At 60.8% G+C, this 103392-nt stretch carries 96 protein-coding genes, 1 tRNA gene, 1 rRNA gene and 7 pseudogenes (1 of these 105 cut by a window edge); 45 read left to right on the forward strand and 60 right to left on the reverse strand.

Features of this window, described 5'->3' with window-relative positions; translation table 11 throughout:
* The first annotated feature begins 71 nt into the window (after nt 1-71).
* From ETW24_RS01950 to ETW24_RS01975, 6 genes are all read left to right on the forward strand, one after another.
* Nucleotides 72-950, forward strand: coding sequence for an RNA polymerase factor sigma-32 (locus ETW24_RS01950; RefSeq protein WP_129369519.1), 879 nt, complete (start codon nt 72-74; stop codon nt 948-950).
* Complete coding sequence (locus tag ETW24_RS01955) at nt 947-1783, forward strand: ChaN family lipoprotein (protein WP_129369520.1); 837 nt, start codon at nt 947-949, stop codon at nt 1781-1783. Before ETW24_RS01950 ends, ETW24_RS01955 begins: the two co-directional genes overlap by 4 nt.
* A 218-nt stretch (nt 1784-2001) precedes the next feature.
* Nucleotides 2002-3198 (forward strand): bifunctional phosphopantothenoylcysteine decarboxylase/phosphopantothenate--cysteine ligase CoaBC, encoded by a 1197-nt coding sequence (gene coaBC, locus ETW24_RS01960; protein WP_129369521.1) that lies wholly within the window; start codon nt 2002-2004, stop codon nt 3196-3198.
* Nucleotides 3199-3236: 38 nt separating this feature from the next.
* Nucleotides 3237-3692: a dUTP diphosphatase gene (gene dut / locus ETW24_RS01965; RefSeq protein WP_129369522.1), complete on the forward strand. Its 456-nt coding sequence runs from the start codon at nt 3237-3239 to the stop codon at nt 3690-3692.
* The gene (locus tag ETW24_RS01970; protein WP_129369523.1) at nt 3692-4741 is read left to right on the forward strand and encodes a HesA/MoeB/ThiF family protein; all 1050 of its coding nucleotides are present in this window, start codon (nt 3692-3694) and stop codon (nt 4739-4741) included. The genes dut and ETW24_RS01970 overlap by 1 nt, the downstream gene beginning before the upstream one ends.
* A gap of 12 nt (nt 4742-4753) precedes the next feature.
* A complete protein-coding gene (locus ETW24_RS01975) occupies nt 4754-5104 on the forward strand; it encodes a hypothetical protein (protein ID WP_129369524.1) in 351 nt (116 codons plus the stop codon).
* Between the two features lie 18 nt (nt 5105-5122).
* Here the strand turns inward: ETW24_RS01975 and ETW24_RS24585 are convergent, their stop codons facing one another.
* Nucleotides 5123-5245, reverse strand: coding sequence for a PLP-dependent aspartate aminotransferase family protein (locus ETW24_RS24585; RefSeq protein WP_217621269.1), 123 nt, complete (start codon nt 5243-5245; stop codon nt 5123-5125).
* A 139-nt stretch (nt 5246-5384) separates the two neighbouring features.
* On the opposite strand from ETW24_RS24585, the gene ETW24_RS01980 reads away from it, so the two are divergent.
* The gene (locus ETW24_RS01980) at nt 5385-7400 is read left to right on the forward strand and encodes a M3 family metallopeptidase (protein ID WP_129369525.1); all 2016 of its coding nucleotides are present in this window, start codon (nt 5385-5387) and stop codon (nt 7398-7400) included.
* Between the two features lie 132 nt (nt 7401-7532).
* Here the strand turns inward: ETW24_RS01980 and ETW24_RS01985 are convergent, their stop codons facing one another.
* The 7 genes from ETW24_RS01985 to ETW24_RS02015 form a co-directional block, all read right to left on the reverse strand.
* A complete protein-coding gene (locus ETW24_RS01985) occupies nt 7533-8465 on the reverse strand; it encodes a 2-hydroxyacid dehydrogenase (protein WP_129369526.1) in 933 nt (310 codons plus the stop codon).
* Nucleotides 8466-8481: 16 nt separating this feature from the next.
* The gene (gene rodA / locus ETW24_RS01990; protein ID WP_129369527.1) at nt 8482-9633 is read right to left on the reverse strand and encodes a rod shape-determining protein RodA; all 1152 of its coding nucleotides are present in this window, start codon (nt 9631-9633) and stop codon (nt 8482-8484) included.
* Nucleotides 9630-11576: a penicillin-binding protein 2 gene (mrdA, locus tag ETW24_RS01995; protein ID WP_129369528.1), complete on the reverse strand. Its 1947-nt coding sequence runs from the start codon at nt 11574-11576 to the stop codon at nt 9630-9632. Before mrdA ends, rodA begins: the two co-directional genes overlap by 4 nt.
* The gene (locus tag ETW24_RS02000) at nt 11573-12112 is read right to left on the reverse strand and encodes a rod shape-determining protein MreD (RefSeq protein ID WP_129369529.1); all 540 of its coding nucleotides are present in this window, start codon (nt 12110-12112) and stop codon (nt 11573-11575) included. The genes mrdA and ETW24_RS02000 overlap by 4 nt, the downstream gene beginning before the upstream one ends.
* The gene (gene mreC / locus ETW24_RS02005) at nt 12105-13046 is read right to left on the reverse strand and encodes a rod shape-determining protein MreC (RefSeq protein WP_129369530.1); all 942 of its coding nucleotides are present in this window, start codon (nt 13044-13046) and stop codon (nt 12105-12107) included. Before mreC ends, ETW24_RS02000 begins: the two co-directional genes overlap by 8 nt.
* A gap of 65 nt (nt 13047-13111) precedes the next feature.
* Nucleotides 13112-14158 carry a rod shape-determining protein gene (locus tag ETW24_RS02010; protein WP_027257685.1) on the reverse strand — a complete coding sequence of 349 codons (1047 nt, stop codon included), beginning with the start codon at nt 14156-14158 and terminating at the stop codon, nt 13112-13114.
* A 220-nt stretch (nt 14159-14378) separates the two neighbouring features.
* Nucleotides 14379-15161, reverse strand: coding sequence for a hypothetical protein (locus ETW24_RS02015; protein WP_129369531.1), 783 nt, complete (start codon nt 15159-15161; stop codon nt 14379-14381).
* A gap of 120 nt (nt 15162-15281) precedes the next feature.
* Between ETW24_RS02015 and ETW24_RS02020 the strand changes: the two genes are divergently transcribed.
* On the forward strand, nt 15282-16076 hold the full coding sequence (locus ETW24_RS02020; protein ID WP_129369532.1) for a 23S rRNA (adenine(2030)-N(6))-methyltransferase RlmJ: 795 nt from the start codon (nt 15282-15284) through the stop codon (nt 16074-16076).
* 99 nt (nt 16077-16175) lie between these two features.
* Here the strand turns inward: ETW24_RS02020 and ETW24_RS02025 are convergent, their stop codons facing one another.
* Together ETW24_RS02025 and pdxR are read right to left on the reverse strand one after the other, a co-directional pair.
* Nucleotides 16176-17774, reverse strand: a complete 1599-nt coding sequence (locus ETW24_RS02025) for a 2-isopropylmalate synthase (protein ID WP_129369533.1) — start codon at nt 17772-17774, stop codon at nt 16176-16178.
* Between the two features lie 241 nt (nt 17775-18015).
* Complete coding sequence (pdxR, locus tag ETW24_RS02030; protein WP_129369534.1) at nt 18016-19389, reverse strand: MocR-like pyridoxine biosynthesis transcription factor PdxR; 1374 nt, start codon at nt 19387-19389, stop codon at nt 18016-18018.
* A 96-nt stretch (nt 19390-19485) separates the two neighbouring features.
* Here pdxR and ETW24_RS02035 point away from each other — a divergent pair, with 96 nt between their 5' ends.
* On the forward strand, nt 19486-20151 hold the full coding sequence (locus ETW24_RS02035) for a pyridoxamine 5'-phosphate oxidase family protein (protein WP_129369535.1): 666 nt from the start codon (nt 19486-19488) through the stop codon (nt 20149-20151).
* Between the two features lie 58 nt (nt 20152-20209).
* Here the strand turns inward: ETW24_RS02035 and ETW24_RS02040 are convergent, their stop codons facing one another.
* Nucleotides 20210-21631 (reverse strand): MORN repeat-containing protein, encoded by a 1422-nt coding sequence (locus ETW24_RS02040; RefSeq protein WP_129369536.1) that lies wholly within the window; start codon nt 21629-21631, stop codon nt 20210-20212.
* A gap of 180 nt (nt 21632-21811) precedes the next feature.
* On the opposite strand from ETW24_RS02040, the gene ETW24_RS02045 reads away from it, so the two are divergent.
* Together ETW24_RS02045 and ETW24_RS02050 are read left to right on the forward strand one after the other, a co-directional pair.
* Nucleotides 21812-23470 carry an NAD+ synthase gene (locus tag ETW24_RS02045; protein WP_129369537.1) on the forward strand — a complete coding sequence of 553 codons (1659 nt, stop codon included), beginning with the start codon at nt 21812-21814 and terminating at the stop codon, nt 23468-23470.
* Between the two features lie 179 nt (nt 23471-23649).
* Entirely contained in the window at nt 23650-24981 is a 1332-nt protein-coding gene (locus tag ETW24_RS02050; protein WP_129369538.1) for an NAD(P)/FAD-dependent oxidoreductase, read from the forward strand.
* A 10-nt stretch (nt 24982-24991) separates the two neighbouring features.
* On the opposite strand, the gene ETW24_RS02055 is transcribed toward ETW24_RS02050, so the two are convergent.
* Entirely contained in the window at nt 24992-25924 is a 933-nt protein-coding gene (locus tag ETW24_RS02055) for an MBL fold metallo-hydrolase (protein ID WP_129369539.1), read from the reverse strand.
* Between the two features lie 110 nt (nt 25925-26034).
* On the opposite strand from ETW24_RS02055, the gene ETW24_RS02060 reads away from it, so the two are divergent.
* Nucleotides 26035-26463 (forward strand): DUF1801 domain-containing protein, encoded by a 429-nt coding sequence (locus tag ETW24_RS02060; protein WP_129369540.1) that lies wholly within the window; start codon nt 26035-26037, stop codon nt 26461-26463.
* Nucleotides 26464-26586: 123 nt separating this feature from the next.
* Entirely contained in the window at nt 26587-27912 is a 1326-nt protein-coding gene (gene gltX / locus ETW24_RS02065; protein WP_129369541.1) for a glutamate--tRNA ligase, read from the forward strand.
* A 242-nt stretch (nt 27913-28154) separates the two neighbouring features.
* Here the strand turns inward: gltX and ETW24_RS02070 are convergent, their stop codons facing one another.
* Nucleotides 28155-29348, reverse strand: coding sequence for a DUF2254 domain-containing protein (locus ETW24_RS02070; RefSeq protein WP_129369542.1), 1194 nt, complete (start codon nt 29346-29348; stop codon nt 28155-28157).
* Nucleotides 29345-29917: a gamma-glutamylcyclotransferase family protein gene (locus tag ETW24_RS02075; protein ID WP_129369543.1), complete on the reverse strand. Its 573-nt coding sequence runs from the start codon at nt 29915-29917 to the stop codon at nt 29345-29347. Before ETW24_RS02075 ends, ETW24_RS02070 begins: the two co-directional genes overlap by 4 nt.
* 101 nt (nt 29918-30018) lie before the next feature.
* Here ETW24_RS02075 and ETW24_RS02080 point away from each other — a divergent pair, with 101 nt between their 5' ends.
* The gene (locus ETW24_RS02080) at nt 30019-30468 is read left to right on the forward strand and encodes an RrF2 family transcriptional regulator (protein ID WP_129369544.1); all 450 of its coding nucleotides are present in this window, start codon (nt 30019-30021) and stop codon (nt 30466-30468) included.
* 17 nt (nt 30469-30485) lie between these two features.
* Here ETW24_RS02080 and ETW24_RS02085 read toward each other — a convergent pair whose 3' ends face one another.
* On the reverse strand, nt 30486-33011 hold the full coding sequence (locus ETW24_RS02085) for an ABC transporter permease (protein WP_129369545.1): 2526 nt from the start codon (nt 33009-33011) through the stop codon (nt 30486-30488).
* Nucleotides 33008-33712 carry an ABC transporter ATP-binding protein gene (locus ETW24_RS02090; RefSeq protein ID WP_129369546.1) on the reverse strand — a complete coding sequence of 235 codons (705 nt, stop codon included), beginning with the start codon at nt 33710-33712 and terminating at the stop codon, nt 33008-33010. The genes ETW24_RS02085 and ETW24_RS02090 overlap by 4 nt, the downstream gene beginning before the upstream one ends.
* 48 nt (nt 33713-33760) lie before the next feature.
* Here ETW24_RS02090 and ETW24_RS02095 point away from each other — a divergent pair, with 48 nt between their 5' ends.
* Nucleotides 33761-34402 (forward strand): arylesterase, encoded by a 642-nt coding sequence (locus ETW24_RS02095; RefSeq protein WP_129369547.1) that lies wholly within the window; start codon nt 33761-33763, stop codon nt 34400-34402.
* A 58-nt stretch (nt 34403-34460) separates the two neighbouring features.
* On the opposite strand, the gene ETW24_RS02100 is transcribed toward ETW24_RS02095, so the two are convergent.
* From ETW24_RS02100 to ETW24_RS02110, 3 genes are all read right to left on the reverse strand, one after another.
* The gene (locus ETW24_RS02100) at nt 34461-34670 is read right to left on the reverse strand and encodes a cold-shock protein (protein WP_024088679.1); all 210 of its coding nucleotides are present in this window, start codon (nt 34668-34670) and stop codon (nt 34461-34463) included.
* A 199-nt stretch (nt 34671-34869) separates the two neighbouring features.
* Nucleotides 34870-35442, reverse strand: coding sequence for a L,D-transpeptidase (locus tag ETW24_RS02105; RefSeq protein ID WP_129369548.1), 573 nt, complete (start codon nt 35440-35442; stop codon nt 34870-34872).
* A 61-nt stretch (nt 35443-35503) separates the two neighbouring features.
* Nucleotides 35504-35887, reverse strand: a complete 384-nt coding sequence (locus tag ETW24_RS02110; RefSeq protein ID WP_129369549.1) for a hypothetical protein — start codon at nt 35885-35887, stop codon at nt 35504-35506.
* 129 nt (nt 35888-36016) lie between these two features.
* Here ETW24_RS02110 and trxC point away from each other — a divergent pair, with 129 nt between their 5' ends.
* Complete coding sequence (gene trxC, locus ETW24_RS02115) at nt 36017-36442, forward strand: thioredoxin TrxC (protein ID WP_129369550.1); 426 nt, start codon at nt 36017-36019, stop codon at nt 36440-36442.
* Here the strand turns inward: trxC and ETW24_RS02120 are convergent.
* The 6 genes from ETW24_RS02120 to ETW24_RS02145 all read right to left on the reverse strand — a co-directional run bounded on the left by ETW24_RS02120 (nt 36439) and on the right by ETW24_RS02145 (nt 40244).
* A complete protein-coding gene (locus ETW24_RS02120) occupies nt 36439-36651 on the reverse strand; it encodes a hypothetical protein (RefSeq protein WP_129369551.1) in 213 nt (70 codons plus the stop codon). The genes trxC and ETW24_RS02120 overlap by 4 nt on opposite strands.
* A 137-nt stretch (nt 36652-36788) precedes the next feature.
* Entirely contained in the window at nt 36789-37160 is a 372-nt protein-coding gene (locus ETW24_RS02125; protein ID WP_129369552.1) for an eCIS core domain-containing protein, read from the reverse strand.
* A 358-nt stretch (nt 37161-37518) separates the two neighbouring features.
* A tRNA-Arg gene (locus ETW24_RS02130) sits at nt 37519-37595 on the reverse strand.
* A gap of 35 nt (nt 37596-37630) precedes the next feature.
* Nucleotides 37631-38107 (reverse strand): GNAT family N-acetyltransferase, encoded by a 477-nt coding sequence (locus ETW24_RS02135; RefSeq protein ID WP_129372812.1) that lies wholly within the window; start codon nt 38105-38107, stop codon nt 37631-37633.
* A 198-nt stretch (nt 38108-38305) separates the two neighbouring features.
* The gene (locus tag ETW24_RS02140; RefSeq protein ID WP_343328039.1) at nt 38306-38770 is read right to left on the reverse strand and encodes a response regulator; all 465 of its coding nucleotides are present in this window, start codon (nt 38768-38770) and stop codon (nt 38306-38308) included.
* Between the two features lie 7 nt (nt 38771-38777).
* Nucleotides 38778-40244, reverse strand: a complete 1467-nt coding sequence (locus tag ETW24_RS02145) for a sensor histidine kinase (RefSeq protein ID WP_129369554.1) — start codon at nt 40242-40244, stop codon at nt 38778-38780.
* Nucleotides 40245-40789: 545 nt separating this feature from the next.
* Between ETW24_RS02145 and ETW24_RS02150 the strand changes: the two genes are divergently transcribed.
* Nucleotides 40790-41404, forward strand: coding sequence for a nicotinate-nucleotide adenylyltransferase (locus ETW24_RS02150; RefSeq protein WP_254695680.1), 615 nt, complete (start codon nt 40790-40792; stop codon nt 41402-41404).
* Here ETW24_RS02150 and ETW24_RS02155 read toward each other — a convergent pair.
* Entirely contained in the window at nt 41384-42190 is an 807-nt protein-coding gene (locus tag ETW24_RS02155) for a DMT family transporter (RefSeq protein ID WP_205877327.1), read from the reverse strand. The two genes, ETW24_RS02150 and ETW24_RS02155, sit on opposite strands and share 21 nt — an antisense overlap.
* Before the next feature lie 131 nt (nt 42191-42321).
* Here ETW24_RS02155 and dacB point away from each other — a divergent pair, with 131 nt between their 5' ends.
* Both dacB and ETW24_RS02165 read left to right on the forward strand, forming a co-directional pair.
* Nucleotides 42322-43809, forward strand: coding sequence for a D-alanyl-D-alanine carboxypeptidase/D-alanyl-D-alanine endopeptidase (dacB, locus tag ETW24_RS02160; protein ID WP_129372813.1), 1488 nt, complete (start codon nt 42322-42324; stop codon nt 43807-43809).
* 137 nt (nt 43810-43946) lie between these two features.
* On the forward strand, nt 43947-44672 hold the full coding sequence (locus tag ETW24_RS02165; protein WP_129369557.1) for a GNAT family N-acetyltransferase: 726 nt from the start codon (nt 43947-43949) through the stop codon (nt 44670-44672).
* A gap of 206 nt (nt 44673-44878) precedes the next feature.
* Here ETW24_RS02165 and ETW24_RS02170 read toward each other — a convergent pair whose 3' ends face one another.
* A complete protein-coding gene (locus ETW24_RS02170; protein WP_027257720.1) occupies nt 44879-45301 on the reverse strand; it encodes a tellurite resistance TerB family protein in 423 nt (140 codons plus the stop codon).
* A gap of 251 nt (nt 45302-45552) precedes the next feature.
* On the opposite strand from ETW24_RS02170, the gene ETW24_RS02175 reads away from it, so the two are divergent.
* The 3 genes from ETW24_RS02175 (at nt 45553) to ETW24_RS02185 (ending at nt 50152) form a co-directional block, all read left to right on the forward strand.
* The gene (locus ETW24_RS02175) at nt 45553-47196 is read left to right on the forward strand and encodes a lysine--tRNA ligase (RefSeq protein ID WP_129369558.1); all 1644 of its coding nucleotides are present in this window, start codon (nt 45553-45555) and stop codon (nt 47194-47196) included.
* Nucleotides 47197-47367: 171 nt separating this feature from the next.
* Nucleotides 47368-47769: a DUF4864 domain-containing protein gene (locus tag ETW24_RS02180; RefSeq protein ID WP_129369559.1), complete on the forward strand. Its 402-nt coding sequence runs from the start codon at nt 47368-47370 to the stop codon at nt 47767-47769.
* 97 nt (nt 47770-47866) lie between these two features.
* Nucleotides 47867-50152, forward strand: coding sequence for a glycosyl hydrolase family 28-related protein (locus ETW24_RS02185; RefSeq protein WP_129369560.1), 2286 nt, complete (start codon nt 47867-47869; stop codon nt 50150-50152).
* On the opposite strand, the gene ETW24_RS02190 is transcribed toward ETW24_RS02185, so the two are convergent.
* Both ETW24_RS02190 and ETW24_RS02195 read right to left on the reverse strand, forming a co-directional pair.
* Nucleotides 50149-50643: a HugZ family pyridoxamine 5'-phosphate oxidase gene (locus tag ETW24_RS02190; protein ID WP_129372814.1), complete on the reverse strand. Its 495-nt coding sequence runs from the start codon at nt 50641-50643 to the stop codon at nt 50149-50151. The genes ETW24_RS02185 and ETW24_RS02190 overlap by 4 nt on opposite strands.
* 27 nt (nt 50644-50670) lie before the next feature.
* A complete protein-coding gene (locus ETW24_RS02195; RefSeq protein ID WP_129369561.1) occupies nt 50671-51330 on the reverse strand; it encodes a hypothetical protein in 660 nt (219 codons plus the stop codon).
* A 153-nt stretch (nt 51331-51483) separates the two neighbouring features.
* Between ETW24_RS02195 and ETW24_RS02200 the strand changes: the two genes are divergently transcribed.
* Together ETW24_RS02200 and ETW24_RS02205 are read left to right on the forward strand one after the other, a co-directional pair.
* Nucleotides 51484-51807 carry an antibiotic biosynthesis monooxygenase family protein gene (locus ETW24_RS02200; RefSeq protein ID WP_129369562.1) on the forward strand — a complete coding sequence of 108 codons (324 nt, stop codon included), beginning with the start codon at nt 51484-51486 and terminating at the stop codon, nt 51805-51807.
* A gap of 107 nt (nt 51808-51914) precedes the next feature.
* The gene (locus tag ETW24_RS02205) at nt 51915-52322 is read left to right on the forward strand and encodes a universal stress protein (RefSeq protein WP_129369563.1); all 408 of its coding nucleotides are present in this window, start codon (nt 51915-51917) and stop codon (nt 52320-52322) included.
* 10 nt (nt 52323-52332) lie between these two features.
* Here the strand turns inward: ETW24_RS02205 and ETW24_RS02210 are convergent, their stop codons facing one another.
* The gene (locus ETW24_RS02210) at nt 52333-52947 is read right to left on the reverse strand and encodes a hypothetical protein (RefSeq protein WP_129369564.1); all 615 of its coding nucleotides are present in this window, start codon (nt 52945-52947) and stop codon (nt 52333-52335) included.
* A gap of 165 nt (nt 52948-53112) precedes the next feature.
* On the opposite strand from ETW24_RS02210, the gene ETW24_RS02215 reads away from it, so the two are divergent.
* Complete coding sequence (locus ETW24_RS02215; protein WP_129369565.1) at nt 53113-53376, forward strand: TFIIB-type zinc ribbon-containing protein; 264 nt, start codon at nt 53113-53115, stop codon at nt 53374-53376.
* Between the two features lie 57 nt (nt 53377-53433).
* Here ETW24_RS02215 and ETW24_RS02220 read toward each other — a convergent pair whose 3' ends face one another.
* Nucleotides 53434-53901 (reverse strand): aminoacyl-tRNA deacylase, encoded by a 468-nt coding sequence (locus ETW24_RS02220; RefSeq protein WP_129369566.1) that lies wholly within the window; start codon nt 53899-53901, stop codon nt 53434-53436.
* Between the two features lie 308 nt (nt 53902-54209).
* Here ETW24_RS02220 and ettA point away from each other — a divergent pair, with 308 nt between their 5' ends.
* A complete protein-coding gene (gene ettA / locus ETW24_RS02225) occupies nt 54210-55877 on the forward strand; it encodes an energy-dependent translational throttle protein EttA (protein WP_129369567.1) in 1668 nt (555 codons plus the stop codon).
* A 227-nt stretch (nt 55878-56104) separates the two neighbouring features.
* Here the strand turns inward: ettA and ETW24_RS02230 are convergent, their stop codons facing one another.
* The 4 genes from ETW24_RS02230 to ETW24_RS02240 form a co-directional block, all read right to left on the reverse strand.
* A complete protein-coding gene (locus ETW24_RS02230) occupies nt 56105-56566 on the reverse strand; it encodes a hypothetical protein (protein WP_129369568.1) in 462 nt (153 codons plus the stop codon).
* Between the two features lie 8 nt (nt 56567-56574).
* Nucleotides 56575-56817 carry an ECs_2282 family putative zinc-binding protein gene (locus ETW24_RS25305; RefSeq protein ID WP_441328124.1) on the reverse strand — a complete coding sequence of 81 codons (243 nt, stop codon included), beginning with the start codon at nt 56815-56817 and terminating at the stop codon, nt 56575-56577.
* Between the two features lie 34 nt (nt 56818-56851).
* Nucleotides 56852-59050 carry an excinuclease ABC subunit UvrB gene (gene uvrB, locus ETW24_RS02235; RefSeq protein WP_129369569.1) on the reverse strand — a complete coding sequence of 733 codons (2199 nt, stop codon included), beginning with the start codon at nt 59048-59050 and terminating at the stop codon, nt 56852-56854.
* A gap of 97 nt (nt 59051-59147) precedes the next feature.
* On the reverse strand, nt 59148-59588 hold the full coding sequence (locus ETW24_RS02240; RefSeq protein ID WP_129369570.1) for a MarR family winged helix-turn-helix transcriptional regulator: 441 nt from the start codon (nt 59586-59588) through the stop codon (nt 59148-59150).
* Nucleotides 59589-59674: 86 nt separating this feature from the next.
* Between ETW24_RS02240 and ETW24_RS02245 the strand changes: the two genes are divergently transcribed.
* The 9 genes and pseudogenes from ETW24_RS02245 to ETW24_RS02285 all read left to right on the forward strand — a co-directional run bounded on the left by ETW24_RS02245 (nt 59675) and on the right by ETW24_RS02285 (nt 71659).
* Nucleotides 59675-60361 carry a glutathione S-transferase family protein gene (locus tag ETW24_RS02245; RefSeq protein ID WP_129369571.1) on the forward strand — a complete coding sequence of 229 codons (687 nt, stop codon included), beginning with the start codon at nt 59675-59677 and terminating at the stop codon, nt 60359-60361.
* An 82-nt stretch (nt 60362-60443) separates the two neighbouring features.
* Entirely contained in the window at nt 60444-60755 is a 312-nt protein-coding gene (locus ETW24_RS02250; RefSeq protein WP_129369572.1) for an ETC complex I subunit, read from the forward strand.
* Between the two features lie 598 nt (nt 60756-61353).
* Nucleotides 61354-62790 carry a DUF6880 family protein gene (locus tag ETW24_RS02255; RefSeq protein ID WP_129369573.1) on the forward strand — a complete coding sequence of 479 codons (1437 nt, stop codon included), beginning with the start codon at nt 61354-61356 and terminating at the stop codon, nt 62788-62790.
* Between the two features lie 237 nt (nt 62791-63027).
* On the forward strand, nt 63028-66642 hold the full coding sequence (locus tag ETW24_RS02260) for a YobI family P-loop NTPase (RefSeq protein ID WP_129369574.1): 3615 nt from the start codon (nt 63028-63030) through the stop codon (nt 66640-66642).
* Between the two features lie 385 nt (nt 66643-67027).
* Nucleotides 67028-68237 (forward strand): annotated as a pseudogene (locus ETW24_RS02265) (IS3 family transposase).
* A gap of 100 nt (nt 68238-68337) precedes the next feature.
* Nucleotides 68338-69216 carry a DDE-type integrase/transposase/recombinase gene (locus ETW24_RS02270; protein WP_164982669.1) on the forward strand — a complete coding sequence of 293 codons (879 nt, stop codon included), beginning with the start codon at nt 68338-68340 and terminating at the stop codon, nt 69214-69216.
* 14 nt (nt 69217-69230) lie between these two features.
* A complete protein-coding gene (locus ETW24_RS02275) occupies nt 69231-70205 on the forward strand; it encodes a TniB family NTP-binding protein (protein WP_129369576.1) in 975 nt (324 codons plus the stop codon).
* Nucleotides 70206-70294: 89 nt separating this feature from the next.
* Complete coding sequence (locus ETW24_RS02280) at nt 70295-70540, forward strand: TniQ family protein (RefSeq protein ID WP_254695740.1); 246 nt, start codon at nt 70295-70297, stop codon at nt 70538-70540.
* A 249-nt stretch (nt 70541-70789) separates the two neighbouring features.
* Entirely contained in the window at nt 70790-71659 is an 870-nt protein-coding gene (locus ETW24_RS02285) for a hypothetical protein (protein WP_129369578.1), read from the forward strand.
* A gap of 471 nt (nt 71660-72130) precedes the next feature.
* On the opposite strand, the pseudogene ETW24_RS02290 reads toward ETW24_RS02285, so the two are convergent.
* From ETW24_RS02290 to ETW24_RS02345, 12 genes and pseudogenes are all read right to left on the reverse strand, one after another.
* Nucleotides 72131-72970 (reverse strand): annotated as a pseudogene (locus ETW24_RS02290) (IS5 family transposase).
* Nucleotides 72971-73267: 297 nt separating this feature from the next.
* A complete protein-coding gene (locus tag ETW24_RS02295; protein ID WP_129369579.1) occupies nt 73268-74371 on the reverse strand; it encodes an alpha-hydroxy acid oxidase in 1104 nt (367 codons plus the stop codon).
* On the reverse strand, nt 74371-74925 hold the full coding sequence (gene comE / locus ETW24_RS02300) for a sulfopyruvate decarboxylase subunit beta (protein ID WP_129369580.1): 555 nt from the start codon (nt 74923-74925) through the stop codon (nt 74371-74373). The genes ETW24_RS02295 and comE overlap by 1 nt, the downstream gene beginning before the upstream one ends.
* Nucleotides 74922-75428: a sulfopyruvate decarboxylase subunit alpha gene (gene comD / locus ETW24_RS02305; RefSeq protein WP_027256510.1), complete on the reverse strand. Its 507-nt coding sequence runs from the start codon at nt 75426-75428 to the stop codon at nt 74922-74924. Before comD ends, comE begins: the two co-directional genes overlap by 4 nt.
* A gap of 37 nt (nt 75429-75465) precedes the next feature.
* Nucleotides 75466-75876, reverse strand: a complete 411-nt coding sequence (locus ETW24_RS02310; RefSeq protein WP_129369581.1) for a universal stress protein — start codon at nt 75874-75876, stop codon at nt 75466-75468.
* 30 nt (nt 75877-75906) lie between these two features.
* Nucleotides 75907-76887 carry an alcohol dehydrogenase catalytic domain-containing protein gene (locus tag ETW24_RS02315; protein WP_129369582.1) on the reverse strand — a complete coding sequence of 327 codons (981 nt, stop codon included), beginning with the start codon at nt 76885-76887 and terminating at the stop codon, nt 75907-75909.
* Nucleotides 76884-77645 carry an SDR family NAD(P)-dependent oxidoreductase gene (locus ETW24_RS02320; RefSeq protein ID WP_129369583.1) on the reverse strand — a complete coding sequence of 254 codons (762 nt, stop codon included), beginning with the start codon at nt 77643-77645 and terminating at the stop codon, nt 76884-76886. Before ETW24_RS02320 ends, ETW24_RS02315 begins: the two co-directional genes overlap by 4 nt.
* The gene (gene hisD, locus ETW24_RS02325) at nt 77638-78945 is read right to left on the reverse strand and encodes a histidinol dehydrogenase (RefSeq protein WP_129369584.1); all 1308 of its coding nucleotides are present in this window, start codon (nt 78943-78945) and stop codon (nt 77638-77640) included. The genes ETW24_RS02320 and hisD overlap by 8 nt, the downstream gene beginning before the upstream one ends.
* A gap of 12 nt (nt 78946-78957) precedes the next feature.
* Nucleotides 78958-80286 carry a TRAP transporter large permease gene (locus tag ETW24_RS02330; RefSeq protein ID WP_129369585.1) on the reverse strand — a complete coding sequence of 443 codons (1329 nt, stop codon included), beginning with the start codon at nt 80284-80286 and terminating at the stop codon, nt 78958-78960.
* 13 nt (nt 80287-80299) lie between these two features.
* Nucleotides 80300-80812, reverse strand: coding sequence for a TRAP transporter small permease (locus ETW24_RS02335; RefSeq protein WP_129369586.1), 513 nt, complete (start codon nt 80810-80812; stop codon nt 80300-80302).
* 111 nt (nt 80813-80923) lie between these two features.
* The gene (locus tag ETW24_RS02340) at nt 80924-82069 is read right to left on the reverse strand and encodes a TRAP transporter substrate-binding protein (protein WP_129369587.1); all 1146 of its coding nucleotides are present in this window, start codon (nt 82067-82069) and stop codon (nt 80924-80926) included.
* A 23-nt stretch (nt 82070-82092) separates the two neighbouring features.
* Nucleotides 82093-82278: a hypothetical protein gene (locus ETW24_RS02345; protein WP_129369588.1), complete on the reverse strand. Its 186-nt coding sequence runs from the start codon at nt 82276-82278 to the stop codon at nt 82093-82095.
* Nucleotides 82279-82408: 130 nt separating this feature from the next.
* On the opposite strand from ETW24_RS02345, the gene ETW24_RS02350 reads away from it, so the two are divergent.
* Nucleotides 82409-83437 (forward strand): LacI family DNA-binding transcriptional regulator, encoded by a 1029-nt coding sequence (locus tag ETW24_RS02350; protein ID WP_129372815.1) that lies wholly within the window; start codon nt 82409-82411, stop codon nt 83435-83437.
* A gap of 714 nt (nt 83438-84151) precedes the next feature.
* Here the strand turns inward: ETW24_RS02350 and ETW24_RS02360 are convergent.
* The 3 genes from ETW24_RS02360 to ETW24_RS02370 form a co-directional block, all read right to left on the reverse strand.
* Nucleotides 84152-84514 carry an IS3 family transposase gene (locus tag ETW24_RS02360; protein WP_164982670.1) on the reverse strand — a complete coding sequence of 121 codons (363 nt, stop codon included), beginning with the start codon at nt 84512-84514 and terminating at the stop codon, nt 84152-84154.
* A 65-nt stretch (nt 84515-84579) separates the two neighbouring features.
* On the reverse strand, nt 84580-84900 hold the full coding sequence (locus ETW24_RS02365) for an IS3 family transposase (RefSeq protein WP_254695681.1): 321 nt from the start codon (nt 84898-84900) through the stop codon (nt 84580-84582).
* 158 nt (nt 84901-85058) lie between these two features.
* Entirely contained in the window at nt 85059-85355 is a 297-nt protein-coding gene (locus tag ETW24_RS02370) for a transposase (protein ID WP_129369591.1), read from the reverse strand.
* A 202-nt stretch (nt 85356-85557) separates the two neighbouring features.
* Here ETW24_RS02370 and ETW24_RS02375 point away from each other — a divergent pair.
* Nucleotides 85558-87038 (forward strand): annotated as a pseudogene (locus ETW24_RS02375) (IS1182 family transposase).
* 321 nt (nt 87039-87359) lie between these two features.
* On the opposite strand, the gene ETW24_RS02380 reads toward ETW24_RS02375, so the two are convergent.
* From ETW24_RS02380 to ETW24_RS02395, 4 genes and pseudogenes are all read right to left on the reverse strand, one after another.
* A complete protein-coding gene (locus ETW24_RS02380) occupies nt 87360-87866 on the reverse strand; it encodes a DUF421 domain-containing protein (RefSeq protein ID WP_129369592.1) in 507 nt (168 codons plus the stop codon).
* Nucleotides 87867-87928: 62 nt separating this feature from the next.
* A complete protein-coding gene (locus tag ETW24_RS02385; protein WP_254695682.1) occupies nt 87929-88567 on the reverse strand; it encodes a DUF998 domain-containing protein in 639 nt (212 codons plus the stop codon).
* A gap of 117 nt (nt 88568-88684) precedes the next feature.
* Nucleotides 88685-89104, reverse strand: coding sequence for a PRC-barrel domain-containing protein (locus tag ETW24_RS02390; protein WP_129369593.1), 420 nt, complete (start codon nt 89102-89104; stop codon nt 88685-88687).
* Nucleotides 89105-89519: 415 nt separating this feature from the next.
* A pseudogene (locus tag ETW24_RS02395) lies at nt 89520-90911 on the reverse strand (transposase).
* A 54-nt stretch (nt 90912-90965) separates the two neighbouring features.
* Between ETW24_RS02395 and ETW24_RS02400 the strand changes: the two are divergent.
* The 3 genes from ETW24_RS02400 (at nt 90966) to ETW24_RS24420 (ending at nt 93089) form a co-directional block, all read left to right on the forward strand.
* The gene (locus ETW24_RS02400; RefSeq protein WP_343328087.1) at nt 90966-91544 is read left to right on the forward strand and encodes a metallopeptidase family protein; all 579 of its coding nucleotides are present in this window, start codon (nt 90966-90968) and stop codon (nt 91542-91544) included.
* Nucleotides 91545-91661: 117 nt separating this feature from the next.
* Nucleotides 91662-92399, forward strand: coding sequence for a UPF0149 family protein (locus tag ETW24_RS02405; RefSeq protein WP_254695683.1), 738 nt, complete (start codon nt 91662-91664; stop codon nt 92397-92399).
* A gap of 348 nt (nt 92400-92747) precedes the next feature.
* Nucleotides 92748-93089 (forward strand): hypothetical protein, encoded by a 342-nt coding sequence (locus ETW24_RS24420; protein ID WP_205877329.1) that lies wholly within the window; start codon nt 92748-92750, stop codon nt 93087-93089.
* 121 nt (nt 93090-93210) lie between these two features.
* Here ETW24_RS24420 and ETW24_RS02415 read toward each other — a convergent pair whose 3' ends face one another.
* From ETW24_RS02415 to ETW24_RS24645, 6 genes and pseudogenes are all read right to left on the reverse strand, one after another.
* Nucleotides 93211-93756 carry a YaeQ family protein gene (locus tag ETW24_RS02415; protein WP_129369595.1) on the reverse strand — a complete coding sequence of 182 codons (546 nt, stop codon included), beginning with the start codon at nt 93754-93756 and terminating at the stop codon, nt 93211-93213.
* Between the two features lie 250 nt (nt 93757-94006).
* Nucleotides 94007-94933 (reverse strand): 23S rRNA (adenine(1618)-N(6))-methyltransferase RlmF, encoded by a 927-nt coding sequence (rlmF, locus tag ETW24_RS02420; RefSeq protein ID WP_129369596.1) that lies wholly within the window; start codon nt 94931-94933, stop codon nt 94007-94009.
* Between the two features lie 475 nt (nt 94934-95408).
* A pseudogene (locus ETW24_RS02425) lies at nt 95409-96652 on the reverse strand (IS91 family transposase).
* Nucleotides 96653-96664: 12 nt separating this feature from the next.
* The gene (locus ETW24_RS02430; RefSeq protein ID WP_254695684.1) at nt 96665-97360 is read right to left on the reverse strand and encodes a tyrosine-type recombinase/integrase; all 696 of its coding nucleotides are present in this window, start codon (nt 97358-97360) and stop codon (nt 96665-96667) included.
* Nucleotides 97324-97500: pseudogene (locus tag ETW24_RS02435) on the reverse strand (IS110 family transposase); the annotation flags it as partial. The pseudogene ETW24_RS02435 and the gene ETW24_RS02430, both read right to left, overlap by 37 nt.
* 107 nt (nt 97501-97607) lie before the next feature.
* Nucleotides 97608-98045: pseudogene (locus tag ETW24_RS24645) on the reverse strand (hypothetical protein); the annotation flags it as partial.
* 281 nt (nt 98046-98326) lie between these two features.
* On the opposite strand from ETW24_RS24645, the gene ETW24_RS02445 reads away from it, so the two are divergent.
* The 5 genes from ETW24_RS02445 to ETW24_RS02465 all read left to right on the forward strand — a co-directional run.
* The gene (locus tag ETW24_RS02445; protein ID WP_129369598.1) at nt 98327-99703 is read left to right on the forward strand and encodes a methyl-accepting chemotaxis protein; all 1377 of its coding nucleotides are present in this window, start codon (nt 98327-98329) and stop codon (nt 99701-99703) included.
* Between the two features lie 112 nt (nt 99704-99815).
* Nucleotides 99816-100568 (forward strand): 5-oxoprolinase subunit B family protein, encoded by a 753-nt coding sequence (locus ETW24_RS02450; RefSeq protein ID WP_129369599.1) that lies wholly within the window; start codon nt 99816-99818, stop codon nt 100566-100568.
* Complete coding sequence (locus tag ETW24_RS02455; RefSeq protein WP_129369600.1) at nt 100565-101596, forward strand: biotin-dependent carboxyltransferase family protein; 1032 nt, start codon at nt 100565-100567, stop codon at nt 101594-101596. The genes ETW24_RS02450 and ETW24_RS02455 overlap by 4 nt, the downstream gene beginning before the upstream one ends.
* A complete protein-coding gene (locus ETW24_RS02460) occupies nt 101593-102366 on the forward strand; it encodes a LamB/YcsF family protein (RefSeq protein WP_129369601.1) in 774 nt (257 codons plus the stop codon). Before ETW24_RS02455 ends, ETW24_RS02460 begins: the two co-directional genes overlap by 4 nt.
* 889 nt (nt 102367-103255) lie before the next feature.
* A 16S ribosomal RNA gene (locus ETW24_RS02465) occupies nt 103256-103392 on the forward strand; it runs 1329 nt beyond the window's last position.

Here is a 103392-nt window from a genome sequence, read left to right on the forward strand (position 1 = left end):
GGGCTCAACTTTGTTTCATGCGCGTCCCCAGGCGCCGGTAGTTTGTTAATTAGTTTCCGGGGGGAAATAAAATGGCACTAGATTCCACAATCGAAAACCCATTGCCGCGGCAGGCAATGAAGGCAGAACTTTTGGACGCCGAAACCGAACGGCGTCTGGCTTACGCGTGGCGCGATGACCGCGATGTGAAGTCGCTGCACCGGCTCATCAATGCCTACATGCGTCTGGCGATTTCCATGGCGTCCAAGTTCAAGCGGTACGGCGCGCCGATGAACGATCTGATACAGGAGGCGGGCCTGGGCCTGATGAAGGCCGCCGACAAATTCGACCCTGACCGGGGGGTGCGGTTCTCGACCTATGCGGTCTGGTGGATCAAGGCGTCGATTCAGGACTACGTGATGCGCAACTGGTCCATGGTGCGCACAGGCTCCACGTCGTCGCAGAAATCGCTGTTTTTCAACATGCGCCGGGTGCAGGCGCAGCTTGAGCGCGAGGCGCGTGCCTCGGGGGCGCGGCTGGACCGGCATCAGCTGCATCAGAAGATTGCGACTGAAATCGGGGTGCCGTTGCGTGATGTTGAGATGATGGAGGGGCGCCTGTCCGGTGCCGACTTTTCGCTCAACGCGGTGCAGTCCACCGATGAAGAGGGCCGCGAGTGGATCGACGCTCTGGAAGATGACACGTCTCAGGCCGATGAACTGGTGCAGGAGCGGCACGACCGCCGCCAGCTGCGCAAATGGCTGGTGGGGGCGTTGCAGGCGCTGAATGACCGTGAGCGCTTTATCATCACGGAACGCAAGCTGCGCGAACGCCCGCGCACTTTGGAAAGCCTTGGAACCGAACTGGGGCTGTCTAAGGAACGGGTCCGCCAGCTGGAGGCCGGGGCGTTCCAGAAAATGCGCAAATGCCTTGAAGGACAGTCGCGCGAGGTGCACAGATTGCTTTCATGAGAAAGCAGATCAATTTCCTGAAAGTAATGCTAAGCGCTGCCTGTCTGGCGGCGCTTAGCCTGTCTGGCGCCCGAGCGGATGAGGTGTCCGCGGCAGCCCGGCTGCTGAGCGGCGCTGACGTAGTGATTCTCGGCGAGGTGCATGACAATCCAGTGCATCACCAGCAGCAGGCAATTCTGCTGGCAAAGCTGCAGCCTAAGGCGGTGGTCTGGGAGATGATCACTCCAAAGCAGGCAGCCGCACTGGATCCTGAAACGCTGGCAAATGCACAGCTGACGGCCCGGCAACTGGATTGGCCGAATTCCGGCTGGCCGGACTTCAGCCTTTACGCGCCGGTGTTTGCAGCTGCTGCCAATGCCCGCCAGTATGGCGCACAGGTGCCGCGGACAGAGGCTGCGAAGGCCTTGGAACGCGGCGTTGCTGTCTATTTCGGGGCTGAAGACGCAGCCCGCTTTGGCCTTGATCAGCCATTGCCGGAGGCAGAACAGGCCGCGCGCGAGGCGGACCAGCAGGCGAATCACTGCAATGCGATGCCGGTTGAGATGCTGCCTGTCCTGGTGGACTTTCAACGTCTGCGGGACGCCGCCCTGGCAGAGGCCGCGGATATGGCAATTGCGGAAACCGGCGGTCCAGTGGCTGTGATCACCGGCAATGGCCATGCCCGCACCGACCGCGGGCTGGCAGTCTATTTGGCCAAGGCCCGTCCGGGGGTGCAGATCCGCAGCTTGGGCCAGTCCGAGGGCGGGCGGATCAGCGGGATTTTCGATCTGCTGCTGGACGCGGACGCGGTCAGCCGCCCTGATCCCTGCCTGGCCTTCCAAAAAGGCGGCTGAAGGCCTCTGTGCAGCACAGGGCCGGTCTGATTGGAAACGGTACCGCGCCGTGCGCAGCACGGCGCCCGGCCCAACACCGTCAGGGGCGGGGGCCGCGGGCCCGTGCCGCGCGGGGGCGGGAGCCTTTGCTATGGCTTAGGCCGTCTCCGCTGGGAAAACCGTTTCACACTTTCGCCGCAGCGCAGTAAGGTCGCGGGAAACGGGACAAGGGCGGACAAATGCTGGCTGGCAGACATATTCTCCTGATAATCAGCGGCGGTATCGCGGCCTATAAATCGCTGGAGCTGATCCGCCGCTTGCAGGACCAAGGGGCGCGCGTGACCCCGGTGCTGACCAAGTCCGGCGCGGAATTTGTGACACCCCTGTCTGTCTCGGCACTTGCCGGAACCCCTGTGCATCAGGAACTGTTCGACCTGACCTCCGAGGCCGAGATGGGCCATATTCAGCTGTCGCGCAGCGCCGACCTCTTGGTTGTAGCGCCGGCCACGGCGGATCTGATGGCCAAGATGGCGCAGGGTCTGGCAAACGATCTTGCCTCTACCTTGCTGCTGGCCACCGACACCCCGGTGATGCTGGCACCTGCGATGAATGTACGGATGTGGGAGCATCCGGCGACACAGCGCAACATCGCGGTCCTGAAGGAGGATGGGGTGTCTTTCGCGGGTCCGAATGACGGCAGCATGGCCTGCGGTGAATTCGGCCCGGGCCGGATGGCGGAACCGGATGAGATCGTGACTGCGATCACTGCCAAATTTTCGGATGGACCATTGAGAGGCAAACGCATTCTGGTGACCTCCGGCCCGACGCATGAGCCGATTGATCCGGTGCGCTATATCGCCAACCGCTCCTCCGGGGCGCAAGGGGCAGCGGTGGCCCGTGCTCTGCGCGATTCTGGCGCGGAAGTGGTGTTTATCACGGGCCCGGCAGCGGTGCGCCCGCCTGAGGGCGTGCAGGTTGTGGCGGTTGAAAGCGCCCGTGAAATGGAGGCGGCTGTGCAAGCGGCACTGCCTGTTGATGCCGGGGTGTTTGCTGCGGCGGTGGCGGATTGGCGGGTCGCCAGCGCCTCGGACCGCAAATTGAAGAAGTCCAAGGACGGGTTGCCGGTGCTGGAGTTTGCAGAAAACCCCGACATTCTGAAAACAGTTGCACGGATGCCAAAGGGCCGTCCCAAACTGGTGGTTGGATTCGCGGCTGAGACAGACGATGTGGTGGAAAATGCCACCGCCAAGCGCAAGCGCAAGGGCTGCGACTGGATCGTTGCAAATGATGTCTCTCCCGCAACCGGCATCATGGGCGGCAGTGAAAACGCAGTTGTCCTGATCTCTGATGACGGTGCCGAGGAGTGGCCGCGCATGGGCAAGGATGACGTCGCCCGTAAACTGGCTGCGCGGATCGCTGCGGCGCTGGCCGGGTGAAATTGAGTATTTGAACAAAGATGAAGCAGGGGACGGGGATGGTAACAATCCGTGTGATCCACGACGAAGGCGCGGACAGGGATGTGCCGCTGCCGGCATATGAGACAGCTGGCGCTGCGGGAGCGGACCTGCGCGCTAACCTGCCGGGCGGGGGCACGCTGACGCTTGAACCGGGGGCACGGGCACTGGTGCCGACCGGGCTGCGCATCGAGATTCCTGCAGGCTACGAGGTGCAGATCCGCCCGCGCTCGGGCCTGGCTCTGAAGCACGGGATCACTCTGCCCAACACGCCCGGCACAATCGACAGTGACTACCGCGGGCCGCTAGGGGTGATCCTCTTGAATGCAGGACAGGAATCCTTTGAAATCCGCCATGGCGAACGCATCGCGCAGATGGTTGTGGCGCCGGTGCTTCAAGCCCGGTTTGAGCGCGCGGAGGCGCTCTCCGGCACCACCCGCGGCGACGGCGGCTTTGGTTCAACCGGGCGCGGCTGATGCTGCGCATTCTGATCCTGGCAGCGCTGATCTGGTGGGGCGGGCGTTTCCTTGGCCTGCCGCGCAATCTGCGTTTTGGTTTGCTGGTTGTGCTGTTTGCGGCTGTACTGGCGGTGCAGTTGACCCTGCCGGACGGGCACGGTTTGCGGGAGGGCACCGGGGGTTCGGCAGCGCCTTGGCTTCTCTTGGGCGGTTTTGCCATTGTGGCTGGTTTCTATGCGCGTATCGTGGCCGCCCTGAAGACCCGCGCCCAGCCTCAGGAAACGAACATGAGCCAGCCTGCCAGCACCTTCACCGAAAGCGAGCTTGACCGCTATGCCCGTCATATTGTCCTGCGGGAACTGGGCGGGGCGGGACAAAAGAAGCTGAAGCAGGCCAAGGTTCTGGTGATCGGTGCCGGCGGGCTGGGTGCGCCTGCGCTGCAGTATCTGGCTGCCGCCGGCGCGGGCATAATCGGGGTGATCGACGACGACGTGGTCGACAATGCCAACCTGCAGCGACAGGTGATCCACCGCGACGCAGACATTGGCAAGCCCAAGGTGTTTTCGGCCCAGGCCGCGATGCAGGCGCAGAACCCTTATGCCGACGTGCGCCCTTACAACCGGCGCCTGACCGGGGAGGCCGCGGAGGAGCTGTTTGCGGAATATGATCTGATCCTCGACGGCACCGACAATTTCGAAACCCGTTATCTCGCCAACCGCACCGCAGTGGCCCTGGGCAAACCGCTGATCTCTGGCGCGCTGTCGCAATGGGAAGGCCAGCTGAGCGTTTTTCACCCGGCCAAGGGCGGACCCTGCTACCAGTGCATCTTCCCCGAGGCACCGGCGCCCGGTCTTGCCCCCAGCTGCTCGGAGGCCGGGGTGATTGGCCCGCTGCCCGGTGTCGTCGGGGCAATGATGGCAGTCGAGGCGGTCAAGCAGATCACCGGTGCCGGTGCGGTTCTGCAAGGTGAGATGCTGATCTATGACGGGCTCTATGGCGAAACCCGCAAGATCCGCATGGCCAGGCGGCAAGATTGCCCGGTTTGCGGCAGCGCCGGACACTCCTGACGAGACCTCCCCGTGAACGAAGCCTATTTCATTTCGCTGCTCTGCGGCGCCCTGTTCGGCGGCCAGCCGGAGACAGTGCATAAGTTCACCTATCCCGGCGGTGCGGCGTCGATCCGCACAGATTGCGAAAACAGTAACCGGGTCATCGAGTTCGGCCTCGATAAGCGCAGCAGCCTGGACAGCATTCAGCAGGCGTTGTTTGCGGCAGAGATCACCGGTAAGGAGCCGGTGGTGGTTCTTATCGATACCGATAGCCGTATGGGCCGTTTCGAGTGGCGGATCGCCCGGGCAGCCAATATCGCGGATGTTCCGATCCGCATCGTGCCAGCGGCACTGACCAAAGGCGATGGCGCTGGCGGCTGACCCGCCCGTGCCACAAGGTCAAAGCAACCGGTTCCGAGCGGCGATCAGGTCTTCGGTGTCCTCCAGTACGGCGGACAGGCGGAAAATGCCGTCGCCTGCATAGATGCGGTATTCTGCCTCCTGCGCCGGGTCGGGACGCAATGCCTTTGCAGATATTGCCCTGGGCGATCGGAACCAACTGACGTTCCGCAAATTCCGGACTGGTGCGTCTAGTCATTTGCAAGCCCAATTGCAGCTCCATGGCTTTCCCGTTAGCGTTCCCGGCAAAGGAGACCCGTATATGTCCAATCCGCTTCTGTCCCGCTGGGACACGCCGTTTGAAATTGCCCCGTTCAACAGCATCTCTGACGACGATTTCGCCCCTGCGCTGGAGCAAGCACTTGCGGCGCACGCCGCACAGATCGACACCATCGCAAACAGCAGCGAGGCGCCTGGGTTTGCCAATGTGATCGAGGCGCTGGAAACTCCTTGCCGTGAGTTGGAGCAGGTGCTGGGGGTGTTCTTTACTGTGGCAGGCGCCGACAGCAACCCCAAGCGCGAGGAGCTGCAGCGGGCGTTCTCGCCCAGACTTGCCGCGCATTTCTCGGCGATCACCGCCAACAAGGCGCTGTATGCACGGGTCAAGGCGGTCTGGGATCAACGCGATGTGCTGGATCTGACGCAGGAGCAGCAGCGCGTCCTGATGCTGACCCACCGCGGCTTTGTCCGTGGCGGCGCGGCGCTGGAAGGCGAGGCGGATACGCGGATGCAGCAGATCAAGGGGCGGTTGGCGACACTTGGTACTGAGTTCACTCAGAACTTGCTGGCTGATGAGCGCAGCTGGTTCATGGAGCTGACCGAAGAGGATCTGGAAGGCCTGCCGGAATTCGTGATCAGCGCGGCCCGTGCGGCGGGGCAGGAAATGGGCAAGGACGGTCCGGTTGTGACCTTGTCGCGGTCCTTGATCACGCCGTTCCTGCAGTTTTCCCCGCGCCGGGATCTGCGCGAGACAGCCTTTAACGCCTGGGCAGCCCGCGGTGCGGGCGGCGGCGAAACCGACAACCGCGCCATTGCGGCGGAAACACTGCAGCTGCGCGAAGAGCGTGCCCGGCTATTGGGGTATAAGAATTTCGCTGCCTACAAACTGGAAACCGAAATGGCCGGGACGCCGGACGCGGTACGCGGCTTGCTGATGGATGTCTGGGGCCCGGCCAAGGCCCGCGCCGATGAAGACGCCAAGGTCCTGACCGCGATGATGCAGGCGGACGGCATCAACGGTGACCTGGAACCTTGGGACTGGCGCTACTACGCCGGGAAACGCCGCAAGGCCGAGCACGATCTGGATGAAGCGGCGCTGAAACCTTACCTGCAGCTTGACCGGATGATCGAGGCCGGCTTTGCCTGCGCAAACCGTCTGTTCGGGTTGGAGTTCGAACCGCTGGACGTGCCGCTCTACCACCCGGATTGCCGCGCTTGGGCGGTGACCCGGAACGGTGCCCATGTGGCGGTCTTCATCGGCGACTATTTTGCCCGCGGTTCCAAACGCTCGGGCGCCTGGTGTTCGGCAATGCGCCAGCAGGCGAAATTCCCGCAGGTACAGGCGCCAGTGGTGATCAACGTCTGCAACTTCGCCAAGGGCGACCCGGCGCTGCTGTCCTGGGACGACGCCCGCACCCTGTTCCATGAGTTCGGCCACGCGCTGCATCAAATGCTGTCGGATGTGACCTATGAAAGCATCTCGGGCACCTCGGTCGCGCGTGATTTTGTCGAATTGCCGAGCCAGCTGTATGAACACTGGCTGGAAGTGCCGGAGGTGCTGCAGGAATTTGCCACCCATGCGGAAACCGGCGAACCGATGCCGCAGGAGATGCTGGAGAAGGTGCTGGGTGCCGCCAACTTCGACATGGGGTTCCAGACGGTGGAATACGTCGCCTCCGCCCTGGTGGATCTGGCCTTTCACGACGGTCCTGCGCCTTCCGACCCTATGGCAAAGCAAGCTGAAGTGCTCGCAGAACTCGGGATGCCGCGGGCGATTATCATGCGTCACGCCACCCCGCATTTCGCCCATGTCTTTGCCGGCGACGGCTATTCCTCGGGCTATTACAGCTACATGTGGTCTGAGGTGATGGATGCCGACGCCTTTGCGGCTTTTGAGGAAGCAGGCGGTGCCTTTGATGCCGAACGCGCTAAGGCGTTGGAGGCGCATATTCTATCCACTGGCGGTTCGGTTGACCCGGCTGAGCTTTACACGGCGTTCCGCGGGCGGTTGCCCGGTGTGGAAGCGCTGCTGCAAGGCCGCGGCTTGACCGCACAATAGCCGGCATTGCGCAGGGCGATGCCCCTGAAATGGGTATTTAGGACCAGAAAGAAGCGATAGACCCCGGGCTTCTTTCTGGTCGACAATACCCTGGGGGAATGCGCCGTCAGGCGCAGGGGGCAAAGCCCCGTCCTAGTAACCGAGGCTGCGGTCCACCAAATGCAGCAGCGGCTCTCCAGCCTCGGCACGGCGGATGTTCTCGGCGATCACTTCGGCAGCTGTGCTTTCGCGGGTTTCCGAGGCGATATGCGGAGTCACTGTCACATTGGGATGCGCCCAAAAGGGATGCTCCGGCGGCAGCGGCTCAACGCGGAACACATCCAGAGTTGCATGCCCGATCCGGCCGTTGCCGAGTGCCGCCAGCAGGGCGTCATCATCTATCAGCGGTCCGCGGCCCGGGTTGATGATCTTTGCCCCCTTGGGCAGCCAGCCAAGCGTCTCGGCATTCAGCGTGTTTTCGGTGGCGGGTGTATCGGGCAGCAGCAGGATCACAATTTCCGCTTGCGCCAGCGCGTCCTTCATACCCTTAGGCCCGGCGTGGCAGGTGATGCCTTCGATTTCTTTTTGCGACCGGCTCCAGCCCGATACTTGAAATCCCAGGGCTGACAGCGCTCTGGCCGAAGCGGTTCCAAGGGCGCCCAGACCCAGGACGGTCACATGGCGGTCCTGGGCCAGCGGCGGCGCCTTTGGTTCCCATTGCCCGTTTTGCCCAAGGATATGCGCATCCATTCCAAGGTGATAGCGCAGAGTGTGGCCAACCACCCATTCGGTCATGCCCTGCTCCAGACCGCTATCCACCATCCGCGTGAGCGGCACGGAGGCAGGCACGACGGGCACGACCTTTTCCACGCCCGCCCAAAGGCTCAGCACGGCCTTTAAGCGATCAAAGCGGGTGAAGTCGCTGATGGGTCCGCTGGGCGCAAAGACGATGTAATCCACCTCTTCCGGAGCGAAATCATTGCGCAGTTCGGCATCCAGACCCAAGCGGGCGAATTCCGCATTCAGCAGCGGCTGGTAAGCGGGCCAGGCATCGGCGCGGCCGGCGAACAGGACATTGGCGGTCATGGAAACTCCCTGATCTTCAGCGCGAGGATTGGCGCGGGCGGTGGATATGGGCGCTTTGCACAATGCCGAAGGCCCCGAGCAGCACAAGCATTGCCGAACCGCCGTATGAGACCATCGGCAGCGGCACGCCGACCACTGGTGCCAGACCCATCACCATCGACATGTTGACGGCAAAGAACAGGAAAAAGGTGATGGCAATGCCCAGGATCACCAGCGAAGAAAACCGGTCCTTGGCGGCAATCGCCGAGGCAATGCAGAACAGGATGATCAGCATGTAAATGAACAGCAGGGTAACGCCGCCGATGAAGCCGAACTCCTCCGCCAGGGTGGTAAAGATGAAGTCGGTGTGTTTCTCCGGCAGGAAGTTCAGCCGCGATTGCGTGCCCTGCATGAAGCCCCGTCCGGACCAGCCGCCGGATCCCAGCGCAATCTGCGACTGGGTGATGTGGTAGCCCGCGCCTAAGGGATCCTGCGAGGGGTCCATAAAAGTGTCGATGCGGCGGAACTGGTAGTCCTTCAACAACTGCCAGTCGGTGCCGCGGCTTTGAAATACCGCGCTGACCAGCCCCGCGCCGGCTGCGATCACCGCCACGAAATAGGCCCAATGCACCCCGGCAAGGAACATCACCCCGCCGCCGGCCGCCATCAGCAGGATCGAGGTGCCAAGATCCGGCTGTTTCAGCACCAGCGCCGTTGGCACCAGGATCAGCGCCACCGGCAGCAGCACCCACATGGGCCGCGAGGTCTTTTCGGGCGGCAGCCAGTCGTAATAGGCTGCCAGCAGCATTACCAAGGCGATCTTGGTCACCTCTGAGGGTTGCAGCCGCATGAAGCCGATGTCGATCCAGCGCTGTGCGCCCATGCCCACGGTGCCGAACAGCTCCACCGCGACCAGCAGCGCCAGGGATCCCAGATAGGCCAGCACCGACACATTGCGCCAGAACCAGATCGGGATCATCGCCACCACAAACATGACGCCCAGGCCCAGGGCAAAGCGTTTGACCTGCGGTTCCACCCAGGGGCTGAAGGATCCGCCCGCTACTGAGTACAGCATCAGAAAGCCGACGCTGGACACCGTGATCAGCAGCAGTGTCAGCCCCCAGTTCAAATACAGTATCTTGCGCAGGCCGGAGGGCGTCGATTTGGCGTGATACTCCAGATAGCTCATGCCTTGCTGCTCCTGCTGCCCAAGGGGCGCTTGACGCGCTCGCGCTCCAGCCGCTCCTGCTGTGCCTTGATGCGGCTGCGGTCCCCTTTGGGGTAGGCCTCCAGCGGCGGGGTGCCATCGTAAAGCGCCTGCAGCAGCACGTCGCGGGCAATCGGTGCCGCAGCTCTGGAGCCGCCGCCGCCATGTTCAACCACCACAGCCACCGCGTATTTCGGGTTATCATAGGGAGCAAAACAGACGTACAGCGCATGGTCGCGCCGGTCCCAGGGCAGATCCTCGTTGCGGATCACCCCTGCGGCCCGTTCAGCGGCGGTGATGTTGCGCACCTGGCTGGTGCCGCTTTTGCCGGCCATCCGTATGTTGTCAGCGATGATGCGGGAGCGGTAGCCGGTGCCCCGGCGGTCGTTGCTGACCGAATACATGCCGCGCCGCACCATGCGCAGGCTGTTTTCGCTGACATCCAAAGGGTCGCCCGCGCCGCTGGGCAGTTCCACCCCGTCGAGCGATTTCAGCAGCCGCGGCGTTACACTGCGCCCGGTGGCGATCCGTGCGGTCATCACCGCCAGCTGCAACGGCGAAGCGAGGGTGAAGCCCTGGCCGATCGAGGAGTTTGCGGTGTCGCCGATCAGCCAGTCCTTGCCATAGGAACGCGCTTTCCATTCCTTGGTCGGCGTAATCCCCTGGGCCACAGCCGACATCGGCAAATCGTGCCTGATGCCCAGCCCGAATTTGTTGGCCATGGCTGAGATATTGTCGATCCCGGTCTTGATCGCCACGTCGTAGTAATAGACATCGCAGGACCGTTTCAGCGAGGTGTTGAGGTCCACATGCCCGTGGCCTGCCCGTTTCCAGCAATGGAAGCGGCGGCCGGCAACTTTCAGATGGCCCGGGCACCAAACAGTTTCCTCCGGCCCGATTACACCCTGTTCCAGCGCTGCCAGCGCCGTGATCATCTTGAAGGTGGAGCCGGGCGGGTAGGTGCCCTGCACGGTTTTGTTGGACAGAGGCCTATAGTTGTCCTCGGTCAGCATCCGGTAGTCAGCGACTGAGATGCCCCGCACAAACAGATTGGGGTCGAAACTGGGGGAAGAGCAGATCGCGCGGATATCGCCGTCTTCGCAGTCAATCACCACCGCTGCGGCGCTTTCCCGGCCCAGCCGGGCCTGCACGTAGTTTTGCAGCTCAGCGTCAGTGGTCAGCTGCATGTCTGCACCGGAAATACCCTCGCGCCGGTCCAACTCGCGCATTACCCGGCCGGTGGCGTTCACTTCCACCCGTTTGGCACCGGCCTTGCCGCGCAGCACGTCTTCGCGCTTGGCCTCAAATCCAACCTTGCCGATCTGGAAGCGCGGGATCAGCAGCACCGGCTCGGGGTCTTCCATCTTGCTCAGGTCATAGTCGGACACCGGGCCGACATAGCCCACTACATGCGCGAAATCACCAAGCTGCGGATAAATCCGGGTCAGGCCGACCTCGGGCGTTACACCCGGCAGGGCGGGGGCGTTGACAGCGACTTTGGAGATATCCTCCCAGCCGATCCGGTCGGCCAGGGTGATCGGCAGGAATGGCGGCGACCGCCGCATCTCGGTGCGGGCGCGCTCCAGGTCTTCGGGATCAAGCGGCAGCAGGCTCGACAGTTTATCAATCACCGCCTCCACATCGCCGGCGTCCTCGGGCACCACGGTAATCCGGTAGGAGGGGGAGTTCTGCGCGATGATCAGCCCGTTACGGTCGAAGATCTGGCCGCGGGCAGGCGGCAGCAGGCGGATGTTGATCCGGTTTTCCTCGGCCAGCAGGCGGAATTCATCCGCTTGATCCACCTGCAGAAAGCGCATCCTTGCTGCCAGCCCGCCGGCAAAGGCCACCTGCAGCCCGCCCAGCAGCAGTGCCCGCCGGGTCATCTTGCCATGAGAGACGTCCAGATCCTTGGAATTGCGTTTCATCGGCGGCTCATCAGGGTTTCGGCTTCGGAAGGGGACAATTTGCGCACACCCAGAATAGCCTGGCTGACCCAAACCGCCAGCGGATAGGCAGCGATGGTCATCACAATCTGGATCACGGTCAGGCTAAGCGGCGCTTGCGCCACGCCAAACACCACAAGAACCAGCCGGTTCAAAACGGCCATCCCGATCAGGGTCACGCCGGCTGCCAGCCATTCGCTGACGAAGGTGCTTTCCCGGTGCGGGGCCGCACGCGCCTTTAGAAACTCGCAGGCCAGCACCGTCAGCAACGCCAGCAATCCAGGCGGGCGATGAAACAGCAGATCGGCCAGCAGCATGACCAGCGCAATCGACAGCGCAGGCACAAAATCGGGCCGCCGCTGCGACCAGGTGATTGCCAGCAGCAGCAGGAAATCCGGCGGCGCCCAGAACCTCGGCTCGGTGTTCAACGGCAGCAGATGAAAAAACATGATCAGCAGCGCCAGTGCGGGAAAGGCTGCACGCATAGCCCAGATCCGGGCGGGCGAGGTATTAGCCATTGCCGGCCTCAGCAGTGCCTTCGGCGCTGCCGCCGCCCAGCCCTTCGGGCCGCGGCTGCGGAACCGGATCACCCGGGGCTGCTCCGACCAGCCCGCCGGGATCCTGGATCACCTCGGTGCCGTGGTGGCGCAGCACCCGCAGAAATTCCAGCCGGCTGTAATCGGCGGACAGCCGCACCCGCATCCGGCCCGAGCGGTCCTTGGCCACCTGGCCGATCAGCAGGCCCGCTGGAAACACCGATCCGTCACCGGAGGAGATCACCCGGTCGCCGGGCCGCACAAGGTCGGGATTTTCCAGAAAGCTCAGCACTGGCGCGGCGCTGTTGTCACCGGTGACAAGAGTTGTCTGTCCGGAGGGCTGAATGGTGGCGGGCACTGCGCTGGCGGCGTCGGTCAGCAGGATCACCCGCGCGGTGTCGTGCCCGGTGCCGGAAATCCGGCCCACCAGCCCGATCCCGTCCATCGCCGCCCAGCCGTCATGCACCCCGTCGCGGCTGCCCACATTCAGCAGCACCGATTGCCGGAAGGGTGAACCGCTGTCGGCCATCACCACCCCGGTGATATAGGTAAGCTGCGGGTCCAGCCGCACGTTGTTGAAGTCCAGCAGCCGGGCGTTTTCCTGCTCCAGCTGCAGTGCGGCCTCTTTCCAGGCCCGCATCTGCCGCAGTTCGCTGCGCAGCTCGCGGTTCTGCTCGGCCAGGCGCTGATAGCTTTGGAAATCGCGCACCAGGTTAACGGCGGCGGTGACCGGCACCATGGCCCAATCCATGCTGGGCACCACGCGGTCAGCCACCTGGGCGCGAAACCGTTCCACGCGCGGGCTGTCGATCCGCCAGACGATGAACACAGCAGCCAGGCACAGGCACAAAACCGCTGTCAGCAGACGCCGCAGCGGGGTTGCATAATCGTCGCGCTGTGACTTGTCCTTTGCCACGTCTCTCCTTCCAGCCGCCCCTCCAGCCCGTTGTCAGCTGGCGCCATTCAGGCGGTCAGGGGCGTTTAGCTGTCGTAGTCGATGGCGTGGGCCAGCTGCTTTTCATATTCCAGCGCCTTGCCGGTCCCCAGCGCCACGCAGTTGAGGCTTTCGTCGGCGATGGATACGGCCAGGCCGGTCTGTTCGCGCAGGGCCAGATCCAGATCACCCAAAAGCGCGCCGCCGCCGGTCAGCATCACGCCGCGGTCGACAATGTCGGCGGCCAGATCCGGCGGGGTGGTTTCCAGCGCGGTCATCACCGCCTCGCAAATCTGCTGCACCGGTTCGGCAAGCGCCTCGGCCACCTGGGCCTGGGAAATCTCGATTTCCTTCGGCACGCCATTCAGCAGGTCGCGGCCGCGGATCTGCATCGACTGGCCGCGGCCGTCGTCGGGCATCCGGGCGGTACCGATGGAGGTCTTGATGCGTTCAGCGGTGGCTTCACCCACCAGCAGGTTCTGCTGGCGGCGCAGGTAGCTGATGATAGCTTCATCCATACGGTCGCCGCCAACCCGGACAGAACGGGCATAGACAATATCGCCCAAGGACAGAACCGCCACCTCGGTGGTGCCGCCGCCGATGTCGACAACCATGTTGCCGGTCGGGTCGGTGATCGGCATGCCTGCACCGATGGCTGCGGCAATCGGCTCGGCAATCAGCCCGGCGCGGCGCGCACCAGCGGACAAAACCGACTGACGGATCGCACGCTTTTCAACCGGAGTGGCGCCATGCGGCACGCAGACGATGATCTTGGGCTTGGAGAAGGTCGAGCGTTTATGCACCTTGCGGATGAAATGCTTGATCATTTCTTCGGCAGTGTCGAAATCGGCAATCACGCCTTCGCGCATCGGGCGGATCGCCTCGATCGAGCCGGGGGTGCGGCCCAGCATCAGCTTGGCGTCTTCGCCCACGGCCAGCACCTTCTTGACGCCATCCTTGACGTGATAGGCCACCACCGACGGTTCGGAAAGGATGACACCGCGGCCCTTGACGTAAACCAGCGTGTTCGCAGTGCCGAGGTCGATGGCCATGTCCGAAGAGAACAGACCGCCCAAGTTTCCGAAAAGCGCCATATAGAAGGGATCCTGTGAGTGCTGTCATTTTTACCTTAGGCGACTCCCGGTGGGGCCGCCAGCACCAACCTTATAAGCGGCAGTGCAGTGCCGCGAAAGGGCGTATTATGGTGAAACAGCGCCTTTCCGCCAAGTCCACGGCGTCATTACAGGCCCCGTCCAAGCGGTCAGGCCAGGATGGGCGCAGAAGCCCGCCTGGGCGGGCAGCAGCGGGATCAGGTCAACTGGAGAAAATCCGCTTCATTTCAGTGTCAAAATGCGACCAGGTCAGGCTGGCGCTGTTGCCGGCATAACCCTCATAATAGGATTTGCCGCTGGAGGTCGGCAGCCCGGCCCAGATCTTGGCCAGGTTCAGCATGAAGGTCTTGCGCGGCATTTCAGCTTGCAGAAAAGCGCTGTAGCCGGCTTCTTCGATCAGCTGATGCGCCAGCTGATCCTGCAGTTCGGGCGAAAAGCGGGCCTGCGGTTTCACACCCTGATGCTTGACCAGCCGCCGGAAGGTTGCGGGGATCAGCTGGTAGCGCCCGATGGCATGGGGCTGTCCCGGCGTTGCTTTGATCCAGGCGTTGATCTCGGCAACGGTCATCTGCGTGGGTTTCTTTGGCGGCTTGCGTTTGGCGCCGTGCTGCACGGCATCATAATTTGCCTTGCCCGCCTCGGCGCTGGCGATCAGCGTCAGCAGGCGGCTTACGCTTGGCGGCGCGCTGAGAAGCGGGGCGAACAGGCTGCCGCCGCTGCGGCCGCGGAACAGGCTAGCGGCTCCGGGATCAAGCGAGACCGCGCCGCGCCCGGGATCTGCACCAGGCAGCGTATCGGGTAAAATGCTGGCCAGCGCCTGAGGCGCCGGGCCTGGCGCTGGGCCGGGCTGGGGGGCAGAAGCCTTGTGCAGGAAGAACTGGTTGCCAACCAGCGAATACCCCTGTGCGCTGACGGCCCCTGCGGCGCACAGCAGCATAGCCAGAAATGTAAGGAAGAGGGCAACGGCGCTCGTTCTGAGGGGCATAGGGACCTGCATTCTGCGGTATCTCGACTGGCTGCAGTCTGCCCCATCGGGGTTGAGATTCCGTTTATCCTGCGTCCGCTGCCCCTTCCGCCCTGCGGCAATTGCCGCTAGAGGGGGCCTATGCTCTCTTATCAGCACATATACCACGCCGGGAATCTGGCCGATGTCCAAAAGCATGCGCTGCTTGCCTGGATGCTGGCCTATCTCACCCGCAAGGACAAACCGCTCAGTTATATTGAGACTCATGCAGGCCGGGGTCTCTATCGGCTGGACGCGGCTGAGGCGGTCAAGACCGGCGAGGCGGAGCAGGGCATCACCCGCATTCTGGCGGACCAGGGCCTGGCAGCGGATCACCCGCTGCACCACGCCCTGACGGAAACCCGCAATCGGCATGGCGGGGCTGCCTATCCAGGGTCGCCGCTGGTTGCAGCCGCTTTGCTGCGCCCGGGCGACGCAATGCATTTTGCCGAACTGCACCCGCAGGAACATGCCGCCCTGCGCGCCGCGCTGAGACCCTGGAAAGCCAAGGTGCATCAGCAAGACGGGTTTGAGCTGGCCATGTCACTGGCGCCGCCAGCACCCCGCCGCGGCCTCATGCTGATCGACCCCAGCTACGAGATCAAAACCGACTATGCCCGCATTCCCGGCATCATAGGACAGCTGCACAAGAAGTGGAATGTAGGGATCATCGCCTTGTGGTATCCGATCCTAAAGGACGGTGCGCACCGGCAGATGCTGACAGCGCTGGAGGCGCAAGACCTGCCTGGTGCCCTTCGCCATGAGGTTTCCTTTCCGCCGGTCCGTGACGGGCACCGGATGATTGGCAGCGGCATGTTTGTGGTCAACGCTCCTTTTGGCATCGCAGAAGAAGCTGCCCGGCTGTCGGCGCTGTTTGAGGGGATTTCCCGCAAGTAACCGCGCACCACCCGATCTGTCCGGCCAGAGGTTTCGCATAGAACAAGAAAGGGCGCCGCAGCGGGCGCCCTTTGTTTGTTCTGTCCGGCCAGCAGTGGCTTAGGCGAGGTCTTTATAGGAAATCTCGCGGGTGTCAGCGCCTTCGCCAACCCGGCCACGGCGCACGATCAGGCGGTTCAGCGCGTTCACATAGGCCTTGGCAGACGCCACCACCGTATCGGTATTGGCGCTTTCGCCGGTGGCGATGATGCCGTCTTCTTCCAGCCGCACCGACACTGTTGCCTGCGCATCGGTGCCTTCGGTCACCGCATGCACCTGATAAAGCTGCAGCCGGGCAGAGTTCGGGTGGATCATGCGGATCGCCTTAAAGGTCGCATCAACCGGGCCGTCGCCCTCAGCCGTCTCGGTGACGTCCTTGCCGTCGATCTCCATCTCGACTGTAGATTCTGCCGGGCCGCCGGTGCCGCAGACCACTTTCATGGAAACGATCTTGAGGTAGTCGTTCTCGGCGTCTACCCCGGTGCGCATCAGCGCGATGAGGTCGTCGTCAAACACCTCTTTCTTGCGGTCGGCCAGTTCCTTGAAACGGACAAAGACATCCTTCAGCTGGTTGTCGCCAACTTCATAGCCAAGATGCTCCAGCTTATCACGCAGCGCGGCGCGGCCGGAATGTTTGCCAAGCGGCAACGAAGTGCCGGAGAGACCCACATCCTCGGGCCGCATAATCTCAAAGTTTTCGCGGTTCTTCAGCATGCCGTCCTGGTGGATGCCCGACTCGTGCGCAAAGGCGTTCTTGCCGACAATTGCCTTGTTCGGCTGTACCACAAAACCAGAGACGGTCGAGACACGGCGCGAGATATGCATGATCTTGGTGGTGTCGATGCCGGTGTGCCAGGGCATGATGTCATTGCGCGTCTTCAGCGCCATCACCACCTCTTCCAGCGCGGTGTTGCCGGCACGTTCGCCCAGGCCGTTGATGGTGCATTCGATCTGGCGCGCACCACCCGCAACCGCGGCCAGTGCATTGGCGGTCGCCATGCCCAGATCGTTGTGGCAATGGGTGGCAAAGATCACCTCGTCAGCACCGGGCACGGTTTCGATCAGGCGTTTGATCAGGTCGGCCGACTCCATCGGCGCGGTATAGCCCACAGTGTCGGGGATGTTGATGGTGGTGGCGCCGGCCTTGATCGCGATCTCGATCACCCGGCACAGGTAGTCCCACTCGGTCCGGGTCGCATCCATCGGCGACCACTGCACATTGTCCACCAGATTGCGGGCGTGAGTGACTGTCTCATGGATCTTGTCGGCCATCTCATCCATTGTGAGGTTCGGGATGGCGCGGTGCAGGGCCGAGGTGCCGATAAAGGTATGGATGCGCGGCTGCGCGGCCTTGCGCACGGCCTCGGCGCAGCGGTCGATATCCTTGAAACTGGCGCGCGCCAGGCCGCAGATCACCGAATTCTTTGAGCGTTCCGCAATCTCGGACACCGCGCGGAAATCGCCCTCAGACGCAATCGGGAAGCCGGCCTCGATGATGTCCACGCCCATGTCGTCCAGAAGTCCGGCAATCTCCAGCTTCTCGTCATGGGTCATGGTGGCGCCGGGGCTTTGTTCGCCGTCGCGCAGGGTTGTGTCGAAAATGACAACACGGGATTTGTCGCCGGAATTTGCGCCGGCAGTCGGGGAATTATTGGTCATGTCGGTATCTCTTGTCTCTGTCCTAAGCCCTTTGGGGCATCATAAGCCTATCGTGGCGCGCGTGCGGCAATCCTCTGAGCGGGCGCGCCGGAAGGGCACGCTCAGAGGCGGGCTAGGATCAGTAGGGCGCGCAGAGCGGCACCGCGGGACGCGGTGGCGGCAAGGGGGATATCTGCGCAAATGGTCATGCAGGGATTTATACAGAGGCAATGGTAAATGAAAAGCCCATAGGCAGAGAATTTCAGCTTTGTGCCACGATCCGGCGCAGCGCTCCAATTTGGCCGGGCAGTGCATCGGGCTGGCTTTGGCAAAATCCGATCAGCAGCCCCTGGGATTGCTTGGCCGGATCATGCGGCGACAAAGGCCGGACGGCGTAGCCCGCTTTGGCAGTATTGCGGCAGATCCGCGTGTCACTGTGTCCGTCTGCCAAGTGAAAGGCGATCTGCATCCCGGCATTGTGGCGCCGGAAGGAACCCAAATCCTCAGGCCATGCGGCCAGCGCCTCTGCTGCGGCAGCATACCGTTCGGAATAGAGCCTCCGGGCGCGGCGGATGTGGCGGTCGTAATGCCCCGAGGCCATGAACTCGGCCAGGGGCCGCTGTGCGGTGATCGCGGCGCCTGCACTGGGATGGATGAACCGGGCGCGGAACTGCGGCACCAGCGCGGGCGGCAGGATCGCATATCCCAGCCGCAAAGCGTGGGAGAATGTCTTGGAAAAGGTGCCCGCATAGATGCAGCGCCCCTCGCGGTCGAGCGCGGCCATGGCGGGAACCGGCTGCCCGGCATAGCGGAACTCACTGTCGAAATCATCCTCGATAATCCAGCCGTCCCGGTCCTTGGCCGCTTGCAGAAAGGCCTGCCGCTGCGGAACGGGCAGGGTGCCGCCGAGGGGAAACTGATGCGACGGGGTCAGCAGCGTGACCTTGGCCATCTGCGGCGGCACTTCCGCGCCGCGCTCCCCGGCCCGCAGCCAGCGCACCTCCCAGCCGCGCGACAGGGCAAACCGTTGCGTCGGGGTGAAGCCGGGGGCCTCCAGCGCGATGTCTTCGCCGCCAACCAGGAAATCCATCGTCAGCTCCAGCGCTTCGCGGGCGCCGCTGGTGACCAGAACCTGTTCGGCACTGCAGTCGATCCCGCGCCAGCGGGCGGCATATGCAGCAATCTCGCGGCGCAGCTCAGGATCGCCAAAAGCATCTTCCTGGTGACTGAGGCTAAGCGGATCCATCCTTGCCACACGTGAAACACAGCGCGCCCAGGACCGCGCCGGAAACACCGCCGGATCCGGCGCGCCGGGCAGCAGCATCCCCGGGGCTGGCGCTGTGACCGTCGGCAGAGGCCGGGACGGGGCCGCCGGCGGGCGGATCGGGGCGACATCGCAGACAAAGATCCCCGCGCCGCGCCGGGGTTCGGCGAACCCCTCGGCCACCAATTGGTCATAGGCCGTCACCACAGTGGACCGTGCCACCCCCAGATCCTGCGCCAGCGCCCGCGATGACGGCAGCCGGGCGCCGATAGCCAGGCTGCCTTCACTGATCCGCCCGCGCAGTGCGGTGACGATCTGCTGATACAGCGGTTCAGCATTTTCACCGGAGAGCATACCGGACAGATCAATCATAGTGGACTGCTCATTTTGCAAAGAACTGGAGCTTAATCATAGGCCAATTTGCGCATAGCTGTCGTGAAAAGACAATTAGCAACAAGAGATCAGCCGATGAGCCAGTCCGAAGTGGAAACCGCCTTGAAATCCGAACGCAGCCGTCTGCGCCGCGCGCATGAACGCGGGGTATACGACCGCGAAGCCGTGTATCAGGTGCTGGATGCCATGCCGCTTGGCCATATAGGCTATCAGATCAATGGCAGCACATCGGTTCTGCCGACGCTGCAGTGGCGCGAGGGCGATCACGTCTATTGGCACGGCTCTGCAGCCAGCCGCGCCATCCGCGCGATGGAAGGGGCCGAGGTCTGCCTGACCGTCACCTGCATGGATGGTTATGTGCTGGCGCGCTCGGCCTTTCACCACTCGGTCAATTTCCGCTCTGCCATGCTGTTTGGGGTGGCCGAGAAAGTGACGGATGAAGACGCCAAGGCTGCTAGCCTCAAGACGATGGTGGACCACATCTTCCCCGGCCGCAGGGAGGCTTTGCGCCCGATGACCAGCCAGGAGCTGAAAGCAACAGCCCTGCTGCGAATGCCGATCGAGGAAGGCGCCGCCAAGGTCCGGTCCGGCCCGCCCAAGGACGACGAGGAGGATTACGCGCTGCCGATCTGGGCCGGGGTGGTGCCGATGGCACTGGAGCTGAAGCCGCCGCAGCCGGACCCTGCCAATCTGGAAGGCGTGGCGATGCCCGACCACCTGAGCCGCATCCGCATCGGCTGAAACGAAAAGGCGCGCCACTCCGGCGCGCCTGAATTCCGGTCCGGAAATCCCGCCTGGCTTACTCGGTCTGCGCGGCGTCCCCTGCCTCGCGGCTCACCAGCGCGCCGTTTTCCCAGGTGCCGTCCGCCTGCTGGCCGCTTGCGTATTTCATCGTGCCCGGCCCCTGCCGCTTGCCGTTGACAAAGCTGCCCTCATAGACGTCGCCATTGGCATAGGTCGCGACACCGTCGCCAAAGATCTTACCCTCTTGCCAGCTGCCCTCGTAGACGAAGCCGTCGGGCATTTCGATCTTGCCCTGACCGTGCCGCTGGCTGTCCGCAAACGCACCAGTATAGACCGAGCCGTCGGCATAGGTCACCTTGGCGTCGCCATGGCGCTGCCCGTTCTGCCAGCCGCCCTCATAGCGGTAACCGTCGGCATAGGTCATGACACCCTGGCCGTGGTTCTTGGCATTCTGGAAATCCCCGGTATAGGTGATGCCGTTGGGATAGGTCGCGGTGCCTTTGCCTTCGATCACGCCGGCCATCCAAGCGCCTTGGTAGGTAGAGCCGTCGGGATAGGTGATCTTGCCCTGACCCTCAGCCAGGTCGTCCCGGAAGTCACCCTCGTAAACCGACCCGTCCGGATAGACCGCTTTGCCTTTGCCTTCGATCTGTCCCTTCACCCATTCGCCGGTATAGGTGTAGCCGTCTTTTTCGGTGAAGGTGCCCATGCCGTGGCGCTGATCGTCCAGGAAGTCGCCGGCGTAGACATCGCCGTTGGCATAGGTCTGCTTGCCGGTGCCATGACGGCGGCCGTTTTGCAGCTCGCCTTCGTAGATATCGCCGTTGGGCTGCATCAGGCGGCCGGTGCCATGCATTTGGCTTGCGGCCCATTCGCCCTCGTAGACCAGCCCGTCCGAGGTCTCCAGCTTGCCTTGGCCCTGCAACTGGCCGTCAGCCACAGCGCCCGCATAAACAGTGCCCTCGCCGTAGGTGATCTTGGCCTGGCCTTGCTGGCGGCCCGCAACCCAATCGCCATCATAGGAATAGCCGTCGGGGGAGGACATTGCGCCCTTGCCGTGCCGCTTACCATCGGCAAAGCTGCCGTGATACCGCACGCCGCTGGCATAGACCGAGGTGCCGTCGCCGTGGATTTGCCCATCCTGCCAGCCGCCCTCATAGGTGCTGCCGTCGGCGCGGGTCAGTTTGCCCAGCCCGTGCGGCTTGCCTTGCGCAAACCCGCCCTCATAGACCGAGCCGTCCGGAAAGCGTGCCACGCCTTGGCCGCGCACTTCACCATCGACCCATTCGCCGGTGTATTCATAACCGCTTGGCAGCTTGTAAGTGCCGGTGCCATGCTGCAGCCCGCCCCTGAAGGTGCCTTGGTAGACACCGCCGATTTCGTCCTGGGTGGTTATGACGTCACTCTCCTGGGCCAGCGCCGGTGCGGCCAGTGCCAGAAGTGTGGTAAGCGCGAATGCGGTGCCGAAACGGGTCATTGAAACCTCTGCCTGCCCAGGAATTACGGTGCTGCTGCCATAGTGGGTTGCTCGCCCGGAAACTAAGCTACCGCAGGCGGGGCCGCAATGTCTTTTACCCGGCCTCCGCGCCTTGCTCTTTTACTTGGCGGTCAATCTGGTAAATGGCTCTGAGTGAGTTTTGCAAAGGGCCCAAGCAGCATGGCAGACCGTTTCCGCGTGACACTGGCGCAGCTGAACCCAACCGTGGGCGATCTGGCGGGCAATGCCGCCAAGGCCAAAGCCGCCTGGGAGGAGGGCCGCACCGCCGGCGCCGATCTGGTGGCGCTGCCGGAAATGTTCATCACCGGCTACAACACCCAGGATCTGGTGATGAAACCGGCCTTTCATACGGCGGCCATCGCCGAAGTTGAAAGGCTGGCAGCAGACTGTGCCGATGGTCCCGCGCTGGCAATCGGCGGCCCCTGGATCGAGGGCGGGCGGCTCTATAATGCCTACCTGATCCTCAAGGGCGGCAAGATCGCATCGCGCAGCCTCAAGCACCACCTGCCCAATGAAACTGTGTTCGACGAGGTGCGGATTTTTGATGCCGGCCCCTTGGGCGGTCCCTATGCGGTCGGCAACACTCGTATCGGCTCACCTATCTGCGAGGATGGCTGGCACGAGGATGTCGCGGAAACCCTTGCCGAAACCGGTGCCGAATTTCTGCTGATCCCCAACGGCTCGCCCTATTTCCGCAACAAGATGGAGGTGCGTTTCAACCACATGGTGGCGCGCGCGGTCGAAACCCATTTGCCGGTGATCTACCTCAACATGGTCGGCGGCCAGGACGATCAGGTGTTTGATGGCGGCTCATTTGTGCTGAACCCGGGCGGCGCCCTGGCGCTGCAGATGCCGGTGTTTGACGAGGCTTATGCCCATCTCGACCTGGAGCGCACCGAAGACGGCTGGCGCGCGGTGGAGGGCGAGAAGGCACATCTGCCGGACGCGTGGGAACAGGATTACCGGGTGATGGTCGAATCCTTGCGCGACTACATGGGCAAGACCGGCTTCAAGAAGGTGCTGCTGGGGCTGTCCGGCGGTGTCGATTCGGCGATTGTCGCGGCGATTGCGGTGGACGCGCTGGGTGCCGAGAATGTCCGCTGCGTGATGCTGCCTTCGGAATACACCAGCCGGGAATCGCTGGAGGATGCCGAAGCCGTCGCAAAGGCGCTGGGCGTTCATTACGATTATGTGCCGATCTCCGAAGGCCGCGAAGCGATCACCAGCACGCTGGCGCCGCTGTTCGCAGGCATGGAGCCGGACCTGACCGAAGAAAACATCCAATCCCGCCTGCGCGGGCTGCTGCTGATGGCGATGTCCAACAAGTTTGGCGAGATGCTGCTGACCACCGGCAATAAATCCGAAGTCGCGGTGGGCTATGCCACCATCTACGGCGACATGAACGGCGGCTATAATCCGATCAAGGACATGTACAAAACCCGGGTGTTTGAGACCTGCCGCTGGCGCAACGCCAATCACCGCCCCTGGATGAAGGGCCCGGAGGGTGAGGTGATCCGCCCCAATGTGATCGACAAGCCGCCCAGTGCCGAGCTGCGCGAGGACCAGAAGGACAGCGACAGCCTGCCGGACTACCCGGAGCTGGACGCGATCCTGGATATCCTGGTCGATCAGGATGGTTCAATCGCAGATTGTGTTGCCGCCGGTTTCGACCGGGATGTCGCCAAACGGGTCGAGCATCTGGTTTATATCAGCGAATACAAACGCTTCCAGTCCGCGCCCGGCGCCCGCCTGACCCCAAGCGCGTTCTGGCTGGACCGGCGCTATCCGATCGTGAACCGCTGGCGCGACCCGTCCTGATCCAAGCACTAACCCCTTGAGGGCGTAGATTTTTTTACGGTATCCAGGCCGTCGCTAAACCCTTGCCCGGCGCCGGCAACGCTCTGATATGCGGCGGAAAAATCACAATGCCGGAAACCAGCACAAGGCGCGCGCCTGCATGCTGGACCGGCGATTCCGCAGCGGGCATAGATGCCTGCATGCCCGGACCAAAGCTGCCTCATTTTCAATCCGATCTGGCCTTGCCCAAGGCCGTCGACGCCGTTGTGATCGGCGGCGGCATCATTGGCGCAACGACGGCTTTGGAGCTGGCTGAACGCGGACATTCCGTGCTGTTGTGCGAAAAAGGCCAGATTGCAGCAGAGCAAAGCTCGCGCAACTGGGGGTGGGTGCGGATGTCCTGCCGCGATCCCCGCGAAATTCCGCTGATGGCCGAGGCGCTCAGGCTCTGGGAAGGGCTTGCAAAGCGCACCGGCAAAGACACAGGATTTACCCGCTCCGGTATCCTTTACACCGCGGAGACCGGCAAGCGAGAGGCACAGCTGGTGCGCTGGCTGCGCAATCTTGACAACTGGGGGCAGGACGCCCGCATGATCCGCAGCGATCAGATCGAGCAGCTGATGCCGGGCCACCAGACCAAGACCCGCAGCGGGCTGCTGACGCCGATGGACGGGCGTGCAGAACCGCAATTGGCCACCCATGCCATCGCCACCGCAGCGCAGGCCGCCGGCGCCAGGATTATGACCGAATGCGCGGTACGCAGCGTTGAAACCGCCGCAGGCCGTATCAACGGCGTGATGACCGAACGCGGACGCGTTGCCTGTTCCACCGTGGTGGTGGCTGGCGGTGCCTGGTCGCGGCTGTTCCTGGGCAATGCCGGTATCAACCTGCCGCAGCTCAAGGTTCTGAACTCGGTTCTGCGCACCTCGCCGGTGCAGGGCGGGCCGGAAACAGCCATCCGTGCCGCCAACCTTGGCCTGCGCAAGCGCGCAGACGGCGGTTACACCGTGGCCGATGCCCATGAGAACATCGTCGATATCGTGCCCGACAGTTTCCGGCTGGGCTGGAAATTCCTGCCCAGCTACCGGCAGGAATGGCGGGCGCTGCAGTTCCGCCTGTCAGACCGCTGGCGCGAAGAGGCGGCGCAGGCCCGCCGCTGGCAGCCGAACCAGACCACCCCGTTTGAACTGTGCCGGGTGCTGGACCCTGCTCCGTCGCAAAAGGCGCTGAAAAGCGGCTGGGCAACGGCGCAAAAGGCATTCCCAGTGCTGCAAGGCGCCGATGTGGTGCAAAGCTGGGGCGGGCTGATTGATGTCACTCCGGATGCGATTCCAGTGATCTCGCAGGCCGATGGGCTGCCGGGGCTGTTCATTGCCACTGGTTTCTCCGGCCATGGTTTTGGCATTGGACCGGCGGCAGGCAGGCTGGCCGCCGATCTGGTGACCGGCGACACCCCTGTGGTGGATCCGCATGATTTCCGCCTGTCCCGGTTTACAGACGGCAGCAGAAACGGGCCGCAAACCGGCTATTGAACCGGGCCGCTCAGCCCATCAGTTGATAACTGACCGGCACATAGCGGAAACCCTCGCCGCGCGTTTCGACAAAACCGGCGGCGGGGAAGGGCATGTGGTAGCCGATCATCGGCACCTTGTCGGCGGCCAGCATCCCCAGCACCCGGCGGCGCGACGCGCTGGCAGCCTCGGCATCGGCGTCAAAACTGAACGCCCAATCCGGCCGGGCAAAGCTGTAAACATAATGGTTGGCCAGATCCGCCGTCAGCAACAGCTGCCGGCCGCCGCTTTCCAGCATGAAACCCATATGTCCCGGCGTGTGGCCAAAACTTGCCATTGCAGTAATCCCCGGTGCGATACCGGCGCCATCGTCAATGAACGTGGTCTTCTCTGCCAGCGGCGTCACATTGCTGGCTACCAGATCACCAACACGGTTGCCCGCCTCCATCTTGGACCAGAAGTTATACTCGGCAGATCCCATGATATAGCGGGCATTGGCAAAGGTGGGCGCACCGTCTGTCATCAGCCCGCCGATGTGGTCCGGATGCATATGGGTGATCACAACCACATTGATCTGGTCCGGGGTGACGCCGGCTGCGGCCAGCGCTTTGGCGATGCCGCCCGCACCTAGGCCTGTATCAAACAGCACCAGCTCTGCCCCGGTATCCACCAGCGTAGGCGTGAAGTAGAATTGCAGTGTTTCGGCTGAGACAAAATTCTCAGCCGAAACCTCGGCAAACTCCGCATCGCTGGCCGCGGCACCAAACAGCGGTTTTGGCCCGTCACGCAAGGATGAGGCATCCAGCAGCGTGGTGACCGGCATCTCGCCCAGCTTGAACGTATGGGCGATGGGCGCTTCGGCGCGGCCGCCGTGGGCGCCGGCCAGAAGCGGTGTTGCAGCAGCGGCAAGGGGCAGGGCGGCAGCACCGGCCAGGGCTGCACGGCGGGACAAGGAAACAGTCATCAGGGAACCTCCAAGTTGCATTGGACTGCCCGCATCCTAGCGCCGCGGCGGCAGAGGGCTGTAAACAATCCCGTGATACGGGTTAGGATGCAGGCAGGAGGGCCCCCGCCATGAGCCAGAACAAGACCGTCCTGACCGGAGCAAGCGTTGCAGATTTCCTTGCCACGGTTGAACCAGAGCGCAAGGCGGCAGAAGCACAAGAGCTGGATGCCCTGTTCCGCCAAACCACCGGTTTTATGCCGCAGATGTGGGGTCCCTCCATTATCGGATACGGACGCTACCACTACCGCTATGCCACGGGACGCGAGGGAGACTTCCTCGCCACCGGCTTCTCGCCACGCAAGGCGCGCCACTCGATCTACATCATGCCGGGCTATCAGGACTACGGCGCTATCCTGGCGCGCCTGGGTAAACACAAGCTGGGCAGAAGCTGCCTTTATGTGAACAAGCTGGCCGATATCGATCTGGAAGTCCTGGCTGAACTGATCCGCACCGGCCTGAAAGACCTCAACGCAATCTGGCCGGTGCAGCCAAGCTGACCCGCGCTTTCCTCTTGCCCCAAATATCCCCGCCGGAGGCACGCGCCGCGAGGCGCGTTAACCCTGCTGAAACTGGACAATCCGCCGCCCATGTGACAAGGCATCGGCAACAGGAGAACCGTGATGACCACCACCCGTTTTGCCCCGTCGCCGACCGGCTATATCCACGTCGGCAACCTGCGCACCGCGCTGATGAACTACCTGATCGCCCGCAAGGCCGGCGGCACTTTCATCCTGCGCATCGACGACACCGACCCGGAGCGGTCCAAGGAAGAATACGTCGATGCCATCAAGCAGGACCTGGAATGGCTGGGCCTGACCTGGGACAAGGTGGAGCGCCAGTCCGAGCGTCTCGACCGCTACGTCGCAGCCGCGGACAAGCTGCGCGGGATCGGCCGTTTCTATGAGGCGTTCGAGACTCCGGTCGAGCTGGACCTGAAGCGCAAGAAACAGCTGAACATGGGCAAGCCGCCGGTCTATGACCGCGCTGCGCTGGCTCTGTCAGAGGACGAAAAAGCCGCTTTGCGCGCCGAGCGCGGCGATGGCGTCTGGCGCTTCAAGCTGGATCATCAGCGCATCGAATGGCCTGACGGCATTCTGGGCGATATCTCCATCGACGCGGCTTCGGTCTCGGACCCGGTGCTGATCCGCGGTGACGGCCAGTTCCTCTACACGCTGGCCTCGGTTGTCGATGACACCGAAATGGGCGTGACCAATGTGGTGCGCGGTTCGGACCATGTGACCAACACTGCCACTCAGATCCAGATCATCGAAGCGTTGGGCGGTACCGTACCGTCCTTTGCCCACCACTCGCTGCTGACCGGCCCGCAGGGCGAGGCGCTGTCCAAACGTTTGGGCACGCTGGCGCTGCGCGACCTGCGTGAAGCCGGGGTGCAGCCGATGGCGCTGCTGTCCTTGATGGCCCGCCTTGGTTCTTCCGACCCGGTGGAGCTGCGTTCGGAATTGGCCGGGCTGATCGATGGCTTCGACATCAACCGCTTTGGGGCAGCCCCCACCAAATTCGATGTCGAGGATCTCTATCCGCTGACCGCCCGCTACCTGCAGTCGCTGCCGCTGGAGGCGGTGCAAAGCCATGTGGACGCATTGGGCGTGCCTGCCGCGAAACAGGCAGCCTTCTGGGATGTGGCCAAGGAAAACATCACCACGCTGAAGGATCTGGCGGGCTGGTGGGAGCTGTGCCGCGACGGTGCCGAACCGCTGGTAGCCGACGAGGACAAGGCGTTCATCGCCGAAGCGATGGCGCTGCTGCCGGAAGGCCCGTATGACGCGGACAGCTGGAAGAACTGGACCACCGCAGTGAAAGAGGCGACCGGCCGCAAGGGCAAAGGTCTGTTCATGCCGCTGCGCAAGGCGGTCACCGGTATGGAGCGCGGCCCGGACATGTCGGCGCTTCTGGCGTTGATGGAAACGGTCCGCGCCCGCGGCTGATTGAGGTTCGCTGGAATTTATTTAATAGGCGGCGCTTCAGGGTGCCGCCTATTTGCTATCGGGGGCTCCCGCCCACCGGACCGGCATCAAAGATGCCGTGCCGCCGGTTGGGCCCGGCGCCGCGCGGAGGCGCGGCGCTGAACCGCTCCCCATGGGGAGCGGTGCCATGCCCAACTGTGCAAAGCGCATATTTCATGCGCCGGAACAGACGGGAGCACACCCTTTTGCCAGTCACAGGCCGCTCAGCCCCAGCTGCCATCCTTCAGTTCCCGGCACATTTCCCTGGCGGCTTTGGCCATATCCGGGTTCGGATGCTCGCCAAGCGCGTCCAGGGATTTTCCCATCCAGCGCATGACTGATGGGGCATCACTGCCGCAGCGGGCAATCGGGGGAAAGGCGCAGGCCAGCAGATGCTGTGCGGTGACCGGCGGGATGCAGACATTGGGGTAGGCAGCCTTGCGGGCGTCGCTGGTCTCATCCGCGGGCGTGTTCTCCCACAGCAACCGTTCCAGCCGGCCCATGACTTCAACCGCGGTGCCGGGGTCATTAACGCCGGGCGACAGCGCCTTTTGCGCGGTCTCTGCCAGCAATGTCAGGCCGAAAGACGGGTCCTGATCAAAGCTGCGTACATCCCCGATGTCGATCGCAGCTGAAGCCGCCTTGCAGAAGTCGTTGTCCCCGGCGGTGGCCCAGGCCACCGGCTGGCCGCGCAGAATGTATTCGCCGGGAGCGCGCGCCAGGGTGATCTGCGTGCCGGCTTCCTCAGCCAGATCGTTCAACCGGGTCAGCCCGGCAAAGCGGACAAAACCGCTCTTGGCGGCTGGGATATCAACGGCGTTGCCGGGTTTAGCCTCTTCACGTGCGCACAGCCCGCCCAGACAGGGTTTTTCCATCCGCGCGCGCAGGCTGGCGCGGGTGCGGATTTCGATCAGCCGCAGGGTGTGGTCCATGCTCCCAAGGCTCGACAGGTGATCAATCCAGCGCAGGATGGCGCCGACGATCAGGATCACCACGATGATGGTCAAGCCAAAGACCACCAGCGCGCCTTCCGGCGTGTAATAGCGGGCCCGGAACAGGATCACCGCGCTCAGCGAATAGATGAAGCCGCCCACAAAGGTTGCCAGAACCCGGTGGGTGACGGTGTCTTCCAGCAGCAGCCGGTAGACCCGCGGCGTCGCCATCGAGGCGGCGGTGCGGTAGGCGCTGACCATGACGTTGAGCGAAAAGGTGGTGACCGCCAGCATGCCCGACGCCAGGATCGTCAGCACCGGCAGCACTGCCTCGCGTCCGAAATCCTCGCTCAGACTGTCCGGCAGCAGCGGTTTCGCCAGCGGCGCCAGCAGCAAAGCCAGCAAGGAAAAAAGGGAAATCAGAACAACTCTGAACCAGAGTTGCCGTGCAATCCGGCCGAGGTGCAGCAGCGCCTTTTCTATCATGACCCTGAGACTATCCGGCGGGCACCCGTACTGTCGATCAGTTCATCAAACAATTTGCGCTCGGCCGCTGAAACCGGCTGGTGTCGCGGATAGCGCGGCACGGCGCGGTCGTTCAGAACCGGGGCGTCCCAGCCATCGGTGGTTGCAACAAAGCCGTGCAGCCCGGCCTCGCCAAAGACCTGCAAATAGCCCTGCAGCACCACATCCAGATAGCTGAGCAGAATAGGGTGCCGCGCGGTGATGCCATTTTTGTTTTCCGCGGCAACGGCATAGACTGAAATTTCCGGCGCCCCGCCCAGCCCGTGCTGCACTGCACCTGATGCAGGCAGCCGATCATAGGCGAACTCGCGCTCATCCAGTGCGGCCCAGTCTGCTCCGGGCACCTCGGCAATCAGCCCGTCAATTTCGCTGTCCGCGCAGGGCACCGCCGACAGGAAGGCGACCTCGCGCAGGGCGGTATGAACCCAGGCCCGCCGCCAGCCGCGCAGCCGTGCCGGTGCCGCACCGCCATAGGCATGCGTTGCCGTGTTCACAAGGCTGCCGTAGCCAAAGAAATATGGGGCTGTCATCCGCTCTGCCTATCGTTCGTGTTTCCGGTTATTGATGTATGTCAAACCGCTTTTTGCCGCCATGTGCAATAAGCGATGCACCATAGCTGCGGGAGCGACCCATGCGGATTACCAAAAGGACCAACATTGCCGTGCGGCTGCTGATGTATTGCGCCGCGCACAAAGACCGTCTGGTGACCAAGGCCGAGATCGCCGAATGCTGCAATATCTCGGAAAACCACCTTGCGCAGGTGATCAACCAGCTGAGCCAGCTTGGCTATCTGGCGACCCAGCGGGGGCGCAATGGCGGTATGAACCTGGGCAAGCCCGCATTGGATATCCGGATCGGCGATGTGTTCCGCGATGTCGAAGGCGGCCTGCCGATGGTAGAGTGCTTTGCCGACGCGGACAACACCTGCCCGTTGACCGATGCCTGCCGTCTCAAGCTGGCACTGGCTGATGCGGCACAGGCGTTTTACACCTCGCTTGATGACATCACGCTGGAGGCATTGGTGTGCGACAACCACGACCTGTTGCGCATTTTGCAGCCGGTCTCCTGCGGCGCCCGCTAAGACCGCCGCAGCGCCGTCTATTCCCTTGCGCGCAGGATGCGGGCGGGCTTTGCCGCCAGCGGGCGCAGGGCAAAGGCCAGCCCGGCCAGCAGTGTTGTCAGCACCCCGCCTGAGATCACCATCAGCGCATTCGTCCAGATCACCGCATAGCTGGTCTCGAACACATAGGCATTGATCGCCCAGGCTCCGGCAATGCCCGCCGCCAGCGCCACCAGCCCGGCGGCGGCGCCCAGCAGGGCGGACCGCAGGGCAAAGCTCAGCAGGATCTGTTTGCGCGGCGCCCCCAGGGTTTTCAGCAGTGCCGCCTCATACCGGCGCGCAGGTTCTCCAGCCGCGGCGGTGCCCAGCAGTACCAGAAACCCGGTCAGCAGCGTTGCTGCGGCGCCATAGGCGGTGGCGGCGGCCAGCTGGCGTAGAATGTCCGCCACCCGGTCGATCGCATCACGCATCCGGATCGCGGTGATATTCGGCATTTCGCGGGCCAGATCGCGCAGGATTGCGGCCTCGGCCTGCTCTTCGGCATAGACGGTGGCGATGAAACTATGCGGCGCACCGGCCAGGGCGGACTCGTTCAGGACCATCACAAACCCCATGCCCGCGGTGGAGAAATCCACATTGCGGAAGCTGGTGATGGTGCCCGTGATGTCGCGGCCCAGGATGTTCAGCGTCAGCGTGTCGCCCAAGGACAGCCCCAGTTCCTCCGCCTCCTCGGCAGCAAAGCTGATCTGCGGCGCCCCGGCGTAATCCGCAGGCCACCATTCACCGGCGGTAACCTCGGTGCTGTCAGGCCGGGCTGCGGCATAGGTGATGCCGCGGTCGCCGCGTACCACCCAGTGGTCGCCTGCAACCTCTGTGGCGGGCTGGCCGTTGATGCGGGTCAGAACCCCGCGCAGCATCGGTGCGTTCTCTACCCGGGTCACAGCCGGGTCATTCTCGACCCGCTCCAGAAACCCGGGCATCTGGCTGCGCTGGATGTCGACAAAGAAGTAACTGGGCGCCACATCCGGCAGGTTGCCCGCAATAGCGCGGCGCATGTTGCCGTCGATCTGGCCGATGGCGGCCAGCACCGTCAGGCCAAGACCCAGTGCCAGCACCGCAGGCACCGCACCGTCCCGTGCGCTGCCAATGGACGACAGCGCCCAGCGAAGGGCAGGCCGCCCCCTCGACGCGCCGGAACCGCGGCGGGCGAGAAAACCAATCCCCAGCGCCGCAACCAGCAGTACCATAAGCGCCCCCATCAGCCCGCCCGCTGTCCACAAGGTCAGCTGAACCGAGCCGCTGAACCAGGCAGCCATCCCCACCAGCGCCCCCAATGCCAGCGCGGTCGCCAGCAGATAACGGGGCGCAGGCAGCCGCGTTTGGCTGGCAAAAGCGTCCCGGAACAGCGAGGCGGCGCGGATGCGTTCCGCCCGCGCCAGCGGCCACAGGGCAAAGATGAAGGCGGTCAGGACGCCATAAATCGCCGCCTCGGCCAGTGCGGACGGATAGATTGAAAACACTGCCGGGAACGGCAGCTGCGCGGCAATCAGCGGCCCAAGCAGCATTGGCCCCAAGCCGCCCAAAACCAGGCCGATCCCCACCCCGATCAGCGTCAGCGCGCCGATCTGCAGGAAATAGGTCAGGAAAATCGTCTGCCGCTCCGCCCCCAATGTGCGCAGGGTGGCGATGGTGGCGGTCTTGGTTGCCAGATAGGCGCGCACCGCAGCAGACACGCCAACCCCGCCCACCGCCAGGCCGGACAGGCCCACCAGCACCAGAAACCCGCCGAGACGTTCCACAAATGAGGATATCCCCGGCGCGCCATTTCTTGCATCGCGCCAGCGCATGCCGGTTGTCTCAAACAGGCCCTCTGCCTCTGCCTGCAGTGCGTTCAAGTCACGGCCTGTCGGCAGTTCCATGCGGTATTTGGTGTCAAACAGTGTGCCCGGCTCCAACAGCCCGGAACCCGCCAGATCCGCTGTCCGCACCATAGTGCGCGGGCCCAGTTCAAAGCCCGAGGCCGCGGCGTCCGGCTCCAGCACGATCAGCGCCATCAGCCTGAAATCCTGCGTGCCCAGCCGGAACGTATCGCCCGGCTGCAATCCCAGCCGGTCCGCCAGTACCCGGTCCATAACACCGCCCGGCAGGCCCATTGCGCCTGCCAAAGCGGTCTCCAAGGGTATCGGTGGCGAAAGCTGCATCGTTCCCTTCAACGGGTACAGCCCGTCCACCGCCTTCACCTGGGTCAGCCCGCGCTCCTCGCCTACAGTTGCCATCGAGCGGAACTCGGCAATCTCGGAATAGCGGACCGCATTCCGGTCCAGCCAGCCGCGCTCGTCCTCATTGGCAAAGCGGTAGGTGAAGTTCAGCTCGGCGTCGCCGCCCAGGATGGTCGCGCCTTCGCGAGACAGCCCGGTTTCAATCGACGTCCGGATCGAGCCGATGGCAGCAATCACCCCGACCCCCAGCGCCAGACAGGCCAGAAAAATGCGGAACCCTTTCAGGCCGCCGCGCAGCTCGCGCAGGGCAAAGCGCCAGGCGAGGCGGAAGGCGGCAGCATTCATTCCGCGGCCTCGCGCGCGGCGGCGTCATCCACCCGCCCGTCGCGCAGCCGGACCACCCGGTCGCAGCGGGCCGCCAGTTCCGGCGCGTGGGTCACCATCACCAGCGTGGCGCCGTACCGGTCGCGCAGACCAAACAGCAGATCCATCACTGCCTCGCCGTTGGTCTCGTCCAGATTGCCGGTGGGTTCATCAGCCAGCAGGATCGCAGGCCGCGGCGCCAGTGCACGGGCCAAGGCCACGCGCTGCTGCTCACCGCCCGACATCTGCGCCGGGAAGTGGCCGGCGCGATGACCAAGGCCAACTGCCTCCAGTTCCGCCTGGGCGCGGTCAAAAGCATCCTTGACGCCCGCCAGCTCCAGCGGCGTGGCGACATTTTCCAGCGCCGTCATGGTCGGGATCAGGTGAAAGCTTTGAAACACCACCCCCATGTTGTTGCGGCGGAACCGTGCCAGCGCGTCCTCGTCCATTGCCGTCAAATCCTGGCCAAGCGCTGTGATTGTGCCGCCGGTTGCCTGCTCCAGCCCGCCCATCAGCATCAAGAGCGAGGACTTGCCGGACCCGGACGGCCCCACCAGCCCCAACGTCTCCCCCCGCCGCACATCCAGCGAGATGCCGTGCAAAATCTCTACCGGGCCGGTATTGCTATTCAGGGTCAAAGACGCATCTAACAGATGCAGAACGGGGCTGTTATCGTTGGTCATCGGGCCTGCCTGTTGGATCCACCTATCGGATATGGAGTTTTTGCGGCGATGCACAAGATACTGGCGCTGTTGAGTTTGCTGCTTTTTTCAAACGCCGCCTGGGCTGAGCCGCTGCGGATCACGGCATTGGGCGACAGTCTGGTGCAGGGTTACGGGCTGCCGCAGGACCAGGGTCTGGTGCCGCAGCTGGAGCACTGGCTGAATGAAAACGGCGCCGAAGTGGTGCTGCAGAATGCCGGTGTGTCCGGCGACACCACCGCCGGCGGGGCAGAGCGGGCGGAGTGGACGCTGTCGGACAATCCCGACGGTTTGATCGTGCTTTTGGGCGGCAACGACCTGCTGCGCGGCCTGGCGCCGGCGGCGGCACGGACCAATCTGGCCCTCATCCTGCAGGAAGCCGAAACCTTGGGTATTGAAACCCTGCTGATCGGCATGAAGGCACCGGGCAATTACGGGCCGGACTACAAGACCGCTTTTGACGCGATATACCCGGACTTGGCTGCCGAATTCGATGCGGTGCTGCATCCGGATGCTTTTGCGGGCATTGCAGCAGAGGCGGGCGGCGACCCGGCAGCGGCGCAGGCCTATTTGCAGGATGACGGCATCCACCCGAATGCCCGGGGCGTTGCGCTGAACGTGGCTGCGATCGGACCGGCAGCCCTGCAGCTGGTCACGGCGATTCAACAATGAAAACAGCCCCGGCGGGCAGGGCTGTTTGAAAGCTCTCAGGCGTGATCAGAAGTTCGGATCAGGAGGCCAGTGCGATATCAACCGCGGACTCGCGGCCGTCGCGGCCAGCCTGCAGTTCGTAAGTCACTTTCTGATTGTCGGCCAGGCCGGTCAGCCCTGATCGCTCAACTGCGGAAATGTGGACAAAAATGTCCTTGCCGCCATCATCGGGTGCAATAAAGCCGTAGCCTTTGGTGGTGTTGAACCATTTGACGGTGCCAGTCGCCATCGTCGTATTCTCCTAAGTCGTCTCAATTCTCTGCCCGCGTCATGCGGCAGAACGGCAGCGGTCTGCAAAGAGTCATAACCGCGCCGGTAAGGCAACAGTGATGATACTCGCGTGACGTTGCGGTGACAGAATTGAGTAGGAATCACCCCAGGCGCAAGAAAAAATCCAAAGTGACGCCGTGTCTCCGGCAGAACCGTGCCTAAAGCACTGTCACAACCGTGCCGAGCGGAACCCGCTGATACAGATCCGTAACGTGCTCATTCATCATCCGGATGCAGCCGTTGGATACCGAGTGCCCGATGGTCTGCGGCTGGTTGGTGCCATGGATGCGGAAATAGGTGTCGATGCCGTTCTGAAACAGATACAGGGCCCGCGCACCCAGCGGATTTTCCGGCCCGCCGGGCTGAATGTACTCATTGTCGACAAACTTGGCATAGGCCCGCGGATCGCGTTCGATCATCTCGTCGGTCGGGCGCCAGGTGGGCCAGACCTTTTTGCGTTCGATCACGGCAGTGCCGGTGAACTCCAGACCGGCCTTGCCGACACCAACGCCATAGCGCATCGCCTTGCGCTTGTCGGTGACAAAGTAAAGGTAGTAGGAGCGCGGCAGCACCAGGATCTGCCCCGGGGCAAAATCCTTGCGGATCCGGACCTCCTGCGGGGTGGGATCAAAGGGAGCGGGGTCTTTCTTGCGGGCCAGCGCAGGCAGCGGAAGCAAGGTTGCTGCGGCGGCCGCAGTACCGGTACTCAGAATTTTCCGGCGTGAAATCATGGCTAAATCTCCGGATGTCTGTTGTGTCGTCTAATCATCTTCCGGCGTGGAATGCGCCGGGTCAACGGGTTTCCGCAGACGGGCCGGCAAGTGTTGCAAGCGTAGCAGCAGTCAGGGTGCAGACGGCAATCCAGCCAAAGTACCAGAATTTCCCGGCCAACAGGTCCTCGGCGTAAGACGCGGCGAATTGCGCCTTGCCTGCTGCCGCGATGGCAAAGGCCGCGGCACCGAAGACCGCGAAACCCGCGGCTGCCAGCCAGCGTGGCAGGTGCAGCAGCCGGACGGCAAGGGCCAGCGCAAGACCGGGCAGGGCGCCCAGCCAGATCACTTTGCCCGCCCACCAGGGATGTGCCCCCAGGCCTGCGGTCAGATTCATAAAATGCGCCAGTTCGGCGGCTGCCAGAACGGCCGCAAGCGGCGGCAGGAGGCGGAGTATCTGTTGCATGCCTTTGATATTGAAGCGGCGGCCTGCAGCTTCCAGTGCTGATTACAGGTTTGTGAAGCTCCGGCGGCGTCTCTTGCGGCCTGGCAGCCGATGTCTGTATCAGGGCAGGATTGAAGCGGAGGAACCATCATGGGTGCCAAGACCCTGACCTGCCTGGCCTGTGCCCAGCTGAACCGGGTGCCGGAGGACAAGCTGGGCAAAGACCCCAATTGCGGCAGCTGCGGCGCGGCGCTGATGCCGGGCAAGCCGGTGGACGTGGACCCGGCCACATTGCAGAAGGCGGCGCAGAATGACGATCTGCCACTGCTGGCCGATTTCTGGGCGCCCTGGTGCGGGCCCTGCCGGACAATGGCACCGGAGTTTACCAAGGCCGCTAAGGCATTGGGCAGCAAGGCGCGGCTGGTCAAGCTGAACACCCAGGACCACCCGTCCACAGGCGCGCGATACCGCATCCGCGGCATCCCGACCCTGGTCGCCTTTGAACGCGGCAAAGAGAAAAAGCGCCAGGCCGGCGCGATGCGGCAAGGCCAGATCGTCAGCTGGCTGCGCAGCTAGGCGCGGTTGCCGTAGGCTTGTCCGATGACCGGCTGCGACTGCAGCCAGCAGCGCAGGGAAAGAACAGCGATCACCAGCACGGTCGCGCCCAGCCCGGCTGCCGGATACAGCAGCAGGCTCAGCCACAGCGGCAGCGCGGCCACAAAAAATCCAAACGCCGTGGCGCACATTCCGGTGATCATGCCTGCGAACAGTCCAGCCCAAACCATGGCAACTCCTTCTCCGGGAGCAATCTAGCCTGACCGCCCCAGTGTCTCTCAAGACTATCTTGCGGGCAATTTTGCTTAAAAAAGGTTTAAAATGTGTCAATAGGCTGGGCAGAGCTGCGCGAAAGGGTGGTGCAGGCCTATTTTGAGGTCAGCGCCACACCGTCCTTGGCCTTGGGCATCTTGCCCTTGCCCTTCTGCAGCACATGGGTCAGCTCATGCGCCAGCAGGTCGGTATCCTTGGCGAATGCAGGCTTCATCACATAGATGTTGTTGCCGACGGTAAAGGCTTTGGCTTTCAGTTCCTTGCAGACGTCCTTGGCATTGCCGCCGACATGCACCCTGACCTTGCCCAGATTGCCGCCGAAATGCGCCTCCAGCCCTTTGCGCAGATCGCCGGGCAGTTTCTTCTCGGACGTGCCTTCGGGTTCGGTCTTGAGCTTCTTGCGCTTGGCCTGCTTGCCGCCAAGCGCCTCGACCTGTGCCTTCACTTCTTCCGGTTTCAGAGCCATGGGATTCATCTCCAATGCATAAACCAACAATTGGCGCACAGAGCGCCTGAGGCGATGGTAGCGCGGAGTTGCGGAAAGACGAAACAGAGAGGAGAGGCCGTTGATGACGCTCCCTCATTGACGGTTCAGCCAAGCATCATCAAGCATCATAATGGCTGTTCAGAGGACGGGAGGCCAATCTCCCGGGTCCGCCCAGGCAGCCGCTGTCGCAGCTGTTTGATCCCGCAGTGTGATGGTGCGGTCCTCTCGGTGGACGGGAAGCAAGCACTAGCTCACCTGGCATTTTCCCCGTGACACGGGGTGCGCATCAAAGCAGCTAAATTGTGCAAGGTTATGCTTCATTGGCAACTAAAGGAATTGGCGATCCCTGAAGGACTCGAACCCTCAACCTGCTGATTAGAAGTCAGCTGCTCTATCCAGTTGAGCTAAGGGACCGCTTGGCGCCAGTTATGACAGGCGGGTGCCAAGGGTCAAGCCGCTGCGCGCAAGTCCAGGTGCATGAATACTGACCAAGGGTCCGCTGCGTAGTCCCCAAAGGGCGCGCATTGCTTAAAACCAAGGGATTCATACAGCCTGCGCGAAGGCAGAAAATCATCGGTGGAGCCAGTCTCCAGAAAGAGGCCTGTGGCCTCTTCTTTGCGGGAAAGCTGCAGCAGGAATTCCAGCATTGCGCGTCCTGCTCCGCTGCCGCGGGCCTCGGACACCGTGTGCATGGACTTCAATTCGCGTGCGCCGCCTTCCAGCAGTTTCAGCGCCCCCATGGCAACCGGTTTGCCGCCCCGGCGCAGCAGAAAGAACTGTACATCAGGACCTTCAAGGCCGCTTGTATCCAGCGCGTGGCAGCTTTCTTCCGGCGATTGTGCCGCCATTTGCGAAAGATGCCGCCGGATCAGGGCTGAAGCTTCCGGTCCGGCCGGGTCTTCCGGGCTGATCTCAAAGCGGGGCATAATGTGCTGCACCTCCTGCTCTTGGGGATGTGTATAGAATTTCTGCAATCTGTCTCAGGCACAAGACAGCTACCCTTTACCCCTCAGTGTCAAGATATGACGGCACCTTGCCGTCACGTTGAAACCGGCCCGGAGGTGCGGCACGTTTGGCGTGGCTGCCGGTGTTTTTCAGACGCAGAGCCGCAACAGTGCTGCGGATCAGGTGCCGGGGATAGGGAATTCGACAATCCGCCAATAGCGGTCAACCATATCGACTAGTTGCAGAAAATCACGCCCTGCTGTTTCCTTCACGATATAGCCTGCTGCATTCAATTCATAGGCAGCTTCGATGTCCTGCTCGTGGCTTGAGGTCGTCAGGAAGAATACCACTGACCTGCTGAGTTCAGGATCTGCGCGCAATTCCTGGACCAGCTCGATGCCGCTCATCCGCGGCATCTTGATATCAACCAGCAGCACATAGGGCTGTTGGACCTTGTCCTTGCCGCCCGTCCCGCGGAGGTAATCCAGCGCCTCAAGCCCGTCGATCGCGCGTGTGATCTCATTTGCGATTTTGACTTTCTTGAATGCCCGCTCAACGGCCTTGGCGTCCCCGTGGTCATCATCCACCAGAATGATGTTCAGATCCTTATGAGAGGTCTGCCCGCCGCTGTTCATTCTCATCATACTTTGGCTATCCTTTGTTTGGGCAGGCTGGCTTGGGCCAAGTGAACCGGAATGCGCAGCCTTCACCCGGCGAAGACTGCAAAGAGATTTTGCCGCCCGCATTTTCCACGTGTTTCTTGACGATCGCCAGGCCGATACCGCTGCCTTCGACCACGTCGCGCGACTTCAGTGTTTGAAACATCTTGAAAATCTGCTCGTGAAACTGCGGATCAATACCGGGACCGTCATCGGCGACCGTAATGGCATACATGCCGCCGTCGTCTTCCAGCAGCACGTCAACCACGCCTGTGCTGGTTTCGTTGTGCTTGATCGCGTTGGAGATCAGGTTGGCCAAGATCTGCTTCAACGGCATGTTCGGAAGCTGGATGGCGGCGAAACCGGGGTCGGTATTGATGGTGACCCCCTTTGGCTGGTCGAGCAGCATCAGTACTTCATCCATCAGATCGCTGCCTGGCATCAGCTGTTGATATCTGGCGTCCGTCTTGCGCCCGGCACGGGAATACTCGTGCAAGTCGTCCAGCAGTTGTTCCATCCTCGAAATCCGGGACTGGATGAGCTGCAGGTTTTCCCGGCTCTCATCGTCCAAGGCGTCGGCGAGATCCTCCTCCAGCCAGCTGGAGGCGTTTCCGATAACCCGCAGAGGCGCCCGCAGATCATGGGAGGCAATATAGGCGAAATCGTCCAGATCCTGGTTCGAACGGGACAGATCATTGATGAACTGCTCGCGCTCCGCTTCGGCGCGCTTCTGTTCGGATATGTCGCGGACGATACCGCTGAACAGATGGTGGCCGCCGATCCGGACTTCGCTGACAGACAATTCTAGCGGGAAGACACTGCCGTCTTTGCGTTGTCCCTGAACCTCACGGATAGTGCCAATGATTTTCCTTTGTCCGGTCCTGAGGTAGTTGCGGAGGTAGCTATCATGCTCGGAATGGTAAGGATCCGGCATCAGACATTTGATGTTCCGGCCAATGACGTCACCGGCCGCATATCCGAAAATACACTCGCAGGCGCGGTTGTAGCTCAAAATTGCCCCTTCGGTGCTGATGCTTATCATCCCTTCGACTGTGTTGTCCTGTATGGCGGCAAGCTCAGTCGTTTTCTGCACCAGCGAAAGCTGGGCTGCTTTCTGCTGGCGAACGATGAAGGCAAGCGCCCAAAGCGCCAATACAGTAAGTGCCCGGTTGGTCAGGACGATCCATTCATTGACCCCGACACGCGGAAACAGCAGATAGCCAAGAATCGTCAGCACAGTGGTAGCTGCCGCATACTTGTAGGCCGTGTTCGGATTATCATCCCAAAGAGCGCACAGGACAACGGCCACATAGATAAGGCCGCCCGCAATCCCAAGCGGCGTCAGCAGATCGAAGATAAAACCGGCGCCAACGAGCAGGGCTGCAGTGCCGTGCGTCAGGTACCGGATGCGATTGCCCCGGAGTGGCTGGGAGGCGTCCGTTTGTGTGGAAAATGTCATCCTTGGGGCTTTCTGCTGCTGCGCAAGCGGACCAAAGCCTGCTTACTGATCGCTGGTATTCCCTGCTGCGCGCTGCATACGGGCCGGCATTTTTGACCAGATTACACTCTTTAGAGATTTCAGCAATAGGTGCGCAACTCTAAGTTGCTGATTACAGACAGGCTGCTTGCTGGGCGCTCCTTAGGCTATGGCACATAACCAAAAAGTAACCGTTGCAGCCGTGTCGATGGCAAAGAGGACACGGGCCGCTCCCCGATGCCTGGGCAGTTTCGAGCACAAATTTGGCTACTCTCTGGCTCTGCCGATCGGGCAGCGCTTGAACTATTGCCGCTTTGGTTTGCCACCCTCGGCGTCCGGCAGTCTGGATATCCCGCGCCGCTGCAAGCAACGATGCTATGTATGAGACTGCCAGCGCCACCGGTTCGAGAGAGCATTTGAATCGCGGCAGGTGCGGGATCGCGGGCTGTAGAGCGCAGCCGTATCATCAGAGCCGTGGCGCCTCACCCGATTGATCTCTCCGGGAAATTATGTGCATCAAGGCTGTCATGGTTTGCAAGCTGCCGCATATCCGCCCGGGCCAAAGCGTCGGGCTTCTGGGAGGGTCCTTTGATCCGCCGCACCGCGGCCATGCGGCGATTTCCCTTGCGGCCCTGCGGCGGTTCGGACTGGATCACCTGTTCTGGCTGGTGTCCCCGGGCAACCCATTGAAAGCGCGCCAGCCGGCCGCCCTGCAGCGGCGGATCGCAGCGTCGCAAGACCTGATCCAGCACCCGCGCATCCACATCAGCGGCATCGAGGCGGATCTCGGCACCCGCTACACCGCCCAGACTCTGCGCCACCTGCGCCGCCGCCATCCGGGCGTGCGCTTTGTTTGGCTGATGGGGGCGGACAACCTGACCCATTTCCATCGCTGGAAAGACTGGCAGCAAATCCTGGACACCGTGCCGGTGGGGGTGCTGGCACGGCCGAACGACCGTATCTCAGCGCGGTTTTCCCCCGCAGCGCGCTTTGCCCGGCAGTCAATGCTGAAAGGCTGCCAGAGCCATTTGCTGGCGCGGGCTACGGCTCCGGCCTGGTGTTTTGTCAACGTGCCGATGGTGGATGTCAGCTCAACCGAAATCCGGGCCCGCGGCGAATGGTCAGCGGCGGAGCACAGCTGAGGCCAGACCGGCGGACAGCACCACCGCCAGCCCGGCCCAGGTCCAGGCATCGGGCAGCTGGCTGAAGACGGCCCAGCCGAGGCTGACAGCGGCGACCAGCTGGAAATAGACCATTGGCGCCAGTTTCACCGCCTGCACCCGGCCATAGGCAAACAGCAGCAGCAGATTGCCGGTCATTGAAAACGCCGCGCTGCCCACCGTCAGTGCGGCGGTCGAGGGCGAAAACTCCGGCAGGCTGCCGAGGCCCAGAGGCAGCATCAGGATGGCGGAAAGCAGCAGCTGGGTCAGGCTCAGCTCCAACGGCGACCCCAGATGCGCCAGCCAGCGCGAACTGGTCAGGAAACCGCCATAGAAACATCCTGCCAGCACCGCCCACAGCAGGTTGATGGAGCCTCCCAGGCCAGGCCGCACCACCATCAGCACGCCGAGGAATCCAAGTCCCATCAGCAGGCTGCGCAGCAATGTCGCCTGTTCCCGCAAAAGCAGGACCGACAGCACATAGCTGATTACCGGACCGACAAAGAAGGCGGCAAAGACATTGGCCAGCGGCTCGGTCGCGAGCGCCAGCTGGATCGAAAAGATGCCGCCGGTCAGCAGTCCGGCCCGCAGCCACAGCCGCCAATCGCCCAGCAGCGCATAGGCCCGGCGCGGCACAAACGGCAGGATCAGCGCGGTGCCGATGGCAAACCGCGACCAGGCGACAAACGCCGGTGTGGCCAGCCCGCCGCCCGTCAGCAGCTTCCCGCACAGATCGCCCGCAGGGATCATTGACATGGCCACGAACATAAGGATGACTGCTTGCAACATGCTGCCAGCGGTAGCAGGACTTCCCACCGGGAAAAACCCCGGATCCTGCGGCGGATTGCCGTGGAAACGGGATTGAAGAAGAGCAGGTCCTGACACTAAAAATGAATAAGATGACTTCACGCCGGACATTCCTCCTTTCCGGGCTTGCCGCTTTGGCGGGTTCCTCAGCGCTGGCCAATGCGCCGGCGGTATCGCTGCGGCCCGTTGCGCGCCGTGTCAGCTCTCTTGCGGCCGGAGCGGACGGGCTCAAGGCACTATTGGCGCGGGCCAATCTGCCGGGCCAGGCGGTCTGTGCGGTGGCCGATGTGAAAACCGGCAAGCTGCTGGAATCCTCGGGCCGGGCCGAAGCCCTGCCGCCTGCCAGCGTCGCCAAGGCGCTTACCGCGCTGTATGCGCTGGATGTACTGGGTGCGGATCACCGGTTCGAGACCCGCATACTGGCGACCGGCGGTGTCGCGGGCGGCGTGGTCAAGGGCGACCTGATCCTGGCCGGCGGCGGCGACCCTATGCTCAACACCGATCATCTGGCACTGCTGGCCAAGGCGTTGAAAAACGCCGGCGTGCGCGAGGTGCGGGGCAGATTCCTGGTCTGGGACAGCAGCCTTCCTGCGGTCAAAACCATCGATCCGGGCCAGCCCGACCATGTCGGCTATTCCCCCGCCGTGTCCGGCATCGCGCTGAACTTCAACCGGGTGCATTTCGAATGGAAACGCGCGTCCGGCGGCGGCTGGGCGATCACCATGGACGCAAGGACCGAGAAATACCGTCCCGAAGTGGTCAATGCGCAGATGAAAATCGCCTCGCGCTCGGGGCCGGTCTATACCTATGCCGAAAAAGGGGGGGTCGATCACTGGACTGTCGCCGCCAAGGCGCTGGGCAAGGGCGGATCGCGCTGGCTGCCGGTCCGCAACCCTGCGGCCTATGCCGGCGATGTGTTCCGCACCCTGGCACGGGCAAACGGGATCAAGCTGGACAAGGCAAAATCCGCCAAATCCTTGCCCCAGTCGCAACTGCTGGCCCGGCATCACAGCCCGCCGCTGGACATGATGCTCAAGGCGATGCTGAAATACTCCAACAACCTGATGGCCGAGATGATCGGCATGTCCGCCACCGCCGCACGCGGCAGCCGGCCTGCTTCGCTCAAGGCCTCCGCCGCCGAAATGAACCGCTGGGCTGCCGGAAAATACGGCATGTCCGGTACCAGGCTGGTGGATCATTCCGGCCTTGGCGAGGCGTCGCGGATGACGCCGGGGGATCTGACCGGTGCATTGGTTGCGGCCTACAAGGCGGGCCGGCTCAAGCCGCTTCTGAAACCCTTCCGGATGCGCGATGCCAAGGGCGGTATCGTCAAGGGTCACCCGATCAAGGTCGCGGCCAAGACCGGCACGCTTAATTTTGTCTCGGGCCTGGGCGGTTTCATGACCGCTGCGGACGGGACGGTACTGGCCTTTGCCATTTTCACTGCTGACCAGAAAACGCGTGCCCGCATCCCCCGCGCACAGCGTGAACGCCCCAAGGGCGCGCGCGGCTGGAACCGCCGCGCCAAGAAGCTGCAACAGCAACTGATCGAACGATGGGGCGCGGTCTACGGCAGCTGACCCGGGTCTGGGACAGGCGGGATTGGTCTGGGCATATTGCCAAAATCTGGACGTTTTGTCCGGTCCGGTTGCATGGCAAACCTGCGCAGGACGGCGGCGCAAGCTGCCGCGGAACTGCTTAGAAAAGGATGCCTGCCATGACCGGTCTCACCAACGAACACGGCCAGCCCATCGGTGCGCCGCTGCCGGACTGGCGCGGGGCCCGGCACCCCGGCCACACCGGCATGGCTGGGCAATACTGCCGGGTTGAGCCATTGAACGCGGACCGCCACACCGCGGATCTGTTTGCGGCTTTCCAGCAGGACCGAACCGATGCGATATGGACCTATGTGCCCTATGGCCCCTTTGAGACGCCGGCTGGACTGCGGGCCTGGGTGCAGGCGGTCAGCGGCGTGGAGGCGCAGCCCTGCTTCGCGGTCATCAACGGGGACAGCGGCAAGGCCGAAGGCATTGCCAGCTATATGCGCATTCAGCCCGCCCACGGCGTGATCGAGGTTGGCGGCATCACCTTTGCCCCGGCGCTGCAGCGGACGCGGGCGGCGACCGAGGCGATCTATCTGATGATGGCACGGGTGTTTAATGATTTGGGCTGCCGCCGCTTTGAATGGAAATGCGACGCCTTGAATGCGCCGTCCTGCCGCGCGGCAGAGCGTTTCGGTTTCACCTATGAAGGTCTGTTCCGCCAGGCCATTGTGTATAAGGGCCGCAACCGCGATACCGCTTGGTATTCAGTGTTGGATGTTGAGTGGCCCAAGCTTGAAGCCGCCTATCAGGCGTGGCTTGATCCAGCAAACTTCGGTGGCCAAGGACAGCAGAAGCAAAGCCTCCGCACTTTGATCGCAGTAGCCAGACGGACGGGCTGATACCGCAGGACCCTGAGCAGCCAGTCCCGCCCGCGCTTGGCTGCTTATACTTCACCAGGTCAAAAGTCCGGAAAACCGCACGGTGGCAGCAATTTCCGCCACGCTGGCCGACCCGGCACCGGGTTCTTCTTCTGGCTGAAAATATCCGGGGGGAGGCCGCAAGGCCGGGGGCAGCGCCCCCTTCCGCCGTTCAGATCATACGTCGTTCAGACCATGTGCCGCGCCCGTGCCCCGCGTTCGATGGCCGCGGCATGCAGCCGGTCGATGTTCAGCTCATAGCGGACCTCCGCCAGGAACTCGAGCTCGGTCTCGCCCAGGATCCCGTCCGCAGCCGCCACATCGCAGGACAGCGCATAAGCGGTTTCAAACAGCCGCTCCGGCAGATCGCCGCGAATGAGGCCGAACAGCGCCGCCAGACCGTCTTCCTGTTCAAACAGGTCCAGAACCGTCTGCGAGACCCGCGTCACCCGGTCGATGTCGTAATCGGCAAACACCGGCAGCATGTTGACCGCGGACTGGATTTTCACCAGCTCGGCGGTGCGGATATTTTCGTCCGAGGCAGAAACCGCCACCATCAGCGCCACCAGACAGTCCTGCGGGGACATCGGGTGCGGGGTTTGCTCACTCATGGACGGAATCCTTCTTTGCGCAATATTGATCCGGCCACGATAGGTAGGCCGGCGGCGAGGTTCAACAACAGGCTGCGGCTGCGCGGAGTTTTTATCCGCTCTACGGCGGCAAAAGACGGCGCTGCCCGGCCAGTGATTATTGACTCATGCTGCATCAGCACAATAGAGGAAAGGGCTGGATGCATGGGGCATCCGCACTGATCATGCGGCCCCTGGAAAACCGGAAATGACGCCGCCGATGGAGAACACAAATGTCTGATGTGCGCGAAGAAGCTCTCAAGAGCAAAGCCTGGCCGTTTGAAGAGGCCCGCCGGGTTCTCAAACGTTACGCCAAGGGCGCGCCGGAAAAGGGCTATGTTCTTTTTGAGACCGGCTATGGCCCCTCGGGCCTGCCGCATATCGGCACCTTTGGCGAAGTCGCCCGCACCACCATGATCAAGACCGCATTTGAACTGATCTCGGACATTCCAACCAAACTGATCTGCTTCTCGGATGACCTTGACGGGATGCGCAAGGTGCCGGGCAATGTGCCCAACGCCGACCGCCTGCATGAGCATCTGCAAAAGCCGCTGACCTCGGTGCCGGATCCGTTTGGCACCCACGAAAGCTTCGGCCACCACAACAACGCCATGCTGCGCCGCTTCCTTGATACCTTCGGATTCGAGTATGAGTTTTACTCGGCGCAGGAGTTCTACAAATCCGGCCAGTTCGACGAGGTGCTGAAACGCGCCGTCGACAAATACGACGACGTCATGGCGATCATGCTGAAGTCGCTGCGCGAAGAGCGCCGCCAGACCTATTCGATCTTCCTGCCGATCCATCCGGAAACCGGCCGCGTCCTGTACGTGCCGATGAAAAAGGTCTGCGCCGAGACCTACACCGTCACCTTTGACGACGAAGACGGCAAGGAATGGACCCTGCCGGTCACTGGCGGCAACGTGAAGCTGCAGTGGAAGCCGGACTTTGGCGCCCGCTGGGCGGCGCTGGAAGTCGATTTTGAGATGTACGGCAAGGACCATTCCACCAATACCCCGATCTATGATGGCATCTGCCGGGTGCTGGGCCACCGCGCACCGGAGCATTTCACCTATGAGCTGTTCCTGGATTCCAATGGCCAGAAAATTTCCAAGACCTCTGGCAACGGTATCTCGATCGACGAATGGCTGACCTATGCCTCGACCGAGAGTCTTGCGTATTTCATGTACCAGAAGCCGAAGACCGCCAAGCGTATGCATTTCGACGTGATCCCCAAGGCGGTCGACGAATACCACCAGCAGCTGCGCGCCTACCATGGCCAGGACCTGAAGGGTCAGCTGAACAACCCGGTCTGGCACATCCACGGCGGTGACGTGCCGCAGTCGGATATGGTGGTGCCGTTCTCGATGCTGCTGAACCTCGCTTCGGCCTCCAGCGCCGAGGACAAGGCAACGATGTGGGGCTTCATTAACAAATACGCGCCTGATGCGACCCCGGAAAGCAATCCAACGATGGATCAGGCGGCAGGTTTTGCCGTGGCCTATTTCAACGACTTCGTGAAACCGGCCAAAGTGTTCCGCCTGCCCACCGATCAGGAGCGTGCAGCGCTGCAGGATCTGGCGGATGCGCTGAAATCGCCCGAGGCTGCGCTGGCAGCCATCGCCAAGAAAAACGAACTGGCCGGCAATGATGATGAGCTGCCCGAGGCTGATTTCGCGGATGAGGAATTCCTGCAGTCCGTGGTCTTTGCCATCGGCAAGATCCACGGCTTCGAGCCGCTGCGCGCCTGGTTCTCGGCGATCTACGAGGTGCTGCTGGGTGCCTCCCAAGGCCCCCGTTTCGGCGGCTTCATCGCGCTTTACGGCGTCGCGGACACCATCGCGCTGATTGAGCAGGCGCTGGCGGGCGAGCTGGCGTAAGCTTTCGCGCAATCGTGATCAGCAAGGGCGCGGGTTTCCGCGCCCTTTTCTTTTTCAGCCCTGCGCGGCGGTCTGCGGCCTTGTTCCGCGCTATGCGCCAGCTCCGTCAAAAAACTTTTTGACGCAACGTCACTTTGCCCTAACTGGAGTCAAACGGACCGGGAGGGGCAGATGCGCAGTGTTCTGTTTGCGGGGGTAAGTGTTTTTCTTCTGGCCTTCCCGGCAATAGCTCAAAGGGAGCCGGTCACAGCTGTGATCGGCTCTCAGATTTCTGCCTTCCTAAACAATGATACCGAAACCGCCTTCTCCTACGCTTCGCCGTTGATCCGGCGCATATTCGGCACCCCGGACCACTTTGCCGCGATGGTGCGCCAGGGCTACCCGATGGTCTGGCGGCCCGCCGAAGTGCGCTATCTGGACTTGCGCGAAGTGGCAGGCAGCTATTGGCAGCGGGTGATGATCACTGACACAAAGGGCCGCGTGCACCTCTTGGATTACCAAATGGTTAAGCCTGGAAGTGAATGGAAAATCAACGCGGTACAGCTATTGAACGGGCATGCTGAAGGCGCCTAGGCCCAGGCCTGCGCACGCACCGCTGGGCGGAATTTAACGCGGCATCTGTAAACCCTTTTCCCTGAACGCGACATGCTCAGCAGGAGAAGGAACTCTCATGAACAAGGCAATCACCGAAGGTTTGCAGCTGATGCCGCCAGCATTTGCGGATGGTCTGGACGTCTGGTCCAGCGGCGACGGCACTCCCGGATCAGACACCTATGACGGCGCCGCCAATGCAGTCTTTGTGGCGGCGGACGCTGATTTCGGCGGCTGCCTGGAGATGCAGAAGACTGAGAACACCCAGAAGCTGCGCTTCATGGGTCAGACGCCGCTGCAACCGGGCTGCTATTTGCAGATAAAGGTCCGGGTGAAGGCGGTCAGCGGTGCGCTGCCTGCGGTCCGCGTTGCAGGCTGGGCGGGGGCCAGCGGCGGCAGCCATATCGGCGGTGTGACTGAGACTGCGCCGCAGGTCTCGTTGACCGCCTATGGCCAAGTGGTGGATGTCACCGGCATTGTCGGCAGCGGTAGCCGCGGCGGGGTGGACATGCCCTGGGGGCGCAATGCGGCCTACGGCCATTTCGGCCTCGACCTGACCGGCGCCAACGGCGGCGTGGTGCGGATCGACGACATTGAGATCACCGACATCACCAGCGCCTTTGTGCGGGATATGCTAAGCGTGGTGGACGTCACCGACTATGGTGCGGTGGGCAATGGCAGCTTTGATTGCACGGCGGCCTTTGAAGCGGCGGACGCGGCAGCAGACGGGCGGCGCATCCTGGTGCCCGCAGGGGATTTCCGCCTGAACAGCACCGTTTCACTGAACCACCAGGCCGTGTTCGAAGGCACCGTTTCCATGCCGGACAGTCAGATGCTGTTGCTGACAAAGAACTTCGATTTCCCCGCATATGCGGCGGCATTCGGCAATGAGGAGCTGGGGTTCAAAAAGGCGTTTCAGGCGCTGATCAATAACGCAGATCACGAATCCCTGGATCTGAAGGGCCGCAAGATCACCGTCACCGGGCCGATCGACATGCAAGCCGCAGTCCCGAACAAAAGCTCTTATGCGACCCGCCGGGTGATCCGCAACGGCCAATTGGAGGCCGCCAGCAATGCGGCCTGGGACACCGGTGCGGTGACCTCGCAGGCAACCTACAGTGCCTCGGACTCCAAAAAACTGACCAATGTTGCGAACATCGCGAATATTGCAGTTGGCTCGTTGGTCGAAGGCGCCGGAGTGGGCCGCGAGATTTATGTGAAATCCAAAAATACCGGCGCCGGAGAGCTGACCCTCAGCGCGGCGCTTTATGATGCCGAAGGCACCCAGACGTTCACCTTCCGCGACTTCAAATATCTGGTGGATTTCAGCGGCTTCAGTTCGCTCAGCAAGTTTGGCATGGAAGGCATCGAATTCCAGTGCAATTCCCGCTGCAGCGCAGTGCGGCTGGCGCCGGCCGGGTCGGTGAATTCGTTCGACAGCTGTTTCTTTTCACGCCCTAAGGACCGCGGAATTACGTCGGCCGGAACCGGCTGCCAGGGTATTCTGGTCGACAATTGCCAGTTCCTGTCAGCTGAGGACCCGCTGGACGTTCCAGACCGGGTCAGCATCGGCCTTAACGTCAATTCCAACGACGCCAAGCTGCGCAGCAACCGGGCCACAAGGTTCCGCCATTTCGCGCTGCTGGCGGGCGGCAACAATACGGTAACCGGAAATCACTTCTTTCAGGGCGACAGCATCGCCAACGGCGTGCGCACAGCAGGTCTGGTGCTGGCCTCCAACAACTGCACCTCAACCGTGTCGGACAACTACATCGACAATTGCTTTATCGAATGGACCAACGAGCGGGACGCAACACCTGATTTCACCGGCGGGTTTTCATTCAGCGCCTTGTCAGTGAGTGCCAATGTGTTCCTGTCCGGCGATGTCGCACCGTGGTTCAGCTACATCGTCGTCAAACCCTACGGCAGCGGCCATTTCCTGAACGGGCTTTCTGTCACCGGCAATAAATTCCGCTCGCTTCAGGGCAGCATTGACCGGGCGGAGCGCGTGGATACCAGTTTTTCGGATCTGGATTTCAGCCGGTCCAAAAACGTCGATTTCAGCGGCAACATGTATCATAATGTCACGGCGCAAACCGCCAATCCGCTGCGGGTGCGGCATGATCAATCTTCGGCCTCAACCTCCTGGCCGGTGCGGGCCGAAGGGCTGCTGCCGTTCCAAGGGTTCGCCCGCTATGTCGACAGCGTGGTGCCGCTGGGCGCGCTGAAGAGCAGCGGCAACAGCACCCGCTACATTGTGCCGTATACCGAAGCGCAGCAAGGCCCGGAAAACGACGAGATCCGGCTGCGCTGGGGTGAAGCCGTCAAGGGCGAAGTTCAGGTCATCATGCGGATGGACAGCTAACCAGTGCCGCCGGAGTGCTGAAGATCGGTGGCGGCAAGGCGGAAGGCCTTGCCAAAGCCGGCGTTCAGATGCGCCCCCGTCACAGTAAACCGCACAAAGGTGAAATCAGCCAGTTGCAGATACAGCTTGGCCTTCGGCTGGCGGCGCAGGTAATGCGCGGCCAGCACTTCATGCTCCGGGTCCTGGCGGCTGAGAAAACGCGCCCGGCACATCAGGCTCAGGCGCGGATGGGCCAGCGGATCGCCTTTGCCTCCCGGCTCTCCGACCAGCAGCGAACAGGCCGGCCGCTGAAGCAGTGCAGCCGTGTGCAGCGCCAGGCCGGAGATCAGGCTGACAGGATCCCCCTGCGGATCCAGTCCGAAAGCCACCCGTGTGACCAGCGGGCTGCCATCCTCCAGCAGCACGCCAAGGGCGGCAAAGCGGGCGCTTGCCATCAGGCTTTGGGCCAAAGCGCGGGCGTCGTCATCTGCGGGTCGGACCGGGTCGGGCATCGTCATTTCTGGTTTCCTTTAAAGGCTTCAGAACCTTTGCCACACCCCCATCTCCAGACCAAGGCTGCGCTGGCCTGTGTTGCGGTATTCCAGCCCCAGGATCAGCTCGCGGCTGCCGACCAGCGGATAGCGCAGGGCCGGGGTCAGCGCATAGGAAAACCGGCCGCCGCCCGGTTTGGACGTCTCGACCTGCAGCATTGGTGCGACTTTTCCGGGCCGGTTCAGACCGATGGTGGCGTCCAGTTTCCAGGCCGCATCAAATCCGCTGTTGCGCAGCTCGTATGCGGCATCGACCGCCAGCCAGCCGGTGCTTTGGCCGGTCTCAAAACTGCGCCCGTAAGACAGTGTTGTCTTTTGCATCATTTGCCAAAGACCCCGGTAATGATTGCCGCCGACCCCTGTCTCAACCGCCAGCCGGAAACGGGGACCGGCGTGCAGCTGCGATCGGGCAAACATCAGCGCGTGGCCGGAGCCAGCCGAGCTTTGGTTCAGGTCAATGCCGAGGGTTAGCTTGGAGGTAATGCCAAATGCGCCATAATAGCTCAGCTCTTGGGCGCCTTCATCACCGGTTTGCCGGTAGGTGGCGCTGGCAGACGCAAACCCCCTGCCTGGCTTCTCCAGCCATGCGCCGCCAGCCACCGGCTGGGCCAGCGTCAGGGCAAGGCAAACGGCACAGGCAGGTTTCATCCCAAAACCCTCAGAACACTGCGGTAAGAGTTTCGATTTATGGTTAAGGTTGTATTAAATTTTTACTTTACACGAAATGATTGCCGTCTCAAAAAAGGTGGTGCGCTTCATGCGCGAACGGGCGTAGGCTGGAGGAATTCAACGGAGGGGCCAATGCCGAAAATAGCAAAAACCGCTGATATCCAAACCGTTATCACCACATTTGAGATGACGCCGGGGACCTGTCAGGACCTTTTGGAGGCGCTGCAGGATGCCTACGCGGACTTCATCTCGAAACAGCCCGGCTTTGTTGCCGCTGGACTGCATGTGAATGACGCGCAGACCCGTATCGCCAATTACTCGCAATGGCGCCGCCGCGAGGATTTCATGGCAATGCTGCGCAGTCCCGAAATGCGCGAGCGCAACCGCAAGATCAATGAACTGTGCCGCAGTTTTGAGCCGGTGATGTATGACGTGGCAGAGGTGTTCGGCACCTAAGCTTTTGCCAGTTCCACCCAAAACGGCGCCTGCTTTGACCCCGGTCATGGCGGGATGCCACCGGCAGGGCTATCATTGACAGGAACATCAACCGACGGAGGTTTGCTATGTACCACAATGTCCTGGTGCCGATTTCATTCGATCCCGAACGGGGCGTGACCGGGCCGCTGAAAGTGGCGCGGCTGCTGTCCGCCCCCGGCGCCAACGTGACGCTGCTGCATGTGATCGAGCAGGTCCCGGCCTATGCGATTTCCTACATTCCGGCAGATTTTATGGACGGCACCCGCAGCGCGCTGCAGGCCGAGCTGGACGGGCTGGCCAAGACCCTGCCCAATGCCCGCGGAGAACTGGTTGAGGGCCATTCCGGCCGCACCATTCTGGACTGGGCCGAGCAGAACCAGCCGGACCTGATCATCCTCGCCTCGCACCGCCCGTCAATGCAGGATCTGCTGTGGGGATCGACCTCGGGCCATGTGGTGCGCCACGCTGCTTGTGCGGTGCATGTGGTGCGCTGACGCCGCCCCGTCAGGCCGGGACCGCCGCCTTTAGCAACCTCCAGGCCAGCCGGATCGCCGCCCCCGGCAGCATGGCTGAGCGCAGCAGCACCTTGTTGGAATTCACCGCTTCGGCGATACGGGCATAGTGCACCTGCTTGTCCGCAGGCGAGCGCAGCAGGATGGTTTCGGCCTGCTGCATCGCCCGCTCGGTCTGCCGCTTGATCTGCGGCACAGCAGCTGGTTTTACCGCACGGTACAGATTCAATCCCTTGCGCTTTGGCTTTTGCGCCGGGTCCAGATTGCTGTTGACCGCCTGGGTCAGCGTGTCCTGCACCAGGACCAGCGCTTTGGTTGCTTCGGCATAGGCATGGTTGCCGCCCAGCTGCTGAACCGCCAGTTTATAGGTGTGGCGGTAGCAGTCGTATTTGTAGACCTTCGGCAAGGTCCCGCAGCGGTCAAAACCGCGCGTCAATGTGGTGACAACGCTTTTTGTCGCCCGCGAGCTCAGCCCGCTGCGCTGGCCGCCGCCGCCGCTGCTTGCGCCGCTGTCCCGGCTGCCGCCGCCGCCGCCTTCGCCGCCAAAGGCAGGGGTGCTGGCGAGGATCAGGGTCAGAACTCCGGCCTGAATGGTTTTGCTGCTCAAGTGTGCCTCCGCGGTTTTTGCTGTGATTTTTGGTCAGCTTACCACGGGTCAGCCCCGTGTGAATGGGCGGAATCCCGCAATTATCGCGAATTTACGGCACTGTTGTCTTGTGCCGGGCTGCGGCGCTGCCCACCTGAGTTGCTGGAGTTGTGTAAGGAGACGCAGATGCAGTGCCCGATTGACGGAACCCAGCTGGTCATGAGCGACCGCGCCGGGGTGGAAATTGATTATTGCCCGAAATGCCGCGGCGTGTGGCTGGACCGGGGCGAGCTGGACAAGATCATCGAGCGCTCCGCCCAGCCAGTGCAGACCGCCCCGCAGCAGCCGCAGCGGAATGACGACCGGGGCGGCGATTATGATCCGCGCTACGGCAAGAAACCCTATAAGAAGAAAAAGAAGAATCTTCTGGAAGATCTGTTCGACTTCTGACCCGCATCAGGCGCCGCCCCGGTGACGCGGGGGCGGCAGGCCATTGGCTCAGGGGCGCTAATGCATGGTGCAGAAGGATCCGTGTTTGGCATCCTTCATCAGAGTGTCGAAATCATCCCCTTTCATTTCCACCAATGTCTTGTGGTCGCCGGCCTCGAACCAGACTTTGTCCAGGCCGCTGAGGCTGTCGTCAATGACCGTCGGCACATGATAGGCTTGGCCCACGCAGGGGGCAGCGCCAGGGTCGCAATCGTCAAAGACCTGGTTCAGCTCATATTCCGGCGCCAGGCCAAGACGGCGGTCCATCATTGATTGCAGCGCGTGCAGATCAACCGTCTGATTGGAGGGCACCACGGCAAGCACCGGGCCTTCCTCCATGTGGATAAGCACCGATTTTGCCAGATGGTCCCCCGGCACATGGGCGCTTTCGGCGCATTCGGCGGACGTGGCGGTATAGGGATGGCGGACCGTGCCGAACGGCAGGCCTTGTGCCTCCAGATGATGTTTCAGGCGTGAGGCGATCATCAAAGGGTCCTCCTGTGTTAGGAAAGGCCCCCCGGCCGCTGTGGCGCAGGTCTGGAATGCCGCCAGTGGGTTTGCGATCCTGGAATGGGCGGCATCGTCAGGTCTGGGCGCAGCCAGCGGCAAGCCGGGGCGCCCCGAAGTTTCCGGTGCCATCCAGTCTGCGGCAGGAGGGGTGAGTCGGGCAAGAGGCAGGTGTTCCCTCCCCGGCGCGCACGCTGGTTCCTGCCCTCTGCATCCCTCATTGCCCCGCCGCCGCCCATCCGCTATCACACCAGCCAGCTAGAATTCCCCCATCATGGAGCAGTCACATGGCCGCCTATCAGTACGTCTACCACATGCAGGGTGTCTCCAAGACCTACCCCGGTGGCAAGAAATGCTTTGAAAACATCCACCTGTCCTTTCTCCCCGGTGTGAAAATCGGTGTGGTCGGCGTCAACGGCGCCGGTAAGTCCACCCTGATGAAGATCATGGCCGGTCTTGATACCGATTTCACCGGTGAAGCCTGGTCTGCCGAAGGTGCCAAAGTCGGCTATCTGCCGCAGGAGCCGAAGCTGGACGAGAGCCTGACTGTGCGGGAAAACGTCATGCTGGGCGTCAAGGCCAAGAAGGACAAGGTCGACCGCTTCAATCAGATCGCGGTCGAAATGGCCGAGAACTACACCGACGAGCTGATGGAAGAGATGACCGCGCTGCAAGACAGCATTGATGCGGAAAACCTCTGGGATCTGGACAGCCAGATCGACATCTCGATGGAGGCGCTCCGCTGCCCGCCGGATGATGCCGAGATTGCCAACCTGTCGGGCGGTGAACGCCGCCGCGTAGCCCTGTGCAAGCTGCTGCTGGAAGCGCCGGAAATGCTGCTGCTCGATGAGCCGACCAACCACCTGGACGCCGAGACCATCGCCTGGCTGCAGCAGCACCTGATCGACTACAAGGGCACCATCCTCTGCGTCACCCACGACCGCTATTTTCTGGACGATATCACCAGCTGGATCCTGGAACTGGACCGCGGCCGCGGCATTCCCTACGAGGGCAATTATTCTGCCTGGCTGGAGCAAAAGGCCAAACGCCTGCAGCAGGAAGCGCGCGAAGACAAATCCAAGCAGAAGACGCTGGAGCGCGAGCTGGAATGGATGCGTCAGGGCGCCAAGGCGCGTCAGGCGAAATCCAAAGCCCGGATCAACGCCTATAACGATCTGGCCGGCCAGTCCGAGCGTGAAAAGCTGACCCGCGCCCAGATCGTCATTCCCAACGGCCCGCGTCTGGGATCCAAGGTGATCGACGTCGAAGGCATCTCCAAACACTACGGCGACAAGCAGCTGGTGGAGGGCCTGTCCTTTGATCTGCCCCCCGGCGGCATTGTCGGTGTGATCGGCCCCAACGGCGCCGGTAAATCAACACTGTTCCGTATGCTGACCGGCCAGGAGCAGCCCGATGCGGGCACCGTCACTTATGGTGACACCGTGAAGCTGTCCTATGTCGATCAATCGCGCGATGACCTGAAAGACAATGAAACCGTCTGGGAAGCGATTTCCGGCGGCTCCGAGATCATCCAGCTGGGCGATGCGCAGGTCAATTCCCGCGCCTATTGCTCTTCGTTCAACTTCAAAGGCGGCGATCAGCAGAAACCGCTGAATCTGCTGTCGGGCGGTGAACGCAACCGGGTCCATATGGCGCGGCTGCTGAAAGAGGGCGGCAACGTGCTGCTGCTCGACGAGCCGACCAACGACCTGGACGTGGAAACGCTGCGGGCACTGGAAGACGCGCTGGTCGATTTCGCCGGCTGCGCTGTGGTGATCTCGCACGACCGTTTCTTCCTCGACCGGATCTGCACCCATATGCTGGCGTTTGAAGGCGACGCGCATGTGGAGTGGTTCGAAGGCAACTTCGAGGACTACGAGGAAGACAAGAAACGCCGTCTGGGAGCCGACGCGCTGGAGCCCAAGCGCCTGAAGCACAAGAAGTTTGTGCGGTGATATGCGCGAACGGGGCGGCCAATTGGCCGCCCTTATTCGTTGTGGCTAAAGCAAGTGGTAAGCCGGGGTGCGCGCAGGTTTCTGGTGTCTGCCAGCCTGCGCCTAAAGAGCAGGTCGGGCAAGGGCGCGCGCGGCGGCGTGCGTGGCACGCCTTTGGCGTGACGGCGGGCGCGAACGCCCTTCCTCTGGATGGGATGCTGGTTTATTGTATAAATGGCACACTGCAACTAGATCGTTATTTCAATGCGGTTCTCACGATCCTTGCCGGAAGGATCATCCCAGCGAATTCTAAGCCACTCTTTTGGGTTAGATTGCATGTGAACAAATGCGGCTAATTCAACACTTTGCCCCTTCTCCAATTTGGACATCGGAAATTTCCGGCTGGCTGAATTTTCCTGAATGATGCTGTTTTGCTCATCCAGTACAAGTCGGACGTTTAAAGCAGGGGCAGGGCCAGTATTGAAGACGCGCAGCTTCCAGGAGGATTTATCAACTTTGTTCAGACGCGCAGACACTGCTGCGGTTTTTTCCCTTTTTGCTTCATTTTGTGCAGTTTGTATTTGAATGCGAACGAGTTCGACCTCTCTGTCAGTAAGCCGACTTTGAGACCTGTTGGCTCTTTTCGTTTCAATGTATGCAAGTAGCGATATAAGGAAAGCTAAACCTGCAACAAATTCGGAAATTTCCATGGGTTTACCTATTTGAAAATTTTCCTAAAGTCCGTTCGAATGTCCGCAACTATTTCTTTCTTCATGCCCTCGACGGCACGCGAAATCGTGTCTTGATTTTGATCCATGATATCTTCGTGCGTAAACTCCATCCCGCAGGACGTGCATTCATACGTACGCTCAGTTTCGGTTAGGTCATTGTCAAAAGAGAATTCGTCGGACCCGCAAGTTGGACAAAGCATTGCAATGCTTCGGGAATAATCGTTTTTCATTGAGCTCAAATCTCCTTGGTCGATTAACTTAGTGTCACGAAAATTTCTTCTGCGATTTCCCCCGGTACGCCCTTGTCCCAGCCTTGCCCGCGGTTGAACGCCCACGCGACTTGACCGCCGCTTCGGATGCCGCCTCCACCGCCGATTGCCGGGCCAGCGGGTCGTCGGAGATCGCCAGATCCACTGCCTCCAGCCGTTTCACTTCGTCGCGCAGGCGGGCGGCTTCTTCGAACTCCAGGTTCTCGGCGGCCTTGCGCATCTGGTCGCGCAAGCCGTTCAGATGCGCCTCCAGATTGGCGCCGTGCATCGGCTTGTCGATCTGGGCGGTGACGCGGCTCATGTCGGTGTCGCCGGCATAAAGCCCGGCCAGCACGTCCTCGACGTTTTTCTTGACGGTCTCAGGCGTGATACCGTGCTCGGTGTTATAGGCGATCTGCTTGTCGCGGCGGCGGTCGGTTTCGCCCAGGGCGCGCTCCATCGAGCCGGTGATGCGGTCGGCGTACATGATGACGCGGCCGTCGGCGTTGCGGGCGGCGCGGCCGATGGTCTGGATCAGCGAGGTTTCAGACCGCAGAAAGCCCTCCTTGTCGGCGTCCAGAATGGCGACCAGCCCGCATTCGGGAATATCAAGCCCCTCGCGCAGCAGGTTGATGCCGATCAGCACGTCAAAGGCGCCAAGGCGCAAATCACGCAGGATTTCAATGCGTTCCAGCGTGTCGATGTCGGAATGCATGTAGCGGACCTTGATCCCCTGTTCGTGCAGGTATTCGGTCAGATCCTCGGCCATGCGTTTGGTCAGCGTGGTCACAAGCGTGCGGAACCCGTCAGCAGTGACGCGGCGCACCTCGTCCAGCAGATCGTCCACCTGCATGTCGACGGGGCGGATTTCAACCTGCGGATCCAGCAGGCCGGTGGGGCGGATCACCTGTTCGGCAAAGACACCGCTGGACTGTTCCAGCTCCCATTTCGACGGGGTGGCAGAGACAAACACCGATTGCGGGCGCATGGCGTCCCATTCCTCAAACTTCAGCGGGCGGTTGTCCATGCACGACGGCAGGCGGAAGCCGTGTTCGGCCAATGTCATCTTGCGCCGGTGGTCGCCCTTGTACATGCCGCCGATCTGCGGCACCGAGACATGGCTTTCGTCGGCAAAGACGATGGCGTTGTCGGGGATGAATTCAAATAGGGTGGGGGGCGGCTCACCCGGTGCGCGGCCGGTCAGATAGCGGGAGTAGTTCTCGATCCCGTTGCAGTGGCCTGTCGCCTCGAGCATTTCGATATCAAAGTTGCAGCGCTGTTCCAGCCGCTGGGCCTCCAGCAGCTTGCCCTCGCCGAGCAGGTTTTCCAGCCGCATCTTCAGCTCATTCTTGATCGAGATCACGGCCTGGTTCAGCGTCGGTTTCGGCGTCACGTAGTGGGAGTTCGCATAGATGCGGATCTGGTCGAAGCTGCCGGTCTTTTCGCCGGTCAGCGGGTCGAATTCGGTGATCGCTTCCAGCTCCTCGCCGAAGAAAGAGAGCTTCCAGGCGCGGTCTTCGAGGTGGGCCGGGAAGATTTCCAGCGTGTCGCCGCGCACCCGGAATGAGCCGCGCTGGAAGGCCTGGTCGTTGCGCTTGTACTGCTGGGCGACCAGATCGGCCATGATCTGGCGCTGGTCGTAGATTTCGCCCGCTTTCAGGTCCTGGGTCATCGCCGAGTAGGTCTCAACCGAGCCGATGCCGTAGATGCAGGAGACAGACGCGATGATGATCACGTCATCGCGTTCCAACAGGGCGCGGGTGGCGGAGTGGCGCATCCGGTCGATCTGCTCGTTAATCTGGCTTTCCTTCTCGATGTAGGTATCCGAGCGGGGAACATAGGCTTCGGGCTGGTAGTAGTCATAGAAGGAGACGAAGTATTCGACCGAGTTTTCCGGGAAAAAGCCCTTGAATTCGCCATACAATTGCGCGGCGAGGGTTTTGTTCGGGGCGAGGATGATGGCGGGACGCTGGGTCTCCTCGATCACCTTGGCCATGGTGAAGGTCTTGCCGGTGCCGGTGGCGCCCAGCAGCACCTGGTTGCGCTCGCCGTCCAGCACGCCCTCGGACAGTTCGCGGATCGCAGTGGGCTGGTCGCCGGCGGGCTGAAACGGGGTATGCATCACAAACCGCTTGCCGCCTTCCAGCTTGGGCCGCTGCTGCGGCGCGCGCTGGGTCATCATCGGCATGGTCTTATCGGAATGGGCATAGGGCATCAGGCGACTCCGTTGGCGGCTGGCGCTGATTTTGGTCTGTTTTTGTTCCGGTGCAAGGGGGCAGGGCGGGGTTTCGCCGGAATGCAGCCTGTTTTTGTCAGCTGCGCGCAGGACGATGGAATTTGCCAAGCAGTTCCGCCAGCCGCCGTGCTTCGCCCGGGCTGAAACGGCTGCCGACGGCCTGCTGCATGGCATCGGCGTAAACCGCCCAGATGCGGGCGCGCATGGCGGCGCCGTCCGGCGTGATCACCAGTGTCTGGCCGCGCCCGTCGCCGTTGCAGGTCTGGCGTTCCAGCAGGCCCGCCTTGGCCAGCCGCTCCGCCAGGCGCGAGACGCCGTATTGCGGCAGCAGCAGTTTTTCCTGCAGCTCAAAAGGGCGCAGACCGGTGCCGCCGGCGCACTCAAGCTCCCACAGCAGATCGTACCAGTCCAGGCCCGGCAGGCCCGCCTGTTTCAATGCGGCCTCCACTGTGGCGAGGATGGATTTATGGGCGCGGGCCAGCGGCAGCCAGATGCGGAACGGGTCAGGTGTTTCCATACGGGAAATTTAAATGCATGTGCATTGATATGCAAGAGCGGACCACCCATCTGATGTGCATGCAATTGCATTTAAGTGAGGATCCCATGACTGACTTGCATCTGATCAGCCACCATCTGTGCCCCTATGTGCAACGCGCAGTGATTGTGCTGCGTGAAAAAGCCATCCCGCACCGGCGCACCTATATCGATCTGGCGGACAAGCCCGAATGGTTCCGATCGCTGTCGCCGCTGGGCCGGGTGCCGGTGCTGGAAACCGGCGGGCGGGTGTTGTTTGAAAGCCAGGTGATTGCCGAATACCTGGATGAAGCCACGCCCGGCAGCCTGCATCCCGCCGATCCGCTGGAGCGGGCGCGGCACCGGGCCTGGATCGCATTCGGCTCCGAGACGCTGGCGGCCATCGGCAAACTGTACAGTGCCGCGGATGAGGCGGCATTTGCCGCGGCTGCCAGAGATCTGCGCATCCGGCTTGCGCGGATTGCGCCGGAGGTGGAGGGGCCTTTCTTTGCCGGAGAAACATTCCGCCTGGTGGATGGCGTCTGGGGTACCATCTTCCGGTATTTTGAGACATTTGAGGCCATTGGGGATTTCGGACTGATGCCGGAGGCCGCGCATATGGCAGCGTGGCGGGCTGCTGTCATGGCGCGGCCCTCGGTGCAAGAGGCGCCGCCGCAGGGGTATCCGGCCCGGCTGATGGAATTCCTGTGCGCGCGGCAATCCCATCTGGGCGGGCTGGCGTGGGCGGCCTGTGGCACGGCAGCAAACCCCGGCTAATCCTGTGCAAATGGCACCTTGCCGCAGCGCCGTATCCGGCGCATAAAAGCGCTGGACGAAGACTCGAAGCGGGAGACAGCCCATGCAAGCGCGGATTTACCGGCCGGCACGCAATGCCATGACCTCGGGCATGGCCAAGACGCGGAAATGGGTGCTGGAATATGCGCCTGCCTCGGCCCGTGAAGTGGATCCGCTGATGGGCTGGACCTCCTCCGGCGACACCCAGAGCCAGGTCAAATTGCGGTTCGAGAGCAAGGAGGCGGCACTGGAATATGCCAAGGACCACGGCATCGAAGTGCAGGTGGCCGAGCCCAAGGAACGCAAGCCCAACATCCGCCCGGGCGGCTATGGCGACAACTTCGCCACCAACCGCCGCAGGCCCTGGACACACTGAAGATGTTGTAAATCTTCCACGAGTTCCCACCGTTTCGGCACGAGTTCTCACCAGGATCTACATATAGGGCGCCCAGCGGGCGCCTTTTTTATATCTGGGTTGGAGTATTGTTGCGGAGGCCGAATGCATTGCGGAAACAGAGAACAGGCTCCTTCGTTTTTCTGTGCATGCATATTCGGGGGCTGGGTAACTTCATGCCTGGCGATTGGGGCAGCAGCCGCTTTCTGCAGCAGTGAAAAGATAGAGTTTTGCATCAACCTGCTCAAAGGCGGCAGTCAGTCCAATTTTGCCGTTGAGTTGAAATGCTTGGCGCCGATCGTTGCATGTGCGGGCTTTTCCAAGCCTTCCGGCAAAAGCGGACCTTCAGCCGGGCACGAGCACTTCTTCTGATATCGCCAGTTGGAGCAGGGTCAGCAAGGCGCAGGAAGCTGCCGCTGCAAAGTTGCGAACCGTCTTCGCCCTTCAGAACCTGGTCGGTCCAGACCTGCCGTTCGATAGTCTCGGGCAGCTTCCTGGAAGCGGCCATTGGTGCTTGCCGCAGCAAGACCTGTACGACATTGTCCGCGGCAATCATTGCAATGGAGCCCGGCGCCTCACCATGTCCAAGAAAACCCTGAACCAAGCCAACCTTGAAAAGCTGGGCGCGGAGAAGCTCGCCGCACTGGTCATGGATCTTGTCCAGGGAAGCGCCGCTTTGCAGCGCCGCGCGAGGATGGAGCTCAGCGCCGCCCAGGGTCCCAGGGAAGTGGCTGCCGATCTCCGCAAACGCTTCGCCTCTCTGCGCCGCGCGACCAGCTTCGTCGATTGGCGCAAGCAAAGGGCGCTGGTCAAGGATCTGGAGGGGCTCTTGGCAATGATCGAAAACACCATCGCCCCGCATGACCCGAACGAAGCGTTCGAACTGCTCTGGTCTTTCCTGCACCTGGCCCCCTCGGTCCACGAGCGCACGGATGACAGTAACGGCGCGATTGGCGGCGTCATGAGTGAGGCGGTGGACCTGATCGCGAAACTATCGCCCACTGTTTCCCAGGACCGCACCACCCTGGCGGAACGCGTTCTCGACGCTGTCGCAGATGCGGGCTACGGCGAGTTCGACGGGATTATCCCCGCGACGGCGGAGGCGCTGGGGCAGGAGGGGCTCGAGCATCTCAAGCAGATCACGCAAGTATGGGCGGACGCTCCGCCGACAGAGCAGGAACTCGAGCAATACCGGGGCTACGGCCTCATGTCTTCTGCCGAAGACAGCGTGCGGCGCAACAAGCAGGTGACGCGGTCGATCATCCTTGCAGATGTGGCGGACGCCCAGGGGGATGTCGATGCCTACATGGCACGCTATTCCGAAGAACAGCTGACCTATGGCACCATCGCCCCCGACGTCGCGCGCAGATTGCTGGATGCGGGGCGCGTTGACGAGGCGTTCGACATCGTCACCCGTGCCCGCACCGCCGAGGACGGCAAGTCTATCCGGATGTTCCGTTACGATCTCGACGCGGTCTATGAAGAATGCCTCGAAAAACAGGGCAAGACGGAGGAGTTGATGGCGCATCTGCGGAGGACCTTCGAGCAGACCCTCAGCGCGCCCTGCCTTCGAAAGTACCTGAAATTGCTTCCCGATTTCGACGACATCGAGGCAGAAGAGGCTGCCCTGGACTTTGCCGAGGCCTATCCGCATCTGGGTGCGGCGATCAGTTTTCTGGTGAATTGGCCATCTTTCGGCCGCGCGGCGCGGATCGTGGTGGCGCGGGCCGAGGAACTGAACGGAGATTCCTATCACACCCTCACGAGCGCGGCAGACGCTCTCGAGGCCGAGCATCCGCTCGCCGCCACACTGATGCGCCGTGCTATGGTGTTGGACACGCTGACCGGCGGAAAATCCACGCGCTACCGCCACGCGGCGCGCCATCTGGCCGAATGCCGGTCCTGCGATGCCATCATAACAGATTATGGTGACCACCCCTCCCACCCGCAGTTCCTCGAGATGCTCAGGAAGGAACACGGTCGAAAACATGGGTTTTGGCGCTTGGTCAATTCGTGAATCCGGCCCAAAGCGGCCGCTCGTTCAAACTCCCATCGCCGCAGCGCTGCTAAGCGCGGAGCAGACGTTGAAACACGGGTAACGTTCGTGGGCATCCGATGTGATCCTTGCAAGCTGGTGCTTGTTCATTGACCGAACCGCTCAGTCGAACTTCAAAATCCGTTGTGGCTTCCCAGCATACCTGTCAGAGTTGATTAATATCCTTGAACACACCAAATTGTACGAGACAAGATCGCAGTGAAATTTTTTAGATGGCTTCGCGGCGTGTCCTTTAAGCGCCTGTTTGGAATGGATGGCTCAACAGAGGCGCGGGCAAAGTTTGTTGACCTTGCGCCTACTAGCAAAGCCGACGAAGATGGCATTTACGCAGAGGCGCTTGAATTCGCTACCACCAACCCCGATGTTTCGAATATCGCTCTGACAGGCCCGTACGGTTCAGGGAAAAGTAGTGTAATCAAGTCCTTCCTTCGTACTTATAGGGGAAACGCACTCCAAATCTCGCTGGCGGCATTCCTCCCTGAAGCGGATGGAATGGGTGGGTCAAATGGCAAGACAAACAAGCAAGAAATCGAAAGGAGCATTCTCCAACAAATGCTGTATGGCGCTAGCGCCAACAATCTTCCTCTTTCCAGATTCAAAAGAATTCAATCGCCAAAATGGTGGGCCGGAGGCGTCTCATTGTTGATCGTCCTTGGCGGCATCGCACTTTGGTATCTCTTCCAGAACAGAGAGGACATAATTTCAGGTGAATTTTTCACCCCGTTTGACCGCTCAAATTGGTTCAACCTGGGAGTGTTCGCGTTCGGGTTCGTGTTTCTGTGGCGTTCCTTGCACCACATTTATCTTAAAAGCTTTGGCATGTCGCTCAAGGGTGTTTCCCTCAAGGACGTCGAGATCGCACCAGAATCGGCTGAGGAAGAGTCGATCCTGAATAGGCATTTAGACGAAATCATCTATTTTTTTCAGTCCACGTCATATGACCTTGTGGTTGTCGAAGACTTAGATCGGTTTGAAAATCCCGATATCTTTGTGACATTGCGCGAGATCAACGGCCTAATAAATGCCAATGCCGGTGTGAAGCAACAAGTTCGCTTCCTTTACGCACTTCGCGACGACATGTTTGCCAATACAGATCGGACAAAGTTCTTTGAGTTCATTGTTCCAATCGTACCCATTATCAACCATTCGAACTCTATCGACAAAGTTCTGGAACAGGGGCAGCGGCTGTCTCTTGACGAGCGGCTTAACGCTCAGTTCTTGAGGGACGTTTCCCGGTATCTCAATGACCTTCGGCTAATCCGAAATATCTTTAATGAATACGCAATTTACGTTGCGAATCTTGAGGCCGATGAAGAGGAAGTTCTGAACCCCAACAAGCTTCTTGCAGTTCTGATTTACAAGAATGTTTTGCCACGGGATTTTGAAGAGCTACACCAGCAGAAGGGTGTTCTCTCAGCATTACTTGCGCGATACGATGACTTCATTGCAAAAGTTGAGGCTGACTATAAATCTCAAATTGGCGATGTTGAGACCGAAATTACGTTGGCTAAAAAGCAACTTCCAAAAGATGTGACAGAGCTTCGTAAAATCTATGCGATGGCTCTTATTGAGTTGTTGCCTGCGGGGCACGGGTACATTCGATTGGGAAATACGAATATCACCTTTGACAAAATCTCCGAGCATACAGATTTTGAAAGAATCCTTTCGGAGAATCCGATACTAAGTGCTCAACACCCAAATGGGGGGTGGTCACGCACCCAAAACCCTGGCGTGGACAGAACGGTTGACACAAACAGGAGTTTCCAAGAGCGGCTGGGAGACATCGAACGAAAGTCCGTCAAACAAATCGCGCAGTCGGGGCAAAAAGTTCGTGAGTTGAAGTCAAAGGTGACGAACCTACGGCTTCAAAAATTCAACGAGATAATTCGTGCGAATGCTGATGCAGTCGATGACTGCTTCGAAAAACTGGGTGACAATCGGGAACTCATGAAGTTCTTGGTCTTCGAGGGTTTCCTCGACGACACCTACTATCAATACACGTCATTGTTCCACTCAGGACGCCTTTCACCCAACGACAACAAATTCCTAATACAAATCCGCAGCTTCAACACTCCTGATCCAGACTTTCCAATCGACAACCCGGCGGAGGTTGTGGCGGCAATGCGCGATGAGGATTTTGATCAGAGCTATGTGCTAAACCGGCGGTTGATGGACCACATTATGGAAGCCCCAATCACTCATAGTTCACGAATCGAAAAAGCAGTTCGATACATTTCTGAAAATTTCGACCAATGCGAACAGTTTTTCTCAAGCTACTACGAAAGGGGCACACAAGTTCCAGCGTTGGTGTCCACGTTGGTTTCCCAGTGGCCCGGTTTCGCCTCGTTAGCAGCAGAGAGTGCGCATAGTACCGCTCATGTCGCGAGGATAATCGCGTACGCGCCTCAGGAGGTGATTGCGAATCCTCCCTACGCAGAGGGCGATCTGTCGGCGTCGTTCTCGATAGGTGCGGCAGAAATACTGGGTGAGGGGATCGAATTCGATCTGTCGAGGCTGAAACTACTACAAGTCCAGGTGGCAGAACTGTCTTCGGTTGATCAGTTCCCTGACGTGCTTGAGTTCTTGATCGACGAAGCCTTGTATCAGGTCTCCACGGAGAACATTCGATGTGTACTTGAACACACCCACGGCTCTGACATTGTTAGCTACCTTGAGACCAAGCACTATTCAACGGTTCTGCGCTCAGAGAACAAGGGGCTTATTCAGCGTGTTGAAGATGACTTCATCCGGTATGTCAGGCGTGTTTTGCTTCCGATGGAGAGCAATTCAAACGAGGAAGAGTTTGCTATTTTGGCAGCCCTCAATCACGAAGAGGTGGCCGCAGAATTTTTAGAAGAGTTCTGGTCAATGCAATCAACGTCCTTGCCAGTGCTTTCAGACGTTCCGCTCCATCTTCACGCGACCGCGCTGGCTCGAGATTTGATCAGCGCATCTTGGGAGAACTGTTTGACGTTCTTATCTGGTGATAATTTTGACCCAGATATTTTGACCGCCTATCTAGCAAACCCTGATACGCAAAAATTTCTCACGAATGAGGCTATCCCAGAGGACAAAAGTGCGTACGATTTGCGTAGATTTATTATCGACAATGACAGTTTCGATAGTGGTACCTACAGGGCTTACGTTCGACGTCTTCCCAAGAAATTCAAAGATTTTCGAGCGGACCTCAATAAGGACAAACTGCGGATACTGATTGAAGAGGGCAAAGCGACGTTCTCGGGGGCAAACTTCAACCGGCTTGGAGAGTATCGTGACCTTCAAGTTTTGTTTGTTGCTCGTAATTTCCCTGCCTTTGCGAAGGAAGCTGACGGGATCGGCATAGATGACGAGTTTCGAATGGACCTGTTGCAGGAAGACCTCTCAGAGGATCAAAAGCGTTCGGTGATTGCTGAGCTAAACCCGGCAGCGGTTTCGGAGGATGCGGCGCGTGCGGCGTCTCTAGGTACGATACTAACAGCGTTACCCAGCGATATTGAAGGGCTTGGCTTTGATCTCATAAAGGCGATTGCTATCCATTCTCATCCAGTGACTGAACAAATTTCTCTACTGAATAAGTGCCACAAATCGTTGTCTGTCGAAGAGGTTCGAGAAGTCTTGCGCGCGCTTCCTGAACCATATTCTGACATCGCAATTTTCGGTAAGTCGCCAAGGATAAAGAACACACCGGTCAACCGTGCGTTTGCCGCGTGGTTGGAAGAAAAGAGGGTAATCTCGTCGTCGAAGACTACATACTTGGAGAGAGAGATCAAGGTAAACACGTTCAGGGGGCAACGTGTTGAAACGACTGGTTGAAAAGAAATTTCATTGCAGTTTTGGTCAGATCTAAACAAAGCTAGTAGCCCCAGCTTTTGCGATCAAGAACGTTGTGCAATTCGCCGGGATCACGTCGAAAATACTAGTACATCGTTCACCCCTTGTCGGCTTGGATCTGTCAAAACTGTAGCCCAGGGTGGCAATCGGTAGTTTGTTAGCAAAGTGAATGTCCGCTCTTGAGACAACGTATGTGAATTATCTCGCTCGCAGCGAACTTCTGGTTTCCGCCCTACCTGCATGCGAACCAGCAGTGGATATGCGGCAGGCCGGAGGTCTGCTTCGGGGCTGCCTGGCGTCGTCTTGGACGTGTCGCGGTTTGATGCCGCTCCTTTGATAGCATTTATTGCAGCAAAGGAGACGAACTATGGGACTGAAACGGACAGAAGAATTCCGGGCCGATGCGGTGCGGATTGCGCTGACGAGCGGGCTGAGCAGGAAGCAAGTGGCCTCTGATTTGGGTGTTGGCCTTTCGACCCTGAACAAGTGGATCACAGCGCATCGCGACACCGAGGTGGTATCCGACAAAGACCTCGACCTTGCCCGAGAGAATGAACGGCTTCGACGGGAGAACCGCATTCTCAAGGAGGAGAGGGAGATCTTAAAAAAGGCAACGCAGTTCTTCGCGGGCCAAAAGCCATGAGGTTCAGGTTCATCGAAGAACACACTGATACCTTCAGCGCCAAGCGGATGTGCAATGTGCTGGATGTCAGTGAGCGCGGTCTACGGGCCTATCGCAGCCGCCCGGCCAGTCAAAGGCAGCGCACTGACATGGTCGTTCTGGCGCATATCAAGGAACAATCTCGCCTCAGCCTGGGCAGTTATGGCCGCCCACGGATGACCGAGGAACTGAAGGAGTTGGGCCTGAACATTGGCCATCGTCGCGTCGGGCGTTTGATGCGTGAGAATGGCATCCGTGTCGAACGATCTAAGAAATACAAGGTGACGACCATTGCCCGGCAGACGATTGCGAAGCAATCAGCCGAGAGGGGGACAGCAACCACGCCTTCAACATCGCACCCAATCTGCTGAACCGGGATTTCTGCGCAGATGCGCCCAATCAGAAATGGGCAGGTGACATAAGTTACGTGTGGACGCGCGAGGGCTGGCTCTACCTGGCGGTGATCCTTGATCTGCATTCCCGGCGGGTGATCGGTTGGGCCATCAGCAATCGGATGAAGCGGGACTTGGCGATCCGGGCGCTGAACATGGCTATAGCCTTCAGATCACCGCCTATGGGCTGCATTCATCATACGGATCGTGGATCGCAATACTGTTCTCATGACTATCAGATAATCCTGCGACAACACGGGTTCAGCGTGTCCCCCTCTCATGCATGTAAACATGCACTGCCGGGGCAGTGGATGAGCGGCAAAGGAAATTGCTATGACAATGCGGCCATCGAGACCTTCTTCAAGACGATCAAGGCAGAGCTGATCTGGCGAAGGTCGTGGCCAACGCGTAGGGCCGTTGAACTGGCCATCTTCAACTACATCAATGGCTTCTACAATCCGCGACGGCGGCACTCAGCATTGGGCTGGAAAAGCCCCGTCGCATTCGAACGGAAAGTGGCCTAAACGAGCACTTGGAGCGGCACGAAAGCGGGACACGTCCAAAACGTCCCGCGCACTGGAAAGGGTCGAAATCGACGAATACACGATCGACCTGACCCTATTGATGAAGATCACAGGTCTTTTTGAATATCTGACACCTGACGAAAAAAAGGCGCTTGGACTTGATGGAGGCCGCCGGCGAGTTGTCATCTCGGCGGCCATCGACGTTCACACTCGCTGCTTGTTGGCTTTGCAGATCGTTCCAGAGGGGATCGCGGATCCGCTGCGCCAGACCCTCGAAATGATTTACACCGACAAGTCCCGTATCTCGGACGAACTCGGCTGCGAGCATGATTGGTATCAGCACGGCAAGGTGGAGGAGCTCATAATCGATCGGGCTGGTAAGTACATTTCAGATGAAGCGTACCACATCTTGGCATCGCTTGGGATTACCAACCTTGGGGCACCTGCTGGTAAACCTTGGTTGAAGCCATTTATCGAGCGTGTGTTCCGAACTATCCATCGCAAGCTCCTGGCGCGGTTTTCTGGCCGGAACTTCTCCAACCCTGTGGAGAGGGGCAGCAACGACCCTGCTGCAAGGGCAACCCTGACGGTGGAGGAGTTCCTCTGTTGGCTGGTTCGCTGGAGAGTTGATGCCTATCACAATGATCGGCATTCCGGGCTTGGCATTACTCCGCTGCAAGCCTGGGAGCGGGCCACCGCCGATGTCCGTCCAAAAACGTTATCAAACCGTGAGATGCGTCTTGCTTTTGGCACCCGGCTGACACGGAAGTCCGGGCGCCATGGCATTCGGGTAATGTGCCTGAACTATCAGACAGACTTTGTAATAAAGCAGTTCGCCAAACAAGGGCCTGAGACCGCCGAGGTTTGCTATTGGCACGGCGATGTCGGAGCCATCGAAGTGCGCTACGACAACGGCGATTGGACAACGGCGCCGCGGCCACGACCCCCCAAACTTCCGAAAACCCCGACGACGACCTGATGGAGTAATCCAAGATGAATAATATCCAACCCACATGCACTGCCGCTCCCGATGTTTCCAACCTGCAAACTTGGCTTGCTGACAGGTATTTTCGGCTCGATCGCGACGAGGCACTGGCCGACTGCCTGACAGATCTTTTCACCATTGATGGGGCCGGGGCGCTGACCGCCACGCCGGTTCGCGACCCGTTGAATGGTGAGACCGCTGGGCTGATGCTGATAGGGGATTCCGGGTCGGGCAAGTCGTCGCTTTTGCGGCGCATGCTGCGCACCAATCCCGCATTCTCAGTGATTTCTGAGACATCCGAAGGGAATACGCTGTTCGAAACAGTGAAGCCTGCCGCGACTATTAAGAGCCTTGCCATCACGATCGCAGAACGAACCGGTTATACAAAGATGAAGTCGAACATTCACGGCGACGAAGCCTGGGAGGTGGCGCGCCACCGCATGTCTGTGTGCGGGGTGAGCCTTCTCGTGATCGATGAAGCTCATCATCTTCTTCGGAAGGGCAGCGGCAGAGATACTGAAGGTGCGGTTCAGACGATGAAGAACCTGTTGCAGGGCGACAGTTCCGTGGCGGTCATTCTCTCCGGTGTTCAGAAGCTGTACGAGGGGGTCTTGTCAGACCCAGAAACAGACCGGCGGTTTATCAAAATGCGCCTGCGGCGCATTCAGGAAGGGTCTGGCGAGGCACATCGTTTCGGCCTTTGCGTCGCAAAATGTGCCCAGCATCTCGGGCTCGATCTGCCAGCGGAAATGTGCTTCGCGGAGCGCGTTCTGTTTGCAGAAAATGGCGATGCCGGCCGGAGCATTCGCCTCGCCAAACAGACCCTGCGCCGTGCCATGATCATGAACAGGAGGGCCGTTGATCTGAGCGATGCAGCCCTCTGTTTCGAAAAGCTTCATCTCGGACGGGAGGCTGCTCCATTTTCCAGTGGTGATTGGTCCGCCATTCGCGAGAACCTGGAAAGCATGGGGTGGGTCCGATGAGCACTTTAAGGCCCTACATCCCTTTCGATCTTCGGGAAACCCTGCTGTCTTATGCGGCTCGCCTTTCTGCTGTCCACACAAGAAAGGGCATGAGACGGCTGTTGAATGATCTCCGCATCCCAGTCGAGAATTTCCTGATGGGCCGCCACGAAGCCGTCGAAGCGTTTGCCAGCGCCACCGGCGGTGACGCCGAAATCCTGAAATCTGCTGCTCTGACAGGGAAGAAAAAACACGTCGAATTTCGTGGTGCGAAAATGGCGAAAACCTTCCTTGTGCGGCAAACAGACAAGTACTGTCCTGTCTGCCTTGCCGAGGACGGCAGCCCATTCGCATGACGGCAACAGCTGATCTGGTGTTTTGCACCGGCCCACCGATGCGTCCATCATAACACATCGCTCCGTCGGATTACCCAGAAAGGGTTCGATCTGCGGGATGGCCTGGTCGCGCCGGGAGCAGGTGCAGTCACACCCTGTCACGGGGACCAGCCTGAGTATCTGGCCTGGCTGGACAACCGCTTGCACGGACCACGAGAAGAACCAAAGTGGCTGGCCGGTCAAACAGTCCAACAGGTTCTCGAAACCTCCATGATGCTGGGCGCGGTGTTGGAGCATGGTCACAAGGTGCGACCTCACAAGCTCCGCGCAAATGATCAGGAAGCGGCTGCCGACATTGGCTTTGCTATTTACCGGGAAGGCGCAGGTGCCGTGACCGAGGCTCTCGACACTATCCGCCGCAGATCTCCGGCGACTGCGGTTCAAGCCGGGCCGCTCGCAAAGTATGGCCCCCTGTTCGATTGGCTGGACCGCCGCTGCAACGCAATTGACCCCGGCCCGATACGGGATCTGTTGCGCAACCACATTATCAAGCATGACGCACTCAGCCGAGGTGACACGGTGCTTGGATACGAAATCAAGGAACGCCGGTACCACTCTGTCCATAGCCTGAGCGAGGAAACCAATATTCCCCGTGTTCGCATGTCCCGGATGTTGCAAAAATTGGGGAAGATACCTGCGGGGGCGACCCATGCCGAATGTGGTCTGTTGCGGTTCGATGCCCAGGAGATCACCGGATTGATTGCAGATTTCCAGACTGCCATCGAGATGAAGGACGTCCCGGCCTATATTGGCGCATCCAAAAACCAGTTCCAAACCCTCTACGCTGGTGGGATCATTCGCCCTTTGGTTCCCCGCGATAAGCCTGGTGCTGTGCGGAATGTTGTCTTCTCACGGCGCCATCTCGACACATTCCTCGAAACGCTCAACGCGCTCCCGGTGGCATCGGAAACCGGAAAGGACCTGCACACAATCGCCTATGCTTGCCAGCGCGGTGCTGGGACAACGCTCAACTTGGTCTACGGCATACTGTCAGGTGAAATCCCAGCTTGGCGCCGGGACACGCCACCAGGATTGTCGCAAGTTCTGGTATCTCTGACAGATGCTGTCGGTGCCGAATAGCAAATAGCGAAATCAGGATTTGCCGTTTCGAGGGTCCGCTTTGCGGGCCCTTTTCTTTTGGCGGACGCAGTGGTTTCGGTGGTAACTCGTGCCAATTCTGGTGAGAACTCGTGCCGGACGGAGAATGGGCGATCGCATAAGCATTTGATTTTTAATCATTAAAATTAAGGTCGGTGGGAACTCGATCAAGATTTACAATGTAAATCGGGGCAAAGTTGTCTCGGAATTGGGGCAAGGATGTCGCGAAGTCGAGCTCCAATCAACATATAGGGTGCTCACTGGGTGCTCTGTCTTCTTATGGGGAAGCTGTGGCGGCAGTTGTAAATCGGGATCAAGTTGCGGCCGGATGGGCCACAAGACCCGGCGGACGCAATTTTCTAAGGATACTGGCCGACCCAGTGGATGCCTTTTTTGGTTCAAAACCTGATCAATTCACAGTCGTGAACGTCAAGCAAAGCCTAGGGTCAGGATTCATAACCAATAGATGACGGTCGCGGCCAGAGCGATGGCTGAGAGGAAGACCTTGGGACAGCGATCATAGCGTGTCGCCACACGCCGCCAGTCTTTTAGCCTGCCGAACATGATCTCAATCACTGCCCGGCAGTGCATTGCGCAGCAATGTCACGAGAGGGGCGGTTGCGTCGTTTGTATCGGCGCTTGTCGTATTTGACCGGGGTCTTGCGTTGCTTTCTGCCGGGGATGCAGGCGCGTATCCCTTTGTCTTTCAACGCGTCCCTGAACCAGTCGGCGTCATAGCCACGATCCCCGTGCAACCAGTCGACCTTTGGCAGGCTACTGAGCAGTGCCCGCGCGCCGATGTAGCCGCTGACTTGGCCGGCGGTGACGAACAGGTTGAGCGGCCGCCCTTGGCTATCGCAGATGGCGTGCAGTTTGGTGTTCATGCCGCCCTTGGTCCGACCGATCAGGCGTCCACGCCCCCCTTTTTCGCGGCCATGCTGGTCGCAGTGCGGTGTGCCTTCAAATAGGTCGCGTCCGCTGCCCGGCAGGGCATTGCGCAGCAATGTCCCGAAAGGGGATCATCACGGTCTTTTCCTCGCCGTGTTCGACAGCCAGGCCGACCATCATCTGCGCGAAGATGCCTTTCTCGCTCCAACGCTTCCATCGGCTGTACAGCGTCTTGTGCGGAGCATATTCCCGCGGCGCATCCCGCCAGCGCAATCCATTGCGATTGATGAAGATAATCCCACTCAACACCCGCCTGTCATCGACCCGTGGCTTGCCGTGAGACTTCGGGAAGAAAGGGGCAAGTTTGGCCATCTGCTCGTCGGTCAGCCAGTAAAGGTCGCTCATGTCACCGCTCCGTTTTCTGAGCCGTGAATCACGCAGCGCGTTGAAAATCAATGCATCCTGACCCTAAGCCAAATCTGAGCGCCCTGTATTCGTGGTCGAATTCCACCGTTTTGGTGAAATGGCGCCGAAACTGTGATCTCCGCAGACAAACACTGCTTCACTTGTGCAGAGCTGAAAACGCATTACCAGCGTTTGGTTCGCTGCAGGGCAGCAGGAACGAAGCCTGAGGATGGTGCCCCGGCGCATCAGCATGGATGGTTCGTCAGAAATATGCAATTTCACTGATCAGATCGCACGCTACTGCAAACTGTCGCAAGTCAGCGAAGTTCGCCCGGTTTGTGCCATTGCGATGCTCAATTCTTCACTAAGAGTATCCCACAGTTGTTCCAGGCCTCGTTCGCCAGCGGCCGCAATTGCATATTGCAGAATTCTCCCGATAAAGACAAAGTCTGCACCAAGTGACAGAGCTTTGAGAACGTCTTCGCCTGATCGGATTCCACTGTCGTAGAAGAGAGGAAAATCCGGTCCAAGATCAGTGCGAATTTTTGCGAGCACTTCAATCGCGGCTGGCGCAGCTTCCAACTGCCGCGCACCGTGGCTGGAAACCTGAATGGCATCAACACCTGCAGACACCAGCACGCGGGCGTCTTCAACGTCCAGAACGCCTTTCACCACCAGCTTGCCGGGCCAGAGATCGCGCAACCGGGCCAGCGTGTCCCAGGTGGCGCGCGCCCGGCTTTCGGTCCGGTCGAAGTCATAACCCTCCATGTCGAAATTCGCCATCACCGGTTTGCCCTTCAGCAGAGTGGCCAGTGACCAGCGCGGGTGCATGGCAAAGTCAAAGAACTGCCGCGGGCCGATGCTGAAAGGCATCTTGAAACCGTGGCGCAGCTCGCGCGGGCGGCGGCCGACCTCGGGCACGTCCACGGTCAGAACCAAAGTCTGATAGCCTGCTGCACGGGCGCGCTCGGCCAGCTTGAATGTGCCGCTGCCGTCGCCGCTGAAATAGAGCTGGAACCAGGCGTGCCCCTCTGCCGCCTCCAGAATGGTTTCCAAAGGGGTGGAGGCGACGGTGGAAACCCCATGCGGCACCCGGTAGCGCGCCGCCAGCCGGGCCAGCATCAGGTCGGCGCCGGGGGCCGACAGGTTGCACATGCCCATAGGGGCAATGCCAAAGGGCCGGTCGGCCGCGGCGCCAAAGACCTGCGTGGCCAGCGAGCGCTGGCTGACATCCCGCAGGATGCGGGGCCGCAGGGTGATAGCATCCAGGGAGGCGCGGTTGCGCGCCGCCCCGGTTTCCTGCCCAGCGGCGCCGTCGATGTAGTCAAATACCATCCAGGGCAGCCGCCGCCGGGCCAGGCGGCGGGCGTCCTTGGCGGAATGGATGGCGCCTGCGCCCATCAGCCGGCCACCGCTTTCATGAAGCGGTCGCGGATCACCACAGGGTCCATCGTGATCACCGGCATCTTGGCGTTGCCGCTGTCGCATTTGACCACCAGAACTGTGGGTTCACCGCTGGCCAGCGCCTCCTCCAGCGCAGCCCCGGTGTCCTTGTCCTGCACCTCCACCACCCGGGCGCAGCCAGCGGCGCGGGCCATGCCGGCCAGATCAGTGCGCTGGCTGGTGTAGGTCGGCTGATCGCCGGTGGAGCCATAGGAGCCGTTGTCGACGATCATCAGGATGTAGTTGCCGGGCGCGTTGTTGCCGATGGTGGGCAGCGTGCCGAGATTGGTCAGAATCGAGCCATCACCATCGATCACGATCACCGGCTTCGGCTGCGCCAGCGCCAGCCCCAGTCCGATGGAGGAGGCAAGCCCCATGGTGCCCAGCATGTAGAAATTGGTGGGCTGGTCGTCGATTGCGTGCAGCTCCTGTGATGGAATGCCGATGTTGCAGACCACCAGTTCATTGCGCAGGATGGGCGCGATCTCTTTCAGGATTTCAGAACGGATCATTGGTCGCCATAGCCTCCCCAGAAGTTGGCGTCGGTCAGGATGGCAACAGGCTTGTTGCACATGAAGGTGTATTTCAGGATGTTGTCCAGCTCCTCGACGTCCTTCTGCCAGTGGAAGTGGTAAGTGGGGATATTGAGCTGGGCCAGGAGCGCCTTGGTATGCACTGCCATTTCCACCTGGCAGGCGACCGGCTCGCGCAGCTCGCCGCGGTAGGAGATCAGCATCGGCAGCGGCATCCGGTAGTACTGGATCAGTGTCGCCAGCGTGTTGATGGTCACCCCGATGGCGGTGTTCTGCATGATGATGGCCGGACGCTTGCCGCCCATCCAGGCGCCGGCGCAGAGCCCCATGCCCTCATCCTCCTTGTTGGAGGGGATATGGAAGATGTCGTCGCGCTGGTCGATTTCCTCGATCACGCCGGCCAGCTGCTTGCAGGGCACAGTCGTGACGAAGGAAACGCCGTTGGCCGCCAGATCGTCGGCGATCCTCTTGTCGATATTCATGGTCGGTTGCCTTTGCTTCGGAAGTCTCGTTTCGGGGTCAGGAGGTGCGGCAGACATGCACCGCGCAGGGCGCGTGGCGGACCACGCGGGCGGCGGTTGAGCCGAGGAAAAAGTCGCTGAGCCCCGGTTTGTGGGAGCCGACGACGATGCAGTCCATGCCGTGCTGTTCGGCGTATTCGACGATGGCGCGGTAGGACCGGCCCTTGATGATCTCTGCCGTGACATTGCCGTGACCTGCGGTTTTGGCGGCCAGCGCCTCGCGGGCTTTGTCAAAACCTTCGCGCACGGTGTCCTCGTCCAGGTAGGCGGTGACCGAACTGTGCGGCGGCTCGTAGACATGCAGCGCGGTGATCTGCCCGCCGGGGTTGCACAGGGTGGCGGCGGCCTTCAGCGTTGTTCCGGACACCCCGTGATCCAGGGCCATGGGAACCAGGATATTGTCATACATGGTTGCTCTCCGTTTGTTTGGGGCGCGCGGTCAGGCCCAGGGGTCGAGGATGATCTTGGGCGCCGCCACCGCACCGCTGCGCAGGTCGCGGAAGGCAGCAGCGCCGTCTGACAGCGGCCGCGTTTCGGGCCAGTCCAGCGGACCAAGGCGGCTGTCAAAGATCGCTTGCGCGGTTTCGCGGAAGTCCTGAGCGGTATAGGTGTAGGTGCCGATGAAGGTGATCTCCTGCAGGGTCATACGGCGGATATCCAGGCCGCCGGTGTCCTCGCCCAAGCCGACATGGGCAATCACCCCGCCGGGCGCAGCAGCGGCTGAGGCGGCGGTGCGGGTGGCGGCATAGCCGACGGCGTCCACCACCAGCGGCACCATGCCCTGAAACTCCGCCACTGCCTGCTGGCCGCAGCGGTCCGTTAGAAAGGCCCTGCGCCCTGTGTTGGGTTCCTGGATCGTCACATCCTCCACCCCCATCGCCCTGAGCGCCAGTGCCGCCGCCAGCCCGATGGCACCGCCGCCGATCACCAGCGCGCGGCGTTCGGTGTCCGGATGCAGCGCCTCCAGCGCCAGCCGGGCGGCGTGCCAGCTGACCGCCAGCGGCTCGGCCAGCGCGGCCTTTGCAAGCGGCACATCGTCCGGCACGGTCACCAGGTTGCGCTCCGGCATGGCCACAAACTGGGCAAAGGCGCCCTCGCGCGGGGGCATCGAAATGATTTGGCGGCTGGCGCAGAGGTTCTCGCGCCCCGATACGCATGCGGTGCAGCTGCCGCAGGTGACCAGCGGGTTGATGGTGACGCGGCGGCCCTTCTGCGGCCCGTCCTCGATCACGCCAGCGGCTTCATGCCCTAGGATCAGCGGTGCGGGTCGGCGGCTGTCATGGCCCAGATAGGCGTGCATGTCCGAACCGCAGATGCCGGAGGCGCGGATGCGGACCAGATGTTCGCCTGCCCGGCCCGCCGCCATGGGCACGTCGCGGACCACCAGCGTCTCAACCCCTTCATAAACCAAGGCTTTCATTTCGCGGTGAACCCCCCGTCAACCATCAGGATTTGCCCGGTTACATAGGCCGAGGCCTCGGAGCACAGGAACAGCAGCGGCCCGTCGAGATCCTCCAGCCGGCCGTTGCGGCCGATGCAGGTTTGCGCGGCATTGCGGGCGGCGCGGGTGTCATCTTCGAACACCGCCTGGGTCAGCTCGGTCGGGAAAAACCCCGGCCCGATTGCGTTGGCGGTGATGCCATGGGGCGACCAGGCCTCTGCCATGGCGCGGGTCAGCTGGCCGATCCCGCCCTTGCTGGCGCCATAGGCGATGCCGCCGGGAAAGGCGCGGGTGGTCTGGAGCGAGGCAAAGTTGGCGATCCGCCCCCAGCCCTGCTTTTTCATCGCAGGCACCAGCGCCTGGCTGAGGAAGAAGGGCGCCGACAGGTTCAAGGCCAGAGTCTGATCCCACCCCTCTGCCGTCACTGCATCTGCGGGTTGCCGCGTGTTGACGCCGGCTGCGTGGATCAGGATGTCCGGCGCGCCGAAGGGGGCCGTGACGGTGTCCCGCAGCGCCTCCAGCGCGCTGCGGTCCGCCACATCCGCGACCGCATAAGCCGCAGCCGGGCCGATCTCGGCACAGAGGCTTTCCAGCGCCTCCGCCCGGCGGGCCACTGCGACCACCTGCGCCCCGGCGGCGGCCAGCGCGATGGCCGCCCGACGTCCCAGGCCAGAACTGGCGCCGGTGATGCAGGCGGTCCGGCCTGTCAGATCGAACAGGGCGCGCGGGTCAGCCATTGGCGGTCAGGTCAAAGGTTTCGTCCGGGAAATACTTGGCCAGCCGCACGTCGGCGGCGCGGGCGTGGCCCTCCATCCCTTCCAGCCGGGCAATCCGCGCCGTGGCCTCGGCCACCGGTTTGGAGCCTTCGCGGGTGGCGCGCTGCCAAGTGACGATCTTCATGTATTTGTGGACCGACAGCCCGCCGGTATAGCTGGCCGCGCGTGAGGTCGGCAGCACGTGGTTGGTTCCCGCTGCCTTGTCGCCGTAAGAGACCGTGGTCTCCTCCCCCAGGAACAGCGAGCCGTAGCAGGTGAGCTGCTGCAGCCACCAGTCCAGATCCGCGGCTTGCACGGTCAAATGCTCCGGCGCGTATTCGTCGGAACAGGCCGCCATGTCCTCGCGGTCCGCACACAGGATCACCTCGGCATAGTCGCGCCAGGCGGCGGTGGCGTTTTCGCGGTTCACCTCCGGCAGGTCGTCGATATAGCCGGGCACCAGCCGCATCACCTCTTCCGCCAGCTTGCGGTCGTCGGTCACCAGCCAGACTGGCGAGTTGTAGCCATGCTCTGCCTGGCTGACGAGATCGGTGGCGACGATATGGGCGTCTGCGGTGCCGTCGGCCAGGATCAGGCTGTCGGTGGGGCCTGCGATCATGTCGATGCCGACACGGCCGAACAGGATGCGCTTGGCCTCGGCCACAAACTGGTTGCCGGGGCCGACCAGGATGTTGGCCTTGGGCAGGCCAAAGAGACCGAATGTCATGGCCGCAACCCCCTGCACGCCGCCCATCGCCATGATCTGGTCCGCGCCGCAGATATGGGCGGCATAGACGATGGCGGGGGCCACGCCCACACCGGGACGCGGCGGCGAGCAGGCGGCGATGTGCTTGCAGCCGGCCACTTTGGCGGTGGTCACCGTCATGATGGCGCTGGCGATATGGCTGTAGCGCCCGCCGGGCACATAACAGCCCGCCGCATCCACAGGGATCACCTTTTGCCCGGTGATGAAGCCGGGAGAGATTTCGGTTTCCACATTTTGCATCGTGCTTTTCTGCAGCTCCGCAAAGCGGCGCACATTGTCATGGGCGAACCGGATGTCGGCCTTCAGCTTCTCCGGCACTTGCGCACAGGCGGCCTCGATCTCCTCTTCCGTCAGCAGCACATTGCCTTCGTACCGGTCGAATTTGGCGGCATATTCCAGCGCCTTGGCGTCGCCGCCGGCTTCGATGTCGTCCAGGATGCCCTGCACGGTCTTATGGGTCTCGGAGGCATCCGACTTGGGGGTCAGGTCGGCCTTCTTGAGATATTCTCGGGTCATTTCCAGGGAGTCCTATTTGAAGATATCAGGAAGCAGCGTGGTCGAGATCGGCGGGATGTAGGCGATCAGCAGCACCACGATCAGCATGGTCAGAACAAAGGGGATGGCGCGGGCGGCGATCTTGAGGATGGACTCGCCGGTGATGCCGGAGACAACGAACAAGTTCAGGCCCAGCGGCGGGGTGATGAAGCCCACCCCCAAGGCGGTGATCATCATGATGCAGAACTGGATTTCGTTCATGCCGATGTTGTCGGCCAATGGCTTCAGGATTGGTGCCAGGATCACGATGTTGGGGGTCGTCTCCATCACGCAGCCAGCGGCGATCAGGATGCAGATCATCAGCAGGATCAGCACTGAGGGATCATCGGTCAGCCCGGTCACCGCGGTCACGAACCCCTGCGGCACGCCCATGATGGCCAGTGCCTCTGCCAGCGGGGCGGAGAATGCGATGATCGGCAGGATCACCCCGTTCACCTTGGCAGAGCTGACCAGCATTGCCGGGAAGTCCGACAGTTTCAGGGTGCCGAGCAGGAAGCCCATCAGGATGGTGACGACCACGGCGGTGGCGCCGGCCTCGGTCGGGGTCAGGCGGCCGGAGAAGATGCCGTAGAAGATGATCCCCGGCACGATGAAGGCATACCAGCCGGATTTCAGCGCATGGCCCAGGTTGCCCAGCCACTCGACCAGCCCCATGTTGCCGCCGGTCTCATAGGTATAAAGCCGGTTCATGATGATGTTGGTGATCAGGATCGACACCAGGATCGCGATGCCCGGGATCAGCGCCGCCAGAAACAGGGTGGAGGCGGAAATACCCAGCACCAGGCCGATGATGATATAGGCGATGGAGGGCGGGATCAGGATGCCGGTGCAGGCGCCCGCCGCCACCAAGGCGCAGGCATAGGGGCGCGGATAGCCGCTTTCGACCAGCCGGGCGATGGTCATCCGCCCGACTGCCGCCGCACCCGCGGCGTCAGAGCCGGAGATTGCTGCAAACATGCCGCAGACCAGCACCGTCGCCGAGCCGAAGCCGCCCCGCGTCCAGCAGGTCAGCGCCTCGGCCACGTCCAGAAATTTCTTGCTGAGCCCGGTGCGCACCAGCACGTCGCCGGTCAGGATGAACAGCGGAACCGCCGTCAGGGCAAAGGCGTCGATGCCGGTGAACAGGCTTTCGCCGATGGCGCTGAGCGGCAAATCTCCCGACATCACCAGCATGGTGATAGCCGCCGTGCCGATGGCGGCCCAGACCGGCACCGCCAGCGCAATCAGCGCCACGAACATGATCACCGGCAGGTAGAAGTCCCAGCCCAGTTCGACCGTTTGGTTGAGTGAATTCCACAGCATCGCGTAAGGCCCCTCAATCAAACAGCTTGTCGCCTTCAAAGACGGGGGTGCCGTCGCGAAGGCTGCGGTAGTCGCGCAGGAAGGATTGCAGCAGTCGCCAGACCATCAGGGTGAACCCCGCGGGCACCGCCATCAGGAACCAGACCATGGAGACCCGCAGCCCGTGGCTGACTGATCCGAACTTGGCCGAGACCAGCACCGTCTCAAACGACCAGTAGAGCGCCACCAGGGCCACGATGAACATTACCAGATCGCCGAAGATGTAGAGCAGCGCCTTGGGCCGGGGTCCGAGGTAGTGCATCAGAACATCAATGCGGATATGGGCGCGTTCCTTGACCGCTGCCGCGGCGCCGATCCAGGCCAGGTAGATAAAGGAATAGCGGACGATTTCCTCGCCCCAGATCGAAGAATAGGCAAACAGCTCGCGCCGGATCACCTCGATCGCCATGGTGATGACCAGCAGCACATAGAAGGTCAGCAGCAGCCAGCGCTCTGCGTTCTTGTCTATCGTTCGCAGGATCTTCATCGCTATTCCCGGGGTTCAGGCACACCCCCGCAGCCAGCCGGCAGGCTGCTGCAGAAGCGGCGATTTCGAAAGCGGGCGACCGCCGGTCTCCGGCGTGCGCCCCTGCAGCGCTCAGGCGTCGTGGACGTAGTATTTGCCCTGGGTGCCTGCGGCCTCTTCCAGCTTGGCGAAATTGTCCATCGACCCGGCAAGTTCGGTCTTGAAGGCATCCCACTCGCTGCGCTGATAGCCGCCGGCGTCCTTCCACTCTGCCAGCTGGTCATCGCTCAGCGCATGGAATTCGACGCCTGCCTTGGCCAGTTCCGCCATTGCATAGGCGCGGGCGGAGGGCACCTTGGACAGGTTCTGATGCGCGGTCATTTCTGAACCCCACATCACACCGTCCTGCACGTCCGCAGGCAGCGCGTTGAACCACTCCAGATTGCAGGAATAGACTTGGCTGTCCGGCACCGCCTGGGTAAAGGTCACATGGCTGAGAATGTCCTTGAAGCCAAAGACATAAAGCGCTCCGACGGACGGATCGAGCGCATCCGCCACCCCCTGTTTGATGGCTGAGGGAGTCTCGCCCCAGGCCACCGGCGTCGGGTTGGCGCCGACCATGCGGTAATACTGCTGCAGCATCTTTGATCCCGGCACCCGAAATTTCACGCCCGCCATGTCGCCCGGCGACATTACCGCGTTGCCGCCTTTGCGCACCGCGACCACGCGGGGGTCGATGTTGACATAAAACAGCGCCTTGAAGCCGTTTGCCTCCACCTTGGGATGGACCTCGGTATTCCAGAAACCGGAGTTCACCAGATTGGTGAACCGCTGGTTGGAGCCGCAAAGATAGGGCATGTTGATCAGGTCAACGGTGGAGGCAAAGGGCGCGAAGTTCGACAGCGAATGCTGCGCGGCCTGGATTGTGCCGCCTTGAACCTTCTGCACCAGCGCGCCGCCCGCACCAAGCTGGCCGCCAGGGGCGAGCTTGACGTAGATCTTGCCGTTGGTGGCGTTCTGGATGTTCTCTTTCAGATCCAGCTGCATGATCGGATAGCTGCGCGAGGCGCCCAGCACGTATGCGGTCGCCAAGGTCATGATGTGCTCGGCCGCGCGCTCGCGCTCCTTCTCTTCTTTGGCAGTCTGGGCGGCCGCCTCGGACGACCAAAGCATACCGCCTGCACCCGCCACCAGCGCTGCGGTGAAAGAGCCGGCTGAGGCCAGTTTCAGAAAATTGCGGCGCTCAGCAGATTTGAGGCCATCCTTGCCATTCGTCATTGTCTTCCTCCCTTGGAAATCCGTCAGCTGCCGTTCTTGTTCTTGTGGTCAGCCTCGCGCTTGAGGATCGCGGCAACGAACAGGACCGACGCCGCAAACAGAACCAGCATCTCTCCGACATCGCTCAGGAAACCGCCGCTGCCAAACGCGCCCAGGGCGACATTGGCAAAGAACACGGTAAAGACGGCTGCAGCAGCAAAGAGAAACATCAGCAGATCCCGATTTTTGATCCCAACACCATTTGTAAGCGCTTACATCAATAATGCAAGCGCTTACATGGGTGGATGGCATCGGCGGCATTTTGTGATAAGACAGGGGCAATGGAATGGCAGGCGTGACATGGGAAAAACCCGCTCAGCTCCGACACTTAACGATGTTGCACGGGAGGCCGGGGTTTCGACCGCGACGGTGTCGCGCTGCCTGAACTCGCCGGAACGGGTGATTGAGCCGACCCGCCAGCGGGTCCTGCAAGCTGTCGAATCACTGGGCTACACGCCGAATTTCGCGGCCCGGGTGATGGCGGCCAAGCGCAGCTTCACCATCGGGGCGATCATTCCAACCATGGACAACGCGATCTTTGCCCGCGGCCTGCAGGCCTTTCAGGATGAGCTGCGGGAGCGCGGCTATACGCTGCTGGTCTCCAGTTCCGCCTATGATCCCGAAGTGGAGCGTGAACAAATCCGTACCCTTGTTGCGCGCGGTGCTGACGGTCTGCTGCTGATCGGGCACGCGCGCGATGCGGAAATCTACGAGTATCTGGATCGCCATCAGGTTCCCTCGCTGGTTGCTTGGTCCTATGATCCGGCGGCGCAGCGGCCGTCTGTCGGATTCAGAAACGCAGATGCCATGTGCGAACTGGCGCGCAGCGTGATTTCAGTCGGCCACCGGCGGATTGCGATGATCTCCGGCATGACGCAGGGCAACGACCGGGCGCAAGGCCGGGTGGAAGGCGTCAGGCAGGCGATGGAGGCGAGCGGACTTGACACCGGCAGTTTGACGCTGATCGAGACCGCTTACGAAATTGACAAGGGAGCGGAGGCCTTTGGGCGGCTGATGGCCTTAACTCCGTGCCCGACAGTTGTAATGTGCGGTAACGACGTGCTGGCGGCTGGTGCTCTGCGTGAGGCGCACAGATTAGGAATTCAGGTGCCGGAGCAGGTTTCGGTGACAGGGTTCGATGACATCGAATTGGCGGAGATCGTCAGCCCAGCCCTGACGACTGTTCATGTTCCTCACCGTGAAATGGGACGAAAGGCAGCGTGTGAACTGACAGCAATTGTGGAAGGTAAAACGGAAGGCCGGTCGATCTGCATTAATACCAGAGTTGTTACCCGTCACTCATTGGCAAAGCCGCCTTATCAGTCATAGGGAAGATAGTTGCTGCTGTTGTTGGTGCATCTTGCGGATTTGGAAGCCTTTTCCTCTTGAGCGTGAAAGGCCGCTCGTTTCCAGTTCGAAACGGTTGACCACACGGATACCGCAAACTTACACTTTGCCCCGCTTCTCGGCTGCAGAGGCAGGCCCCAGCGAATGGGCAGATTGAAAACCGCGCTTCAGTTTGGCTTTCAAGGACCGCTATGGCGACACCGGATTGCATCGCATCAATAGGTTGCCGCAGCAGCGAGCAAATGCGGCGTCAGCAATAGCTGCGCAAGCAAAAGGCGGCTTTATCCTTGTGTGGATGGCGCCTGCTTTGCAAGGAAAAAATGCGTTGACTGCGCGGTTGGTGAGTACAGTCCTGTGCCCGGCCTTTGATCGCGGCGTCGATACTTGCCGCTGGCCTTGATGGGTTCCATAAATCTGCTCCCAATCAGCGACGCGAACCTGTGAGTTCAGGACAAAGCACGGGATTTCAGGTTTTCGGATGACCGCACATGCCATCCGCTGCCCGGCAGGCGATTTGCGCAGCAAATCTGCCGAGAGGGGGCATTCGTCTTGCAATTCGGTTTTGTTTGGCTTGGAGTTCGCCCCTGTTTCCGGACAGTTTGATTATTGACCCTATGCGGCAATTCTCCAAGTCATGGTTTCGTATGCTTGCGCGGGTGTTTGGCAGCCGATGGCGGAATGACGCTGTTGGCGATTTTAGAAGACCTCTATGTATTCGAAGATCGCAGCCTTTGCCTGGGCACGCGTTTTGAAGCGCTCCCGGTGAACCAGTTCCTTTTTCAGGGACGCAAAGAAACTCTCCATCGGTGCGTTCTGCGCCTTCAAATGGTCCCCCAGACCATTTGATCCGCTGGCGCGGACCAGCTTGAACTCCAGGCATTCTCCGGTGCGGCTCATGGATTGCGTGATGCGTGCCGCCCTAAGCAACTTGCGGTATTCTCCGCCTGCATATTGCACGCCGCGGTCGCCATGGCGGATGAGCCCTGGTACCGGGCCACGGCGCCCAAGGGCCATGTTCAAGGCATCACAGCACAGTTCCGATCGCAGATGATCGTCCATGGCCCAGCCCACGATTTCACGCGTGGCATTCGACCATTGTTCTCGAACCAATGGCGAACAAGGTCTCATTCCTTGATGGCAGCCACGTAGAGCCAGCCTTCAGCGGTGTCGGCATAAGTGATGTCAGCGAGCCGAACACGGTTCGGAACGGTGCAATCGAACTGTTGCTCCAACAGATTTGGTGAGGGTTTGAGGCTGTGATTGCTGTCTGTGGTGCGCCGCTTTCGACGCTTGTACAGGCACGGTGAGACATTGTTTTCACGCATTATTCTGGCCACGCGCCGCTCCGAAACGTCCTCGCCATCGGCTTTCAGATCCTGGTGGCCCCGCTTTGCCCCATATCGTTTTTTGCTTTGAGTAAACGCCGCTTTGATCTTTGGCAGCAACGCGGCGTCCCGGGTGTCCCGCAGCTTTTGCCGCTGATCCCGGGCAGGTTGCGGCTGGACAAAGCCGTAAAACCAGCTGCGCGCAACGCCAGCAATGCGACAGAGCTGAGCGATCGGCTAAACAGTCTTGCGGGCAGCGACAAATGCATGTTTCGCGTTCATGTCTTCGCTGTCCTTGAGGCGAAAAAAGCGGAAGCCTTGTGGAGGATCCCATTTTCCAGCTTCAAACGTTTGTTTTCCTTCCGCAGACGATCCAGTTCCGCTGCATCCGCCTGCTGCCTGCGCAGCGCCGCCATTGATCCTGCCGCTTCGGCCTCCAAGTGCCAGGTCTTCAGCTGGGAACTCGTCACACCCAGTTCCCTGGCCACGCCACATTGTGTGGCACCAGGCTTATAAAGCCGGCCAACAGCTGCGGCTTTGAATTCATCTGTGAACGTTCGTCTCGATTGTCCCATTCCATGCTCCTTCCGTGGACAGGGGTAAATTACCACGGTGTCCGGGAACAGGGACGAAGTTCACACTGCCGACTTGCGGCGATGCGGCGGCAGGGTTGCAGCGAAACTTCACCAGGACGCTTCTGCCAGACGACGCCAGGCAGCCGAGGCTGTGTGAAAACTCCGGATGCTGTATGCTTTTCGGCAAAGACCGGAGGCAGGCATGTCGGGATATATCGAGGGTACGGACCGCAGTCAGGTGACACTTTTTCCGGCCCGGCTGGAAGACTGGACAAACGAGGATAATCCGGTCCGCGTGATTGACCTCTTCGTGGACGAGATTAATCTTGGGGAGATTGGTTTCCTGCGGACGGCGCCGGCGCAGACAGGACGGCCCGGCTATCACCCATCGGTCCTGCTGAAGCTGTTCATCTATGGCTATCTGAACCGCGTCCCTTCGAGCCGTGCCCTGGAGCGGGAGGCTGGGCGCAATGTCGAGGTGATGTAGCTGACGGGTCGGCTTGTCCCGGACCACAAGACGATCGCCAACTTTCGGCGCGAGTTCGAAGGACCAGGAATTGATCCGGGGGATCAATTTCCCTGAGAACGGCCCGGCGATCCGGCGGACCTGCGCGGAGTTCGTGGAACTCTGCAGCCGGATCGGGGTGCCGAAGGGGGATTGTGTTGCCATCCATGGCTCCAAGTTCAAGGCGGTGAATAATCGCGACAAGAACTTCACCAAAGGCAAGATCGCCAGCCGCACCGCCCATCTGGTCGCAAGCATCGAGAGCGCTACCTTGAAGAAATGGTCCGGATCGACCGTCAGGAAGAGGGCGAGGCCCGGGCCGGGAAGATCGCCAACCTGGCGCAACGCTGCGAGCGCATCCGGCAGGAGATCGAGCGCTTGGCGGACATGGGCGAGGCGCTCAGGGAGAGCCAGGACAGGCAGATATCCCTGACTGATCCGGATGCCCGCTCCATGGCCACCAGCGCCAAAGGCGGCGGTTTTGCGGGCTGCAACGCCCAATCCGCAGTGGATACCGAGACCCATCTGATTGTCGCGCATGACGTGATCAATGCCGGGCATGACCGTGAACAGCTGTCGCCGATGGCGAAGGCGGCGAAGGCCGCTCTCGGACACGGCGAAATGAGCGCGGTCGCTGACAAGGGCTATTTCAGCGGCCGGGAAGTTCTGGCCTGTCACGAGGATGGCATCACCACAACCCTCCCCCGGCCCGAGACTTCGGGCAACAGCAAGAAGGGCATGTATGTGAAGGCCGGCTTTGCCTATGACGCGGATACGGATATCTACCGATGCCCGGCAGGTGAGATGACATACCGCTGCACGACCGAAGAAGGCGGCCTGGGGTACGGCGATACTGGACCAACGTCTGTCAGGCCTGCCCTGTCAGAGCGCGCTGCACGACCGGCAGGGAACGTCGTATCACCCGATGGGAACGCGAGCATCCGGCCGACGAGATGCGTGGCCGTTTGAGCCGCGACCCGGCCTTGATGGGCCTCCGCCGCTCAACCGTCAAGCACCCGTTCGGCACAATCAAGAACTGGATGGGAGCGGCGCACTTCCGGATGCGGCGGCTGAAGAACGTCCGCACCGAGATGGCCTTCCATGTCCTCGCCTATAACATCAAACGGATGATCGACCTGATCGGGGTACGTGGGCTTCTGACAGCCAAACCGGCCTGATGGGTGTCGCTCAGCTCAAATCGTACCGCAAAAAAAACGCCACAAGAGCGCGGATTCAGCCCTCTACGGCGTATAAGGCGCTAAAGTGACCCGAAATCCGGCTGCCTCCACAAAATCGACTGAAACATCCTCATCGTCGAGAAACCAAGCGAGTTTCCACACACCCTCAGCCCGTAAACGGACATGCGAATGAGGCACTCGGTGCTGGATGCTGCGGGTGCGAGGCTTGCTAGCCAATGCATCAATTGCGGACATTCATCCAGGCACGGGCTAGGGCATTACCTTCGAAGGTTCGCTCTCGGCCCGAGAATTGCCAAGGGCCTACCTTCGCACGCCTTCCAGCACCCGCGCGCTCACTTCCTCATCCTCGTCGCCAGAGCCGTGCAGGACACTGACATCACCGGTCGGCTCAAGGATGACCGCATGAACGCGGCGCAGATCGAATGCGTTCGCCTCCCGCAGTTTTCCGAACAGATCAGCTTCTGTCATACGCGTATCGCGGAGGTTCTGATGCAGAATCTCGCCGTTTTCCATGACGAGCACTGGATCGTTCTCAATACTCTTGCGGACCTTCGGAGACGCCGTCCGAACGAAGGAGATCAGGCTCTGCACGGCGAACAGCGCAACAAGCGCCCCAACCCCGAGAAACAAATTTTCCTTTGGCGAGATTATTGAACTGGCAATGACTGATCCGCAGGCAACCGTGACCGCAAAATCATAGCTGGACATCTTCGAGAAGGATCTCAGGCCGTTCAGCCGGGTGAGTGCGACAACCGTGGCGACACAAACGGCCGCGCGGAAAAGTATCTCTAAGAGATCGTACAGCATAATCTGTCCTTTCGCCTAATGAGCGCCGCAATCGAAATCGGCGCCGCATCCTGGCAATGGCGTTACCCTTTGAGCTTTCGCCCGCGCCTGATAAAGAGCCTGGCAAGCACAAAAACAAATGCGAAGGCTATGAGCCCGAGATAGCGTTCATAAATGCCATCAATTTCGTCAGGCAGGAAAAAGAAGACCGGTGCAGAGATCGCCCAGACGATTGAAATCCCGACAAGCACCTGACCATAGTAGCGCCCCGCTCGGGCGGCCCCTTGGGACATCAACCAGGGAATGATCGCCATGAGCAGACCCAGCGCGTAGACAAGATAGATATGGATCACCACGCCGTCACTGTCATTGTCGCCATATTCATTCCGTGCCCCGACAAGAAAGACGATGAGCCCCAGCAGGGCGAGGCCGATGATCCCGCAACTCCAGCCCCATCCGCCCATGTGAACATGCGCAGCCAGCAGCGCAACGGAAATAAGAGAGCCCGAGAAAGCGTATATGCCGATATCGACAATGAACTCGTATTTGCCTGCGCCCAGGTCGCTGATCGTATCAGCAATCCAATCGTGATCAGGGACAATAAAGTCAGCCGCAATGATGGCGGCGGAAAACACAATACAGCCAATAATCGCATACCAACCAAGCACTATCATCAGCGTGGGGGCATTCTCTAACTTCGGAGATTTTGTCTCGTCATTCATGTCGGATCACCGCCTGATCGCGCCAGGGTAACAACTCCTGAGAAGTGAAACTCAGTAAGAAAGGTCAAAGGGGCTCGCGACAGCCCCTTCGCTTGATATGCCGTTATAAGGGCCGGATCAGTCCCACCAGCCTTCATCCACCGATTCCATCTCTTCGAGCTGCTCTTCGGTTTTGCGGGTTACGATGACATAGCTCTTGTCATCCACCGGCGTGAGCCGAATGTCTTCAACGGGGATCAGCACGTGCTTGTCGCCAATGTCGAGAAAGCCGCCGACTTCGGCCACAATACCAATCATCTTGCCACCGCGATCAAGGATCACATCTTCGATTTCGCCGATGTCATTCCAGTCCGGGCCGACACCATCAGCTTCCCAGTTTCCCCAAGTATCTTCGTCCATGGGACCATTCAGCGTGTAGATATCACCACCGGTGATGTCGCGTGTCCGGATCAGGTTTTCGGTATCCATCAGGGTTTCCGCAACGGCCGGCGCCGCGGCCATGCCAGCGATAAGGGCAATAGAGGCAAGGCGAGACATGTGATGTTCCTTTTCTGTTTGCTTCACAGACTGAACATTCTGAAGATGACTTTTGTTCCGAGAAAATTTACCTACCGTCGAAGTCGTGCTGCTTTGTGTGGATGCCGTTACCATTCCCAAGAGCTAACACGGGCTTGCGATTCTTGTAGCGGGGTTTCATCGAGCGGCCACTTTGTCCGCGATGAGTGAATTCGGGTGACTGATCTCGCTGCAGCATGCTTGAACGGCTGGTTTTCACGCCGCGCAGCGGAGCCGAAAATGATGCAGTCGCAGCGATTTTTCTGCTGCAAGCGCGCAGCGAAAACATCCAAGGTACAGGTTGGGCCGATATCGTTGAAAAACCCGTTGTTTTTGGCGGCATACCCGGGGTTATGGACCTGATTTCCTGGAGTAATCTGTGGTTGCACCGCTCTTTTTACGCAGCGGCAGGCACTATTGGCTTCAGTTTGGCCGGTTTCCTGAGGTTCTGGGCGGTGGCTGCTAAGGTGAACTCGTCCTGGACGCCACATGGGCCTCGTAGCCGGAGCCGCCCCAGCCCGAGGATGCGTTTGAGGTGCGCGAAGAGCATTTCGACCTTCTGACGCCGCCTCTGGGCGGTCGGGTTGTAGCCGGAGGCCGTGCAGAGCCGGGCGAAGTCTCTCACGATCTCATATTTGTCTCGATTGATGCTGCGCGTTGCAGTGTCGGGGCAGCATTTTTGCTTCGATAGGCAGGTCTGGCTGTCGAGTTTTGAGCTGCGGTACTGGCGGCGGCCGGGCTTGGGGTTGTGTCTTCTGGGATCAGAATAATTTCGCCGGGTGTGGCGCAGTTCTTTACCTTCCGGGCAGATGTAGCGGTCATTTTCTTCGTCCCATGTGAAGTCGGATCGCGACCGGATGCCATCCTTGCGCTTTGAATGATCAAAGACCGGAATGAACGGGAGTATCTTCCGCTTGAGCGTCAGCCAAACCAGATTATCAGATGAGCCATAGGCGGTGTCCGCTGCGGCCCGATCAGGCTTCAGGCCAAAGCGCTCTTCCGTCCGGCCGGTCATCTTGCGCATGGCACCCGCCTCTGCCTGCCGGATCGAGCGGCTGGCATCCACGTCAAGAATGATCCCATGATCCGTGTCGATCAGGTAATTGTCTGAATAGGCAAAGAATGCAGGTCCTTTGCGAGCCGCGGTCCATTGGCTGGCGGGATCGGCATGTGCCGTGAACTTGGGTGTTGTCTCACCGGCCGCACCGAATGCTGCGTCATCGGGAGTGCCGAGATACTCGCGCACCGCCCGTGATATATCATTGGGATCGATCTCCCTGGCCACCCATTCTTCGGGATTGCTGGAGTTCTGCTTCTGAACATCCGCAACAATCAGGCTGGCATCCACGGCGACCCCCTGGCCACCGACAAGCCCTTCCGGCACGCATCTTTCAACAGTCGTCTCAAAAACATGACGCAGCAGATCACTGTCGCGGAAGCGGCCGTGCCGGTTCTTGGAGAATGCCGAGTGATCCGGGATGCGGTCAGTCAGATCAAGGCGGCAAAACCAGCGGCAGGCCAGGTTCAGATGCACCTCTTCGCAAAGCCGCCGTTCGGATCGGATGCCAAAGCAGTAGCCAACCACAAGCATGCGGATCATTGGTTCAGGATCGGCCGATGGTCGGCCCGTGCGGCTGTAGAAACCCGCCAGATGACCCCGGATGCCGCTCAGATCGAGGTGCCGGTCAACCGATCGCAGCAGATGACCTTACGGGACATGCTCCTCCAGATAGAAGTCGTAAGCGCTTTTCTTTGCCTCGCTCTCTACTTCCGCTTTGCGGACTTCGATTTCCTTGGCCAGCGCTTCCAATTCAGCGGCACTCAGCCTCTTTAGATCAATGCCATGTTTCACGTGTGTTTTCAGTTGTTCTCGGTCAAAGCAGATATACCCATCTGGGGCAAGCAGCTGGCCACAGCGGTGCGGTATCCGTCGCAATCCGATTTGGGGCCGGAGGCTGCTGATCGCACCAGGCGTATGAACTGCCCCTCCGGCTTGGCGGTTCACTACACCGTTCCGAGAAACCAATTACAACGCATGCACCACGACCTTGACCATTTCGAGAAGATCGCTCGCGCCACTATAGCTTCCCTGCCGGGGGCCTTCAGGCCAGCTGCAGATAACGTCATTCTGCGCATTGCCGAATGGCCTGCGCCGGCCATGCTGGACGAACTTGGTTTTGCAGATCCATATGAACTGACAGGGCTCTACGAGGGAATACCTATGACCGAGAAATCGGTTCTCGACATGGCGCCACCTCCGGATGTTGTCTGGCTCTTCCGCCAGCCGATCCTGGCGGAATGGCGTGACCGCGATAATGTCGAGCTGAACCAGTTGATCGCGCATGTTGTTATTCACGAGTTCGCCCATCATTTCGGATGGACTGACGAGGAGATCGCAGCCATCGACCAATGGTGGGTCTGAACCGCTCTTCGATGCCCAGGGGAAGTTGGCATTCGAGCTCACAGGTGACGTTGCCGCGACGATGGGGTGCCGCGAGTGCAGTCGATGGTTCGCAGCCCGCATCCGGCATTGCGATAGTTGCGAATTAACAGTCCCGCAGCTAAAATTCCCGACATCGCCGGGAGAAGTTTCAAGGGCCAATCACATCAAGAGCTTGATCGCCTCAACGCGCTGCTGCATGCGCTGCCCGTAGAAAACATGCCTATGTCGCTTAGCGAATTTGATGACTACGTGACCGGCATTCTTGCTTGTAATGACATGATCCCGCCCTCGGAATGGCTGCCCCATGTCTGGGGCGAGACTGGCGAAGCACATTTTCCTGACCGGAAAGCCGCAGAAGAAACGATCGGTGCCGTCATGGCGCATTACAATTCGGTGGCCGAGGCGATGTCCCGCTCGTTTTGGATCGAACCTGTCTACGAGGTTGATCCCAACAGCGACGAGACGATGTGGGAGCCTTGGGTCGACGGCTTCACCCGTTCCATGGGCCTGCGGGCGGAAGCTTGGGAACGCCTGCTCGATCAGGCCGACGAAGAGACGCGGGCTACGATGATCTTCTTGATGGCGTTACAGGACATCTACACTGGTCAAAGCAAGTTCACGGACGACGAAATTGACCAGATCGACCTTGAAGCCCCCGATCTGATCCCGAACTGCGTTGCGACAATACTGCACCAGTCACGTCCTGAACTTTCCCGCCCTGAGCCTGAAAATCTTTCCGGCATGCCGTTCAAGGCTGGTCCTCGACCAGGTCGAAACGATCCGTGCTCCTGCGGGTCTGGCCGCGAATACACGCAGTGTTGCGGTCGGAACTGACTGATCTCCAAAGATTTCATAGCAACCATCTGCAGAGCGAGGCACCGGTCTAATCGGGGAGGAGCTCGCAAACTGCACCTGTCATCGGATCGGACCGCATGGGGCGGATCGGCTGCACCCAGCCCGATGCGGCCGTAGACAAGGGTACCGCGCCAAGAATGCTGCCGGTGTGAAATTCTATGGTCACCTTCCCGGAAGCAGACACTCAGCAGGGCTAAGCTGCCTCATGTGATGCTGCGGGATGCACCGGGGCAGCGGAGCGCAGGAAGCTGCCGCTGCAAAGTTGCGAACTGTGGTTGCCCTTCGGAACCTGACCGGCCCAGAGCGGCCTTTCGTTGATTGCTCAAGATGCTGCGACCGCATCCCGCTTTGCGGACATTGGCTTCCGTGATCAGTGCTTCAATCATCTACCGCAGATCAAAGAGGTATTCAGATGGAACGCGAACCCAACCTTGTCATTTCCAGCGCATCGTTGAGCATGGGGTGCCATTCAAGGTGGACATCTACAAACTCGAAGGCGGGGACGGTTGGTCACTGGAAGTTGTGACCGGAGACGGGACATCCATTGTCTGGGACGATCGCTTGGAAGACGACCGAGCAGTATTCGAAGAGGCAATCAGCACCATTCGCAGTGAAGGCGCAGTCGCTTTTGCCAGCGGTGGTTCAAACGTCGTCCCGTTTAAGCAGTAGACGAACGGCCCGGAGCTGCCGTTGACCACAGCGATCAGCACTGCAGGACAGCTTGCGGAATGCGGGCATTTGCGTTCTGGAGCATCTTGGGCGACTTGGCCTGGCAGCGGGCTATAGCAAGCTAGGCCGCGCCCTTCCATGTGACTGGCGCAACGTAGACGACGCTCTCATCAAGGCTGACCATCACGTCGCCGTCCTGGACATTGACCTGGAGCTTCATCGCGCGGCTGGCCAGCTTGGCCAGTGCAGCAGTGTCGGACTCCGGGAAATTGATCACTCGCAGGTTGTCGAAACGGGTGGTGCTGTTTTTAACCTTGTCCCACCACACTTCGGCAGTACGACCGCCATAGGGGTAGACAATCACTTTTGCGGCTTTGCTGCAGGATTTCCGTATAACCTTCTCGCTCGGAAGCCCGAGGGCCACCCATACCTCGATCTCGCCGCTCAGGCTCTTCTGCCAAATGTCGGGCTCGTCATCCGTAGACAGTCCTTTGGTCAGCTCCAAATGCTCATGGGCATTCAGAGCAAAGGCGACGATGCGTACCATCAGCCGCTCGTCGGTCTCCGAGGGATGCTTGGCCACGGTTAGCTTATGAGTCTCGTAGTAGTGGCGATCCATGTCCGAGACCGACAGCTCCACTTTGTAGATGGTGGAATTTTGCGCCATGATCTTCCCAATCCTTCCAAGGATCGGGCTGCTTACCCCGTCCGGTCACCCTTGGGAAGTCAATATGGAGGCCGAAAACAACAAAGTGCGCCAAGATGGGGGCGGGAGAGGTGGCACGCCCGGCCAGTGTTCCTACCCTTTTTTACCGCGGTTGCGGCCCAAAACGGTCATCCACGGTGTCCTGGAATGCTGCGATGCCGCTTCACCGAAGCAGACATTATCTGCAGTACAGAACGTCAACAAAGCGCTCCTATGTCCGAGCTTTCTTGACAAAGGAGGAGCGGCGATTTTTCTTCATGTAAGTCCACGCAATAAAGCGACTGGTTTTTTGCCCCTGTGCCATTTCGACGACTTCGCAATCTGCAACCCTGGTTTTTCCTATAATTCGGCCGAGGGGCTGGAGGTTATCCTTTTTCGACACCAACGAAGTAAACCACAGACACTGATCGGCGAACTCCATGCTCTGTTCGACCATGCGGGCGAGAAACTTTATCTCCCCACCAGGGCACCAAAGTTCCGCGTTTTGGCCACCAAAGTTGAGTTTTGCTGAACGCCCCTTGCCAAGGTTCGCCCACTTGCGTTGGGTACCCTTTTTCGCTTTCTCGATAGACCCATGGAATGGCGGATTGCACATGGTTACGTGAAAAACATCGTTGGGCTGGATCACACCGCGAAAGATATTCTCAGGTTTGCTTTGTCGCCTAAGGGTAATTGCCAACTTGTTGAATTTACATATCTGTCTTGCCGATCTGATCGCGCCCGCGTCGATATCGACGCCAGTAAATTGCCAGCCGTATTCGCTCTGGCCCGTAAGGGGGTACACCAAGCTTGCTCCCGTGCCGATGTCCAACGCTTTGATATGACGGCCACGTGGAATTTCTTGGTTGTTGCTGCCAGCAAGCAGGTCCGCGAGATAGTGGATGTAGTCGACTCGGCCGGGGATTGGTGGGCATAAATAACCGGCGGGAATATCCCAAAAATCAATATCGTAATGCGCCTTTAGCAACGCCCGATTAAGCATACGGACGGCCTGCACGTCTTGAAAATCAATCGTCGCCTGACCGGCTGGGCTTTGGATCATGAAGGCCTCAAGCTCAGGTGTCTGCGCCATCAAGAGCTCGAAATCGTAGCCTCGTGAGTGTTGATTGCGGGGGTGCAGCTTTGTCTTGGTGGTCATGGGGACGCCTTCATTAAAGTTTGGTGGACGTCACTCGCCAGACGGTTTGTTGCTTTTAGACCCTGAGAGACAAATAGTAAAATGTGGAGCGGTCCGGATCCTCCGCTGACGCCATTGGCACACCCGCAGCGAAAGTGCTTTGTCTAAGATTTTTCGATGCGGGCCAGTTGGTTAGGTTGGGCTTGGCGGGGTGGCCCGCGTTGACAAATCTGACAAGGTGGAAGCCGCGGGATGTGTGTGCTGCGCTATGGGGAAAGCGCAGGCATCCGCCATGGATATTGGTGGAATTTTCGCGGGGTTTGCTGAGCTTGGGCGATTGGCGGCACGGCCTTTGGGGCAGTGTCTGGAAACTTCGCGGGTCTTGCCGGGGCGGTTTTCATCGCCTTGAGCTGCGAGCACGCGCGCAGGCCATAGCGCACCGTCGACCAGCATGGGAAGTTTCTGATCTCAGAGTGGTTGCGAGACGGGCTTTTCATCATGCGGCCTGCAATCCTGGTGGTGCCCGGGATCGCGGAACCTCGCCGCGCCGGAAGGTTTCGATGATGCGCATGGGTCCGCCGCAATCGGGGCATGGTTCGCGCAGGGTCAGGGGGTCTTTGAGGTCGTCTTCCGGCTGGTCCGGCTCGCCAGAGCCCGCCGTTCCGAGAACCGCGCGGACCCGGGCGACGTTCTCTTTGCGGCCACTGCCCGCGAGGAAGCCATAGTGCCGGATGCGGTGGAACCGGCCGGGGGGTACATGGATCAGAAAGCGGCGGATGAACTCGTCGGTTGCAAGTCGCATCACCTTCATCCGGTCCCCGCGCTTGATCCGGTAATCCTTCCAGCGGAACGCTACGGTGCCGGCGTCAGCGCTGACCAGGCGATGGTTTGAGATTGCCACGCGGTGTGTGTACCGGCTCAAATAGGCAAGCACCGCCTCCGGACCACCGAAGGGCGGTTTGGCATAAACAACCCAGTCGATCTTGCGCAGCGGGGCCGGCCATTCGGCGAAGGCGGGTGCGTCTGCCAATCCCGCAAGATCTCCGAAGAGTCTCAAGTGCCCGGCACCGTGCAGAGCCATCAGCCCGTCCAGAAACAACCGCCGGAACAGCCGCGACAGCACGCGTACATGCAGAAAGAACCCTGGCTTGCACACGACCCACCTTGTGCCGTCCGGCGACAGGCCGCCACCCGGGACGATCATGTGGATGAGGGGATGATGGGTCAGAGCCTAGCCCGTCGCGCCAAAGGCGCGCCTCATTTTTTAGGAAACGCACCTTTGGTGCGATGTGTGCAGCACGCTGGTCAAGCCGGCACGGGCGCCGGGGCGCTTGGGATCGGCGGCGATTGTCATGACCGTTTGAGCGGACGCTTTGAACAGCAGGCTATAGAGCGCCCGCTTGTTCCAGAGAGCAATCCGCGCAATCTCGGCCGGTAGTGTGAAGACCACGTGGAAGTACTCCACGGGTAGAAGGTCCTCGGCGCGTGCTGCCATCCAGTCTCGCGCCGCTGGTGCCTGACACTTCGGACAATGCCGGTTCTTGCAGCTGTTATACGCAATATGCTGGTGGTTGCACTTGGGCAGGCCGCCACATGACCACCGAGCGCCTCCGTTCGGCAGGCTTCAATCGCTGACATGGCCTTCAACTGCGCCAGGTTCAGATGCCCGACATTGGCCCGCCGATAGGCAGGACCGTGGGTTCGAAAGATGTCAGCAACCTCCAGCTTCGGGCGCGGCACTGCCCGCGCGCGTCACTCCGACCTTCGGTCCCGGAGCTGCACCAGCAACTCGTAGGGGCTGTTGGTGTCGCGGATCAGCTTGGTCGCGACATGGGTGTATTGCGCCGTCGTGCTCAGCTTGGCGTGCCCAAGCAGAACTTGAATGACCCGCACATCTGTTCCGGCTTCTAGCAGGTGGGTTGCGAAGCTGTGGCGCAAACTGTGCAGCGTGCTCCTCGGCTTCTTGATCCCAGCCAGATGCTTGGCTGCGCTGAAGGCACGATGCAATTGGCGGGGTGAGAGCGGATTGATCCGGGGCTTGCCTGGAAAGAGCCAGTCATCCGGCCGCGCCTCGCGCCAATAGTCGCGCAGAAGCGCCAAAAGGTCAGGCGACAGCATTACCTTGCGATCCTTGCCGCCCTTTCCGCGCTCGGCATGGATCAGCATCCGGCCGCTGCCAATATCGGTGACCTTGAGATTGCAGACCTCCGGCGCCCGGAGCCCGGTGCCATAGGAAATGCTGAGTGCAGCGCGGTACTTCAGCCCCGGGCCGGGCGCGGCCTTCAGCAGCCCGAACACCTCTTCGGCGCTGAATACGACCGGTAGCTTCCTTGGCTCCGTGCGGTAGTGCAGGCATTGCTTCATCTCCGGGCGCTGGCATGTCGTTTCAAAAAAGAACCGCAGCCCGGCAAATGCGCACCGCCGCACGCCTCCATGGCAACGAGGCAAGGGGGCAGCTGGCCAAAAAAATCCAAGACCTGCGCACGCCGCAATTTCTTGCGCAGAACTGCTCGGCCCATGCTGTCAGCTCCATGCACCTGAAACACATTCTTCGCCAGATCGAGCCCGACCGTGATAATCTCTGACATGACCGCTATCCTTTGTGGATCGTTGCAGACCCACTTTGGCATAGTGAGGCCGTCGGGGGGCGGTCACATCATCAGAGCCCTTTCAGGTAAGTAAAGTCGGTCTGTCAAAGCTGGTTCGGTCGGGTCGTCTTGTCAAGGAACTCGTCAGAGCCGGACAGAACCACATAGGCCGGGTTGGTGATCAGGTCACAGGCCTTGAGGATGCCCCTCTCGGGACATTGCTGCGCAATGCCCTGCCGGGCAGTGGGTAGACCGAAGCCTCTGACATCGAGCCATTGGAGCGCCATTGGTCCGAGAGACAATGGGCGAGGGTACTTTTCCGTGTCAGTGAGTTGCACGGCCAACTCGCGCGGCAACAGATCGCTTTGGTGCAGGGCCAGGTCCTTGATCTTCTCGCGCACCGGCTCAGGGATGCGGTTCCAGACCCGCGCCGGCCTGGGGATGCCGGGCTTGTCCAGCGTGCGACTGGCCGGCAGGTGCGACCCTTCCACCAGCCGGATGATCTCCAGCTTCTCAGGTGCGGGATACCTCATTCGCCGTCGCCCCTATCGCGCTGACTTGGGCACTCACTTTGGGTGAGGCCGTTCTGACAGCGCTCATTCCGCTGTTTATTGGTTTTGCCATCATTGCGGATCCGATCCGCCAGATGCCGGGGCTGAACACTTAGGCGCATGTATCCAGGGACGTTAAGAATTTTCTGTTGGTTTCACGGTACTTTCGGCGCGAGCCATCGAGAATCAGGAACGCGCGGAGAAATTCATTGTTTTTCAAATTCAAAGCGTCCAGGCCCGCAGATCAGGATAGCGGTGCCAGGATTATTGCCGGTATGGTCGATCGCACTCAGGCGACAATCCAATTTAAACCGGACGGTACAATTCTGACCGCAAACGGCAATTTTCTTGCTGCTTTGGGATACCGGCTGGAAGAAATCACGGGCCGGCATCATTCGATGTTTGTGGCGCCTGAAATTGCCGCGGGTGCGGAATATAAGTCATTCTGGAAAGACCTGGCCGCTGGCCGTGTGTTCACGGATCAGTTCCCGCGGGTGACCAAAGACGGCGCCACCATTTGGATCCAGGCGACCTATGCTCCGGTTGAAAACGCGGATGGCACAGTGGAAAGGGTGGTCAAAGTGGCCACAGATGTAACGGTGCGCCGTCTTGGGCTGCAGGAAATCGCCAAGGGGCTGGACGCGATGAGCCAGGGGGATCTGGGTTTCCGGGTCAAACTGTCCGATCAGGCGGACATTGCCGCACTGGGCGAGGCGTTCAACCGCTCGGCGGAGCAGCTTGGCACAGCGATGGGCGCGGTGACGCAAGTATCCGAAGCTGTCGGACGCACAGCGGATGAGATTTCCAAATCAGCCAGCGACCTGTCTCAGCGTACCGAGAGCCAGGCTGCTACGCTGGAGGAAACCGCAGCGGCCATCGAGGAGCTGACCGGCACGGTGCATTCCTCGGCGGAAGGTGCAGAGAAGGTGGAAGGCATCGTCAGCGAGGCCCAGACTGCCGCGGAACGCAGCGGCCAGGTTGTCTCGGACGCTGTTGCGGCGATGTCGCAGATCGAGAGTTCCTCTGAGGAAATCGCCAAGATCATCGGGATGATTGACGATATTGCCTTTCAGACCAACTTGCTGGCGCTGAATGCCGGGGTCGAAGCCGCCCGGGCGGGGGAAGCAGGCCGTGGCTTTGCGGTTGTTGCCTCAGAAGTGCGGGCGCTGGCGCAAAGGTCTGCTGGGGCGGCCGGCGAAATCAAACAGCTTATCGGTCAAAGCAAACAGCAGGTGGCCAGCGGTGTGGACCTGGTTGGCAGAACCGGAATTGAGCTTAAGCAGATCATTGACAGTGTGGGGCATATTTCCACCCACATCAGCGGGATTGCCACTGGCGCCAAGGAACAGGCAACGTCGCTGAGCGAGATCAACCTTGGTGTTTCACAGCTGGACCAGGTGACCCAGCAGAATGCGGCGATGGTTGAGGAAACCTCGGCCGCCAGCCAGTTGCTGTCCGCGGACGCCAGCCAGCTGACCCGCGAAGTGTCCAAGTTCAGCTCCGCAGGCAACCCGGCCCCCGCCCCGGTTGCGGATGTGGTGGCTTTCCAGCGCCCGGCGGCAGCAGCGCCGACAGCAGCCCCGGCGGCACAAGGCGCCGGCGGTTTGGATGCAGATGCGCTGCCTGCGGCGCAAGGGTGGGATGATTTCTGAAGCCGGCTTGCGGTTCTTGCCTGTGGCAGCGGCAAGGCTTTCTATGAATTGACATGTTGACACTCTCTGTTTGCACCGCAACGCTTGCGCGCAAAAATGACGGGGTGAAAACATGAACAGCCAGGACGCACCAGCCTATCCGCTGGTCCGGCGGGCCGGGCAGAACGGCATGCTGGTGAGCTTTGACAGCAGCCTTAGCGAGGCCTCGAACCGCGCCGCGCTGGCTTTTGGCAGTGCGGTGGAAGCACTGCCGCTTGAAGGGGTTGTAGAGACCATGGCCTCTTTGGCCTCGGTCTTTGTCCGTTTTGATCCTGCAGAACTGCGGCATGAGGCGCTGGAGGCTGCTTTGCAGACCCTTCTGACCGCCCAAAACTGGCTGCAGGCGCCGCTGCCGCCCGGGCGCCGGTTCTGGCGGGTGCCCACAGTATACGGCACCGATCTGGCACCCCAGCTGGGAGAAGCAGCCGATGCCGCGGGGATGAGCGAGGCACAGGCCATCGAAAGCCTGGGTGCTGCACAGGTGCGGGTGCTGACCATCGGCTTTGCCCCCGGCCAGCCCTACCTTGGGTCTTTGGGGCCGGAATGGAACCTGCCACGGCAGACGGAGCTGACACCGTTGGTGCCGCGCGGCGCGCTGGTGCAGGCGATCAGCCAGTTCGTCTTGTTCTCCAATCCGGCACCAACCGGCTGGCGCCATGTGGGTCAGACCGGGCTGACCCTGTTCCAGCCGGGGGCAGCGCAGCCTTTTGTTCTGCGCCCGGGTGATGAGATGCAGTTTGAGCCGGTCTCCAAACCGGACTTCCTGAAACACTGTCAGGATGACCCGCTGCTTGGCGGCGCCGTCGTCTCGGAGATCGCAGCATGAGCGGCCTCAAGATACTGCGGATCGGACCGGCAGCTTCGGTCCAGGATTTGGGGCGGCCCGGTTTACTGGGGCAGGGGGTGTCCCAAGGCGGCGCTGCTGACCCGCTGGCATTGGCCGAGGGGGCTGCGCTGCTGCGGCAGGATTCCGGATTGGCAGCCTTGGAAATGGGTGGCATGGGCGGCGAGTTCGAAGCAACCGGCCCCCTGCGCATTGCCCTGACCGGCGCGCCGATGGCGGCAGTGCTGGAGGGTGAACCGCTGGCCTGGAATGCGTCGCACCGGATGGAGGCGGGCCAGCGTCTGTCAATCGGTGCCGCCCGCCGCGGCGTCTATGGATACCTGCATCTTGGCGGCGGTATTGCCACGGAGCCGCTGCTTGGCTCCCGCGCTGTGCATCTGATGGCGGGGCTGGGGCGGGCGGCCGAAGCCGGAGACCTGCTGCCTGCCGGTTCAGACCGGAATAATGAAACAGGTCTGGTACTGGCCGCCGAGGACCGTTTTCAGGGCGGTGAATTGCGTATTGTCGAAAGTTTCCAAAGCAGCCTGTTTCCCGAGGCGGTCCGTGTCCGGTTTGCAGCCACGGCTTTCCGGCGCGGCAGCCGTGCCAACCGGATGGGGGTGGAAATGGTCTCGGAGGGCGAAGGCTTTGCCGCTGATGGCCAGCTCAACATCCTGTCCGAAGTGATCCTGCCGGGGGATGTGCAGATGACCGGCGATGGTAAGCCTTTCGTGCTGCTGCGCGAATGCCAGACAACTGGCGGTTACCCGCGGATCGGCACCGTTCTGCCATGCGATCTCCCCAAGGTGGCGCAGGCGCAGGGCGGCGCTGCGCTCCGCTTCTGCTGGACCAGCCTGGAACAGGCTCTGGAAATTCAGGCCAGGTTTGAGACGGTTTTAAAGGGGCTGCCCGCTGCTTGCCACCCGCTGGTACGCGATCCGGCAGCGCTCCGGGACCTGTTATCCTATCAATTGATCAGCGGGGCGGTCTCTGCGGAGGCGGACCCATTTGCAACGGGAGAGACCGCATGACCAAGACCGTCGACCTGAACGCCGACATGGGTGAAAGCTTCGGCCCCTGGACCATGGGGGATGACGCGGCGCTGCTGGACATCGTCTCCTCGGCCAATATTGCTTGCGGCTTTCATGCGGGCGATCCGGATGTGATGGCCCGGACCATGGCGCTGGCGCATGACAACGGCGTCGGGATCGGCGCCCATCCCGGGTTCCTGGACTTGCAGGGCTTCGGGCGGCGCAAGATGCATGTGCCGCATGGCACACTGGCCAATATGATCCGCTACCAGCTGGGCGCAGCGCAGGGCATGGCACGGGCGGCCGGAACCCAGGTGCGCCACCTGAAACTGCACGGGGCCCTGTCCAACATGGCCTGCACCGATCACGCGCTGGCGCGGGCCTGCTACGAGGCGGCGCTGGAGGTGGAACCGGACATCATCATCATGGTGCTGGCGGCCACGGCCATGGAAGAGGCGGTGCGCGGCCTGGGCTGCAATTGGTGCGGTGAGATCTTTGCCGACCGTGCCTATAATGATGACGGCACGCTGGTCGACCGGTCCTTGCCGGGGGCTGTCATTCATGACCCGGCCCTGGCCGGTCCGCGCATTCTGCAAATGGTGGAAGAGGGCGCCATCATCACCGAAAGCGGCAAGCGCATTCCCGCCTCAATCGATACCATCTGCCTGCATGGGGATACGGCGGAAGCGGTGCAGCTGGCACAATCGGTCCGCACCAGCCTGACGGAGGGCGGGATCATGATCCGTCAATTCACCGGGCGCAGGGGCTAAGCACCGCTGGCGAGGTGTACTTGGTGCCTCAGCCGGGAGGATCGCCTGGCGCTAGGGCGGTTTTCGGGATTTTCGGGAAAAATCCATGGAATCGGATGCCTGATTTGTAGGGAAACTGCCGGAGGCGACTCGCGAAACTCTACCCCTCTTGTGTGCCTTTGGTTCGAAACCCCAACATCTAGCGGGAGGTAATCCTCAAGCCATCGCGCCTGTCGTGCCAAGGCCCGGCCGATTGCCGGAAAACAGCAAGCCGGCCATCTTTTTCAATCGCGTAAGCCATTGAAAGAAAGGAAATTTCACGAGTGTTTTGCAAAAAGTCATGCAAACGTCAAAAAAGGGCTTGCGGGTTTGTTGGTCTAACCTTAGAACCCCCTTCACCGGCAGCGACGAGATGCTGCTGAGACACACCGGACGGGACGGCGGGAACGCAGGACGGGACGGGAAACACACCGGAGAGACGGTGGGACGGGCTGGAGAGGCGGCCGGACGCTCAGGAGAGACTGAGGCACTTTGATAGATCTGACAGGCGGGCGCGCTGGGGAATACTGGCGCATCGGTCTTGTTTTTGGCCTCTTGGTGCTGCTCTTTGACATTGATGGATAACTGAAGAGATATGTGGGCGGTTTGGTTCGTTTCGATGGATCAACGTCTGTATATCAACGCTCATAGGAAGTTCGCTTCCGATGATTGAGTGTCAGCTTCACTGTCTTGTTCGGCTTCGGTTTCTTTTGAAACCAAGCACAACAGACAGAGAATAATTGGTTGCAGTTCCGGTTCCTAGCCGGGTCGGATCGCAAGGCGTCTCAAGCCCCCGTGTTTGAGCGTTTTGTTAAAGCAACCAGTGATGTGCAGAGGTTCGAACGTCAAGGATAAGCTGGCAACAGCTTTTCAACTTGAGAGTTTGATCCTGGCTCAGAACGAACGCTGGCGGCAGGCCTAACACATGCAAGTCGAGCGCTCTCTTCGGAGGGAGCGGCGGACGGGTTAGTAACGCGTGGGAACGTGCCCTTCTCTAAGGAATAGCCA

The sequence above is a fragment of the Leisingera sp. NJS204 genome (assembly GCF_004123675.1).
GTDB lineage: Bacteria > Pseudomonadota > Alphaproteobacteria > Rhodobacterales > Rhodobacteraceae > Leisingera.

Bases quoted from the DNA above. Each gene is read 5' to 3' on its own strand.
- ETW24_RS02220 (WP_129369566.1), bottom strand. From the start codon at position 53,901: ATGATCGCCTCACGCCTGAAACATCATCTGGAGGCACAAGGCCTGCCG.
- ETW24_RS01985 (WP_129369526.1), bottom strand. From the start codon at position 8,465: ATGACCGCCAATGTCCTGTTCGCCGGCCGCGCCGATGCCTGGCCCGCT.
- uvrB (WP_129369569.1), bottom strand. From the start codon at position 59,050: ATGCCCTATGCCCATTCCGATAAGACCATGCCGATGATGACCCAGCGC.
- hisD (WP_129369584.1), bottom strand. From the start codon at position 78,945: ATGACCCGAGAATATCTCAAGAAGGCCGACCTGACCCCCAAGTCGGAT.
- ETW24_RS02075 (WP_129369543.1), bottom strand. From the start codon at position 29,917: ATGACAGCCCCATATTTCTTTGGCTACGGCAGCCTTGTGAACACGGCA.
- ETW24_RS02045 (WP_129369537.1), top strand. From the start codon at position 21,812: ATGGCAGACCGTTTCCGCGTGACACTGGCGCAGCTGAACCCAACCGTG.
- ETW24_RS02295 (WP_129369579.1), bottom strand. From the start codon at position 74,371: ATGGGCGCAGGCGCCATCCATTCCGCCAAGGACGCCCGCCGCCTGGCC.
- ETW24_RS02450 (WP_129369599.1), top strand. From the start codon at position 99,816: ATGAACAGCCAGGACGCACCAGCCTATCCGCTGGTCCGGCGGGCCGGG.
- ETW24_RS02195 (WP_129369561.1), bottom strand. From the start codon at position 51,330: ATGAAACCTGCCTGTGCCGTTTGCCTTGCCCTGACGCTGGCCCAGCCG.
- coaBC (WP_129369521.1), top strand. From the start codon at position 2,002: ATGCTGGCTGGCAGACATATTCTCCTGATAATCAGCGGCGGTATCGCG.
- ETW24_RS02150 (WP_254695680.1), top strand. From the start codon at position 40,790: ATGGTTTGCAAGCTGCCGCATATCCGCCCGGGCCAAAGCGTCGGGCTT.
- ETW24_RS02350 (WP_129372815.1), top strand. From the start codon at position 82,409: ATGGGAAAAACCCGCTCAGCTCCGACACTTAACGATGTTGCACGGGAG.
- ETW24_RS02385 (WP_254695682.1), bottom strand. From the start codon at position 88,567: ATGAATGACGAGACAAAATCTCCGAAGTTAGAGAATGCCCCCACGCTG.
- ETW24_RS02085 (WP_129369545.1), bottom strand. From the start codon at position 33,011: ATGAATGCTGCCGCCTTCCGCCTCGCCTGGCGCTTTGCCCTGCGCGAG.
- ETW24_RS24420 (WP_205877329.1), top strand. From the start codon at position 92,748: ATGCTGCGACCGCATCCCGCTTTGCGGACATTGGCTTCCGTGATCAGT.
- ETW24_RS02205 (WP_129369563.1), top strand. From the start codon at position 51,915: ATGTACCACAATGTCCTGGTGCCGATTTCATTCGATCCCGAACGGGGC.
- ETW24_RS02125 (WP_129369552.1), bottom strand. From the start codon at position 37,160: ATGGCTCTGAAACCGGAAGAAGTGAAGGCACAGGTCGAGGCGCTTGGC.
- ETW24_RS02245 (WP_129369571.1), top strand. From the start codon at position 59,675: ATGACTGACTTGCATCTGATCAGCCACCATCTGTGCCCCTATGTGCAA.
- ETW24_RS02050 (WP_129369538.1), top strand. From the start codon at position 23,650: ATGCCCGGACCAAAGCTGCCTCATTTTCAATCCGATCTGGCCTTGCCC.
- dut (WP_129369522.1), top strand. From the start codon at position 3,237: ATGGTAACAATCCGTGTGATCCACGACGAAGGCGCGGACAGGGATGTG.
- ettA (WP_129369567.1), top strand. From the start codon at position 54,210: ATGGCCGCCTATCAGTACGTCTACCACATGCAGGGTGTCTCCAAGACC.
- ETW24_RS02070 (WP_129369542.1), bottom strand. From the start codon at position 29,348: ATGATAGAAAAGGCGCTGCTGCACCTCGGCCGGATTGCACGGCAACTC.
- gltX (WP_129369541.1), top strand. From the start codon at position 26,587: ATGACCACCACCCGTTTTGCCCCGTCGCCGACCGGCTATATCCACGTC.
- ETW24_RS02270 (WP_164982669.1), top strand. From the start codon at position 68,338: ATGAAGATCACAGGTCTTTTTGAATATCTGACACCTGACGAAAAAAAG.
- ETW24_RS02080 (WP_129369544.1), top strand. From the start codon at position 30,019: ATGCGGATTACCAAAAGGACCAACATTGCCGTGCGGCTGCTGATGTAT.
- ETW24_RS02330 (WP_129369585.1), bottom strand. From the start codon at position 80,286: ATGCTGTGGAATTCACTCAACCAAACGGTCGAACTGGGCTGGGACTTC.
- dacB (WP_129372813.1), top strand. From the start codon at position 42,322: ATGACTTCACGCCGGACATTCCTCCTTTCCGGGCTTGCCGCTTTGGCG.
- ETW24_RS02215 (WP_129369565.1), top strand. From the start codon at position 53,113: ATGCAGTGCCCGATTGACGGAACCCAGCTGGTCATGAGCGACCGCGCC.
- ETW24_RS02320 (WP_129369583.1), bottom strand. From the start codon at position 77,645: ATGGCTGACCCGCGCGCCCTGTTCGATCTGACAGGCCGGACCGCCTGC.
- ETW24_RS02200 (WP_129369562.1), top strand. From the start codon at position 51,484: ATGCCGAAAATAGCAAAAACCGCTGATATCCAAACCGTTATCACCACA.
- ETW24_RS02035 (WP_129369535.1), top strand. From the start codon at position 19,486: ATGAGCCAGTCCGAAGTGGAAACCGCCTTGAAATCCGAACGCAGCCGT.
- ETW24_RS25305 (WP_441328124.1), bottom strand. From the start codon at position 56,817: ATGAAAAACGATTATTCCCGAAGCATTGCAATGCTTTGTCCAACTTGC.
- ETW24_RS02010 (WP_027257685.1), bottom strand. From the start codon at position 14,158: ATGGCGCTTTTCGGAAACTTGGGCGGTCTGTTCTCTTCGGACATGGCC.
- ETW24_RS02155 (WP_205877327.1), bottom strand. From the start codon at position 42,190: ATGTTCGTGGCCATGTCAATGATCCCTGCGGGCGATCTGTGCGGGAAG.
- ETW24_RS02280 (WP_254695740.1), top strand. From the start codon at position 70,295: ATGAGACGGCTGTTGAATGATCTCCGCATCCCAGTCGAGAATTTCCTG.
- ETW24_RS02175 (WP_129369558.1), top strand. From the start codon at position 45,553: ATGTCTGATGTGCGCGAAGAAGCTCTCAAGAGCAAAGCCTGGCCGTTT.
- ETW24_RS02170 (WP_027257720.1), bottom strand. From the start codon at position 45,301: ATGAGTGAGCAAACCCCGCACCCGATGTCCCCGCAGGACTGTCTGGTG.
- ETW24_RS02315 (WP_129369582.1), bottom strand. From the start codon at position 76,887: ATGAAAGCCTTGGTTTATGAAGGGGTTGAGACGCTGGTGGTCCGCGAC.
- ETW24_RS02345 (WP_129369588.1), bottom strand. From the start codon at position 82,278: ATGTTTCTCTTTGCTGCTGCAGCCGTCTTTACCGTGTTCTTTGCCAAT.
- ETW24_RS02040 (WP_129369536.1), bottom strand. From the start codon at position 21,631: ATGACCCGTTTCGGCACCGCATTCGCGCTTACCACACTTCTGGCACTG.
- ETW24_RS02415 (WP_129369595.1), bottom strand. From the start codon at position 93,756: ATGGCGCAAAATTCCACCATCTACAAAGTGGAGCTGTCGGTCTCGGAC.
- pdxR (WP_129369534.1), bottom strand. From the start codon at position 19,389: ATGATTGATCTGTCCGGTATGCTCTCCGGTGAAAATGCTGAACCGCTG.
- rodA (WP_129369527.1), bottom strand. From the start codon at position 9,633: ATGAGCTATCTGGAGTATCACGCCAAATCGACGCCCTCCGGCCTGCGC.
- ETW24_RS02140 (WP_343328039.1), bottom strand. From the start codon at position 38,770: ATGATGAGAATGAACAGCGGCGGGCAGACCTCTCATAAGGATCTGAAC.
- ETW24_RS02100 (WP_024088679.1), bottom strand. From the start codon at position 34,670: ATGGCGACTGGCACCGTCAAATGGTTCAACACCACCAAAGGCTACGGC.
- ETW24_RS02250 (WP_129369572.1), top strand. From the start codon at position 60,444: ATGCAAGCGCGGATTTACCGGCCGGCACGCAATGCCATGACCTCGGGC.
- ETW24_RS02455 (WP_129369600.1), top strand. From the start codon at position 100,565: ATGAGCGGCCTCAAGATACTGCGGATCGGACCGGCAGCTTCGGTCCAG.
- ETW24_RS02120 (WP_129369551.1), bottom strand. From the start codon at position 36,651: ATGGTTTGGGCTGGACTGTTCGCAGGCATGATCACCGGAATGTGCGCC.
- ETW24_RS02390 (WP_129369593.1), bottom strand. From the start codon at position 89,104: ATGTCTCGCCTTGCCTCTATTGCCCTTATCGCTGGCATGGCCGCGGCG.
- ETW24_RS02285 (WP_129369578.1), top strand. From the start codon at position 70,790: ATGATGCTGGGCGCGGTGTTGGAGCATGGTCACAAGGTGCGACCTCAC.
- ETW24_RS01950 (WP_129369519.1), top strand. From the start codon at position 72: ATGGCACTAGATTCCACAATCGAAAACCCATTGCCGCGGCAGGCAATG.
- ETW24_RS02000 (WP_129369529.1), bottom strand. From the start codon at position 12,112: ATGGCTAATACCTCGCCCGCCCGGATCTGGGCTATGCGTGCAGCCTTT.
- comE (WP_129369580.1), bottom strand. From the start codon at position 74,925: ATGATCCGTTCTGAAATCCTGAAAGAGATCGCGCCCATCCTGCGCAAT.
- ETW24_RS02340 (WP_129369587.1), bottom strand. From the start codon at position 82,069: ATGACGAATGGCAAGGATGGCCTCAAATCTGCTGAGCGCCGCAATTTT.
- ETW24_RS02380 (WP_129369592.1), bottom strand. From the start codon at position 87,866: ATGCTGTACGATCTCTTAGAGATACTTTTCCGCGCGGCCGTTTGTGTC.
- ETW24_RS02255 (WP_129369573.1), top strand. From the start codon at position 61,354: ATGTCCAAGAAAACCCTGAACCAAGCCAACCTTGAAAAGCTGGGCGCG.
- ETW24_RS02020 (WP_129369532.1), top strand. From the start codon at position 15,282: ATGCTCTCTTATCAGCACATATACCACGCCGGGAATCTGGCCGATGTC.
- ETW24_RS02360 (WP_164982670.1), bottom strand. From the start codon at position 84,514: ATGGACGATCATCTGCGATCGGAACTGTGCTGTGATGCCTTGAACATG.
- ETW24_RS01970 (WP_129369523.1), top strand. From the start codon at position 3,692: ATGCTGCGCATTCTGATCCTGGCAGCGCTGATCTGGTGGGGCGGGCGT.
- trxC (WP_129369550.1), top strand. From the start codon at position 36,017: ATGGGTGCCAAGACCCTGACCTGCCTGGCCTGTGCCCAGCTGAACCGG.
- mrdA (WP_129369528.1), bottom strand. From the start codon at position 11,576: ATGAAACGCAATTCCAAGGATCTGGACGTCTCTCATGGCAAGATGACC.
- ETW24_RS02190 (WP_129372814.1), bottom strand. From the start codon at position 50,643: ATGCCCGACCCGGTCCGACCCGCAGATGACGACGCCCGCGCTTTGGCC.
- comD (WP_027256510.1), bottom strand. From the start codon at position 75,428: ATGAATATCGACAAGAGGATCGCCGACGATCTGGCGGCCAACGGCGTT.
- ETW24_RS01980 (WP_129369525.1), top strand. From the start codon at position 5,385: ATGTCCAATCCGCTTCTGTCCCGCTGGGACACGCCGTTTGAAATTGCC.
- ETW24_RS02090 (WP_129369546.1), bottom strand. From the start codon at position 33,712: ATGACCAACGATAACAGCCCCGTTCTGCATCTGTTAGATGCGTCTTTG.
- ETW24_RS02055 (WP_129369539.1), bottom strand. From the start codon at position 25,924: ATGACTGTTTCCTTGTCCCGCCGTGCAGCCCTGGCCGGTGCTGCCGCC.
- ETW24_RS02095 (WP_129369547.1), top strand. From the start codon at position 33,761: ATGCACAAGATACTGGCGCTGTTGAGTTTGCTGCTTTTTTCAAACGCC.
- ETW24_RS02445 (WP_129369598.1), top strand. From the start codon at position 98,327: ATGGTCGATCGCACTCAGGCGACAATCCAATTTAAACCGGACGGTACA.
- rlmF (WP_129369596.1), bottom strand. From the start codon at position 94,933: ATGACCACCAAGACAAAGCTGCACCCCCGCAATCAACACTCACGAGGC.
- ETW24_RS02400 (WP_343328087.1), top strand. From the start codon at position 90,966: ATGTTTCACGTGTGTTTTCAGTTGTTCTCGGTCAAAGCAGATATACCC.
- ETW24_RS02060 (WP_129369540.1), top strand. From the start codon at position 26,035: ATGAGCCAGAACAAGACCGTCCTGACCGGAGCAAGCGTTGCAGATTTC.
- ETW24_RS02145 (WP_129369554.1), bottom strand. From the start codon at position 40,244: ATGACATTTTCCACACAAACGGACGCCTCCCAGCCACTCCGGGGCAAT.
- ETW24_RS02025 (WP_129369533.1), bottom strand. From the start codon at position 17,774: ATGACCAATAATTCCCCGACTGCCGGCGCAAATTCCGGCGACAAATCC.
- ETW24_RS02230 (WP_129369568.1), bottom strand. From the start codon at position 56,566: ATGGAAATTTCCGAATTTGTTGCAGGTTTAGCTTTCCTTATATCGCTA.
- ETW24_RS02180 (WP_129369559.1), top strand. From the start codon at position 47,368: ATGCGCAGTGTTCTGTTTGCGGGGGTAAGTGTTTTTCTTCTGGCCTTC.
- ETW24_RS02015 (WP_129369531.1), bottom strand. From the start codon at position 15,161: ATGCCCCTCAGAACGAGCGCCGTTGCCCTCTTCCTTACATTTCTGGCT.
- ETW24_RS02105 (WP_129369548.1), bottom strand. From the start codon at position 35,442: ATGATTTCACGCCGGAAAATTCTGAGTACCGGTACTGCGGCCGCCGCA.
- ETW24_RS02165 (WP_129369557.1), top strand. From the start codon at position 43,947: ATGACCGGTCTCACCAACGAACACGGCCAGCCCATCGGTGCGCCGCTG.
- ETW24_RS02110 (WP_129369549.1), bottom strand. From the start codon at position 35,887: ATGCAACAGATACTCCGCCTCCTGCCGCCGCTTGCGGCCGTTCTGGCA.
- ETW24_RS02335 (WP_129369586.1), bottom strand. From the start codon at position 80,812: ATGAAGATCCTGCGAACGATAGACAAGAACGCAGAGCGCTGGCTGCTG.
- ETW24_RS02370 (WP_129369591.1), bottom strand. From the start codon at position 85,355: ATGGGACAATCGAGACGAACGTTCACAGATGAATTCAAAGCCGCAGCT.
- ETW24_RS02240 (WP_129369570.1), bottom strand. From the start codon at position 59,588: ATGGAAACACCTGACCCGTTCCGCATCTGGCTGCCGCTGGCCCGCGCC.
- ETW24_RS01955 (WP_129369520.1), top strand. From the start codon at position 947: ATGAGAAAGCAGATCAATTTCCTGAAAGTAATGCTAAGCGCTGCCTGT.
- ETW24_RS02135 (WP_129372812.1), bottom strand. From the start codon at position 38,107: ATGCCCCGCTTTGAGATCAGCCCGGAAGACCCGGCCGGACCGGAAGCT.
- ETW24_RS02310 (WP_129369581.1), bottom strand. From the start codon at position 75,876: ATGTATGACAATATCCTGGTTCCCATGGCCCTGGATCACGGGGTGTCC.
- ETW24_RS02460 (WP_129369601.1), top strand. From the start codon at position 101,593: ATGACCAAGACCGTCGACCTGAACGCCGACATGGGTGAAAGCTTCGGC.
- ETW24_RS02185 (WP_129369560.1), top strand. From the start codon at position 47,867: ATGAACAAGGCAATCACCGAAGGTTTGCAGCTGATGCCGCCAGCATTT.
- ETW24_RS02275 (WP_129369576.1), top strand. From the start codon at position 69,231: ATGAATAATATCCAACCCACATGCACTGCCGCTCCCGATGTTTCCAAC.